The 115,343-nt window shown below is 54.8% G+C and carries 100 protein-coding genes and 1 tRNA gene (2 of these 101 cut by a window edge); 45 read left to right on the plus strand and 56 right to left on the minus strand.

Translation table 11 applies throughout. The annotated features are described in order from the left end of the window. Positions 1 to 129, minus strand: partial view of a 2Fe-2S iron-sulfur cluster-binding protein gene (locus PHACT_RS10465; RefSeq protein WP_070117723.1) — the 5' end (the start) only. 192 nt of this gene lie to the left of the window's left edge; 129 of the gene's 321 nt are visible here — the first part of the coding sequence; it begins with the start codon at positions 127 to 129; its stop codon lies beyond the left edge, outside the window. Between the two features lie 68 nt (positions 130 to 197). Continuing rightward, entirely contained in the window at positions 198 to 863 is a 666-nt protein-coding gene (locus PHACT_RS10470; RefSeq protein ID WP_070117724.1) for a glutathione S-transferase family protein, read from the minus strand. Between the two features lie 154 nt (positions 864 to 1,017). Here PHACT_RS10470 and PHACT_RS10475 point away from each other — a divergent pair, with 154 nt between their 5' ends. Then, the gene (locus PHACT_RS10475; RefSeq protein ID WP_070117725.1) at positions 1,018 to 2,238 is read left to right on the plus strand and encodes a pectin acetylesterase-family hydrolase; all 1,221 of its coding nucleotides are present in this window, start codon (positions 1,018 to 1,020) and stop codon (positions 2,236 to 2,238) included. Here the strand turns inward: PHACT_RS10475 and PHACT_RS10480 are convergent, their stop codons facing one another. Further along, positions 2,239 to 3,078: an NAD-dependent protein deacetylase gene (locus PHACT_RS10480; protein WP_070117726.1), complete on the minus strand. Its 840-nt coding sequence runs from the start codon at positions 3,076 to 3,078 to the stop codon at positions 2,239 to 2,241. It abuts the gene before it with no gap. An 86-nt stretch (positions 3,079 to 3,164) separates the two neighbouring features. Here PHACT_RS10480 and PHACT_RS10485 point away from each other — a divergent pair, with 86 nt between their 5' ends. The 3 genes from PHACT_RS10485 (at position 3,165) to PHACT_RS10495 (ending at position 7,133) form a co-directional block, all read left to right on the plus strand. Next, positions 3,165 to 4,421 carry a serine hydrolase domain-containing protein gene (locus PHACT_RS10485; RefSeq protein WP_083264510.1) on the plus strand — a complete coding sequence of 419 codons (1,257 nt, stop codon included), beginning with the start codon at positions 3,165 to 3,167 and terminating at the stop codon, positions 4,419 to 4,421. Further along, the gene (gene nhaC / locus PHACT_RS10490; RefSeq protein WP_070117727.1) at positions 4,411 to 5,829 is read left to right on the plus strand and encodes a Na+/H+ antiporter NhaC; all 1,419 of its coding nucleotides are present in this window, start codon (positions 4,411 to 4,413) and stop codon (positions 5,827 to 5,829) included. Before PHACT_RS10485 ends, nhaC begins: the two co-directional genes overlap by 11 nt. A 446-nt stretch (positions 5,830 to 6,275) precedes the next feature. Then, on the plus strand, positions 6,276 to 7,133 hold the full coding sequence (locus PHACT_RS10495; protein ID WP_070117728.1) for a D-amino-acid transaminase: 858 nt from the start codon (positions 6,276 to 6,278) through the stop codon (positions 7,131 to 7,133). 67 nt (positions 7,134 to 7,200) lie between these two features. Here the strand turns inward: PHACT_RS10495 and rlmE are convergent, their stop codons facing one another. Next, the gene (gene rlmE / locus PHACT_RS10500) at positions 7,201 to 7,821 is read right to left on the minus strand and encodes a 23S rRNA (uridine(2552)-2'-O)-methyltransferase RlmE (protein WP_070117729.1); all 621 of its coding nucleotides are present in this window, start codon (positions 7,819 to 7,821) and stop codon (positions 7,201 to 7,203) included. Positions 7,822 to 7,952: 131 nt separating this feature from the next. On the opposite strand from rlmE, the gene PHACT_RS10505 reads away from it, so the two are divergent. Together PHACT_RS10505 and PHACT_RS10510 are read left to right on the plus strand one after the other, a co-directional pair. Next, positions 7,953 to 9,602: an NAD(P)/FAD-dependent oxidoreductase gene (locus PHACT_RS10505; RefSeq protein ID WP_070117730.1), complete on the plus strand. Its 1,650-nt coding sequence runs from the start codon at positions 7,953 to 7,955 to the stop codon at positions 9,600 to 9,602. Between the two features lie 3 nt (positions 9,603 to 9,605). Then, positions 9,606 to 10,355: a TrmH family RNA methyltransferase gene (locus PHACT_RS10510; protein ID WP_070117731.1), complete on the plus strand. Its 750-nt coding sequence runs from the start codon at positions 9,606 to 9,608 to the stop codon at positions 10,353 to 10,355. A gap of 4 nt (positions 10,356 to 10,359) precedes the next feature. Here the strand turns inward: PHACT_RS10510 and PHACT_RS10515 are convergent, their stop codons facing one another. From PHACT_RS10515 to PHACT_RS10530, 4 genes are all read right to left on the minus strand, one after another. Then, a complete protein-coding gene (locus PHACT_RS10515; protein WP_070117732.1) occupies positions 10,360 to 10,818 on the minus strand; it encodes a DUF3429 domain-containing protein in 459 nt (152 codons plus the stop codon). Positions 10,819 to 10,914: 96 nt separating this feature from the next. Then, positions 10,915 to 11,223: a late competence development ComFB family protein gene (locus tag PHACT_RS10520; protein WP_070117733.1), complete on the minus strand. Its 309-nt coding sequence runs from the start codon at positions 11,221 to 11,223 to the stop codon at positions 10,915 to 10,917. A gap of 90 nt (positions 11,224 to 11,313) precedes the next feature. Continuing rightward, positions 11,314 to 12,405, minus strand: a complete 1,092-nt coding sequence (locus PHACT_RS10525) for an ADP-ribosylglycohydrolase family protein (RefSeq protein WP_070117734.1) — start codon at positions 12,403 to 12,405, stop codon at positions 11,314 to 11,316. Between the two features lie 24 nt (positions 12,406 to 12,429). After that, entirely contained in the window at positions 12,430 to 14,199 is a 1,770-nt protein-coding gene (locus PHACT_RS10530; protein ID WP_070117735.1) for an ABC transporter transmembrane domain-containing protein, read from the minus strand. A gap of 167 nt (positions 14,200 to 14,366) precedes the next feature. Here PHACT_RS10530 and PHACT_RS10535 point away from each other — a divergent pair, with 167 nt between their 5' ends. Next, the gene (locus PHACT_RS10535) at positions 14,367 to 14,936 is read left to right on the plus strand and encodes a YbhB/YbcL family Raf kinase inhibitor-like protein (RefSeq protein WP_083264511.1); all 570 of its coding nucleotides are present in this window, start codon (positions 14,367 to 14,369) and stop codon (positions 14,934 to 14,936) included. Between the two features lie 192 nt (positions 14,937 to 15,128). Here the strand turns inward: PHACT_RS10535 and PHACT_RS10540 are convergent, their stop codons facing one another. The 5 genes from PHACT_RS10540 to PHACT_RS10560 all read right to left on the minus strand — a co-directional run bounded on the left by PHACT_RS10540 (position 15,129) and on the right by PHACT_RS10560 (position 21,330). Then, positions 15,129 to 16,340, minus strand: a complete 1,212-nt coding sequence (locus PHACT_RS10540) for an ABC transporter permease (RefSeq protein ID WP_070117736.1) — start codon at positions 16,338 to 16,340, stop codon at positions 15,129 to 15,131. Positions 16,341 to 16,349: 9 nt separating this feature from the next. Continuing rightward, on the minus strand, positions 16,350 to 17,657 hold the full coding sequence (locus PHACT_RS10545; protein ID WP_070117737.1) for an ABC transporter permease: 1,308 nt from the start codon (positions 17,655 to 17,657) through the stop codon (positions 16,350 to 16,352). 15 nt (positions 17,658 to 17,672) lie between these two features. Beyond that, entirely contained in the window at positions 17,673 to 18,377 is a 705-nt protein-coding gene (locus PHACT_RS10550; protein ID WP_070117738.1) for an ABC transporter ATP-binding protein, read from the minus strand. Between the two features lie 57 nt (positions 18,378 to 18,434). Next, positions 18,435 to 19,709 (minus strand): efflux RND transporter periplasmic adaptor subunit, encoded by a 1,275-nt coding sequence (locus tag PHACT_RS10555; protein WP_070117739.1) that lies wholly within the window; start codon positions 19,707 to 19,709, stop codon positions 18,435 to 18,437. 391 nt (positions 19,710 to 20,100) lie between these two features. Next, a complete protein-coding gene (locus PHACT_RS10560) occupies positions 20,101 to 21,330 on the minus strand; it encodes a serine hydrolase domain-containing protein (RefSeq protein ID WP_070117740.1) in 1,230 nt (409 codons plus the stop codon). A gap of 234 nt (positions 21,331 to 21,564) precedes the next feature. Between PHACT_RS10560 and PHACT_RS10565 the strand changes: the two genes are divergently transcribed. Further along, a complete protein-coding gene (locus tag PHACT_RS10565) occupies positions 21,565 to 22,737 on the plus strand; it encodes a dicarboxylate/amino acid:cation symporter (protein WP_070117741.1) in 1,173 nt (390 codons plus the stop codon). Here the strand turns inward: PHACT_RS10565 and PHACT_RS10570 are convergent. Next, positions 22,732 to 23,619 carry a mechanosensitive ion channel domain-containing protein gene (locus PHACT_RS10570; protein ID WP_070117742.1) on the minus strand — a complete coding sequence of 296 codons (888 nt, stop codon included), beginning with the start codon at positions 23,617 to 23,619 and terminating at the stop codon, positions 22,732 to 22,734. The two genes, PHACT_RS10565 and PHACT_RS10570, sit on opposite strands and share 6 nt — an antisense overlap. Before the next feature lie 124 nt (positions 23,620 to 23,743). Between PHACT_RS10570 and PHACT_RS10575 the strand changes: the two genes are divergently transcribed. Continuing rightward, a complete protein-coding gene (locus PHACT_RS10575; protein ID WP_245730696.1) occupies positions 23,744 to 25,129 on the plus strand; it encodes an APC family permease in 1,386 nt (461 codons plus the stop codon). A 15-nt stretch (positions 25,130 to 25,144) separates the two neighbouring features. After that, complete coding sequence (locus tag PHACT_RS10580; RefSeq protein WP_211284392.1) at positions 25,145 to 27,397, plus strand: penicillin acylase family protein; 2,253 nt, start codon at positions 25,145 to 25,147, stop codon at positions 27,395 to 27,397. Positions 27,398 to 27,413: 16 nt separating this feature from the next. Here PHACT_RS10580 and PHACT_RS10585 read toward each other — a convergent pair whose 3' ends face one another. From PHACT_RS10585 to PHACT_RS10615, 7 genes are read right to left on the minus strand one after another with little or no spacing between them, the layout of a single operon-like run. Next, positions 27,414 to 28,757, minus strand: a complete 1,344-nt coding sequence (locus PHACT_RS10585; protein WP_070117743.1) for a M28 family metallopeptidase — start codon at positions 28,755 to 28,757, stop codon at positions 27,414 to 27,416. A 2-nt stretch (positions 28,758 to 28,759) separates the two neighbouring features. Then, positions 28,760 to 30,607, minus strand: coding sequence for a DUF885 domain-containing protein (locus tag PHACT_RS10590; RefSeq protein WP_070117744.1), 1,848 nt, complete (start codon positions 30,605 to 30,607; stop codon positions 28,760 to 28,762). 59 nt (positions 30,608 to 30,666) lie between these two features. Continuing rightward, positions 30,667 to 31,704: an asparaginase gene (locus PHACT_RS10595; RefSeq protein WP_070117745.1), complete on the minus strand. Its 1,038-nt coding sequence runs from the start codon at positions 31,702 to 31,704 to the stop codon at positions 30,667 to 30,669. A 53-nt stretch (positions 31,705 to 31,757) separates the two neighbouring features. Then, entirely contained in the window at positions 31,758 to 32,213 is a 456-nt protein-coding gene (locus tag PHACT_RS10600) for a DedA family protein (protein ID WP_070117746.1), read from the minus strand. 44 nt (positions 32,214 to 32,257) lie between these two features. Next, complete coding sequence (locus PHACT_RS10605) at positions 32,258 to 33,496, minus strand: cytochrome-c peroxidase (protein WP_070117747.1); 1,239 nt, start codon at positions 33,494 to 33,496, stop codon at positions 32,258 to 32,260. Between the two features lie 9 nt (positions 33,497 to 33,505). Beyond that, positions 33,506 to 33,931, minus strand: coding sequence for a FixH family protein (locus PHACT_RS10610; RefSeq protein WP_070117748.1), 426 nt, complete (start codon positions 33,929 to 33,931; stop codon positions 33,506 to 33,508). Then, entirely contained in the window at positions 33,918 to 34,586 is a 669-nt protein-coding gene (locus tag PHACT_RS10615) for a hypothetical protein (RefSeq protein ID WP_070117749.1), read from the minus strand. Before PHACT_RS10615 ends, PHACT_RS10610 begins: the two co-directional genes overlap by 14 nt. A 159-nt stretch (positions 34,587 to 34,745) precedes the next feature. Here PHACT_RS10615 and PHACT_RS10620 point away from each other — a divergent pair, with 159 nt between their 5' ends. Next, positions 34,746 to 36,305: an amidase family protein gene (locus PHACT_RS10620; RefSeq protein WP_070117750.1), complete on the plus strand. Its 1,560-nt coding sequence runs from the start codon at positions 34,746 to 34,748 to the stop codon at positions 36,303 to 36,305. 9 nt (positions 36,306 to 36,314) lie between these two features. Here the strand turns inward: PHACT_RS10620 and PHACT_RS10625 are convergent, their stop codons facing one another. Next, the gene (locus PHACT_RS10625; protein ID WP_070117751.1) at positions 36,315 to 37,874 is read right to left on the minus strand and encodes a methyl-accepting chemotaxis protein; all 1,560 of its coding nucleotides are present in this window, start codon (positions 37,872 to 37,874) and stop codon (positions 36,315 to 36,317) included. A 48-nt stretch (positions 37,875 to 37,922) separates the two neighbouring features. After that, entirely contained in the window at positions 37,923 to 38,492 is a 570-nt protein-coding gene (locus PHACT_RS10630; RefSeq protein WP_070117752.1) for a YfiR family protein, read from the minus strand. Between the two features lie 248 nt (positions 38,493 to 38,740). Between PHACT_RS10630 and PHACT_RS10635 the strand changes: the two genes are divergently transcribed. The 8 genes from PHACT_RS10635 (at position 38,741) to PHACT_RS10670 (ending at position 47,758) form a co-directional block, all read left to right on the plus strand. After that, positions 38,741 to 40,309 carry an AbgT family transporter gene (locus PHACT_RS10635; RefSeq protein ID WP_070117753.1) on the plus strand — a complete coding sequence of 523 codons (1,569 nt, stop codon included), beginning with the start codon at positions 38,741 to 38,743 and terminating at the stop codon, positions 40,307 to 40,309. An 86-nt stretch (positions 40,310 to 40,395) separates the two neighbouring features. Further along, complete coding sequence (locus PHACT_RS10640; protein ID WP_070117754.1) at positions 40,396 to 41,235, plus strand: CvfB family protein; 840 nt, start codon at positions 40,396 to 40,398, stop codon at positions 41,233 to 41,235. Between the two features lie 31 nt (positions 41,236 to 41,266). Continuing rightward, entirely contained in the window at positions 41,267 to 41,536 is a 270-nt protein-coding gene (locus tag PHACT_RS10645) for an RNA-binding S4 domain-containing protein (RefSeq protein WP_245730698.1), read from the plus strand. Further along, positions 41,533 to 42,024 (plus strand): YehS family protein, encoded by a 492-nt coding sequence (locus tag PHACT_RS10650; protein ID WP_070117755.1) that lies wholly within the window; start codon positions 41,533 to 41,535, stop codon positions 42,022 to 42,024. The genes PHACT_RS10645 and PHACT_RS10650 overlap by 4 nt, the downstream gene beginning before the upstream one ends. Then, positions 42,014 to 42,766, plus strand: coding sequence for a M15 family metallopeptidase (locus tag PHACT_RS10655; RefSeq protein WP_083264513.1), 753 nt, complete (start codon positions 42,014 to 42,016; stop codon positions 42,764 to 42,766). The genes PHACT_RS10650 and PHACT_RS10655 overlap by 11 nt, the downstream gene beginning before the upstream one ends. A 17-nt stretch (positions 42,767 to 42,783) precedes the next feature. After that, a complete protein-coding gene (locus PHACT_RS10660) occupies positions 42,784 to 44,160 on the plus strand; it encodes a ribonuclease J (RefSeq protein WP_245730700.1) in 1,377 nt (458 codons plus the stop codon). A 41-nt stretch (positions 44,161 to 44,201) separates the two neighbouring features. Next, on the plus strand, positions 44,202 to 44,966 hold the full coding sequence (djlA, locus tag PHACT_RS10665; protein WP_070117756.1) for a co-chaperone DjlA: 765 nt from the start codon (positions 44,202 to 44,204) through the stop codon (positions 44,964 to 44,966). A 140-nt stretch (positions 44,967 to 45,106) separates the two neighbouring features. Further along, positions 45,107 to 47,758, plus strand: a complete 2,652-nt coding sequence (locus PHACT_RS10670; protein WP_245730702.1) for a M14 metallopeptidase family protein — start codon at positions 45,107 to 45,109, stop codon at positions 47,756 to 47,758. Positions 47,759 to 47,768: 10 nt separating this feature from the next. Here PHACT_RS10670 and PHACT_RS10675 read toward each other — a convergent pair whose 3' ends face one another. Next, the gene (locus PHACT_RS10675) at positions 47,769 to 50,306 is read right to left on the minus strand and encodes a bifunctional diguanylate cyclase/phosphodiesterase (protein WP_070117757.1); all 2,538 of its coding nucleotides are present in this window, start codon (positions 50,304 to 50,306) and stop codon (positions 47,769 to 47,771) included. 160 nt (positions 50,307 to 50,466) lie between these two features. Here PHACT_RS10675 and earP point away from each other — a divergent pair, with 160 nt between their 5' ends. The 4 genes from earP (at position 50,467) to betA (ending at position 55,893) form a co-directional block, all read left to right on the plus strand. Beyond that, positions 50,467 to 51,864, plus strand: coding sequence for an elongation factor P maturation arginine rhamnosyltransferase EarP (gene earP, locus PHACT_RS10680; RefSeq protein WP_245730704.1), 1,398 nt, complete (start codon positions 50,467 to 50,469; stop codon positions 51,862 to 51,864). A gap of 30 nt (positions 51,865 to 51,894) precedes the next feature. Then, on the plus strand, positions 51,895 to 52,461 hold the full coding sequence (gene efp / locus PHACT_RS10685) for an elongation factor P (protein WP_070117758.1): 567 nt from the start codon (positions 51,895 to 51,897) through the stop codon (positions 52,459 to 52,461). Positions 52,462 to 52,613: 152 nt separating this feature from the next. Next, on the plus strand, positions 52,614 to 54,215 hold the full coding sequence (gene betT, locus PHACT_RS10690) for a choline BCCT transporter BetT (protein ID WP_083264515.1): 1,602 nt from the start codon (positions 52,614 to 52,616) through the stop codon (positions 54,213 to 54,215). Next, a complete protein-coding gene (betA, locus tag PHACT_RS10695) occupies positions 54,208 to 55,893 on the plus strand; it encodes a choline dehydrogenase (protein WP_070117760.1) in 1,686 nt (561 codons plus the stop codon). Before betT ends, betA begins: the two co-directional genes overlap by 8 nt. On the opposite strand, the gene PHACT_RS10700 is transcribed toward betA, so the two are convergent. Continuing rightward, complete coding sequence (locus PHACT_RS10700) at positions 55,879 to 57,435, minus strand: BCCT family transporter (protein ID WP_083264516.1); 1,557 nt, start codon at positions 57,433 to 57,435, stop codon at positions 55,879 to 55,881. The genes betA and PHACT_RS10700 overlap by 15 nt on opposite strands. Positions 57,436 to 57,506: 71 nt before the next feature. Then, positions 57,507 to 57,731 carry a TIGR02450 family Trp-rich protein gene (locus PHACT_RS10705; protein WP_070117761.1) on the minus strand — a complete coding sequence of 75 codons (225 nt, stop codon included), beginning with the start codon at positions 57,729 to 57,731 and terminating at the stop codon, positions 57,507 to 57,509. A gap of 169 nt (positions 57,732 to 57,900) precedes the next feature. Here PHACT_RS10705 and katG point away from each other — a divergent pair, with 169 nt between their 5' ends. Further along, positions 57,901 to 60,063 (plus strand): catalase/peroxidase HPI, encoded by a 2,163-nt coding sequence (gene katG / locus PHACT_RS10710; RefSeq protein ID WP_317622282.1) that lies wholly within the window; start codon positions 57,901 to 57,903, stop codon positions 60,061 to 60,063. A 79-nt stretch (positions 60,064 to 60,142) separates the two neighbouring features. Here the strand turns inward: katG and PHACT_RS10715 are convergent, their stop codons facing one another. The 12 genes from PHACT_RS10715 to PHACT_RS10770 form a co-directional block, all read right to left on the minus strand. Beyond that, a complete protein-coding gene (locus PHACT_RS10715) occupies positions 60,143 to 61,024 on the minus strand; it encodes a c-type cytochrome (RefSeq protein ID WP_070117763.1) in 882 nt (293 codons plus the stop codon). Next, on the minus strand, positions 61,021 to 61,413 hold the full coding sequence (locus tag PHACT_RS10720) for a c-type cytochrome (protein ID WP_070117764.1): 393 nt from the start codon (positions 61,411 to 61,413) through the stop codon (positions 61,021 to 61,023). The genes PHACT_RS10715 and PHACT_RS10720 overlap by 4 nt, the downstream gene beginning before the upstream one ends. Further along, a complete protein-coding gene (locus PHACT_RS10725; protein WP_169819442.1) occupies positions 61,404 to 62,243 on the minus strand; it encodes a cytochrome c oxidase assembly protein in 840 nt (279 codons plus the stop codon). The genes PHACT_RS10720 and PHACT_RS10725 overlap by 10 nt, the downstream gene beginning before the upstream one ends. A 53-nt stretch (positions 62,244 to 62,296) precedes the next feature. Continuing rightward, positions 62,297 to 62,668, minus strand: a complete 372-nt coding sequence (locus PHACT_RS16350; RefSeq protein WP_070117766.1) for a hypothetical protein — start codon at positions 62,666 to 62,668, stop codon at positions 62,297 to 62,299. 5 nt (positions 62,669 to 62,673) lie between these two features. Further along, positions 62,674 to 63,312 (minus strand): cytochrome c oxidase subunit 3, encoded by a 639-nt coding sequence (locus PHACT_RS10735; RefSeq protein ID WP_070117767.1) that lies wholly within the window; start codon positions 63,310 to 63,312, stop codon positions 62,674 to 62,676. Between the two features lie 18 nt (positions 63,313 to 63,330). After that, positions 63,331 to 65,259 carry a cytochrome c oxidase subunit I gene (ctaD, locus tag PHACT_RS10740; RefSeq protein WP_070117768.1) on the minus strand — a complete coding sequence of 643 codons (1,929 nt, stop codon included), beginning with the start codon at positions 65,257 to 65,259 and terminating at the stop codon, positions 63,331 to 63,333. A gap of 58 nt (positions 65,260 to 65,317) precedes the next feature. After that, positions 65,318 to 66,385, minus strand: a complete 1,068-nt coding sequence (coxB, locus tag PHACT_RS10745; RefSeq protein WP_169819443.1) for a cytochrome c oxidase subunit II — start codon at positions 66,383 to 66,385, stop codon at positions 65,318 to 65,320. Between the two features lie 139 nt (positions 66,386 to 66,524). Then, complete coding sequence (locus PHACT_RS10750) at positions 66,525 to 67,028, minus strand: hypothetical protein (RefSeq protein ID WP_070117769.1); 504 nt, start codon at positions 67,026 to 67,028, stop codon at positions 66,525 to 66,527. Between the two features lie 71 nt (positions 67,029 to 67,099). Further along, positions 67,100 to 67,459, minus strand: a complete 360-nt coding sequence (locus tag PHACT_RS10755) for a DUF4112 domain-containing protein (RefSeq protein ID WP_070117770.1) — start codon at positions 67,457 to 67,459, stop codon at positions 67,100 to 67,102. 63 nt (positions 67,460 to 67,522) lie between these two features. Next, on the minus strand, positions 67,523 to 67,846 hold the full coding sequence (locus tag PHACT_RS10760; protein ID WP_070117771.1) for a thioredoxin family protein: 324 nt from the start codon (positions 67,844 to 67,846) through the stop codon (positions 67,523 to 67,525). A gap of 7 nt (positions 67,847 to 67,853) precedes the next feature. Beyond that, positions 67,854 to 68,054, minus strand: coding sequence for a PLDc N-terminal domain-containing protein (locus PHACT_RS10765; RefSeq protein WP_317622262.1), 201 nt, complete (start codon positions 68,052 to 68,054; stop codon positions 67,854 to 67,856). Between the two features lie 124 nt (positions 68,055 to 68,178). Further along, positions 68,179 to 69,345, minus strand: coding sequence for a S1 family peptidase (locus PHACT_RS10770; RefSeq protein WP_083264518.1), 1,167 nt, complete (start codon positions 69,343 to 69,345; stop codon positions 68,179 to 68,181). Between the two features lie 260 nt (positions 69,346 to 69,605). Between PHACT_RS10770 and PHACT_RS10775 the strand changes: the two genes are divergently transcribed. From PHACT_RS10775 to PHACT_RS10795, 5 genes are all read left to right on the plus strand, one after another. Beyond that, on the plus strand, positions 69,606 to 70,658 hold the full coding sequence (locus PHACT_RS10775; RefSeq protein ID WP_070117774.1) for a hypothetical protein: 1,053 nt from the start codon (positions 69,606 to 69,608) through the stop codon (positions 70,656 to 70,658). 100 nt (positions 70,659 to 70,758) lie between these two features. Beyond that, a complete protein-coding gene (locus PHACT_RS10780) occupies positions 70,759 to 72,474 on the plus strand; it encodes a solute:sodium symporter family transporter (RefSeq protein ID WP_083264519.1) in 1,716 nt (571 codons plus the stop codon). Between the two features lie 29 nt (positions 72,475 to 72,503). Continuing rightward, positions 72,504 to 73,712, plus strand: a complete 1,209-nt coding sequence (locus tag PHACT_RS10785) for a Gfo/Idh/MocA family protein (RefSeq protein ID WP_070117776.1) — start codon at positions 72,504 to 72,506, stop codon at positions 73,710 to 73,712. A 31-nt stretch (positions 73,713 to 73,743) separates the two neighbouring features. Beyond that, a complete protein-coding gene (locus PHACT_RS10790) occupies positions 73,744 to 74,721 on the plus strand; it encodes an aldo/keto reductase (RefSeq protein ID WP_245730706.1) in 978 nt (325 codons plus the stop codon). Positions 74,722 to 74,728: 7 nt separating this feature from the next. Further along, complete coding sequence (locus tag PHACT_RS10795) at positions 74,729 to 75,736, plus strand: TauD/TfdA family dioxygenase (RefSeq protein ID WP_245730708.1); 1,008 nt, start codon at positions 74,729 to 74,731, stop codon at positions 75,734 to 75,736. Here the strand turns inward: PHACT_RS10795 and PHACT_RS10800 are convergent. After that, positions 75,719 to 76,738, minus strand: coding sequence for a hypothetical protein (locus PHACT_RS10800; protein WP_139141508.1), 1,020 nt, complete (start codon positions 76,736 to 76,738; stop codon positions 75,719 to 75,721). The genes PHACT_RS10795 and PHACT_RS10800 overlap by 18 nt on opposite strands. Positions 76,739 to 77,104: 366 nt before the next feature. On the opposite strand from PHACT_RS10800, the gene PHACT_RS10805 reads away from it, so the two are divergent. After that, positions 77,105 to 77,638 carry a methanogen output domain 1-containing protein gene (locus PHACT_RS10805; RefSeq protein ID WP_070117778.1) on the plus strand — a complete coding sequence of 178 codons (534 nt, stop codon included), beginning with the start codon at positions 77,105 to 77,107 and terminating at the stop codon, positions 77,636 to 77,638. Continuing rightward, entirely contained in the window at positions 77,635 to 79,248 is a 1,614-nt protein-coding gene (locus tag PHACT_RS10810; RefSeq protein ID WP_070117779.1) for a hybrid sensor histidine kinase/response regulator, read from the plus strand. The genes PHACT_RS10805 and PHACT_RS10810 overlap by 4 nt, the downstream gene beginning before the upstream one ends. Positions 79,249 to 79,280: 32 nt before the next feature. On the opposite strand, the gene msrA is transcribed toward PHACT_RS10810, so the two are convergent. Further along, a complete protein-coding gene (gene msrA, locus PHACT_RS10815) occupies positions 79,281 to 79,916 on the minus strand; it encodes a peptide-methionine (S)-S-oxide reductase MsrA (protein ID WP_070117780.1) in 636 nt (211 codons plus the stop codon). 107 nt (positions 79,917 to 80,023) lie between these two features. Between msrA and traF the strand changes: the two genes are divergently transcribed. Then, positions 80,024 to 81,328, plus strand: a complete 1,305-nt coding sequence (gene traF, locus PHACT_RS10820; protein WP_070117781.1) for a conjugal transfer protein TraF — start codon at positions 80,024 to 80,026, stop codon at positions 81,326 to 81,328. A gap of 40 nt (positions 81,329 to 81,368) precedes the next feature. Here the strand turns inward: traF and PHACT_RS10825 are convergent, their stop codons facing one another. From PHACT_RS10825 to pip, 3 genes are read right to left on the minus strand one after another with little or no spacing between them, the layout of a single operon-like run. Further along, the gene (locus tag PHACT_RS10825; RefSeq protein ID WP_245730710.1) at positions 81,369 to 82,013 is read right to left on the minus strand and encodes a response regulator; all 645 of its coding nucleotides are present in this window, start codon (positions 82,011 to 82,013) and stop codon (positions 81,369 to 81,371) included. After that, complete coding sequence (locus PHACT_RS10830; RefSeq protein ID WP_169819444.1) at positions 82,010 to 83,443, minus strand: sensor histidine kinase; 1,434 nt, start codon at positions 83,441 to 83,443, stop codon at positions 82,010 to 82,012. The genes PHACT_RS10825 and PHACT_RS10830 overlap by 4 nt, the downstream gene beginning before the upstream one ends. Positions 83,444 to 83,456: 13 nt before the next feature. Then, positions 83,457 to 84,449, minus strand: coding sequence for a prolyl aminopeptidase (gene pip / locus PHACT_RS10835; protein ID WP_083264522.1), 993 nt, complete (start codon positions 84,447 to 84,449; stop codon positions 83,457 to 83,459). 232 nt (positions 84,450 to 84,681) lie between these two features. On the opposite strand from pip, the gene pqqA reads away from it, so the two are divergent. From pqqA to PHACT_RS10865, 7 genes are all read left to right on the plus strand, one after another. Next, on the plus strand, positions 84,682 to 84,753 hold the full coding sequence (pqqA, locus tag PHACT_RS16245; RefSeq protein WP_139141569.1) for a pyrroloquinoline quinone precursor peptide PqqA: 72 nt from the start codon (positions 84,682 to 84,684) through the stop codon (positions 84,751 to 84,753). A 139-nt stretch (positions 84,754 to 84,892) separates the two neighbouring features. Next, entirely contained in the window at positions 84,893 to 85,810 is a 918-nt protein-coding gene (gene pqqB / locus PHACT_RS10840) for a pyrroloquinoline quinone biosynthesis protein PqqB (protein WP_070117783.1), read from the plus strand. Positions 85,811 to 85,844: 34 nt separating this feature from the next. Further along, a complete protein-coding gene (pqqC, locus tag PHACT_RS10845; protein WP_070117784.1) occupies positions 85,845 to 86,585 on the plus strand; it encodes a pyrroloquinoline-quinone synthase PqqC in 741 nt (246 codons plus the stop codon). Further along, the gene (gene pqqD, locus PHACT_RS10850; RefSeq protein ID WP_070117785.1) at positions 86,582 to 86,854 is read left to right on the plus strand and encodes a pyrroloquinoline quinone biosynthesis peptide chaperone PqqD; all 273 of its coding nucleotides are present in this window, start codon (positions 86,582 to 86,584) and stop codon (positions 86,852 to 86,854) included. The genes pqqC and pqqD overlap by 4 nt, the downstream gene beginning before the upstream one ends. Then, on the plus strand, positions 86,826 to 87,971 hold the full coding sequence (gene pqqE, locus PHACT_RS10855) for a pyrroloquinoline quinone biosynthesis protein PqqE (RefSeq protein ID WP_070117786.1): 1,146 nt from the start codon (positions 86,826 to 86,828) through the stop codon (positions 87,969 to 87,971). The genes pqqD and pqqE overlap by 29 nt, the downstream gene beginning before the upstream one ends. Before the next feature lie 239 nt (positions 87,972 to 88,210). Further along, complete coding sequence (locus PHACT_RS10860; RefSeq protein ID WP_070117787.1) at positions 88,211 to 89,428, plus strand: FIST signal transduction protein; 1,218 nt, start codon at positions 88,211 to 88,213, stop codon at positions 89,426 to 89,428. 8 nt (positions 89,429 to 89,436) lie between these two features. Further along, complete coding sequence (locus PHACT_RS10865; protein WP_070117788.1) at positions 89,437 to 91,365, plus strand: putative bifunctional diguanylate cyclase/phosphodiesterase; 1,929 nt, start codon at positions 89,437 to 89,439, stop codon at positions 91,363 to 91,365. A gap of 37 nt (positions 91,366 to 91,402) precedes the next feature. On the opposite strand, the gene PHACT_RS10870 is transcribed toward PHACT_RS10865, so the two are convergent. From PHACT_RS10870 to PHACT_RS10880, 3 genes are all read right to left on the minus strand, one after another. After that, positions 91,403 to 91,765, minus strand: a complete 363-nt coding sequence (locus PHACT_RS10870; protein ID WP_070117789.1) for a diacylglycerol kinase — start codon at positions 91,763 to 91,765, stop codon at positions 91,403 to 91,405. A gap of 371 nt (positions 91,766 to 92,136) precedes the next feature. Beyond that, a complete protein-coding gene (locus PHACT_RS10875) occupies positions 92,137 to 92,580 on the minus strand; it encodes a YccF domain-containing protein (RefSeq protein ID WP_070117790.1) in 444 nt (147 codons plus the stop codon). 380 nt (positions 92,581 to 92,960) lie between these two features. Continuing rightward, positions 92,961 to 94,013: an energy transducer TonB gene (locus PHACT_RS10880; protein WP_169819445.1), complete on the minus strand. Its 1,053-nt coding sequence runs from the start codon at positions 94,011 to 94,013 to the stop codon at positions 92,961 to 92,963. A gap of 395 nt (positions 94,014 to 94,408) precedes the next feature. Here PHACT_RS10880 and PHACT_RS10885 point away from each other — a divergent pair, with 395 nt between their 5' ends. Next, positions 94,409 to 95,086, plus strand: a complete 678-nt coding sequence (locus tag PHACT_RS10885) for a glutathione S-transferase family protein (protein WP_070117792.1) — start codon at positions 94,409 to 94,411, stop codon at positions 95,084 to 95,086. Between the two features lie 51 nt (positions 95,087 to 95,137). Beyond that, a complete protein-coding gene (locus PHACT_RS10890) occupies positions 95,138 to 95,839 on the plus strand; it encodes a pseudouridine synthase (RefSeq protein WP_070117793.1) in 702 nt (233 codons plus the stop codon). Between the two features lie 18 nt (positions 95,840 to 95,857). Here PHACT_RS10890 and PHACT_RS10895 read toward each other — a convergent pair whose 3' ends face one another. Both PHACT_RS10895 and PHACT_RS10900 read right to left on the minus strand, forming a co-directional pair. Beyond that, positions 95,858 to 97,222 carry a class I SAM-dependent methyltransferase gene (locus PHACT_RS10895; RefSeq protein WP_070117794.1) on the minus strand — a complete coding sequence of 455 codons (1,365 nt, stop codon included), beginning with the start codon at positions 97,220 to 97,222 and terminating at the stop codon, positions 95,858 to 95,860. A 256-nt stretch (positions 97,223 to 97,478) separates the two neighbouring features. Then, positions 97,479 to 98,807, minus strand: a complete 1,329-nt coding sequence (locus tag PHACT_RS10900; RefSeq protein WP_083264524.1) for a spinster family MFS transporter — start codon at positions 98,805 to 98,807, stop codon at positions 97,479 to 97,481. A 545-nt stretch (positions 98,808 to 99,352) separates the two neighbouring features. Between PHACT_RS10900 and gabT the strand changes: the two genes are divergently transcribed. Further along, the gene (gabT, locus tag PHACT_RS10905; RefSeq protein ID WP_070117795.1) at positions 99,353 to 100,630 is read left to right on the plus strand and encodes a 4-aminobutyrate--2-oxoglutarate transaminase; all 1,278 of its coding nucleotides are present in this window, start codon (positions 99,353 to 99,355) and stop codon (positions 100,628 to 100,630) included. 34 nt (positions 100,631 to 100,664) lie between these two features. On the opposite strand, the gene PHACT_RS10910 is transcribed toward gabT, so the two are convergent. The 4 genes from PHACT_RS10910 to PHACT_RS10925 form a co-directional block, all read right to left on the minus strand. Next, positions 100,665 to 101,342: a tetratricopeptide repeat protein gene (locus PHACT_RS10910; RefSeq protein ID WP_070117796.1), complete on the minus strand. Its 678-nt coding sequence runs from the start codon at positions 101,340 to 101,342 to the stop codon at positions 100,665 to 100,667. Between the two features lie 230 nt (positions 101,343 to 101,572). Then, on the minus strand, positions 101,573 to 102,649 hold the full coding sequence (locus PHACT_RS10915) for a glycerophosphodiester phosphodiesterase (RefSeq protein ID WP_070117797.1): 1,077 nt from the start codon (positions 102,647 to 102,649) through the stop codon (positions 101,573 to 101,575). Then, positions 102,646 to 104,337 (minus strand): calcineurin-like phosphoesterase C-terminal domain-containing protein, encoded by a 1,692-nt coding sequence (locus tag PHACT_RS10920; RefSeq protein WP_070117798.1) that lies wholly within the window; start codon positions 104,335 to 104,337, stop codon positions 102,646 to 102,648. The genes PHACT_RS10915 and PHACT_RS10920 overlap by 4 nt, the downstream gene beginning before the upstream one ends. 262 nt (positions 104,338 to 104,599) lie before the next feature. Then, positions 104,600 to 105,433 carry a DUF2306 domain-containing protein gene (locus PHACT_RS10925; RefSeq protein WP_070117799.1) on the minus strand — a complete coding sequence of 278 codons (834 nt, stop codon included), beginning with the start codon at positions 105,431 to 105,433 and terminating at the stop codon, positions 104,600 to 104,602. 201 nt (positions 105,434 to 105,634) lie between these two features. Here PHACT_RS10925 and PHACT_RS16075 point away from each other — a divergent pair, with 201 nt between their 5' ends. Further along, a complete protein-coding gene (locus PHACT_RS16075; RefSeq protein WP_169819446.1) occupies positions 105,635 to 106,636 on the plus strand; it encodes a helix-turn-helix domain-containing protein in 1,002 nt (333 codons plus the stop codon). Positions 106,637 to 106,815: 179 nt separating this feature from the next. Here the strand turns inward: PHACT_RS16075 and PHACT_RS10935 are convergent. Then, positions 106,816 to 106,892: transfer RNA gene (locus PHACT_RS10935), tRNA-Ile, on the minus strand. A 159-nt stretch (positions 106,893 to 107,051) separates the two neighbouring features. On the opposite strand from PHACT_RS10935, the gene PHACT_RS10940 reads away from it, so the two are divergent. Next, a complete protein-coding gene (locus PHACT_RS10940; RefSeq protein WP_139141511.1) occupies positions 107,052 to 107,486 on the plus strand; it encodes a c-type cytochrome in 435 nt (144 codons plus the stop codon). 16 nt (positions 107,487 to 107,502) lie between these two features. Here PHACT_RS10940 and PHACT_RS10945 read toward each other — a convergent pair whose 3' ends face one another. Continuing rightward, positions 107,503 to 108,951 carry a CehA/McbA family metallohydrolase domain-containing protein gene (locus PHACT_RS10945; RefSeq protein ID WP_070117801.1) on the minus strand — a complete coding sequence of 483 codons (1,449 nt, stop codon included), beginning with the start codon at positions 108,949 to 108,951 and terminating at the stop codon, positions 107,503 to 107,505. 79 nt (positions 108,952 to 109,030) lie between these two features. After that, positions 109,031 to 110,581 (minus strand): alanine/glycine:cation symporter family protein, encoded by a 1,551-nt coding sequence (locus tag PHACT_RS10950; protein WP_070117802.1) that lies wholly within the window; start codon positions 110,579 to 110,581, stop codon positions 109,031 to 109,033. Positions 110,582 to 110,961: 380 nt separating this feature from the next. On the opposite strand from PHACT_RS10950, the gene PHACT_RS10955 reads away from it, so the two are divergent. After that, a complete protein-coding gene (locus tag PHACT_RS10955) occupies positions 110,962 to 113,922 on the plus strand; it encodes a TonB-dependent receptor domain-containing protein (RefSeq protein WP_070117803.1) in 2,961 nt (986 codons plus the stop codon). Between the two features lie 67 nt (positions 113,923 to 113,989). Here the strand turns inward: PHACT_RS10955 and rpoD are convergent, their stop codons facing one another. Then, on the minus strand, positions 113,990 to 115,343 hold the 3' portion of the coding sequence (rpoD, locus tag PHACT_RS10960; protein WP_070117804.1) for an RNA polymerase sigma factor RpoD. The gene runs 518 nt beyond the window's last position; the window shows 1,354 of its 1,872 coding nt (coding positions 519-1,872); its start codon lies beyond the right edge, outside the window; it ends in the stop codon at positions 113,990 to 113,992.

A 115,343-nucleotide genomic window follows, 5' to 3' on the forward strand; every position in this document is an offset into this window, starting at 1 on the left:
GGCGCCGCCGCAATCAGCGTCGATGCCCGGAACCAGATTTTTGATGGCTGCCTCCATGACTGAGTCGCCATTGCTGGCATCTACTACGTGCTCGGTTCCGTCGTGTTCTATATAGGTGATTCGTGTCATGACAAATTTAACTCTTCATTACTGTGATTTACGGTTCATAACGGCGGTTTCGAGAAAACCGCAGAAAGTCAGCGTACGACAATATTCTGCGCACCCTTGACGATATCGTCCGGTGTCCGGTTGCGCTCAGGCTGTTTGATGCCGCGTTGGCAGGCCGGACGTTGATAAAGTTCATCGAGCCAGCGCTGAAGGTGACTCAGGCCGTCAACACTGACGCCCGACCAGTTGTATGTGCGCACCCAGCACCAGTTGGCGATGTCGGCAATGGTGTAGACGTCACCTGCCAGGTAGGCGGATGTTGCCAGGCGGCTGTCCAGCACTTCAAACAGGCGGCGGCATTCATTCTGGTAGCGATCAATGGCGGGCTGGATTTTTTCCGGGAAATAACGATGAAAGACATTGGCCTGACCCATCATCGGTCCCACACCGCCCATCTGAAACATCAGCCATTGCAGCGTACGTGAGCGTGTCTCGGGCTCTTCCGGATACAGCTGGCCAAATTTTTCTGCCAGATAGATCATGATGGCACCCGACTCAAACACGGTAAAGTCGTTGTTGCTGCGGTCAACTATGACCGGAATGCGGCCATTTGGATTCATGGCCAGAAATTCAGGCGTTTTCTGCTCGCCGGCTGACAGGTTGATTGGATGCAGGGTGTAGTCAGCACCAAGCTCTTCCAGCATCACCGTCACTTTATAGCCGTTTGGCGTGGCGGAGCTGTAAACATCGATCATGAGCAGCCTCGGTTGAATATTTTTCCTGTGTCGAATCGTATGTTAATACGGATTGTGATACAACATGAGGCATCTGTTTCTTCTGTCACGAATTCGTAGAAACGTAACGATACAGTCGTGTAAAAATAGTTCGAGTAATTGGAGAGATCAGGCTATGAATGACAACAATACAGGTTTTGTGCAGGTCCTGCGCAATCTGATATCCGGCACCCGCACCAGGCTTGGGATAATGCTGCTGCTCGCGTTATCGGCGCTGGCTGCCTGCAGCGAGCCGGAGCCAACTGCTGTGCCAGACGTACCAACGGCCGTCAACGCGCCCGCAGTTGCTGCGGAAGAGCAGATGGTTGCTGACTTCTCGGGTCTGCAGGACGGCTGGAACGCATTCTCACCGGGCGGAGAGACCATCTGCACGGATGGCTCGGAATACCGTTTTTTTGTTAAACAGGGTGAGCCTGATAAGTTGATGTTTTATCTGGAAGGCGGAGGTGCATGTTGGGATGGCGCCAACTGTGACCCGGATCTTCAGCCCAGTTATCAGATAAATCTGGCGGCGACTGATCCGGCAAATTCGCATGGCATTCTGGCTTTTGAGCATCCGGAAAACCCGTTTGCAGATTACACCGTGGTGTATGCACCGTATTGTTCCGCCGACGTGCATCTGGGAGATTCGGTGCAGGTTCATACTGCGCCAACGGTAGAGGGGCACGAATCGCATGAAGTCAATATTCAGCATCGGGGCCTGGTCAATGCAAGCGCTGCCATGCAATGGGCGATTGATCACTTACCGATGCCAGAGCAGATATTTGTCACCGGCTCCAGCGCCGGCTCAATACCCTCGCCCTTTTACGCATTAAAACTGGCGCAGCAGTACCCGGGCGCTGACATCGTTCAGCTTGGCGATGCCTCGGGCGGCTACCGTGGTTTTGCCAATTTCAGTCCATACGATGTCTGGTCAACGGATCAGGTCCTGGCAGAGATGGACTACATCAACAACATTTCCGCCAATGAGTTCAGTTTTCATCAGCTTTACATAGGCGTTGAGCGGGAGAACCCAGGCATACGTTTCGCCTCCTACGATAATGCAGAAGACAACGTGCAGAAGCAGTTCCTGGCTCTGGGCGGCACGCCAACAGAGTCACTGTTGCCGCTATTGCAGGGTAACCTGGAAGAAATCAGCGCAGCGATTCCGGATTTTCGTTACTACGTTGCCGGCGGCACCATGCATACCATTCTGTTGCGGCCGGAGGTGTACAGCTATGAGGTGGCCGGTGTTCGTTTTGTTGACTGGTTGACCGAACTGGCCGCTGGCGAGCCAGTGCAGAATGTCATGTGTGTGGATTGCACGATGGCGCCGGAGCCGGTGCAGGCGCCCTGATCAGGGCGCCTGGATGGCTGTCAGCAGGGGAGTTATCGGTGCGTCGAATTTGATGCTGGCCAGGTCATCGGCGCGGGTTCGCCCTTGCGTCAGAATGGCGATTGGCGTGCCTGCCTGCTTCGCCTGACGGGCGAACCGGAAGCCGGAGAACACCATCAGGGATGACCCGATAACCAGTAGTCCGCGGCTGTTGGCGAGGGTATCAAAAACCTGTTCCACGCGCGGGCGTGGCACGTTATCGCCGTAAAAAACCACATCCGGCTTCAGTATGCCGCTGCACCGCGGGCAACCTGGCACGTCGAAGTCTGAAAAATCCATCTCGAGATCGGCATCACCGTCGGGTGCAGCCGTGGCCGATACATTTTTTAATGCCGGATTCAGGTTGGCGCAGCGCGCGTGCATAAACTCACGTGCTTCCTTGAAGCCACAGGACATGCACACCAGTTCATCAGCGCGACCATGCAGGTCAATGACTGATGTGCTGCCCGATTTCTGGTGCAGGCGGTCGACGTTTTGGGTCACAATCACCGACAGCAGGCCCAGGTGCTCCAGTTCGGTAATTTTGTCATGGGCTGCGTTGGGTTGTGCCCGCTGCATGATTGGCCAGCCGACCAGGCTGCGCGCCCAGTAACGCTGCCGGGTGCTGGCGCATTGCATGAACTCCTGATGTTGAACCGGTTGTCGACGTTTCCAGTTGCCATTGCTGTCACGGTAATCCGGAATGCCTGAATCCGTACTGATGCCGGCACCTGTCAGCACCATCACTGGCGCGTTGGTGTGGATAAAGCTCGCCAGCTCGGTGGCGGCCTGATTCTGACAGTTCTTGAGCGCGCTTGTCATGGTGCTCCGTAGCCTCTGTTGTTTGGTCCTGCGCTGCGGTACGCTAGGGCGTTACTTAACAGAAAATTAATAAAGGACGAATGCTCATGTTTCTCTCTGGCCTCTTCAAAACCTCTGGCCTCTTCAAAACCTCTGGCCTGTTCGAAACCTCCGGCCTGCTCAACGCTTCTCTGTTAGTGCTGCTCGCGGTGGCACCATTTCTGGCGTTGGCGCAAACCGATGACTCAGTGCGCTGGCTCGATCCTGCCGATGACGCGAAGAACCTGCCGACAGATGGCAGTATTCTGTTCTGGTCCGGCGATCAGCAGATTGCCGGTTTCCGTAATACTGCCGTGTTGAGCCCAGTGCGGCAAGTATCCGCTGGCAATGATGTCATGGCGTTGACAAGAGATGAACGCGATTTTTCCGCGCTACGCTACGAAGTCAACGGAGACAGTTTCGATCTCGCTGATTATATGCAGCATAACCATGTTGGCGGCGTGCTGGTGCTCAAAAATGGCGAGATCATGCTGGAGCAATATGGCCTGGGCAATAACGAAAACACGCACTGGGTGTCATTTTCCATGACCAAGTCGGTGGTCTCTTTATTGACCGGTGCCGCCATCGCCGACGGTTATATTAACAGTGTCAACGACCCGGTGACTGACTATCTGCCGCAGCTGCGTGGCAGCGCCTACGACGGTGTCAGTATACGTCACGTGCTCCAGATGGCGTCAGGGACGGACTGGAACGAAGACTATGCAGATCCGCAGTCTGATGTGGCCACCTCACCCAGTGACATGCTGGCGCTGATGCAGTTCATGGGCGAGAAGGAACGGGTTGCTGCGCCCGGTGAGCGCTTTAATTACAACACTGGCGAAACCAATCTGGCCGGTGCCATCGTACGTGCCGCCATCGGCAACAACCTGGCGGCTTACCTGACCCGCAAGATCTGGCAGCCCTGGGGCATGGAAAGCGATGCCACCTGGATCAGTCACGGTCCTCAGGGTGGTGAGCTGGGCGGCTGTTGTCTGGCGCCGGTATTGCGAGACTGGGGGCGATTGGCACTGCTGGTGATGAATGATGGCGTGCTGCACGATGGCACGCGAGTTGTGCCCGAAGGCTGGATTGCGGAATCCACTGAACCCTCGCCCGGCAGCGACAACTATGGTTATCTGTGGTGGTTGAACGGGGACGGCAGTTTCCGGGCCAGCGGCATTTTTGGCCAGGGCATTTACCTGAACCCGGAAGAGGAACTGGTGATTGTGGTGCAGGGCGCCTGGCCGCAGGCAACAGGTAACAGTTTGGGTCGCCACCGGGACAGTTTTTTCAAAGCAGTAGAAGCCATGCTGCATGGCGAATGAGCCGAATGCAGACGCTGGAGCGCACCAGATCAGGCGACCTGATGCGCTCCAGGCTGGCGTCTGCTTTGGCGGTAATCTGGCGATTATCGCGCTCGGGCTGTTTATGCTCGGCGTCAGTCTGCACATTCTGTTATTTATCTGTCTGATCTGGACCGCTGCCCATAGCCGGATGCTGGGTCATGACTTCGTTGCCATTCGCGGCATGATGAGTGATGGCATCAGTCGGGCACTGCCTGCCATCTATATTTTTCTGCTGATTGGCATGGTGATCGCCGCTTTTATGCAAAGCGGCACCGTCGCTGCTCTGATTTACTACGGTTTACAACTGCTCAGCCCGGCCTGGTTTCTGGCAGCGGGCCTGGTGTTATGCAGCCTGATGTCAGTGGCGACGGGGACGTCATGGGGTACCGCTGGCACGCTGGGTGTGGTCTTGATTGGCATCGGAGGTGCCATGGGCATTCCCTTGCCTCTGGTCGCCGGCATGATCGTTTGTGGTGCCACGTTTGGCGACAAGCTGTCGCCCGTGTCAGACACCACCAATCTGGCGGCGATGAGTGCCGGCACATCGTTGTTTCGTCATATCGGATCGATGCTGTATACCACCGTACCAGCGTTTGTACTCAGCCTGGTGATCTTTACCCTGCTCGGTCTGGGTTACACCGATAACACACTGCCAACGAATGCCATCAACGACATCCAGCAGGCACTGGCATCGTCCTACAGTTTGAACCCGGTGATCACATTACTGCCGTTGCTGGTGATGCTGATACTCAGTCTGCGACGGTTTGCGGCGGAAGTGGCAATGACCGCCAGCATCTTGGTGGCAATGTGCATTGCAGTTCTGTATCAGGGGCAAAGCCTGGTCGCCGCGCTTGACAGTCTGTGGAGCAATTCGGCGGGGACAACGGGTATTGGCACACTGGATGAGCTGTTGGGGCGTGGTGGCATGTTGAGCATGAGCTGGACGTTGCTGCTGTCCCTGATGGCGCTGGCGCTGGGCGGCATGTTGTTTGCGGCCGGTTTCCTGCAAGCCATGCTGCAGGGTCTGGTGGCACGTCTCAAGCGCACTGTCAGCCTCGTAGCCAGTACGATCGGTGCCGGCATCATTGGCAACCTGGGTATGGGAGAGGCCTACATCACCATCATTCTGAACAGCCAGCTATTTCGTCAAACGTTCGAAGCAAAAGGTATCGACAACGCCGTTTTGTCGCGCTCCGTGGAAGAAGGCGCCACCATGAGCACCGGCCTGATTCCCTGGACCACGGCTGGCGCATTTTATGCGGCAACACTCGGCGTGCCGGTGCTGGAATATTTGCCCTATGCGTTTCTCAATTATCTGAATCCGGTGATTTCCATTGTCATGGCAGCGCTGGGTGTAGGACTGTTGCGTGGTGTGAAAAAAAACTGACACTATTTGGTTGACACTGTTACGGCATCAAGCTTACTCTCAGGTCATGTTTAACTGAGAAGCAAAAAGGAGGTGATCCAATGTCGAGTGATTCAGCTAAGGTTTCAATGGATGTTGGTGCAATTAATAAAGCCGGGAGTAATGCCCTGGTGGTTTGATCACACCCCTCTCTGATTTCAGAGTCTGAATTTAGAGAAGGTTCCATTGGAGCCAGCATCACGGAAAGGGAGCTTCGGCTCCCTTTTTTAATGTCTGAACTATACTGATAGAGGTCGCAGTAAAGATCTCGATAGACAGCGCAATAGACAGCGCAATAGACAGCTCAGTAGAAAGCTCAGTAGAAAGCCAAGCAAGAAGAACCAGTAGAAAGTCCGGCTAGAGTTCAGCAAATAATCTAAACAAGCAATCTAAACAAGCAGTCTCAACAAACAAAAAAGGTGTGTGTTGTGAGCAGAACGGTATTTTTGAACGGTGACTATCTCCCCGCAGAAAAAGCGGCCATTTCCGTGTTCGATCGCGGCTTCCTGTTTGGTGATGGCGTCTACGAAGTGATTCCCGTGGTCATGGGCAAGCTGGTTGACGAAGACTATTCGGTTGAGCGTCTGCGACGTAGCCTCAGTGCGCTGGAAATAGCCTGGCCCTTCAGCGAAGCGGACTACCTGGTTATGCTGCGCGAACTGATCAGGCGCGATGATATTGCCGAGGGCAGCGTTTATGTGCAGATTACCCGCGGCATCGCCGAACGTGATTTTGCCTATCCACCGCATGCCAAAAGCACCATCATGGCCTATACGTCCACACGCAACCTGCTCAACAATCCGGCGGCGGAAACCGGCGTCAAGGTTGTGTCCGTGCCAGACCTGCGCTGGCAACGGCGAGACATCAAATCCCTGAACCTGCTGGGTCAGTGTATGGCCAAGCAACAGGCCGCGGCGCAGGGTGCGTTTGAAGCCTGGATGGTGGAGGATGGTGCGGTCACCGAAGGCGCATCTTCTTCCGCGTTTATTATCAAAGACAGAACCATTGTCACGCGAGCACTGTCCAATTCAATACTGCCCGGCATTCGTCGACGGGTCATTCTGGAGCTGGCTGAGCAGTCAGGCATGACGCTGATAGAGCGCAGCTTTACGCTGGCAGAGGCCATGACGGCCGAGGAAGCCTTTCTTAGCAGCGCAACCACGCTGGTGATGCCGGTTGTCAGTATTGACGGCACGTTGATCGCTGATGGTCGGCCCGGGCCGCTGACACAGACGTTAAGGAACCTGTATATCGAAAGCCTGTTGGCAGAAGCTGCCGGTAAATAGATAGAGCCAACGCTGATTCACGCGTGGGTGCTGGCGCTGCAGTGGGATACTGATCAAGGTTCCGGGGTCAGGACTTAAAACCCTTGCCAACCAGGTACACCTCGCGGGAACGTGCTCGTGAGGCATCGGGCTTCCGGGTCAGTACTTTATCAAAACTGCTGCGCAGGTCTTTGACATAATCATCGTAGCCCTCGCCGTGAAAGGCCTTGGTCAGGAAATTGGCGCCAGGCTTCAGGGTCTGACGCGCCATGTCCAGAGCCAATTCTATCAGGTACATGGACGCAGCCTGATCGGCGGCGTCGACGCCACTGATATTGGGTGCCATATCCGACATCACCAGGTCGACCCGGGCACCACCCAGTGCCGCCATGATCTGATCAAACACCTCCTGCTCGGTAAAATCACCCTGGATGAACTCAACGTCAGCGATTGAGTCCATGGGCAGAATGTCTGAGGCAATGACACGGCCTTTTGGCTCGGTGATGGGCGCAGCCACCTGCGACCAGCCTCCAGGCGCCGACCCCAGGTCGAGGACCAGCATGCCCGGACGAATCAATTTGTCTTTGTTGTTTATCTCCAGCAATTTATAGCTGGCACGTGAACGAAAACCGTCTATTTGAGCCTTTTTTACATAGGGGTCGTTAACGTGCTCGTCGAGCCAGCGTTTGCTGCTTTTTGATCGTGCCATGATCCTGCCGGGAGTGCTGTTGGTGACTTTTCAGGGATGAAAGCATAGCATAGTCACAAAATGAGCAGTACCGGCGCCATGCCGACTGCGCTTCACCACCTTTTGCCGGGGCCACCGGCCGGGGCTACACCATGATTCGTCTGACCGAACTTTCGCTACCACTGGAGCATCAGCCGGAAGCACTCCGTGCCGCCATACTGCAGCGTCTGCAGCTTGGCGACACTGAGCTGCTCGACTTTTTTGTGTTCAAACGCAGTTATGACGCTCGCAAAAAAAACAGTGAAATTACCTTTGTTTATATCATCCACGCCACCGTGCAGGACGAAGCAGCCTTGCTGCAACGTTTTACCAGCGACCAGCATGTGCGACCAGCCCCGGATATCGCCTACCATCCGGTTGCCAGCGCCCCGGAACAAATGTCAGAGAGACCTGTCGTTATCGGGTTTGGCCCGTGCGGCCTGTTTGCCGCCCTGTTGCTGGCCCAGATGGGGTTCAGGCCCATCGTGCTGGAGCGCGGCAAAGACGTGCGTCGTCGTACTCAGGATACCTGGGCGTTGTGGCGCAAGAAGGAGCTGACGCCGGAGTCGAATGTGCAGTTTGGCGAAGGTGGTGCGGGGCTTTTTTCTGACGGCAAGCTGTACAGTCAGATCAAGGATCCGAAATTCTATGGCAGGCAGGTCATGCGCGAGTTTGTTAAAGCGGGTGCGCCGGAAGAAATCATGTTTGTCAACAAACCCCACATTGGCACCTTTCGTCTGACCGGTGTGGTGTCGGCCATGCGTGAGCAGATCAGGGCGCTGGGCGGGGAGATTCGTTTTGAAAGCAAAGTCACTGACCTTGATGTCACCGATGGTCGCGTGACCGGAGTGACGCTGGAGAGTGGCGAAACTATAAATTCCCGATATGTCGTGCTGGCGCTGGGTCACAGTTCGCGCGACACATTTCGCGTGCTGCACCGACGTGGCGTATTTCTTGAAGCCAAACCTTTTGCCATCGGTTTTCGTATAGAGCACCCACAGTCGCTGATCGATAAGTCACGGCTGGGCAAGTATGCCGGTCACGATGCACTGGGCGCAGCTGATTACAAACTGGTGCATCATGCCAGCAATGGACGTGCGGTTTACAGCTTCTGCATGTGCCCGGGCGGAACCGTGGTCGCAGCGACGTCAGAAGAAGGGCGCGTAGTGACGAATGGCATGAGCCAGTATTCCCGCAATGAACGCAATGCCAATGCTGGTATTGTTGTCGGCATCGATCCGGCAAAGGATTTTCCAGGCGACGCGCTGGCCGGTGTCGCGCTGCAGGAGCAATTGGAAACACGCGCCTATGAACTGGGCGGCAAAGATTACTGTGCGCCGGCGCAGCTAGTGGGTGATTTTATTCGCGGAAAAGCATCAACCAGTTTGGGCGAAGTGGAGCCGTCATATCAGCCCGGTATAAAATTGGGAGACCTGTCTCCATCGTTACCGGCGTACGCAATAGAGGCTATCCGGGAAGCGCTGCCTGCTTTTGGCAAACAGATCCGCGGCTTCGATCGGAACGATGCAGTGTTGACTGGCATCGAGACTCGAACATCTTCGCCGGTGCGAATAACACGGGATTCGCAGACCCTGCAAAGTCTCAATACGCGTGGTTTGTATCCGGCCGGAGAAGGTGCTGGTTATGCCGGCGGTATTCTGTCGGCGGGAGTGGATGGCATCAGAGTTGCCGAAGCGCTGGCACTGGCCATGCTGTCCGATCTGGCATCCGGTAATGCTTCTGAATCCGACAGCGAGGTCTGATGCATGCCACGATTAAAAATTGATGAGCTGAAGAAGCTGCATCAGAAAAAATACCGCTATCAGTATGACTGCTTTCTCGCCGAGGGTGAGCACCTGGTGCTGGAGCTGGAGAAAGCAGCAAAGACAAACGCAGCGTTACTGGCGAGCGAACTGTACGTCACCGAAGCGTACCAGGGTTGGGCCAGTAATCTGACAAAGACCGTGGTCGGCGACAGGGCCATGGCACAGTTGTCGGACACAAAATCACCGCAGGGTATTGTTGCCTGTGTGCCTGTCAGTGCCTTGAGTCAAACTGCGAGTAAAACAGATGCAGCGACGCCAAGGGCGGTGTATCTATACGAAACTCAGGACCCAGGCAATCTGGGCACAATTCTGCGCACGCTGGGCTGGTTTGGCGGTTTTACCTGCCTTCTCAGTCCGGGCTGCGTCGATCCGTTTAATACCAAGGTCGTGCGCTCGAGTATGGGAGCGATTTTTAATGTGGCCATCGAACTGAATGTTGAGCTGTCGTCACTATCGTCGCGTTATAGCACTATTGCCTGTCTCGACATGCAGGGTGACAGGCTGAGCTCGGAGTCCTTTCAGCAGGCACAATGTCTGGTGTTTGGCAACGAGGCCAGGGGCGTGCCACGGGAACAGTTGCAGGCGCTTGGGGCGGCCAGTTATACCATACCCGGCCGCGGTGAGGTGGAGTCTCTGAACGTCGCATCTGCCTTAAATATGTGTCTCTACGAGTTGAACCGTCTGAGTTGAAGCGTCAGATGAAACTCAATGGCAGTGCCAGCGAGGCGCATACCACGGCCGTGACTGCGAGCCGCATTTTGAAGTAGCGCGAAGTAATTCTGCCGCCTTGATACAGGCGATAATCCACCCATAACAAAGCCAGAAAGACGGCAATGACAATAACAAAATACGCCACAAAAGACGCCATCAGGAAGCCAAGCCAACACACCAGAGTCAGTGCATTGCTGACCATCAACAGGTTCAGGTTTCTTGCCTGGGTGTCCTGAAGGTACTGCCCCCAGTGTATGCCGCACATGAACACGGCAATGGCCAGACTGTAGCTTCGCAAAATTTCCGCCGTATTTCCCAGCAATGGAAGGTTATAGACGCCGAGGGTCAAAAACAGGCTGCTGGCCAGAAACGGCAGCGCTCCCAGCCCGGCCAGAATGGCAGGTAGATTGGTATGTTTTGCAGATTGGTTGTTGAACGACATATAACGCCATACTCCCTTTCCATTACCAGATCCGATATCTGATCTACCCGCCAGAATTCTCGCGTTTGCTGCCTGCGCGGGCCCCGGCAAGCCCTGCTATTTAGAGCCTGCGCCGGGCTTGGCGTGAGCGGTGCCATCGGGTGATTCATCAGCGCGCTGCTTGATGTAGTCAAGGGCGTGATTCACCGCCAATTCAACGGATTCTGCGTTGGTTTTGTAATCGCTCTCCGACTCGAAGAAGCGAGTGTCGACAATATGGCGCACGTATCGCGCCGGCAGTCTGTTAAGGGCAACACAGGCGACATCCGCGATATAGTCATCGTCATGTGCAGCCTTGGTACCGGCGAGTGCTCGTCTGATACAGTCGAGCACCATTTTTTCGTAATAATTAGTGATTGAGTCCATAGTAGATCCTGTTCATTTTCTTCATCATACCCCTGCTTATCGAAGATGGACAGAGCCTGGGGTATGAATCGGCAGTTCCCGAAAATCAGCTTACACGGTCAGCAAACGATTTATCTCATGCGACAATGACGGTTCGTCAATCAGCCGTTGATACCAGTTTTCAACGTCTGTTGACGGCTGACACAACGCGCTGATGACGCCCAGCACGGCGCCACGGTGGACATTGTCTCCACCGAGGTTGGTATTGGCAATCAGAGCCTTGCCGCTGTCACCACAGTAGCGGGCGGCCAGATACAAAATGCCGGGCCAGGCACCGTCTATGTAACAGGCAATTGAGTATTTGCGCCCCAGCACTTCCTGGTCGTCACGAGTTTTTGCCAGCAGCGACGGCAGATCCAGACCAATGCTGCGTTGAGCTGTCTGTGCAAGAATTGACATGACATCGTCTGATTCTTCGCGAAACAGAAGTGTGTCCAGCAAATTCACATACGCCCGGCAGGTACGTGCCAGGCCGGTATCCGGATGAGTCAGCAGCAGGTGCTGATGGCAAAGCTCCTGCACCTCCTCCAGCGCAACGCCACGCAGCCGCTCAGCAAAAACGATGGGGGCAATGGTCACCAGCCCGCCAATGGATGGCGTGTCGTGTGTTACCGCGCCGCAGCGCAGTGGTGGTTTGCCCGCATCCAGATTGGCAAAGAAGCCGCGATGATAGGACTCTGCGTAGGTATCCGGGTGGGCTGGTGGATCAGCCGTCAGCAAGTCGATGTAATGATCAACAAACCTGGCGGCGTCATACCGGTCTGCATTTGCCGCGATCGACCGCATGACGGCACGAGCGCAGTGGGCATTCAGGGTGTTTTCGCCGGCGCGCATGCCCCGATGATAGTGTTGATTGGGTATATCCCAGAATTGGCGCTTGCCTTTGAGTATGACATCACCAACAACGCTGCGCTCTGTTGCCGCTTGATTCTGTCGACTGCGCCGGCCACCGCTATTCGTGGAATGCAGCGACATGATGGACGATGGATGAAACGCAGGAGCGTCATGCAGATCCCGCACGCCACCAGGGAACTGTTGATAGATGTCGGCTGGCCGATAATACCAGTGTACTGGCATGGCCAGTGAGTCGCCGACAAACAGCGCCTTTAGCGCTGCCTGAGCGCGATTTTGTGGTTCCGTCATGTTTCTACTCCGTGCACAGCCAGGCTATGAAAGCGGGGCGTCAAATTGCAATGCGGAGAGACGTGCATAAAGTGGACTGCTTTTTAACAGCTCGTCGTGCGTACCGGTGGCGATCAGTCGGCCGGTTTCCATGACGGCGATTCGGTCGACATTGCGCACGGTTGCCAGTCGATGTGCAATGATCAGCGTCGTCCGACCCTGCATCAGTTTCTCCAGTGCTATTTGTACTGTACGCTCGCTTTCGGCATCCAGAGCACTGGTAGCCTCATCCAGAAGCAATATTTTAGGATCCTTGAGAATGGCACGGGCGATGGCCAGGCGCTGTTTCTGGCCGCCAGACAGGCGAATGCCCGCCTCGCCGAGCTGGCTGTTCCAGGTATCGGGCAGCCGGGTTATGAATTCAGTGGCAAAGGCAGCATCGGCGGCCGCGTGAACCTCGTCGTCACTGGCTTCCGGGCAACCATAACGAATATTGTCTGCCACTGTGCCGGTGAAGATAGTGGGCTGCTGACTCACCAGAGCAAAATGTTGCCGCAATTGTGTTGGGTCAAGCGCCCGGATATCGACGCCATCCAGAAAAATCTTGCCACTGAGCGGATCGTAAAAGCGCAGCAGCAAGTCAAATAGCGTGGATTTTCCGGCGCCTGAGGGCCCTACCAGTGCGAGGCTGCTGCCAGGTTCGATACTGAGCGAAAAGTCTTCCAGCGCTGGTGTATTCGGGCGGGTTGGATAGCAGAAGCGCAGAGCATCAAACCGCAATTCACCCTGTAGTTTCCCGGGAAGCTGCTCAGGCGAGTCCGGTGCGCGAATAGCTGACTCTGCGTTCAATAGCTCCAGCAGACGTTCGGTGGCACCGGCAGCACGTTGCAGGTCACCAAACACCTGACTGATGGCGCCAACGGCGGAGGCGACCATGACAGCATAGACAATAAAAGCGGTGAGCTCACCCGCGCTCATGCGTCCGCTGATAACATCCTGACCGCCGACCCAGATCATGGCTGCCATGGCGACAAAAACCAGCGTCATGACAATGGCAATCAGCAACGAGCGCGACCGTATTTGCGACAGCGCCACGTTGAAGGCGGTTTCTACATGGCCGGCAAACAGGCGCTGATCTTCATGCTGATGATTATAGGCCTGAACCGTCTTGATCTGCTGAATACTCTCGCCAACATAGGCGCCCACGTTGGCAATCTGGTCCTGAGTCCGGCGAGACAGGTTTCGCACACGGCGTCCGTAAATAATGATCGGTCCGATGACCAGCGGGATGCACAGCAGCACAACGCTGGTCAGGCGCGGATTGGTGATAAATAGAAAAATGACGCCGCCAACCAGCAGTAAGGTGTTGCGTAGCGCGATGGAGGCTGATGAACCGATAACGGTTTGCAGCAGAGTCGTGTCGGTGGTGATGCGAGACTGTATTTCGCCGCTGATATTGTCTTCAAAATACGCCGGGTGCATGGTCAGCAGATGATCAAAAACTGCTTTGCGGATATCGGCAGTGACCCGCTCTCCCAGCCAGGATACCCAATAGAAGCGGGAGAATGTGCCGATTGCCTGCAAAATGGCAACTACCAGAAAACCGAAGATGGCGCCGCTTAACGATTGCGCGGAACCGGCAACAAAACCTGAATCAACGATAATGCGAACGTACTGTACCAGGCCCAATGTCAGGCCGGCAGTGAATAACAGCGCAACGGCCGCCAGCAGAATCTGCTTTTTGTAGGGAAGAACGAAACGGGCTGCCTGCAGCAGGCTGCTGATTCCTGCCTTTTTGGGTGCTGTCTTGTCCATATGTCAGGCGTTGTCTGTGAAGATGGGCTTTGCAGTCTGTCACGCTACAACGAGCCAGACAATAGCGTCGTCGCAAAGTCGGGGCGAATGCATTGAGTTGCACGGTGGTCTGCTCTATTCTGGACACCGACATCAGATGTGTTGTTAATTAACCGGGAGTACAAATCATGAAACCAATCAAACGTGCGCTTGGCGTTATGGCGCTGAGTATTTTTGCCCTGCCTGCCATGCTGTCGGCAGCCGAGATGGAAGACACCATTACCGTCAGCAGCACCGCCTTTGACCATCACGGCATGGTACCACTGGCGTATTCTGCATACGGCGACAATACTGTGCCGCAGATCAGCTGGGACAACCTGCCGGCAGGTACTGAACAACTGGCGCTGGTGATGGATGATCCGATTGCGCCCATGCCGCAGCCGTTTGTGCACTGGGTCGCCTACAATATCCCGGCAGATGCCATGCAATTGCCGGAAGGTCTGAGCAAAGAAGCAGAGGTTGCCGGGGTCGAAGGTCTGGACGGCATGATCAATGGCGTCAACGGTCTGCGTCAGACCGGATACTTTGGTCCGCGTCCGCCGAAGGATGGCAAACTGCACGCCTATCATTTCAGAATTTATGCGCTCGACGCAGCACTTGATCTACCTGAAGGGTTAAACAAGGCAGAGCTGTTGGAAGCCATTGACGGCCATGTGCTGGCAACGGGCATGCTGATGGGACACTACGAACAGGAGTAATGCCTTCGTTGGACGCAAGCGGCCGCTCTTGCTTCATACCTGGAGCGGCCGCTTGCGAAACGAATCAGTCCACCGCACCAATGTCAGTGCTCAAATCGATTCCTTATTGTTTTTCTTGATTCGCCCGCATTATGGCAGTCGAATTGAATTTTCTCCGCTTTTTGTACTATTACAATCGCCGGGTTTATCCACTTATACCGACCGGGTAGCCAGCGCCGGTGTGATCCGGGCAGCTGCCCGGGACGGCCCGATAACGGCAAGCTGACCGACCAGCAACAGAGCCAGCATGCCGACCGGTGTGTAATACCAGTCGATCCTGGGCATGTTGAAGGTCTGTACCAGGAAAATGTTGAACGCGATGGTCAGGATTGCACCCGTCAGCACGCCTATACCGGAAATCATGACGTTCTCGACAAGAAAGTAACGCAGTATGTCGCCCTGGGTCGCGCCCAGTGCCCGACGCGTGCCAATCTGCTTGCGACGGCGATTGATGCTGAATACCGCGAGGCCGACAATCCCCATCGCGGTGATAAAAACCAGGGTGGCAATGACCACGTACAGAATACGTGTCATCACGCTGTCGATGCGGTAGCTCTCCTCACGTGTCTCCTGCAGGGTCTGCAACTGGCGCAGTATGCGTTCGCTGTTGCTTGCCGCCAGCATTTCCTCGACTTGTGGCATGAGGCGGTTCTGTTCTCCGGCTTCAGTTCGTATCAGGTAAAGCGAGGAGCCATCGATGACAACTTCCGGAAAAATGGCCGAGTTCTCGATATCAGGCCATTCCGGCCAGGGTGCCTGCAGTCGGCGCACGACACCGATAATACGCACCGCCTGTTGAGACGGTGTGTACAGGGTCTGACCCACGGCGGATTGTACTGAACCGTCGAACAGGCGCTGGGCCAGCGCCTGGGTAATGATGACGGAACCGGCATTGGCATTCAGAGATGACTCGCGCACGAGCAAATCAGATTCTGAAAAGTCGACGCCGGCAATGAGCTCCAGATCCATTGTGTTGAGGGCGTGGTGATCGGCGTAATAGATGGCGCTGGGCACCATTGAGGCAACGTCGTTGGGCTCCAGACTGAAACCTGAAGAGGAGCCACTGCCGCTGACCGGAATGGCGTTGATGACAGTCGCATCAGCAATGCCGGGTGTTTGTCGAAGACGCGCCAGGTCATCCGCGTAAGTGACTTCCTCATTGAAGTCCTGACCAAACCCGATACTTCTAATGTAAAAAAGATTGTCTTCGTCAATACCGCTCGGGCGTTGCATCAGCTCGCCGCGCTGATTGATGATATAGATGGCATTGACGATGACCGTCATGGTAAAGGCAATCTGTACCGCTATTAGTATGACGCCAAGTTTGTTGCGCAGCAGTGCGCGCAGAATAGGGCCGAATTCCATACGTTTCTCCTACTGCAATTTAAGGTGAATGGCAGGGTTGATGTTGCAGGCCCGCCAGATTGGATACAGGCCAGCGATGATTGTGCTGACAATGGCCAGCGCAATGGTCACCAGCACCACGGTCAGATTCAGGTGCATCCAGTCAGAGACAATGAGGTCGCCCATCAATATCTTGATGCCTTCCAGTCCCAGTGCTGCCACACCGAGGCCGAGCACGCCGCCCATGGCGCCGATAAAGCCGGCTTCAATCACATGTTGAATAAACAGAGAGCCCTTGTGTGCACCCAATGCCTGGCGGACACCGATTTCAGGTGCTTTGCCCAGGAATTTAGCCAACAGCAGGCCGACCGTGTTGAGCAAACAAACGGCGAGCAGCATGGCAGCAAGCGCTGACAGAATGCGGGTTTCGTCGGGCAGCACCTCCTGCTCAACCAGCCATTCATTTACATCGAACAGACGTTTGTCGACCGGCACCCGCAGACGACCAAAGGACTTCTGTTCGGCGGCATAGTTGTTGATCAGATTCAGGTAGTCCTCATAACTGTTCTGATCCTGCAGCTCGACCCAGAATTGAATCCACGCGCACTCAGCGTTCAGGAAGGCCTGGAAACCATCGCCTTCAGGCGCCTTCCAGCAATTGGTATTGCCTGCACGGTTCATGCGTAGGGAAACGATCAGATGCCAGGGGATATAGGCTTCTTCGATCGGGTCGAAGGGGCCGTTATTGACATCGTAGAACTTGGGCACGGGCGCCCACTGCTCAAGCACACCCACGACGGTAAAATTAAAGCCGTGTAGCAGCACTGTCTCACCCACCGAATTGGACCCACCAAACAACTGCTGGTTGAGCTCCTGTGACAGCACAATGACCTGCTGACGGTTTTCATCAGCACTGCGATCCCAGCCGCTACCGTACTGAAAAGGAATATCAAACATGGTAAAGAATTCGCTGAAGTTACCACGACCATTAACCCCGAATGGCCGGATTTCTCTATTCTGCGGTTCCACCACGCCCGAAAACTTTGAACTGGCTGTTCTGGCGTGTTCATTGGTCAGTTCCAGTAACGCCATAGCATCGATATAGGTCAGCTGAGGCGGCGCTTCAAAGTCGGGAAACGAAGGGTCACCATAGTCGAGTTGAACGTGGTACAGCTGATCACTTTTGTGTGGTATCGGGTCGCCGCCCATAAAATAGTTAAGCGTGAAAATTACCATGTAAGCGCCAATGCCGATGGCCACGGCCAGCACCATCAGTGAACTGAGGACCGGATTGCGACGGTAACTCAGCAGAGCCAGGCGGATATAATAGAAGAGCATGTTGTCGTCTCCCTGTCAGCTGACAGCATCAAGTTGACCAGCGGAAGCCAACTGATCAGTTTGGGCAATTCGCCCATCCATAAAATGGATGTTGCGGGCGCTGCGACTAGCCAGCGACGGGTCATGTGTCACCATAATAATGGTGGTGCCGGCAGCGTTGATATTCTGAAGCAGTTCCATGACGCCTTCTGCCGTGTTGGAGTCCAGATTGCCTGTGGGCTCGTCGGCCAGCAGGAAGCGAGGCTCGCCGACCAGGGCGCGGGCGATCGCAACACGTTGCTGCTGCCCGCCGGACAGCTGTGACGGCAGATGTTTTTTGCGTGACAGCAGTCCCACCGAATCCAGCGCCCGCTCGATTCTGTCTTTGCGCTCGGCGGCTTTCATGCCGCGGTATCGTAGCGGCACGTCAACATTGTCGAACAGGTTCAGGTCCGGCATCAGGTTAAAGCTCTGGAAAATAAACCCTATTTTCTGGTTGCGCAGTCTGGCACGTTGGTAATCACTCAATGCAGCGACATTTTGCCCGTCCAGCAGGTATTCACCGTCAGTCCAGGTCTCCAGCAGGCCGGCGATGTTCAGGAACGTGGTTTTGCCGCAGCCCGACGGACCGGTGATGGTGATGAACTCACCTTCGGTTACGTCCAGCGAAATATCGCGCAAGGCGTGGGTTTCCACCAGGTCGGTGCGAAATACCTTCTGTATGTGTGTCATTTTGAGCATGCGGTGTCTCCTTGTGGTGGTCAGCACCACGCTGAACGTCTTTGTTAACAGTTGTTATCAGTTATTGATCAGAACAGTGTCGGCTTCGTCAAACGCGTCAGTGCCAGAGACAATGATGGTATCGCCGGGGTTCAGGCCGTCGAGTATTTCAACCGACGCCAGACTGGTCGCGCCAATGACAATGGGGGTGCGATAGGCGATGTCATTTATCACCCGGTAAGCCTGGCGGCCGCTGCCGCTTTCCAGGAACTGTCCGCGTTGAACCATGAGAACGTTCTGTTTCTCCTCCAGCAGAATACGTGTACTCAGGCGTTGATTCTGTCGCAGGCCATCCGGTACACGTTCGTCAAAACGCAGTCGGGCAGAGACCTGGTTGTCGACTATTTCAGGAGACACTGCCACCAGTGTGGCGTGCTGCAATTGCGTGCCAGCGCGAACCTCGGCGAGCATGCCAATGGCCAGGTCGCCAACGTAATTTTCCGGTACCTGTACTTCTATCTCGAAGGCAGAAAGATCGACCACACTCAGTACAGCCTGGTTGCGGGCGACATTGGTCTTCTGGTCGACCAACAGGTTGCCAACGATGCCGCTGACGGGAGAGACAATGGCGAGCTCCTCGACCTGACGGGACAGGTCCTGCACCAGCAGTTCCTGCTGGTCCACTGCCAGTTGTCGCGTCTGTAGTTCAAAGGTCAGGCGTTCATTATCGAGCTCGGTGTCAAGCTCTGCGTGTTTGTGCATGATTCTGGCGGTATCAAGATTGTCGCGGGTGCGTTCGTGATCCACACTGCTGATCGCACCCTGCGCAATGGCGAGTTCTGAGCGAGTCAGTTCACGTTGTGCTGCTTTTAAAGCCAGCGCTGCTGAATCGAACGCGCGCGTATTTTCAAGCACTTCCTGTTGGTTGGCGATGCGCTGGCGGTCATATTCAATCTGTAGTGACATCAGCCGTGAGCGCTCCTGTAACAGCATGTTCTGCATCTCCGGGCTGTCGATGGTGGCAAGAACCTGTCCCTGCTCCACTTCATCGCCGGCATCAACATTAAACGTGATGGTGCCGGTCTGGCTGGCGAACAGGGTCGGGCTCATGGCGGCAACGACTCGTCCCTGCACTGTGACGTCACGCACGAAGTCGCCGCGGATGACCTGCGCAAAACGCAGGCGCTCGGCAGACACTGACTGTTGCGCCTGCGTCCAGCGTTGCAGCGCAGGCAGTGCGAGCCAGGCAAACAGTAGTAGTGACGCTGAGATCACTGTGATGATGATCAATTTTTTGCGACCGGTGGTCGGCGTCAGAACAACGTCTTGCGCGGAGGTATCGCTGATTGTCATTTTTGTACCGATACAATAAAAAGTTGGGCTTGGTGCTGTTTAAACCGGGACTGAACAAGACTGAGACGTTGCTGTCGAGACAAGGGTTCAAATCCACTGCTAAATAGCTGTTTGGCGCATAGGGGATAGCAAGATTGAGGCCAAGCGCCAAGAAATGTTGATTAGTTTATAAAAAACAACAGGATAAGGTGGCTTCAGTGAGTGCGGGTAGAATCCGTTTGGGGAAATTGGTGGCTATTCTGCAAGAGGGTTGGCGAAGTTCGCCACCGAAGTTGGCAATTGCGCCATACGGAGCACGCACAGTTGAAAGGTTTTGAGAGCAGGCAGGAAAACAAAAAAAGCCGGCTGAGTCAGCCGGCTTTTTTTGGGGAATACACAATCATCCGTTGCTTCAGTCGATGGCCTCGTAAACCACGCGCTGAGCCACGTTGTTGTCAAACGGCGCACCGCGTGGACCGCCGCGCTTCTGTTCCATGTAGATCATGAAGAACTCATTGACCGGGTCCACCACGAACAGTGTGCCACCGATGCCGCGCCATCCGAAGTTGCTGGCGCCGTCAGGGTTGGCCGCATCAACCGGCTGCAAATGGAAACCCAGGCTCCAGCCACCACGGTCGCCGTAGAAAAAGTATTCGCGCGACACATCGTCGGTGATGCGTTCTTCCTGCATCAACGCCAGTGTTTCCTCTTCCAGAATGCGCGCGCCGTTATACTCGCCATTGTTCAGCAGCATCTGGGCAAAGCGCACATAATCTTCAGTCGTGGAGTTGAGCCCACCGCCACCGGACAGCATGGGTCGCACCACGGTATTGTCGCCCATGGCGCCATGCACCGGCTCGGCGATTCGTGACGCTTTTTCGGCCGGAACGTAGAACGTTGTTTCATCCATGCCCAGCGGTTCAAAAATGCGCTCGTTCAGAATCACGTCCAGTGTCTGGCCGGCGGCGACTTCCAGCACAGCGCCGAGCACGTCGGTGGAGTGGCCGTAGTGCCATGCTGTTCCGGGTTCAAACAGTAAGGGCAGCTCGCCCAGGCTGTCTGCCACCTCGCGCGCGGTAGCGCTGCCATCAGACGGCACGTTGGCTTCGTACATGCCGCCCAGGGTGGTGCCCATGGCGAATATCGACTGCACCAGACCGGACTTGTGCGTCAGCAGATGCGCAACCGTCATTTCGTTCTGTGCCGGGCGGGTGGCGCCGGTCTCCTGATCTATGATCTCCAGTGAACTGAAGGCAGGAATATATTTGCCGACCGGATCATCAATGCTGAGCAGGCCGTCTTCCACCATCGACATGGCGGCAACACTGACAACGGGCTTGGTCATGGAGTAAATGCGAAAAATGGTCTGGGCATCCACCGGCGTGGCATCGTCAGGACCCTGGGTGCCGGCGGTCTCCAGTAACCCGACGCCTCTGTTGTTGCCTACCAGCAGGAGCGCGCCGGCGATGTGGTTGCCGTCAACAGCAGCCTGCATCTGCGACTGAATAGAGGCGATTTCTGACGAATCAATCCCAAATTCGGACGCATCAATCATGTTGATGGAGCTGTCATCCGCCATGGCAGTGATGGAGCCGGCCAGCAGCAGGGCCGCTGCGGCAGTGGTCTGTATGATCTGTTTCATGGGTGAGTCACCTCAGCGTTGTTGTTGTCGGGCTCTGTTATGCAGCCCTGATCTTGAGATGATTATGCGGTAGCACCTGAAATGAGTCAATTTGACACGGGATACGCTACCCGGAACGCACGGCAGCACGATTGTTACCAACATTTCATTATCTGCAAAGATGGTAATTTGCGGCCTGACTGTGTATTTTTGCGAACAGAAACCAACAGCAGACCCTCACCAAGAGAGCGACTCATGCAACTGATAATAAAACTGATTGCGGGCATATTAACAGGTATGCTGGTCGGGCTTTTCGCCCCTTATGGCCTGATCCAGGTATTAATCACCTTCAAAGCCCTGTTCGGTGAACTGCTGTTCTTTACCATTCCGTTGTTGATTCTGTTTTTTATCACCAGTGGCATTGCTGCCTTGCCCACCAATGCAGGGCGTCTGCTGGGCCGTTCGTTGGGCCTGGCGTACCTGTCCACATTAATTGCCGGCACCATTGCCTTTATGGTGGCAGCGATACTGGTGCCCATGCTGACCTCACCCGGATCCGCGACCCCTGAGTCCGGTCAGGTGACCCTGGCGCCGTTTGTTGAGCTGACAATACCGCCGGTCTTTAATGTCATGACGGCGCTGGCACTGGCCTTTATTTTCGGGGTAGGCATTGCCGCCACGGGCGCCACACAATTAAAAACGTTGTCAGATCACGGGCGCGACATTATTCAGCGCCTGTTGGTGAATATCATCATACCGCTGCTGCCGGTGTATATTGCCGGGGTGTTTGCCGAGCTGGCTGCGGCAGGCACCGTGTTTGGTACCTTACGTACCTTTGGTGTGGTGCTGATCATGGCGCTGGTACTGCACTGGGCGTGGATACTGCTGCTGTTTACGCTCGCGGGCATCAAGGCTGGCAAATCGCCGCTCACGCTGATCCGCAACATGTTGCCCGCCTACTTTACGGCGCTGGGCACCATGTCAAGTGCCGCCACCATCCCGGTGTCGCTGCAAGCCAGTAAAAACAATGGCGTAAAGCCGGATGTTGCCGACTTCACCGTGCCGCTGTTTGCCACGGTTCATCTGTCCGGCTCAACGATCACCATTGTCAGTTGTGCGGTCGCGGTGATGTCCATTTACAACGGCCTCGACATTCCGTCGCTGACCATTATCGTGCCATTCATTCTGATGCTGGGCATTGTTATGCTGGCAGCGCCCGGTGTGCCGGGCGGGGCGGTGATGGCGGCGGTGGGGTTGTTGGGCTCAATGTTGGGCTTCAGTGAGGTCGCCGTGGCGTTGATGATTGCGCTGTACATGGCGCAGGACAGTTTTGGCACGGCCTGTAATGTGACCTGTGACGGTGCCTTGTCGATTCTGGTTGGCGAGGCCGCTACAGAAGAGCCTGACACGACGACTGCGTCATCATGAGGGCGGAGCGGTCGGCGTGTTCTCGTTAGTTTGCGGGCGGGGCAGGTAGTCATTGTTCTGAAACACCTCGGACATGATCGCCTGCTCAATAAAACCTCGTTGGCCGGACTTCACCGGCACCCGCACGATCAGGTGGATTTCCCCTGCTACCGGCACCTGCATGGTGACTCTGGGGTCGACTGAGGGTGGTTCCAGCCCCCGGCTTACGCTAAGCCGGTTCATATACCGGCGTACTTCCTCCAGGAAAGGGGCACATTGCCTGCGTGCTGACTCCACAATGGCCTGTTGCGCGCTTCGCCAGTCGTCATCGCGTTTGAACGGCACCGTGAACACATGCAGGACGTAGTCATGAGTGAAGCTTTCATTTATGACCGGTTCGGAGACAAACAGGGCGTTGGGAATCACGGCCATGCGTCCGGTGCGTTGATGCGTCAGCTTGCCGGGGCCTACTTCGAGTATGGTTGTGGCCAGCAGATTCTGATCGATGACGTCGCCCCGGAATTCCCTGATCTGGATTCTGTCACCGATACTGAAGGAACCGGCCCCAGCTTTCAGGATGGAGCCGGTAATGCACATGATCAATTCTTTGGTCGCGACGACAAACGCCACGGCAATGGCGACAATCGACAACGCCAATGTGCGTAACTCCTCACCCCAGATCAAAGCCAGGCCCAGCATCAGCAGCAGTATGAACCCGTTACGGGTCTGCACCAGCCAGCGCCGGCGCAGTTCCATCGAATCAACCTGACGCCTGATAAAACGCGACACCAGTGCGCGGGCGATCAGTACAGCCACAATCAATAATCCGGTGCTGACCAGCAGGCTCAACAGAGTGTCTGGCACCACAAAATTGGCAAATGACATTCTAATACTGTCAATCATGGTTTAACCCTTTCATCTGTCACCTGGCCGACCCACAAAATTTGAGCTTTCACTTGCGATGCTTCAGTCCTATTATGAGGTCTTCAACAAGGATTTGCCCACAGTTTACCAGAGAGGCTGTACTTTGAGTGATTCACACGCGCCTGTCGCCGCAGCTGCCGATGCCGGCACCCAAACGTCTGCCCGGTATACGCCGGCCACTGCCATTGCCGTGGTCGTTGCCAACATGGTGGGGACAGGGGTGTTCACCAGTCTGGGATACCAGATCATTGATATTAAATCGACCTTCGTTTTGCTGATGCTGTGGCTGGTCGGCGGTATTGCCGCGCTGTGTGGTGCCCTGACTTACGCCGAGCTTGCCAGCCGCCTGCCGCGTTCAGGTGGCGAATATAATTTTCTCAGCCAGCTATATCATCCATCGTTGGGATTCGTCTCTGGCTGGGTGTCGCTGACGGTTGGTTTTGCCGCGCCCACAGCGCTGGCGGCGATGACGTTCGCGGCGTATCTGGATTCCTCGGTCAGCCACCTGGTTTCCGTGAATAGAATGACAGCGGCGCTGGCGCTGGTCGCGGTGGTCACCTATGTACATGGCCGCAACCACAAAGCCAGTGGCGGTCTGCAGAATTGGTTCACCGTGTTGAAAGTGCTGTTGATTGTTGGATTCGTGACGCTGGTGGGCACGACGGTGGAAGCACCGCAGACGGTTAACCTGCTGCCAACAGACGGCGACGGCACCCTGCTGTTAAGCAGTGCCTTTGCCATTTCACTGATCTATGTCAACTATGCCTATACCGGTTGGAACTCGGCCACCTATATCGCCGGTGAGGTAGAGAATCCATCAAAATCGGTGCCGCTGGTGCTGATCGGCGGCACGGCAGTTGTTATATTGTTGTATCTGGCGCTTAATGCCGCGTTCCTGTATGCGGTGCCCATGGCCGAGCTCGAAGGACGGCTGGAAATCGGTGTTATTGTGGCTCAACAAACCTTTGGCAGCACCGGTGCACTGGTGATGGGCGGGGTGTTGTCACTGTTGCTGGTTTCAACAGTCAGTGCCATGTTGATGGCGGGGCCGCGAGTGCTGCAGGTGATGGGTGAAGACTTTCGCCTGTTCCGTCGGCTGGCATTGCGCAATGCCAGCGGGGTGCCGCGAACAGCAGTGTATACGCAAGGCGGGCTGACTATCCTGTTTATTGTCACCTCAACCTTTGAATCGGTACTGGTATTCTCAGGTTTTATTCTTGGTTTGAGTTCGCTGGCCACGGTACTGGGTGTTTTTGTGCTTCGATATCGATGTGGCGTAGACAGGCAGGCTGGCAGTTACCGCACCTGGCTGTTTCCGTTGCCACCCTTGATCTACAGCGCCATCATGATTTGGACGCTCAGCTTTATTGCGTTCAACCGACCACAGGAAGCTGCCATTGCGGCCATCATTATTGGGCTGGGATTCATCAGTTACCTGCTGACCGAAAAATATTCTGCTATCGAACGCAAACCTGTTCTTAAACAATAATAACGGAGATTCGTCATGTCCCGCCTGACTGCTCAATTTCTCAATTTACGTCAAACTTTGTTGCCGGTCCGTTCGTTAATCGGGCTGTTGCTACTGGGTCTGGCGGCCTGCTCGGCACCGGAAAGTGATACCTCCGGATCTGAGCTGCAACGCCTGCAGAGCATTGCTGAGCGCGTGACCATCATGCGTGACGATTATGGTGTGGCGCACATTTATGCCGAGACCGATGCGGATACTGCGTTCGGTTTTCTTTATGCTCAGGCGGAGGACGATTTTCCACGCATAGAACGTAATTATATCTGGGCGATTGGCAGGCTGGCGGAAGTGGAAGGTGAATCCGCGTTATACAGCGATCTGCGCGCCCGGCTCTACATGAGCGAAGCAGAGGCGCGTGAAGCCTATGAGGCCGCACCGGCCTGGCTGCAAGCCTTAAGTGATGCCTTTGCCGATGGTCTGAACTATTACCTCGCCACACACCCCGAGGTTACGCCGACTCTGCTGTCGCGCTTTGAATCCTGGATGCCGTTCTATTTCTTTGAAGGGTCCATCGGGGGAGATATCGAGCAGATTCCGACGCGTGGCATCGAAGCGTTCTACTCTGGTGTAAGCCCTGCTGCGGTGGCGGCGCTGTCTCCAACATCGTCGGCGCCAACACCGCTGGCACAGAGTATTCATGATGAGCCGGTGGGATCAAATGGGTTTGCGTTGGCAGGCTCGCGTACGGCCTCGGGCAACGCCATGTTGCTGATCAACCCGCACACGAGTTTCTTTTTTCGTGGGGAGTATCATGTTGTCAGCGGGGAGGGGCTGAATGCCTACGGTGCTGCGACCTGGGGACAATTCTTCATCTATCAGGGTTTTAATGAAACCACGGGCTGGATGCACACGTCCACTGGCGCCGACTTCATGGATGAATTTGTGCATGACGTGGTAGAGCAGAACGGCGACTACTTTTATCGTTATGGCGACGATCTGAGACCCATTGAGGTGTCCGATATCACGCTCAACTTTGTTGATGATGATGGCGTCATGCAGCAGCGCAGCTTTCAGCGCTACATGACCCATCAGGGCCCGGTAACCCACATGCAGGGCGACAACTGGGTGGTGACGCGAATCAACTGGAATGCAGTCGACGCTCTGCGCCAGTCCTACCTGCGCATGAAAACGGCGAATTACGACGAATTCAGTGACATGATGGATATCCGCACCAACTCATCAAACAACACGGTGTTTGCCGATGCCGAAGGAAACATCGCTTATTTCCATGGCAACTTCATGCCGCGCCGCGATCCCCGCTTTGACTATTCGCAACCGGTTGACGGCAGCGACCCGGCTACTGACTGGCAAGGCGTACACGACGTCGGGGAGACCGTGATGATGGTCAACCCGGTCAATGGCTGGTTGCAGAATACCAATGGCACGCCCTTTACCATGGCGGGGGACAATAGTCCTCAAGCCAGTGACTTCCCAGCGTACATGGCGCCAGAGGCTGAAAACTTTCGTGGCCTGAATGCCGTGCGTGTGCTGCAGGATGCCTCGGAAGTCACGCTGGAATCGCTGATAGATCTGGCGTATGACCCGTATATAAATGGATTTGAACAGCTGGTGCCAGGTCTGATCAGAGCCTGGGAAGAACTGGAGCCTGACTGGCCGGATCTGGAGCAGGCGATTGATGCGTTACGGAGCTGGGATTATCGTGTCAGTACTGATTCAGTTGGCATGACGCTGGCGCATTTTTATGGCATGAATGCGGCCCGCGAGATTGATACCCCTGAGGATATGAGCCAGATGCAACAGATCAACTGGCTGGGCACAGGTAGTGATCCGGTGGACCGGCTGTCAGTGTTCAGCGCTACCCTTCTGCAGCTGAATGAAGCGTTTGGTACCTGGAATACGCCCTGGGGCGAAATCAATCGCTATCAGCGTATTACGGGCGACATTGACCACCCGTATAGTGACAATGCGCCAAGTCTGCCGGTGGGGATGGCATCGTCGCGCTGGGGTGCACTGGCTTCTTTCGGGGCGCGTGCCTATCCGGGTACCAACCGGATATACGGTTCTTCCGGCAACAGCTTCATTGCCGTAGTCGAGTTTGGTGAGCGAGTACGTGCCAAAAGCCTGCTGGCAGGTGGGCAGAGTTCCGACCCGACGTCACCACATTTTGATGACCAGGCGCAGCGTTATGCAGACCGTGAGTTTAAAGACGTGGCGTACTATCGTGAAGACGTGGAAGCCAGGGCAGTGCGTACTTACCACCCTGGCCAATGACCGTCAGTGACCGGTGTTAGAACGCACCGGCAGGGCCCGGGAACACCACCGGGCTCTGTACTCCGCTGGCAGAGACGCTGGAGACACCAAAGAAGTAATTGTCGATAACAACGTTCTCCAGCGTGAACGTATCAACATCACCCACGGTCCGTGACTGGCTCCACTGAGCGTCGGTAGTCAGGCGCCAGTGAATCCGGTATTGCGTGGCACCCGGAACTTTCTCCCAGCTCAGTGTTGTATCCGGGCTCACTTGACCACTGATGCTGACATTGCCGGGGGGCGCTGGCGCCCACGACATCGCCGCCATGGTCACAGCGTTCAGGGCTGTCAGTTTGGCCGTGTAGTCGAAATCGACATGTTCCAGAACATCGCCATAGGCGATACCGTCCTCCACCCTGATATCCTGATGTTGCCAGTTATAGTTCTCATTGGTCTCCATGATGCGGACTGCGGGGAAACCTGCTTCATTGAACGGCCGGTGATGGCCGCCGCGACCGAACCGGTCCAGACGGTAGACCATCATGACATCAAGGTTGGGGATAAACCGATCGGCTATGTCGTCGATATAACGCGCCATATTGCGTGACGCGGAATCAACCTCACCGCCCTGAAAACGACGCTGCCGTGCTTCATCGTCGGTTTCCACATAACGTGTGCCTTCCGAGAAAACGCGTGCTGTGGTGTTATTGACGACGCCGTTGATGCCGCGAATATTGCCGATCATGTCATTATTGATGACCGCCTTGATATCCCAGTCATTCTCCAGCGCATGCGCAGCCAGAATCTCGCCACCGTTCAGACCCTGCTCTTCACCGGACAGGCCGACGTAAAGAATGGAGCCGGGGAAACTGTATTGGCTGAGCACGCGGGCCGCTTCGATGGTGCCTGCCATGCCGGTGGCATTGTCATTGGCGCCGGGAGAGTCGCTAGTGGCGTTCATGATATCGCTGACGCGGCTATCGATATCACCACTCATCATGACAAAACGCGCGGGGTCGTCGCTGCCGCGCTGAATGGCGACGACATTGACGACCTCCACCGGGTCAGGAACCCGGGCTGTTCCCGAGACAATGCCGCTGACATAGAACACATCCAGGCAGCCGCCACAGTCAGCGGAAATCTGATCAAACTCCGCTTTTATCCAGCGTCGGGCGGCACCGATGCCACGGGTATCGGAATCAGTTTCCGACAGCGTATGGCGAGTGCCAAACCCAGCCAGCGTGGCGATGTCCTGCTCCAGTCTCCTTGCCGATGTTGCGGCTGCAATATCGTGCAACGCCTGTTCATCCGCGTTGGCCGTGGCCCACAAAGAAGTGCCAGCCAGCAGGGCAATGGTTATGCCGGGATATTGGGTGTTCATGATCAGACCTCTCTTTCAGCATTGATGTAGGCATCTACTTCGCGCTCCAGCACTGTCAGCGGGACGACGCCCAGGCTGAGCACAACGTTGTGGAACTCCTGCATGGAGAAATTATCGCCCAGGGCTTCGCGTGCGCGTTCGCGTAATTCGATGATGCGCAATTGCCCGATCATGTAGGACGTTGCCTGTCCCGGAAATACCACATAGCGATCGACTTCGCTGGGCGGAATGCCATAGTCGATTGCCTGCTGGCGGGTCCACTGCTTGGCATGAAGCCCGGTATCAACGACCAGGCGTCGTGCCCGGAACAGCTCCGAGTCCAGTTGTCCCAGCAGACCTTCAATGTCATCTTCGTACCAGCCTTCTTCTGCGGCCAGTCGTTCTGCATACAATGCCCAGCCTTCAGAGCTTGCCGAGATGCCACCAAAGGCGCGAATCTGCATGAAGCGGGGTAATTCGTCGTTTTCAGTAATCAGTGCGATCTGAAAGTGATGGCCTGGCACGGTTTCGTGGTAGACCAGCGTGCGCAGTGTGAAATTGCTTAGCCGGTCAAGGCGCAAGGGCATCTGGAAAATACCGGGGCGAGAACCGTCAAGCGGAGGCGAGGTGTAAGACGCGGCCGCATTCTCCCAGCGAAACTGGGGGTAGGGCTGCGCAATAACCGGTGTCGTGGGACGGTTGTCAAACAGGCTTTCGGCACGGGCTTCCGCGTCGCGCAGATAAATTTCAATGTCGTCCATCAGCGCGGTCCGGCCTTCATCAGAATCAGGATAGGCCAGGTTCTGTTGCAGAATAACCGAACGCTCCTCGACGGTGCCTTCTTCCAGACCGATCTGGCGCATCAGGGCATCCATCTGGGCCTCAATCCGTGCCACCTCGCGCAGGCCAATCTGGTGAATTTCGTCCGCATTCAGGTCGGTGGTGGTAAAACGTTTGAGCTGTGCGGCATAGTACTCGTCGCCACCTTCTATCGCCCACAGGCCGGCATCATTGGTCGACTGCGGCAACTGTGACTGGAGCTCGGCAATGGCATCGCGCCAGGCGGGATAAACCTCATCAGCAACAATCGTGGCTGCGCGTTCGAGTAACTGAATGCGCTGGTCTTCGCTCAAACCTTCAACGTTTGCGGTTTTGCTGAACAGGGTTGTTGCCAGCGGGTTATCGCGCGGCGCGTCGGAGATGAAGCGGTCCATCTGATCGATGGTGGTCTGCAGGATAAACGTGGGAGGTTGAATGCCAGTAGCAGAACGTCGCGCTGCTTCGGCGGTGGCTTCACCCATGCGGTCGTCCAGCAGTTGCAGGCGGGTCAGGTAATTTTCAGCGTCATTGGCAGAACGCAGCGGATGCACAACTGTCAGTTGATTGACCAGACCGACATTGGCGCCGTTCATTTGTTGTAATGGAAATTCGAAATCCAGAAAGCGCTCGTTATCAAGCACGCGTTCCAGCGACCAGCGCATGACATCGGCGGAAATACGCGTGGTGTCATTTTCCTCGCTCAAGTCGTACGTATCCAGTTGCGACAGACCGGAGCGTGCCAGGTCGATGATGCGCTGCTCCTGCGCCATTGTCAGCGGCGTGATCTGCTGTTCCAGCTGGTTTTGTTCCTCGCCTTCAAAATAGCCGGCGCTGATAGCCTGGTTGGGATTGGCCCGGACCCACTGGGCGGTGAATTCGGAAAAAAATTCATCGATAGCTTCCGGTGGTTGTCGGGTTTCATTACTGGTGACTGCACCTTCGGCCTGGGGCTGACTATCTGTCGTTGTCGGTGGTTGGGCGTCGTTGGCCGGGGAGCAGCCTATCAACATGGCCAGCAGTGCTGTCGGAAAAACTGCAGTCAGTTTGTGCATCGGTATGACCTCGGTATTTTGTTAAAATAGGCAGTCAGGTAGAAAAGATGAGGCGTCTGTCAGCGGCGCATCTCTCCCGCGATCGGTGTTTTCATGTGCTGGGCGATCATGTCTGCACTGTATCCCAGCGCAATCAGGTAGTACAGCTTGGTCAGGGCGGCTTCCGTGGTCATGTCCCGTCCGCTGATGGCACCGGCCCGGGCCAACGCACTGCCAGCGGCATAGCTGTTCATGCGGACGATGCCATCCAGCGGTTGTGAGACCACGACAACAACGATTCCTGCACCTACGGCATCTTGAATGGCATCCTGGAATGACTGATTCTTGCTGGGTCCATTGCCAGCGCCATAGGCTTCCAGCACGATGCCACGCAGTGCGCTGTTCTGACATATGGCGCGCAGGGTTTCGGCGCTGAAACCGGGAAACAGGCGCACCAGCGCAACGGCTTCGTCGGCGGGCAACTGACCCTGTTCGGCAAAGTTACCAAAATCTGTTGGAAAGCGACCCCGGCGGTTGTACTCAACATCAATGCCGATGGCACCCAGGTTGGGGTAGCGGGGTGAATCAAAGGCGTCATAGGCCTTTGCAGACACTTTGGTGGTCCGGTTGCCGCGCAGAATTCTGGAGCCAAACACCACACACACCTGAGTCATGGTCTCAGGCATATTGGCGGCCACTTCCAATGCCGAAATCAGATTGTTGCGGGCATCGCTGCGTGGGTAGGCAAATGGCAACTGGGCACCCGTGACAACAACGGGTTTGTCCGTGTGCTCAAGGAAAAAGCTCAATGCAGATGCAGTGTAAGCCAGCGTATCGGTCCCGTGCAGTACAACAAAGCCATCAAACTGCTGGTAGCGTTGCTGAATATCGCGAGCGATCTGGACCCAGCGTCCAGGGGTCATGTCAGAGCTGTCCAGCAGAGGCTCATAGCTCATGGTTTCGATAACAGGCGGATGGGTCTGAAATGCCTGCCCCAGTTCGGGCATATGTCTGATTTCTGCCGCCAGATCGGGTGCCGGGGCGAGTCCATCAACGGTCTGTTGCATGCCGATGGTGCCACCGGTGTAGATAATCAGGATGCGTCTGGTTTTGTTCATTGCTCTGCTTCGGGTCTGATGTTGAGTGTGTCAGGCTCTGGTTTCGCCTCTGCCTAGCCTACCATGTTTTCGATGGCCCACAGTATGGCACCAAGGCAGACCGACCAGAGCATGCAGGCGGCCACATCAAGTGCCGAATAACGCGTAGCGCGAAAGCCGCTGATGCCCAGCATGACCGGGATCAGGCTGCGAATGGCGGGGATAAAGCGGCCAATGAAGATGGCGTAGGGGCCATACTTAAGAATCATGGCTTCGGATTTTTGTAGTTTTGCCCGGTGTTTCTGCGCGAAGGCGAAGCCGTTGAAGCGCGGACCAACCCAGCGTCCAGTATAAAAACCAACATGATCGCCAAGAATGGCGCCGGCCATGGCCAGGATAACAATCTGCCCGAGAGAGGCAACATCGTTGGCGAGCAGAACAGAGCCGACTGCGACCAGAACGGCGCCCGAAATCAGCAGGCCGATGCCAACGCAGGCTTCAGCGAAAGCAAAAACCGGAACCAGAAACATGGCATAGTCGCGATTGCGTTCGAGCCACTCAAGGATATAGGTGTCTATTTTACTGCCCGCGGATTGTCTGTTGTCTGGGCCGGCGGGCTGAGCCAGCGCGGGTCGGTTGCGATGGGCCCGTTGAGCGTGTGCAGAAAGCTTTCCAGCTGCTTTTTTTCTATGGCACGTAAACCCAGCGGCTTGGCTTCATTGTGACCGATCATCGACAGCTCGGCGTTATTGTAGTGTTCAATGACATCAGCAAGGTCGGCAAACTGGCCGGCGTGCATATAGGGCGCAGTTTTACTGACATCACGCAGGCTGGGCGCACGCTGGGCACCGAGCATGTCATCGCCACCCTTGGCGAAGCGTAGTTCCGAACACTCAGCTTGTGTGGCATCGCTGAAGTCGCCCAGACAATTGAAGGGATCGTCCTGAGCCAACCTTAAACCTGCTGCCCGGCCCAGAGACGGGAGTGTTCCGTCGGCTGACAATACGGCAGTATTATGGAATGCGTTGTTGGTAAACAGTGGGCCGTTGTGACAATTGATACACTGTGCCTTGCCGATGAACAGTCGCAGTCCGGCGCGTTCGTTGTCTGTCAGTATCTCATTTTCTGCCTCATTGTTGCTGCTGTCCAGGCTGGCCACATAATCATCAAAGCGAGTGGGTCCGGGCAAGAGTTTGCGTTGGTATGCCGACAGTGCTTTGCCAATATTGGCAAATATCCGGTCATTGGACTGCTGATCGGGCCCGGAACCAAACACCCGCTGATAGCGTTGTTGATAATCCTGGTCTGATTTGATCAGCGCGGCAATTTCGTTACGATCACTGCCATGTTCGAGAGGGTTCTCCAGGGGTTCCAGTGCCTGTGCCCAAAGACTGTCTTTACGTCCGTCCCAAAAAAACCAGGGGCTGTAAGCAACGCCAACCAGACTCATGGTATTGCGTTCGACCGTGCCCAGGCCTTCAGCCACAGGCAATCGATCTGTGAAATGGTGTTCGGGTTGATGACATTCAGCGCAGGAAACGTTGCCATCGGCGCTCATGCGGCGGTCAAAAAACAGATGATGTCCGAACTCGGCGGCTTCGCTATTGTCGGCCACGGCATTGCCAGGATCGGGAGGCAGGGGCGGCAGATTGGTCAGTGACAGGGACTCCAATAGCGCAAGTTCCTGCCGGGACCATTGCGCGGGCAGGGAGAGCGGTAAATGCTGCCACGCCAGGTATACCATTATTGCCACCGGGCCGGCGGCGAGCATCAACAGGGTCGGCACTGATACGGTCAGTTTAAGTCTTTGCATAATCCAGGGTTACAGCGTCAATGTCAGGGCGGTCTGGTAAGTCACGCCGGCGTGATCAATCTGCAGTCTTAATTCCCACTCTCCGTTCATGTGAAAGCGCACGCCCTCCAGTCGGTAGTCGCCCTCGCCCAGGTTGGCGGTTATCTGGGGTCGGGTCGCCAGACCATGATTGTGTTCGGGCATGCCGCCATCGACACGGATGTCTGCGTCAGAAACCGGATTGCCCTGTGCATCTTCTACACGAATGATCCAGCTGTGCATCTGGTTGATGACCAGCGGATCGAGTTCGCTCTGCATGTGTACGTGCAGCCCGGCCGGTTGGGTCATTGCCGACAAGGACTCTGCCGCTGCAGCGGTCGGCAACGTGGCTGCGGCAAAGGTCACCAACAGTCCCAGCAACATCCCCGTGCTGCGTAAGGCGTCAGACAGTTTCATGATGCCCTCCCGATGTCGAAACCCTGTTGCGCGCGCGACGGATGACAAACCATAGCAGCGCTAATACCGGCAGCCCCCAGGGCCAGTTGGACCAGGCCGAGGCGCCTACCCTGAAAGGGAAGACCGCATGATAGAGAATATCTTCACTGGGGTGAGGAATGCTGACAATACCGATGTAGTCACCGGTGGCATCAAAACGGTGCATAACACGAGCAACGCCATCAGGCTGCGGTGGCAATGATTCCAGGAACACCGTATCCGCGCTCAGCTCACTGGCAGGCATTGCGTCAATGTCCTGCCAGCGAATGAACCGGCCCAGCTCGCTATTGTTGCGCATGAGGCGGAACTCCAGAGGCACCTGGCGCATGGAATCGTGGCGATATTCCATGATAAAGACGCTATCTCCTGCATTGGGGATGTCTTCACAAAAATTGTCATGATCTGATGTGCCCGGCTGAAAGATGGAAAAGTGTGCACTGTAGAAGCCGAACTGAATGACACAGGCGTCGCCTTCATCGACCACACTGCCATGGCCATAAGCGGGTCTGGATGTGCCGGGCAGGCAGGCGAACAACAGCAGCGCCGTCAACAACAGTTGTGTTCCGGACAAGCGCGGTGCGTTGAGTATTTTGATGAGGGTGAACAAGGAAGTCACTGGGTTTCCTGCCTGCTGACCTTTTTATTGTATGACCGAGGATAACGTATGAGCGCAGTAATGGGAAACAGGCTGGCAACAATGGTTAAAGCGCTCTATGATTTGAGCATTCTGCAGTACCATTCCGCTTTAACCAATTGCTCTGACAGGAGTGCCTGAATGTTGTTGCCCCGACTTATGCTGGCTGTGAGTTTTCCCGCAATTGTGACGCTGTTTACGCTGACAGCCTGCAGCAGTGAAGAGCCTCTAGATCAGCCGGAATGGATGGATGCGCGTACAGCGCTGACAGAGATGGAAAACGGTGAATTAAGCAGTGAAGCGCTGGTAACTTATTATCTGAACAAAATTGCACAGGATAACCAGCAGGGCCATGGCTTGGCAGCCATCATTGATATTAACCAGGATGCGCTGGCACAGGCGAGGATGATGGATGCTGAGCGTGCAGCGGACAATGTCCGGTCTGCGCTGCATGGCATGCCCGTGGTGCTGAAAGCCAATATCGCAACCGCTGATGATATGCCGACCACGGCGGGAGCGTTAGCGCTGCAGGGACATCTGACACAGCGTGATGCCGAAGTTGTGGCTCAACTGCGCGCCGCCGGTGCTGTCATTCTGGCTAAAGCGAATCTGTCGGAATGGGCCAATTTTCGTGGAGAAAACTCTATCAGTGGCTGGTCGGCGCTGGGCGGGCAGACACTCAACCCGCACTTGTTGACACATACACCGTGCGGCTCCAGTGCCGGCTCGGCGGTTGCCGTGGCTGCGGACATGACGCTGTTGGCGGTGGGGACTGAAACCGACGGTTCGATCATGTGCCCATCGGCAATCAATGGCATCGTTGGTATCAAACCAACGCGGGGCAGCGTGTCAGGCGAGGGTATTATTCCGATTGCCAGTGCTCAGGATATAGCCGGCCCCATGGCTCGCAATGTATTTGATGCTGCGCTCTTGCTGGACGCTATGCTGACACCGGCAGCACGCAGCCGTCTTGGTCGCCCCTTGCTCTATGCTGTTGATCAGATGCCGGAGCTGGAAAAAGTGATATTAGTGCGGGCCTTTGATGAGCGTGAACCTGCATATACGCCGGTGTTTGAGCAACTGACCGAAATGTTTGAGTCTCGGGGCGTTGAGGTTGTGCAGTTGGATACCTGGCAGCCACCACAGGAGATGGGAGTCGCTGAATTCGAGGTGTTGATCTACGAGTTTCGCCGTGACTTGGAATCGTGGTTGCAGGACTACGGCGTTAATGAGGACGTGAACAGTTTTGCCGAGTTGGTCGCTTTTAACAGCGCGCGCGGTGAAGAAGCGCTGGGAGCGTTCGGTCAGGAGTATTTGGAACAGGCCGCTGCGATTGATCCTGATGCTGATCGGGCGTCGTACGAGCAGGCGCTGGCAAGCAGCCGCGAGTTGGCTGAAGCGCTGCTGAATGAATACCTGCAGGCGCAGGGTGCTGATGCCATTATCATGCCGTCCTACAGCAAAGCCTGGTCCATTGATCCCGATAGTGGTGATGATTTTGGCTTTGGTACGTCGGGCCCGGCCGCAATTTCCGGTTATCCCTCGATTACCGTGCCGGCGGCTTTTAATGGCGTGTTGCCGCTGGGAGTCAGCGTAGTGGGTTTGCCCTGGTCGGAAGCCACGCTACTCGGCCTGGCGGCCGAGATTGAGCGTGAACTTGATGCCTATCAGGCGCCGCAATTTATCAGTACGGCGCCGTGATGGTGTGACTCAGGCCCGGTGCTGACCGGGCACATCACATTTGAACTGACCGACCAGCGACTGCAGTTCGGCTGCAAGTCTTGCCAGTTCGCTCGCGCCGGAACTGATTTCGCGTGAACCGGTTGCTGTTTCGTTGGCAACATCGGAGATGTTGTTGATGTTGCGGTTTATTTCCAGGCTGACGGCAGACTGTTCCTCTGACGCGCTGGCGATCTGATTGCTCATGTCTTTGATCACCGACACAGCCCGGGTAATGTTTTGCAGGGACTCGCCGGCACGGCTGGCGTGATCAACGCTGGACGCTGCCTGGTCCTTGCCTTTGACCATTACCTGCACCGCCTGATTGGCACCTGTCTGCAGCTTGGTGATCATGTTCTGGATTTCTTCCGTGGAGGCCTGGGTGCGGCTTGCCAGTGTGCGGACTTCGTCAGCAACAACGGCAAAGCCCCGACCCTGTTCGCCAGCCCGGGCTGCTTCGATTGCCGCGTTCAGTGCCAGCAGGTTGGTCTGCTCGGCAATGCCGCGAATTACATCGAGCACCGAACCAATGCTGTCAGTTTCCTTTTGCAGGTTAGTGATAACGTCAGAGGCCTCGTCGATATCACGCGCCAGTGCGGTGATCGCACCCATGGTCTGGGTAACCACGTCCGCACCCTTGGCAGATTCGTCATCGGCCTGCTGGGCATCGTTGGCGGCCATGCCAACATTGCGCGCAACCTCTTCAACCGTGGTCGACATCTCTGACATGGCTTTGGCGACATGCTCAATCTCACTTTGCTGGCGCAAAGCACCGGCAGAGGTCTTGGTGATGGTTCCCGACAATTGCTCTGCGGCGGCGCTGAGATTGATGGCGGACTCTTTGAATTTGCCAACAACATCATGTACGCGTTCGGCAAAGATATTGAACCAGTGTGCCAACTCGCCCACTTCATCCTTGCTGGAGACATGAATGCGTTGAGTCAGGTCGCCATCGCCTTCCGCCATGTCGCGCAAGGCATTCACCACTTCAACGACCGGTCGCACAATGGAGCGCTGGATTAACAAGGAGATGCCCAATGCCAGTGCGGTAACGCCAAGAACAATCAGAATGGAAATTGTAATATAGGTGCTGAGAACTTCCTGACGCTCGGCCAGGCTGACGCGCATATACAGAGTGCCGATAACATCGCCGTCCATCGCCACTGGTTCAAACAGCTCGAGATAGCCGAGCTCGGGTCGTTGCACGACCTCCTGTCGACCGGGGCTGCGCGGCAGAGCGCCGCCACTGTCACCGCCGCCAATAAACTCGGCAAACGGGCTGCCGCTGTCGTCAAACAAAACGGCAGCCATGATGCTGTCATTGGCATCCAGCGCACGAAGTGTTTCCGTGGCTGATGCATCATCAAAAAACGCCAGTGCACCGGTGGTGTTGGCGCCGATCAGGCGAGCGGTGGTCAATGCATCCGTACTCATCGTATCGTCAAGTCGACGCAGCTCAACCACTACCAGGATGGCTGTCGATATCACTACCGCCAACGCGCTGGTCAGTGTGACACCTGTCAACACTTTCCATTTCAGGGTCCAGTTCATATTTATCACGGTTTGGTCCTCCAGCGGGCAGTCGTGTGGGTTACACCATCACTGAATAGCGCGCATCAGCTGTTCGCGAACGTTCAGGCCGGTTTGCTCGATAAGAGCCCGGTTCATACGGATGGCAATGCGATCACCACGTTCGCCAGCCAATCCGATCATGCCGCCGTCTTCTGGGAAGTTGGCGATTTCGCTGACAGTCAGCGTGTGGGAATCGGCCACCGCGCCGGTGATCTCGGCGGTACGACCTGTCTCGCTGGAGCTGACGTAGACGATATGACAGTTGCGTGCCCCGGCCAGATCAGTGCCAGCCAGGTTGCTGACAGTGATGGTGCGGTCACCGGCACGCTTGCCATCGACGATCTGATTCAGTGAATTGCCCAGCTCGTTTTCACCCAGCAGGCACACGCGCAGGTCGGCGTCGGCACTACTGAAAGCTGCATCCGGCCAGTCAATGAAGCGGCCGAAGTTCATTACGAAGCGCGCAATGGCGTCACCGCCGCCATCGCTTGCGGCGATCTGACCCTGCTGGGCCTGTGCCGAGGTTGCGGCAACAGCCGAAAATAAACCGATCATCAGGCATCGGCGGACCATTGTTGAGGCAAGAATGTTTTTCATGAGCTTTCTCTGGCTAAAAATGTTTGTTAATGTCGCCTGTCGACAAGTCGCTGCGTACGTTGGGCAGCCGGGTTATCGATTTCAGGTATAGGGGAGCGCTGCAAGACAGTGAACGGCCGCAAAAGCAAAAGCTTTAGTAAATTCTCCTTTCTATTTTGTGTCTATCGGTGACATAACTGCCGTAACGGCATTGGTCGCGCGGCGAAAAGTCGGCTGCTGACCGACAACTAACAAGAAGAGGCTGGATAATGACAAATGGCAGCACAGGCACTTCTGGCCGGCGTGGCTGGTTTACCCGCTTTCTGGACTCGGTTGAATGGCTGGGCAACCTGCTGCCGCATCCCGTCACGTTATTTGCGCTGCTGGCATTTGCCATGGTGCTGTTGTCGGGACTGTTTGGTGCACTGGGCGTGTCAGTCGCAGATCCGCGACCCTCAGCGCCGGAAGGCAGTGTCATTGAAGCGGTCAGTCTGCTCAACGCAGAAGGTCTGCGCCTGATACTCGGCAATCTGGTGAGCAATTTTGTCAATTTTGCGCCACTGGGTGTGGTGTTGGTGGCCATGCTCGGTGTGGGTATTGCAGAAAAATCAGGACTGCTATCGGCGATGGTGCGCGGCATAGTGTTGAGCGCGCCGCGGCATGTAGTGACGGTCGCCATTGTGTTTGCCGGTGTCATCTCCAATACCGCCTCGGAAATGGGGTATGTGGTGCTGGTGCCCCTGGCGGGGGCGATTTTCCTGGCGCTGGGCCGGCATCCGCTGGCGGGCATGGCGGCAGCGTTTGCCGGTGTTTCCGGTGGTTACAGTGCCAATCTGCTGATCGGTACCGTAGATCCTTTGCTGGCAGGCATCACGCAGGAGGCGGCGCGACTGATCGACCCATCTTATGAAGTGTTTGCCACTGCCAACTGGTACTTCATGGCGGTCAGTACCTTCATGATCACAATCGTCGGTTCGCTGGTAACGATTTTTATTGTTGAGCCCAAACTCGGCGACTATGACAGCAGCCACGCTGATCCGGGTGTGCTTGATGGCAACAGCATGGAGAAGCTGACGCCAGTTGAGCGCAAAGGGCTACTGGGCGCCGGTGTTGCCGCTGCCCTGGTGCTCGGGCTGATCGCGTTGCTGGCAATACCCGAAGGCGCGCCATTGCGCGACCCGGTTGATGGCAGTACCGGGCCGTTCTTTCGCAGCATTGTCGCCTTCATTTTCCTGTTCTTCCTGGCCACCGGGTTCGCTTACGGCCGGGTGACCGGCAGCATGCGCAATGACCGTGATGTGATTGATGCCATGGCTTCGGCGGTATCGACGCTGGGCCTTTACGTGGTGTTGGTGTTCTTTGCCGCCCAGTTTGTGGCGTTTTTTGGCTGGACCAACCTGGGCGTGATTACCGCGGTGACAGGGGCCGAATTCCTGATTAGCGCCGAACTTACGGGTCCACTGGTGTTCGTGTTTTTTATCATTATGTGCTGCTTTGTCAATCTCATGCTGGGCTCGGCATCCGCGCAGTGGGCGGTGACCGCCCCGGTCTTTGTGCCCATGCTGATGCTGGTAGGTTACGCGCCTGAATTGATACAGGCTGCCTATCGTATCGGTGACTCAACCACCAATATCATTACGCCGATGATGAGTTATTTTGGCCTGATTCTGGCCTGGGCCACGCGTTACAACAAGAATATCGGCATCGGCACCATGATTGCGACGATGCTGCCATTCTCCATCTTTTTCTTCATCTGCTGGGTTGTGCTGTTCTACATCTGGGTGTTTTTGCTGGGATTGCCGGTGGGCCCGGGCGCGGCAACCTATTACACCGGCTAACCGATCCGCTGATCCTGCCTTAAATGAACAAGGTATGACGGGCGATAGTCTGTATAATCGGCGAAAACCGGTTAGTCGAGTGAGACATGTTGCAACTAGGCAAAGTTTATACCCTGCAGGTCCTTGAATTGGCGGATATTGGCGTGTATCTGGAGACAGGTGAGGCCGACCGTTTGCTGTTGCCCCGGCGGCAGGTGCCGACGGGAACGGCCATCGGTGACAGCCTGCGGGTATTTGTCTACCTTGACAGTGAGGATCGACCGGTGGCGAGCATGCGCATGCCCGTTGCCTGTGTTGGACAGTTTGCCTATCTGCCTGTGGTTGATTGCAATGCGGTGGGTGCGTTTCTGGACTGGGGACTGGAAAAAGACCTGCTGGTGCCGTTCATGGAGCAGCACCGCCCCATGGAAGAGGGGCGCTCGTATCTGGTCTACATATATGTTGATAAAGTCCATGGCCGGATCGTGGCTTCGTCAAAAATTGACAAGTTTCTGGATGACGACAAACCTCATCGCTTTAACGCCGGTCAGCCCGTCGACCTGATCATCGCCAACAGTACTGATCTCGGATTCAAGGCAATCATCAATCACAACCATTGGGGTGTGCTGCATCATGCCGACGTGACCGGGCGGCTGAGTTTTGGTCAGAGCATCCAGGGTTATATTCGTCATGTCCGTCCCGATGGCCGTATCGACCTCTCCCTGCGGCCGGCTGCCGAGGTGCTGGATGAACACGGGTCTTTGATTGTCGCCTATCTCGAAAAGCAGGGCGGTTTTGCGCCGATCCATGACAAGTCATCACCTGCTGAGATCGCTCGTGTGTTTAAACTCAGCAAATCTGCGTTCAAGAAAACCATCGGTCGCTTGTACAAACAGGGCGTGATCGATATCCGATCGGACGGGATTCAACTTAGCCCCGATGCGTGAAACGTTAAACTCAATGAAGCAGGAAACCACATTGAAGAACATAGATACCACCGGACAGCAACAGGCCGGACCCGAACCCGTTGACGTTGAAGTTAATGTCATTCCCGTTGAGCTATACAAGGTGCTGAAATTTGAAGGCCTTGTAGGCAGTGGCGCAGAAGCCAAATCAGTTGTTGCTGATGGTATGGTGCTGGTCAACGGTGCGGTTGAAACCCAGAAGCGGAAAAAAATTATGGCAGATGATGTGATTGAATTTGCCGGCCAGCGTTTGCGGATTGTATTTACGGGAGGCGAAGCATGATCAACAACGATGTATTGCGCAGACTCCGATATGCCTTCGATTACAGCGACCAGCAGATGATGGATGTGTTTGCACAGGCGGAATGCAAAGTCTCTCGCGATCAGGTTTGCAACTGGCTGAAGCCGGATGAAGACCCTGATTTTGTTTTCTGCGACGATGTCACGCTGGCCACGTTTTTAAACGGATTGATTAATACCCTGCGTGGTAAAAAAGAAGGGCCGCAGCCTGAACCGGAGCACGAACTGAGCAATAACATGATTTTCATGAAGCTGCGTATTGCCTTGAACCTGAAGTCAGACGATGTGCTGGCCATGCTGGAAGATGCGGGCATGAGTCTTAGCCAGCATGAGCTGACGGCGCTGTTTCGAAAACCCGGACACAAACACTATCGGCAGTGCAAAGATCAGATTTTGCGCAATTTCCTTAAAGCCATTCAGATACGGTGCCGTGATCAGAGTGGCACAGCAGGGAGCGGTGATGCGGATTAGAACTACGTTTCTGGTGGCCGCAACGTTAATGCTCGGACACTGCACGAGTCTTGCGGTCGACCAGGAATTGCCGCCCGGCTTCACTGCACTGGCCAGGGTGGATGACTCCATTGAGCTGGATATGCGGTACACCACCAACAATAACTTTGTCGGTGAACCCATCACCGGTTACCAGGCGACTGCCTGTGTGCTGACCACGGCTGCGGCATCGGCGCTGGCCGACGCCCAAGCGCAGGCAAATCTGCAGGGTTACTCGCTGAAGGTGTACGACTGTTTCAGGCCGCAGCGTGCGGTTGACCATTTTATCCGCTGGGCGGCTGATCTTGATGACCAGAAAATGAAAGCGGCGTTTTATCCCGATGTGCCTAAAGACGAGCTGTTCAGTCGGGGGTACATTGCCGAGCGTTCCGGGCACAGCCGGGGAAGTACTTTGGACCTTACTCTGGTACGGCTGGGTTCGACGCAGCCGCAGGCCGATCCCATGGCCGGCTACGACTGCCGGGGCAACGAAGCGCAGCGCTACCCGGACAACAGCATCAATATGGGGACCAGCTACGACTGTTTTGATGCTCTGTCTCACACCGACAACCCTGACGTGGGTGACGACATTCTGGCCAACCGCCACTTGTTGCGTGACTTGATGGAGGCGGCAGGTTTTAGCAATTATGATCAGGAATGGTGGCACTATACCTTGCGCAACGAACCTTTTTCGGATCAGTATTTTGATTTTGCCATCGACTAAGTTTGCAGGTTTCGCTTTTGACAACGATCAGTACAGTTAACGGTCCGGGGCATCAGGATTGCTGGTTTGTGCCCTTGGGTGGCTGTGGCGAAATTGGCATGAACCTGAATCTGTATGGTCATGCAGGGCAGTGGTTGATGGTGGACTGCGGTGTTACTTTCGAGCGAATCGACGATCAACCCCAGGCCGGCAACCGCGTGGAAATGCCTGACCCGGTGTTTATCGCTAATCGCAGCGAAGCGCTGCTGGGCATCGTAGCCACGCATGCGCATGAAGATCATATTGGCGCCATTCCTCATTTGTGGCAGCAGTTCCGTTGCCCGATTTATACCACGCCGTTTACCCGCCAGGTGCTGCAACGCAAGTTGCGTCAACTCGGTATTGATGCGCCGCTGGTCACGGTGCACCCGGGTGAAACACTGGAGCTGGGTCCGTTCCGCTTACGCTGGTTGCCGATCACCCATTCCACGCCTGAAACAAATGCCCTCATGATCAGCACACCAGTGGCGAAGATACTGCATACGGCCGACTGGAAGCTGGATTCTGCGCCCGTGGTTGGCGATGCCATAAATCCGACTTTGTTTCAGGCGGCAGGTCAGTCCCGTATTGACGCTATTGTGTGTGACTCAACCAACGCGACTCACGCCGGCAGCTCACTGTCTGAATCGGAATTGTTTGAAGACCTGTTGGCAACAGTGCGGGAAAGTGAGGGGCGGGTTGTGGTCGCCTGTTTCGCCAGCAATATAGCGCGCCTGCAAACCCTGGGGAATGTTGCTCATGTGGCAAAGCGCTATCTGGGCGTGATTGGGCGCTCTCTGCATAACATGACAGCCTGCGCCCGTGCCGCCGGTTATCTGCAGGACAATTTCACCGTGGTAGACAATGCTGATCTGGGTTATCTGCAACCGCAGGAGATGTTGCTGTTGGCAACCGGCAGTCAGGGTGAGGCTGGAGCAGCGCTGCACCGGCTGGCCATGGACAACCATCGCGATGTGAATCTCGCCGCAGGCGATCATATTATCTTCAGTGCCAAAACCATTCCCGGCAATGAAGCTGATGTGGCGCGCCTGATTGCCGGCTTTGAAGCACGTCACATCAAGGTGACGCATGCAGACAACACGGCCAGGTCACTGCATGCGTCCGGACACCCTTACTCTGACGAGTTGGCGTTGATGTATCAATGGGTGAAGCCGCGTATTGCCATTCCGATACACGGGGAGGCTCATCACATGCGTTGCAATGCAGAGATCGCCGGCAGCAACGGTGTGCCTGTTTGTCTGCAGGGGAAAAATGGCGATGTGTTTGATATCGTCAACAACCGGGTGCACAGGTCGGTGGTGCCGGTTGGTCGTCTCTGGTTCGACGAGCGTCACCGGCGTCTGGAAAAAGTCTGATTCGTTATTAATGTCATGGCCATAACGGCCACAGGAGTAGTATTTTGTTTGCTGTATTACTGGGTGGGTTTGTCGGGTCCCTGATGGGTGGGCCAATCGGGTTTGTCATGGGGGCTGCCGCGGGCTGGTTCCTGTCAGCTTATCTAAAGAAGCAGGCGGTGGCCGGACTGGTCCAGATCCAGTCTGGTTTTCTTGATTCCATGTTTGCCGTGATGGGAGCCCTGTGCAAGGCCGACGGAGTGGTCACCCGGAACGAAGTGCAGGCAGCGGAGACAGTGTTCAGTCAACTGCGACTGTCCGGTCAACAGCGCGAAATGGCAATTGCGGCATTCAATCGCGGCAAGACGGATGGCTTCGATCTTGATGCCGAGCTTGTGCGCTTTCGCCGTGTCAGCCGCGGCCATCCGGCCATGCTGCGCATGTTTCTGCAGATCCAGATCAGCGCAGTAGCCGCCGATGGCCAGGTGCATCCGGAAGAACACAAAATGTTGCTGCGCATTGCGCGCGGACTTGGCCTGCCCGAATCCCAGGTGGAGCAACTCGAAGCGATGTTGCGCGGTGGTCAGCGTGGTGGCGATGGTCGTTCTGCCGATCAACAGCTGGCCGATGCATATAAGGTATTGGGCGTACCAGCGAGTGTCAGCGATGCTGATCTTAAGCGGGCCTACCGTAAACTGATGAACGAAAATCATCCGGATAAGCTGGCCAGTCAGGGGTTGCCCGACAGCATGCGCGAAATTGCCGAGCGCAAGACCAGTGATATCGCCAGCGCATACGACCTGATCCGGGACGCGCGCAGGCAATAACGGGTGCCTGAAGGTATCAGGGGACGAATGCCGTATAGCCATCACGGCCGCAAATAGATACTCTGGTCGTAATAACTAAAATGGCAAGCAGTCTGCTGATTGTCCAAAATTCGCAAATTGCCCATAAAGAGGCTGGCATCATGATGAATTCTGTCCAAACCATTCTGTCAAACCTGCACCGTTTGTCGAACCTTAGCCGATTGTGGACATTGACCAGGCTGCTGGCCATTGTGACGCTCATCCATGCGCCGCTGAGCAGTGCCCAGAATCCGGCTGACGCACAAGCAAGTATGGATTATTACCTGCCTGACGGCGTCAGTTATGATCCGGCCATACCAACCCCGGAACAGGTACTGGGAACCGTACCAGGCGAATGGCATGTACGCCACGACCAACTGGTCAACTATATGCATGCAGTGGCGGAAGCGTCGGACCGTATCTCGATAGAGCGCTTCGGTCGTTCCTATGAAAACCGGGCACTGCTGATGCTTACCATTACCTCACCGGAGAACCACGGCCGAATAGAACAAATTCGTCAGCAGCATCTGGCGCTCAGCGATCCGTCCGGCAGCGAGGACGTGGCGGTGGCGGATATGCCGGTGGTGCTGTATCAGGGCTACAGTGTGCACGGCAACGAACCCAGTGGTGCCAATGCCGCGCTGTTGTATGTCTATCACCTGGCTGCCGCCCAAGGGCCAGAGATTGAAGACGCACTTGCCAATGCGGTCATTCTGGTCGACCCATCGTTTAATCCTGATGGTCTGGATCGCTTTGCTCAGTGGGCTAACAGTCGCCGCGCCATGACCTTGTCGAGCGATCCCAATAACATGGAGCAGAACGAACCCTGGCCCGGCGGTCGTACCAACCATTACTGGTTCGATCTGAACCGCGACTGGCTGCCATTGCGGCACCCGGAGAGTCGCGCCCGGCTGGAAAATTTCTACCGATGGCGGCCCAACGTACTAACCGATCATCACGAAATGGGGTCTGATAACACATTTTTCTTTCAGCCGGGCATTCCGTCCCGTACGCACCCCATGACGCCGCAGCGAAATCAGGATCTGACTGAAAGCATCGCACAGTTTCACGCACAGGCGTTGGATGCTGATCAGCGACTGTATTATGCCCGCGAGAGCTTTGATGACTTTTATTATGGTAAGGGCTCGACGTACCCTGACATCAATGGCGCCGTTGGTATTTTGTTTGAACAGGCCAGCTCGCGCGGCCACGCACGTGACACCGCGCATGGTGTACTGCGTTTCCCATTTACCATCCAGAATCAGTTTCTGAGTTCGCTGTCGACGCTGGAAGGTGCGTTGTCTTTGCGCACCGAATTGCTCGATTATCAGCGCGAGTTCTATCGGGAAGCACTGGACATGGCCGACGCAGCAGACACCAAAGGTTATGTGTTCGGTGATGCAGACGACAGCGGCAGCGCCTATCGAATGGCAGAGGTGCTGCGTCAACATCAGATTGCCGTGCATGTGCTTGCTGAGGACCTGAACGTTGGTGAGCAGACTTTTCAGAGCGGTCAGGCCTATGTCGTATCCGGTAGTCAGGGCCAGCACCGGTTGATCGAATCCATTTTCGAGCGACGCACCGAGTTTCCTGACACGTTGTTCTACGACGTCTCTACCTGGACTTTCCCCTACGCATTTAATACGCCGTTTGCCGAACTGGGCAGTCGGGCGTTCAACAGCGATCTGCTGGGAGACATGGTTGCAGTCAATGACTTTCCGGCAGGTGAGTTTGTTGGTGGCAACAATGCCTATGCCTATCTGTTTGAGTGGGACGAGTTCTATGCCCCGCGTGCATTGTACCGATTGCTGGATGCCGGCATCCGGGTAAAAGTGGCAACTGAACCGTTCACGGCGGCGACGCCTGCCGGTGAACGGCAATTTGATTACGGCACCATCATGGTGGCGGTGGGCCCCCAGGACGTCCAGGCCGACGAGATTCGTTCGCTGATGCGCCAGGCCAGCGAAGAAGAAGCGATGACGGTGTATGCCATGGAAACCGGTTTATCCGCCGGCGGCATTGACCTGGGCAGTCCCGGTTTCAGTAATCTGCGTCGACCCAGTATTGCGCTGTTGGCAGGCGAAGGTACACGCTCCTCTGAGGTCGGTGAAGCCTGGCACACCTTTGACCAGAAGTTTGCCATGCCGATTACCCTACTGACTCAGGAGCAGATGAAGCAGGCTGATCTGAATCACTATAACGTGTTGATCATGGCGAGTGGCAGTTATTCCTCGGTGCAGGCTGACCGAGTCAAACAGTGGGTCGAAGCCGGCGGAACCTTGATTGTCTACAAGTCCGCGCTAAGCTGGGCGGCCCGTAATGAACTTGCCAATATCACACTGATTGACAATTCCGGGCAAGAAAGTGACACCACGCTTTCTTACGCAGACATGGAACGCAATCGTGGCGAGCAGCTGATCGGCGGCAGCATATTCAATACCACACTGGATCTGACTCATCCGCTGGGATATGGCTACAATACGTCTCTACTGCGGGTTTTCCGGGACAGTACACTGTTTATGGAGCGAGCGGAAAATCCCTATGCAACACCGTTGCAATATACCGACATGCCACTGGCAAGCGGATATGTATCGCAGGAGAATATCGACACCATGGCAGGTACCGCCGCGATTGTGGTGACGGCGCTCGGGTCGGGCAGGGTCATTGCGATGACGGATAACCCCAATTTCCGCGCCTTCTGGTTCGGTACTACACGACTGTTCATGAATGCCGTGTTCTTCGGTCATACTATCAGCAGTGGCGCTTCGAATTGATCATTTATTGCTATGATGTTGCCCGAGGGCTGCTGCTGAGCGCCTTTTCGAATTCTTTCTCGGGTACCGGTTTGCCAAAGTGGTAGCCTTGAAACAGCGGGCAGCCAAGGTCCTTCAGGAACCGGAACTGCTCCATTGTTTCCACGCCCTCGGCAATCACTTCAATCTCCAGATTATTGGCCATGCCAATGATGGTCTGTACAATGACGGCGTTGACTGATCTATCAAGCATCTTGTGCACAAATGACTGATCAATTTTTAGTTGATGCAAGGGCAGTTGAGTGAGGTAAGAAAGGGACGAATATCCGGTACCAAAGTCATCCATGGAAAAGCGGACACCGGCATCTCCCAGTGCGTTCATTTTCTCGACGGCGGAGTCGACATTATCCAGAATCAGGCTTTCGGTCAATTCCAGTTTCAGGCTGCCGCGCCGGACGTTGTTAGTGGCGATGGCATCAAGCACCTGTCTGACGAAATCGTCCTGATGAAACTGTCTGGCACTGACGTTGACAGCCAATTGCAGGCGTGACGTCAGTGCGCTGTTTTCCCATGCTTTGAGCTTACGGCAGGCGGCATTCAGCACCCAGTTGCCGATGGGAACAATCAATCCGGCTTCCTCGGCCAGGGGAATAAAATCGCCTGGTGGAATCAATCCTTTTGTCGGACACATCCAGCGGATTAATGCTTCGGCGCCAACAACGTTGCCTTCGTTGTCTACCTGAGGTTGGTAATATAAACAGAACTGCTTTTCTTCTAATGCCAGTCGCAGATCGGTTTCCATTTGCAGGCGCGCTTCCAGAACAGCCTGCATCGCCGGATCGTAGAAATACAGCGTATTGCGACCGCTACGTTTGGCCTGATACATGGCGGTGTCCGCACGACGTATCAATTCGTGGGCGCTGATATCTCGGTCGCCATATAGGCTGACGCCGACGCTCGCGCTGCCATGGTAGTCCTCGCCCTGCAATGGGTAGGGTTCACTCATGGCGCGAAGTATTTTTTCGCCCGCAATCTCAGCGTTGTTCACTGCCTGTTCAACGTTGTCGCTAAGTGACTCAAGTATGACAACAAACTCGTCTCCACCAAAGCGTGCTACGGTGTCGCCTTCGCGGACACAGCCGTTCAGGCGCTGAGCTGTCATCGTCAGCAAATTGTCACCGATATTGTGACCTTTAGTGTCATTCAGGGTCTTGAAGTTGTCGAGGTCAATGAACAGCAACGCGCCATATTTTCGCTGCCGAGAACCTGTTGCGATGCTATGCTGTAGACGATCCTGCATCAGTCTGCGATTGGGCAGGCCAGTCAGGGGATCATAAAATGCCAACTGTTCAATCCTGTCTTCCGCTGCAATGCGATCGGAGATGTTGATTCCGACACCGGCCAGGCATAGCTGGCCCTTATAGCGTACGCTACGGCCAGTAAAAAAATACGGTACCTTGCTGCCGTTCTTGGCCATGAAGGATGCCTCCACAGCGGCTTCGCCATCGCGGAAAACTCTGGCGATTGCCAATTCCAGTAAGCGCTTCTCGTCGTCATCAAAGAACTGCAATGGATGCATTCCCGCGACTTCGTCGTGGCTGTAACCGGAAACCGTTTCAAAATTCTTGTTCCATCGCAGGAAATGCCCGGCCTCATTGTAGAAATAGACAATGCCCGGCATGCTGTCTAGCATGGCTTGCGAAAATTGGCTCTCCTGACGCGCGGTCGTTTCAGCTTCATAACGTTCATTGGCCATCCTGAAGCTTTCCAGGCCAAATGACACATCGATCGCCACTTCTTCCAGCAGGCTTAGCTCACGCTTGCAAAAAAACTCGGGCTCATTCGCGTAGACACTCAGTACGCCACATACTTTGCCCTCAAGCCGCAGCGGCAGGGAAGTAAAAGATTGCAGGTCCTGTTTGATGGCCTCATGTCGCCAGAGTTTCGATAATGGGTCAAAAAGCACGTCATTGCAGACATAGGAGACGCCGTCGTTGATGACCTTGTCCCAGGGGTTAATGCCACGCGCGTCATGGCCACTGTGCTGAATGATGTCGTTGATGCAGCTCGTCCCATCGCCGGACCATGCCAGCGGTTCAGGCACTGATTGCGCTTCGCCTACCGTGCCAATCCACGCCATGCGAAAGCCGCCGTAGTTCACCAGTGACTGACTGACCTTGTCGAAGAGTTGCTGACGATCGGCGGCGGCGACGATGGACTGGTTGATATGACTGAGTGCGCTGTACAGTCGGTTGCCGCGTTCAATCTCCTGTTTGTGCTGTTTCAGGTTGTCGTAGCCTGCTTCGATGGCACCATATGTGCGCCGCATCATCAGTAACAATAGCAGCGACGTGAAAATGACAAAACCGACTCCCTTATAGACGCTCAGACGCAGTAACAGAGCCTGATCGGATACAAACAACGTCAGGATTTGATCAGAGAAAACTATCCACAAAATCGAGATGGCTGCATACACACCGGCGATGCGCCAGGCGCGCGATTGCAGTCGCGACGCTTTGCGCCTTTGTCGCTTGAATAGGGCTGTCACTAGGTCAGGTAACCACGGCATGAGCTTTTATTCTATCCTTGTAGGTAGCTCCGGGATATCATCCCGTATTTCAGCATGACACAAATCTTGCCGGAGGCTAACAGACGCGTCTCTGGCAATCAGGCTTTGACCAATCCATTATCGGTCGTAACCCTTCTCAGTATAGTCGGGTTTGGTGACTGTGCAAGACTGCGGTATTCTGTTGGGCCGACAATTGATGTGGCGCGCATGTGGCGTTAATTACAAGGCTGTGCTCATTCATTCACCCAACACGCTTGTGTCTTCGCTACCCCCGGCTCCGCAACGCTGGCTTATTTTCTGTGCCATCGTCGATAATTTTGGCGATATCGGCGTGTGCTGGCGGTTGGCGCGTCAGCTGGTACGCGACTATCAGCAGTCAGTTACGCTGATGGTTGACGATTGGCAGACCGCGCTGTCCTTTGTTGGCAGGATGGACGCCTGCCTGTTGTCACAGCTTGATGAACAGGGGGTCCGCATAGTTCATTGGTGTGATCAAGCAGACGGGCATGCTGATGTTTCCCCGGCAACAATTGTGGTAGAAGCGTTCGGCTGTGCTTTGCCGGATGCGGTGATCGCGCGCATGGCCGCACTGACACAGGCGTCTGACAATGATGACGCCGAAACAGGAAGGGCAAGCGCCAGGCCGTGCTGGATCAACCTCGAATACCTTAGCGCCGAACCCTGGATAGAAAGCTATCACTGCCAGACGTCTTTGCAGACAATGCAAAGCGGTGCTGGCAACGATCGCTCGCTGGCGACCGTGGTGCTGCACAAGGCGTTCTTTTTCCCTGGCTTCACGGCGGCATCGGGCGGCCTGCTGCGTGAACGTGACCTGTTGGCAAAACATGATCAATGGCAGACGACGCTGGCGCAGACCCGGTCGGAGTTGCTGGCTTGGCTTGATGTCGACAGCCGAGCCCCGGTCAGGGTCCGGCGCGACGACGCGATATGGTTGTCGCTGTTCGCCTATGCCAGGCAGCCGGGGTCACCACAGTCGGGGAATCTGGCATTGACCAGCTTGTTTGCTGCCCTGGCCGAAGACCCGGTTCCAGTCTTGTGCCTGGTGCCTGTGGGCAACGTTCTGGTCGATGTCGCAGATGCCCTGGGTCAGCCCGTGATACCGGATGTGGGCGAGGTACTGGAAAAAGGTTCGCTGAGTGTGCTGGTTATCCCGTTTCTGCCACTGGATGACTATGACAGGCTGCTAAGCGCCTGTGACCTGAATATAGTGCGTGGAGAGGATTCGTTTGTCCGTGCCCAATGGGCGGCGAGACCCCTGGTCTGGCATGCCTACCCCCAGCAGCAGAATACCCATCTGGACAAGCTGGACGCCTTTCTGGCGCGTTACGGTGATACCGACGTGCCAGAAAACAGTGAGGATTCTTTGATGCAATTCAACCGGTTCTGGAATCTTGATGCGGATTGCAAAAAAGTGTGGCATGATCTGCGCCCGCAACTCCCGGACCTGACCCTCAGGGCCCGGAACTGGCAGCAAAAACTGGCTGAATTGCCTGATCTGGCAAGTAGTCTGATGCAGTTCTACCGTAATCGGCCGTAGCCGATACCCTATTATATTGAGTACTCATTCATGAAAATCGCACAAGAAATCCGTGCCGGTCAGGTCATCATGGTCGGCGGTTCGCCCTGGAAGGTGCAAAAGACCGAGTTCAACAAGTCCGGTCGTAACTCTGCAGTTTGCAAAATGAAGCTGAAGAACCTGCTTAACGGCGTGGCAACCGAGACGGTTTTCAAGGCCGATGACAAATTGGAAAACGTGGTGCTGGAGCAAAAGGAAGTGACTTATTCCTACTTTGCCGACCCCATGTATGTATTTGTTGACACTGACTACGAACAGATCGAAATTGAAAAGGATGATCTGGAAAACGTCATCGATTATATCGAAGACGGCATGGAAGATGTCTGCCAGGCGGTGTTCTACAACGGCAAAGTGATTTCCATTGATCTGCCCAACGCCATCGTGCGCGAAATCGCCTACACTGAGCCGTCTGCGCGTGGCGATACGTCAGGCAAAGTCATGAAAACGGCACGCCTGAACAGCGGCTACGAGCTGTCCGTGTCCTCGTTCTGCGAAATCGGCGATTGTGTGGAAATTGATACCCGCACCGGCGAGTACAAGTCACGCGTCAAACGCTGATCGCGGTGACTGCGACTCCGCAGTTGCTTTACCTAATCCCGCAATACCATCGCGTAAATCCGACCGGTGACGACTTATTAGGTCGGCACCGGTTGACTTCGCTGCCCCGGCTGCTTTTAATGACCCCTCCCTAACGTCAGCAGGAGGCAGGTTTGTCTGATTCGTTACCCCCGCAAGACGATACCCACCATGCCTCTGCGAGCAATGCTGACGGAGCATCTGCTGCGCGGATAAATCCGGTTGTCATGACAGGCTCGGCCGCCGGCATTCTTCTATTTGCGCTGTGGGCGTTGCTGTTCTCCGAACAGGCAACGCGCGTGATCAATGCCATACTGGCTCAGATATCGCGCGGTTTCGGCTGGTTCTACTTTCTTTCAGTGTTGATATTCCTGCTGTTTGTGATTGGAGTTGCGATGTCCCGATTTGGCGATATCCGTTTAGGCCCGGACGACGCCAGGCCCGAATTTCCACTCTGGAGCTGGGCGGCCATGTTGTTTGCTGCGGGCATTGGTATTGATCTGCTTTTTTTCAGCGTGTCGGAGCCGCTGTTCCACTTTCTGATGCCGCTTGATCAGACTCCTGGCACCGTTGAGGCGGCGCGCCATGCCATGGAGCTGACGTTTCTGCACTGGGGTCTGTCAGGGTGGGGTGTCTACACCTTGGTTGGCATGTCGCTCGCATTCTTTTGTTATCGACGTGGGCTGCCATTGACCATACGCTCCGCGCTGTATCCGATTTTTGGCAGGCATATTAACGGTATCGCTGGCCACACGGTGGATATTGCCGCGGTACTGGGTACCGTATTTGGCATCGCTACCAGCCTGGGCATTGGCATCATTCAATTGAATTTTGGCCTCAATTACATGTTTGGTCTGCCCGAGGGGTTGGTGGTGCAGACGTCACTCGCGTTGCTGATTGTGTTTTTCTCCGCAGTGTCTGCAGTGACGGGAGTCGGCCGTGGTATCCGCCGCCTGTCTGAATTCAACATGGTCCTGGCGCTGTTATTGGTGTTGTTTGTTCTGGTCAGTGGCAAGACCATCTTTCTGCTTAATGTCATGGTCACCAATATCGGTGATTACCTGTCTGATTTCCTGCAGCTTTCTACCGACACCTATGCGTTTGATCGACCGGTTGACTGGCTCAATGCCTGGACCGTGTTCTTCTGGGCCTGGTGGATTGCCTGGGGGCCTTTTGTGGGTCTGTTTCTGGCGCGTATTTCACGTGGTCGGACCGTGCGTGAATTTGTTGCCGGCACACTGATCCTGCCACTGTGTTTCATGATGGTGTGGATGTCTGTCATCGGTAACAGTGCCATTGATCTGGCCATGACGGGCGAGGCGGGCAGCGATTTTGCTGCCCAGGCCATTGACCATCCGGGCTCGTCCATCTACCTGTTTCTTGAATCACTGCCCTGGGCGGGTGTGACCACATTCGTTGTCAGTATTCTGGCCATCGTTTTTTTTGTCACCTCGGGAGACTCGGGCTCTCTGGTGCTGTCCAACCTGACTGTCCAGCACCCGCGCATTGAGGGTAATGGTTTGCGGGACCGGTCAAGGCAACCGGATCCGGCCTCATGGTTACGGATATTCTGGGCTGTTGTTATCGGAGTGCTGACTTTGTCTTTGCTACTGGCGGATGGCATGAGCACGCTTCAGGGGGCGGTTGTTGTGATGGGACTGCCATTTGCCATTGTCCTGTATCTGATGATGATAGCTTTGTTCAAGTCGTTAAAGCAGGAAGTTCGACATGAGTGAGATGAGTTTCAATCGCAGCGCTGACTTTGTGGTCGTGGGGGCGGGCTCAGCCGGCTGTGTGCTGGCCGACAGACTGAGCGCAGATGGCAAACACGAGGTGTTGGTGCTTGAATTTGGCGGCATGGACAATTCTGTTTTTATCCAGATGCCAACGGCACTTTCCATCCCCATGAGCAGTGACAAATACGACTGGGGTCTGCATACACAGTCAGAGCCGGGCCTGGGTGGTCGATCGGTACATCAGGCAAGAGGTAAGGTAATTGGCGGCTCGTCGTCAATCAATGGCATGGTGTATGTGCGAGGCAATGCAGGCGATTTTGACCAGTGGCAGCAATTGGGCGCTGAAGGTTGGTCCTATGCCGATGTGTTGCCTTACTTTCAGCGTGCGGAGGACTGCCTGTATGGTGCAGACGACTACCGCGGCGAGAACGGTCCGGTTGGCATTTGTAATGGCAACAATATGCGCAATCCGCTGTATCGGGTGTTTATCGAAGCCGGGCGCGAAGCCGGGTACGGTGTCACCGAGGACTATAACGGCTTCCGTCAGGAAGGCTTTGGCCGCATGGACATGACGGTAAAAAACGGCGTGCGTTGCTCTACCGCCAATGCCTATCTTAAGCCCGCGCTGAGTCGACGCAACCTCAAACTACAGACGAAGGCGCTGACCACACGTATCCTGATGGATGGCAAACGTGCGGTGGGTGTCGAATATCAGCATCAGGGGAAAACGGTACGAGTGCAGGCGCGACGTGAAGTCATTCTAAGCGCCAGTGCTTTCAACTCGCCGAAACTGTTGCTGCTGTCTGGCATTGGCCCGCGCGAGCATCTGCAAGACATAGGTATAGATGTAGTACATGACCTGCCAGGTGTCGGGCAAAATCTGCAGGACCACCTGGAAGTCTGGGTTCAGCACGCCTGCCGCCAGGCCGGCACCTTAAATGGCTGGCTCAATCCGGTTGGCAAGTTGTTGATTGGTGCGCGCTGGCTGATGTTCAAAAGCGGACTGGGGGCGACCAATCATTTTGAGTCCAATGCCTACATACGCAGCCGTGAGGGATTGCGATACCCTGATCTGCAGTATCACTTTCTGGCCGGCGCCATTGCCTATGACGGCTCCAGCGCACTAAAAGGCCACGGCTTTCAGGTGCATCTGGGCGCCAACAAACCGTCGAGTCGAGGACGAGTGCAATTGTCGTCCGCTGATCCTGCCGCACCACCGGATATTCTTTTTAACTATCTCAGTGAGGAAGCCGATCGTCAGGCCTATCGTGATGGCCTGCGCCTGACACGAGAGATATTTTCCCAGCCTGCGTTTGATGACTATCGTGGTGAAGAAGTGTCACCTGGCCCAGCCGTTAATACGGATGCAGAGATAGATGACTGGGTGGCGCGTTCAGCAGCAACAGCTTACCACCCTTGTGGCAGTTGTCGTATGGGAAGTGATGCGATGGCCGTCGTTGATTCACAGTGCCGCGTGCACGGTGTTGAGAATTTGCGGGTAGTTGACTCTTCGGTCATGCCGGCACTGACCAATGGCAATATCAACGCGCCCACCATCATGATAGGGGAGAAAGCCGCCGATCATATTCTGGGTAGGCCAGTATTGTCGCCCAGCCCGGCAGCGGCCTGGCAGGCACCTGACTGGAAGCAGGCGCAGCGTGAATCAGGCGCGAGGTAACTCGCGCCGCAGTGCTCGCAGCAACCCCCAGCACATCAGAATCATGACCACGGCAAAGGGCAGTGCGCTGGCTACAGTTGCAGTTTGTAGTGCCGCCAATCCACCCGCAATCAGTAGCACAGCGGCGATCGTGCCTTCCAGTAACGCCCAGAAAATGCGTTGCCACAATGGCGTCTGACTAGCGCCACCAGAGGTCAGCGTATCCACGACCAGCGAGCCCGAATCGGACGAGGTAACAAAGAATGTCACCACCAGTATGGTGGCTATAAACGAGGTCGCAGCAGGCCAGGGTAGATGCTCAAGGAATTGAAAGAGTGCGACTGAATTGTCGACAGCCACATCCGTGGCCAGGGTCTCCATACCCTGGTTCATGATCAGGTCGATGGCAGTGTTGCCAAAAAATGTCATCCACATCACGGTAAACCCGAGCGGGAGTAGCAGAACGCCGACGATGAATTCACGAATACTGCGGCCTCGTGATACCCGCGCGATAAACATGCCGACAAACGGAGCCCAGGCAATCCACCATCCCCAGTAGAACAGGGTCCAGGCACTGAGCCATGCGTCGTTGGGCTGGTAGACATACAGGTTCAGTGTCATATCAAGCAGCCCGGCGATGTAGGCTCCGGTGTTTTGCATCAGTGCCTGCAGCAGCAGCGCCGTTGGCCCTGCCAGCAAGACAAAACCGAGCAGACCTGCAGCCAACACTATGTTCAAAATTGACAGCCGGCGGATTCCGCCATCGAGTCCCAGAATCACCGAAGCGGTGGCTATGAGCGTAATCAGTGCGATTAACCCTACCTGCACAGGCATCATCACGGGCACCTCAAACAGATAGTTGAGACCGGCATTGATCTGCATAACGCCGAGCCCGAGCGAAGTAGCGACGCCGAACAAGGTGCCCAGCACGGCAAAGACATCCACCGCATGGCCTATGGGACCATAAATCCTGTTTCCGATCAGTGGGTAGAGGGACGAGCGTACGGTCAAAGGCAGGCCTTTGCGAAAGGCAAAATATGCCAGTGACAGCGCTACCACTGCATAAATGCCCCAGCCGTGCAGTCCCCAATGGAAAAGGGTCAGGCGCATGGCCTGACGCGCTGCTTCGGCGCTTTGTGCATCACCGACAGGGGGAAGCATCAGGTGGGTGACAGGCTCTGCAACGCCAAAAAACATCAGGCCGATGCCGATGCCTGCAGAAAACAGCATGGCGAACCAGACACTGTAGCTGTAGTCGGGAGCGCTGTCGTCAGGACCCAGTTTTATGCTACCGAAGCGTGACAGTGCCAGCCAGACAACAAAAACCAGAAACCCGGTGACCACCAGCATATAAAACCAGCCAGCTTTTGTGTTGATCCATGTGTATAGCAGGCCCGATAGAGAGCTGGCCAGGTCAGTATAGACTGCGGAAAAAAATACAAGCAGCAGGACCAGGACAGCGACGGTTATAAAAACCGGTGGATTTATCTTGTTGGCGAAGGGCAGTGGTAGCGTTTGGGTCAGGGGGCGTTTTATAGGGTCGCTCCGTTCGGAATCAGTCATCAGTCACCTCAATTAGCCCCAAACTGCCATACGTGGTGACTGGCCGCAAGTCGGGTTGCACAATCGCGGGTTCAGCACCAGCCCTGTTGCCAGGTGTCCGTATCTGAAAGCTCACGCCAGCGAAGACGGGTTTTGCGACCTGAGTAGACCGCTTCCATTTCTACGAAGGCCAGTTTTCTGGACGGGCAGCCCTTATCCGGAAGCATTTGCGTCACCCTGAAATGTTTATCTTTGTTTATCGGGGTAACGGCCGTCCATTTGCTGTGCAACAGAACTTTTGGGTTCAGATTGACCATGATTGATTTTCCGCATCGTTTTCATAGCTTATTTCAATTAAAAATAATTCTACATTAGCTTTAGTATATCAGGCGTCATAGGTTTATCACCCAAAGGAAAATTACAATGCGAAAACATTCTCTTTCTCTGTCGATCGCAATGACCATGGCCGTGTCCTCGGCTACCTTGATGTCTCCTGTATTTGCTCAGGACGGCCCGCCCACCAATGAATACTGGTGGCCCAATCAGCTGAGCCTGGAACCGCTTCGTGCAACGGCTGCCTCTGCCAACCCGCAGGGCGTTGATTTTGATTATGCGGCGGCATTCTCCGCACTGGATCTGGAGGCCGTGAAGCGCGACCTGGTTGATGTCATGACCACATCTCAGGACTGGTGGCCGGCCGACTACGGTCATTATGGCCCTTTCTTCATTCGCATGGCGTGGCACAGTGCGGGCACCTACCGCATGACTGACGGCCGTGGCGGTTCTGACGGTGGTATGCAGCGCTTTGCGCCGCTGAACAGCTGGCCTGACAACGCCAACCTGGATAAGGCGCAACGACTGCTGTGGCCGGTCAAGGCCAAGTACGGTAACAGCATTTCCTGGGCTGACCTGATTGTGCTTGCCGGTACCGTTGCCATGGAAGATATGGGATTTGAGACCATCGGTTTTGCTGGCGGCCGGACGGATGCGTGGGAACCGGAAGAGGTTAACTGGGGTCCTGAAGGCGAATGGCTCGCCGATGACCGTCGCACCGACTCAGGTGACCTGGCGGGCGATGTGGGCGCAAGCCAGATGGGCCTGATCTACGTCAACCCGGAAGGTCCAGGCGGCAACCCGGATCCACTGGCAGCGGCCGAAGAGATTCGCCGCACCTTCGGTCGAATGGCTATGAATGATGAAGAGACCGTGGCACTGATCGCCGGTGGCCATACCTTTGGTAAAGCACATGGCGCCTCGCGGCCAGACGGCAATGTGGGCGCTGAACCGGCCGCCGCTGCTATTGAAGAGCAGGGTCTTGGCTGGCAGAACAGCTACGGTAGCGGTAATGGTGCAGACACCATCACCAGTGGCCTTGAAGGCGCGTGGACAGTAGACCCGGCCGCGTGGACGCACAATTACCTGGAAAACCTGTACGGATTCGAATGGGTGCAGAGCCGCAGTCCGGCAGGCGCCATTCAATGGATTCCTGCCGATGGGGCAGCTGCCAATCTGGTACCCGACGCACATGATGCATCCAAGCGTCATGCGCCGATCATGTTTACCACCGACCTGGCACTGAAAGAGGATCCTGCCTACCGTGAAATCACTCAGCGTTGGCTGGAGAACCCGGAAGAGTTTGAGGTAGCGTTTGCCAAGGCCTGGTTTAAACTGACTCACCGCGACATGGGGCCAACTTCACGTTATCTGGGTAACCTGGCGCCGCAAGAAGAGATGATCTGGCAGGACCCGGTGCCGGCAGTGGATCATACACTGGTGAACGACGTCGATGTGACTGCACTTAAAGCCGACATTCTTGAATCCGGCCTGAGCACGGCGGAACTGGTCAGAACGGCCTGGGCGTCTGCGTCAACATTCCGTGGTACTGATATGCGTGGCGGTGCCAACGGCGCGCGCATCCGCATGGCTCCGCAGAATCAGTGGGCAGTTAACCAGCCTGATGAACTGGCGCGTGTGCTTGATGTCCTCGAAGGGATACAAAGCGATTTTAATGGCGCGCAGTCCGGTGACAAGCGAATCTCGCTGGCGGACATGATTGTGCTGGGCGGGGCCGCTGCCATCGAACAGGCCGCACAACGTGCCGGCAATAATGTGTCAATTGAATTTGTTCCCGGACGCACAGACGCAACCCCGGCCCAGACCGAAGTAGCATCCTTTGCTGTGCTCGAACCCAAGGCAGATGGTTTTCGCAACTACATCGAAGCAGGGCATCCGCGATCGCCAGCCGAAGCACTCATCGAGCGTGCTGCCCTGTTGGGGCTATCGGTTCCCGAAATGACAGCGCTGGTGGGTGGCATGCGAGTACTGGATGCCAACGCGGGTGGCATCGATCACGGCGTGTTCACCGACCAGCCCGGCGCATTGAGCAATGACTTCTTTGTTAACCTGGTTGACATGTCAACGCTGTGGCAACAGTCTTCCAGCGAAGAGGGGGTATATGAAGGTCGTGATCGCGATACCGGTGCTCTGATGTGGACGGCAACGCCGGTTGATCTAATCTTCGGTTCCAACTCAGAGCTGCGTGCAGTGGCAGAGTATTACGCTGTCGATGACGCAGAGTCTGCCTTTGTGCAGGATTTTGCCGACGCCTGGACCAAAGTCATGCAGCTTGATCGTTACGACATAAGGTAAGCGGAAACGCGTATTAAAAAAGGCGGCTCCTTCTGGAGTCGCCTTTTTTATTACCAACCGATTCAGAGTTCCGACGTTTTTATTCAACCGACTTCAGGTAAGCCAGCATTGCCTCAGCGTGTACCTGACTGACACCAAGATCCGGCATCAAGGTATCTTTGTCCACCGTTGTAGGAAATCGGATCCACTTAATCAGGTTGTTGTCACTGTATTCCAGAAGCCCCGCGATGTAGCTTCGCTGAGTGATGCCGCCCAGGGGTGGACCTACCTGGTTTCGTGCTGCAGTCACCCCGGGTATCATGTGGCAACTGGTACAGTTGTATTGCTGCATTGCCACTCTGCCGGCGTCGATTCGGCTCAATCCTTCCATCGTAGGTAACTCGGTGGCCGATGCGATTTCTTCTGAACGACGAGGCCGGGTTTCGGTCTGCTGTGGGGACTCTTCTTGGGCCTGTACTAGATAGTTATCGTAGTCTGCGTGCGTCATGTTTGCGATCTGTTTCACCAGGGCCACCAGCTGCCACATTTCGGCCTGGTTCAGGCGGTATGCCCAGGCCGGCATGCCGGTCATCTTGATCCCCTGCTCAATGACCTCGTAAAGCTCCTGCGGGCTTCGTTTGCGCGCCAGCTCTGCGATAGCAGTGGGTGCTGGTTTCATGCCTAACGAGAAGCTGTCTGGCGCTCGACCTGGCGCGCCATGGCATTGCCGGCAGTATGTTTCGTAGTTCATCAGGCCGGCGTGCTGCCAGTCAAGCGACGTCAGATCCGGTGTATCAAAATCGCTGCGTGCCAGGATGGAACGTTCGCGAACATACTGCAATACTCGATATACGGGCTCCGAATGCTGTTGCAGCGCGGAGGTGTCATAACCGCCGTAGTAAACGTACGCGCCCGCACCGATAAAAGCGGCAATTGCCGAAACGGCGAGGAACCCTAACAGTCTTGCCGTGTACCGTCTCATTGAGCTCCTCCACTATACAGGTAGGCCGCAATGTCTTCTGCCGTTTGGGTGTCCAGACCGGTATCAGGCATGGCTGTCAGAGGATCTACCTGAGTCGGGCTCTGTAGCCACTTCACCATATTGGCAAAGGTATTGGGCAACACGCCAGCCAGATAAACGCGTTGATCGATCCCTTCTAGCGGCGGGCCGACTCGTCCGTCCGCGGACGTGATACCAGCGATGGAATGGCAACTGCCACAGCCGGCACTCTGAATGGCAAGTCTCCCGCGTTCAGCGTCACCGCGGGGCACCGATGTGATAGGGGCCGGGTCGCATCCAGCCAGAAATAATGCAAGTAGTGCTGCTGGTGCAAAAGGCCCAACTGGAATCTTGCTCAATTTTATTCGCATGTCTGCTCCCGGGTCTGCAACAACGACGCCAGCGATAATAATGCCGCGACCAGAAACACGGTGCCGGCTGGCATCCACATAATCAGCCCCCCCAGCTGCTGATCCTCCAGCGCCGAGAAACCCCAGAGCGGTGCAGACGTTTGATAAGGGGCATACCAGGCGCGCGACGAGAACGTCAGCAGCGCGCCCAGCATGGAGGCATGCAGCGCCGTGGTAAACAGATACAGGACGTTAGCTGCCGGTGCGTTCTGCCTGGGTTTGAGTAATGCGAACCAGAAAACCAGCGCAATCAGCATAAAACTGGTGTGCTGGAGTGTATGCATCAGCTCGCTACGCAAGCCGGCATTGAACAGCGCCGGTATGTGCCAGACCCAAAGTCCAACAGCGTGGATGAGCCATGCGTTGAGCGGCGCTCCGAGCCAGGCTAGCCAACGTGCACCGCCGGTGTTTCGAAGGAAGGCGCCCAGTGCCAGCGCACCTGCTCGCGGCATGCCACGGACAAGATTGGCAGAAGGGCGGCTGGCAACCAGTAAAGGCGCTGCGCCGAGCATCATCAATTCATGCTGAATCATGTGGACGGAGAATAACGCGTCGCCCATCGGGTCGATGGGAGGTGATAGCGCAATCACCAGCAATGCCCAGCCCAGCCAGAACCAGGTTTGTTGGCGCACCTGTTGCGCCGACAGGTCGGCACCCATACGCTGACCGCGCCAATACAGGCAGGCGATTAGCAATAACAGTGCGGTTGTCAACGGATCGGGTATCCAGAAGTAGACACCTGTGCCGTCGCCGAAAGTGTGGCTGTATGAGGCCGATGGGGCTATTGCCACCAATGTTGCGAGCGCCGCCCTCCTGGTAGTGGCACCAGTACTTGCAGGAAGTCCTAGATACATGGCGGCACCATTATGACTGGCAATGTCTGCATCAATATCGTGGCTATCATGAATACGCCAAGTACCGCGCCGGAGGTCGCAATGAAAAGCCCACGATGCGCCTCCGTTCTGTTCAGAATGATTCGGCGGTTCCAATAGCAGAACAGGGTGCCGGTGAATGCGGCCACTAATGTCAGCAAGGTAACGGCGCTGAGCGCCCATACTGCTACGGCATCCCCCATGCGTGTAAACTGGTAGCAATACAGCTCCACCAGCCCATAGCTGACGGCCAAATGCAGGGCCCATGCCAGTGCCGGTACGAAGGCACTGAGCCATAGCCGACGGTTACTCACGGCGTGCCTGTATGAGGGGGCAGGTGACATGATACTTACCCTCCTGCCGTATACGTTAGTCGTGGCACCCAATACAGGATCAGGTAAAAAGGAATCCAGGCCAGGGCAACAAAATTCCAGTACAGTGTATCCACTACCACGCCAATTCTCTGGGTGCTGCTAAAAAATCCCATCATGCCCAGAATGGCAACCACGGCGGTGCCAATAGCGGCAGAAACGACGTGAAGAAAATGAAAGCCAGAGATGGTCCAGACCAGTGAGCCGTAAACGTGCTGATCCAGGCTGAACTCAAAATCCTGAAACTGTTGCCAACGAATAACCAGAACCACGCACGCCAGCGCCACCGATGCGACGGTATATAGAACAAACGCAGTAACCTGACCCTTGTTCAGCGTTCTCCCTGCCATATACATGGTGACACAGCTGATCAACAGAAGAACCAGCGACACTGTTGGTAGCATCAGTTCGGGCACCGGATAGTCTGCCGGTGGCCACTGCGGATTGCTCATCAAAAGATAGAAGTAGCTGATAACAAACGCGGCCACCACGCTCATTTCGATCAATACCAGGCCAACAATGCCCCACCAGATGGGCGCATCGGTGCCACTGTGGAACCGGCTAAGATCAGTAGCATCAATACTGAATCGTGAGTCATTCAGCTCAGTTGTAGACATACTGTTCTCCTGGCGCTGCTAACATTGATCGTGTGACTGGTCGTATGATTGCTCGCCATCCAGCCACGGTTTTTTTGGCCATAACCAGCCAACAATCATGAAAAAGCTCAGCGCAAACCCTACAACAAAAAGCCAGGGTTCAAACATGAAGCCCAGAAACCCAAAACCCACCGCCAGCGACAGCAGGAACGGCCAGATGCTTGGGTTCGGCATAATCAGCACGCTCTGGGCACGCGCTTCCAGAAGCGTGGTTACTAACAACTCACGCCGGTCTGCGCGCAATCCGGCGACACATTCAAGCCTGTCGGCGTCCGATTGATCCCATAAAGGAGTTCTGCTGGATACCACCGGCAGGTGGCGGAAGTTGTAGTTCTGCGGCGGCGAGGTGGTGGCCCATTCCAGAGTCTCGGCCTGCCAGGGATTGGAGCCGGCCAGGTCACCACGTGAACGACTGATCACGGCATTAATCAGGGTCAACAGAAAACCGGTGCCGAGCACAAACGCGGCAAGGGTTATGGCAAAGTTCAGGTCCTGCCAGCCCATGTCTGCCAGGTAGGTATACACCCGACGCGGCATGCCCTCAAAACCGAGCTGATGCATGGGGAAAAAGGTCAGGTTGGTACCGATGAAAATCAGGGCAAAGCTCCACCGGCCCAGGCGTTCTGACATCAGTCGCCCGGTCATTTTTGGGTACCAGTAATACAGCCCGGCAAAGAACGGAAAAACTGCCCCGCCTATGAGTACATAATGCAGGTGAGCGACTACAAAGTAGCTGTCATGAACCTGACTGTCGAATGGAATGGAGGCGACCATCACACCGGTCAGGCCGCCAATAACAAAAATGGCAAAGAATCCGAGAATGAATAACATGGGCGTGGCGAATCGAATACGGGCGCCCCACAAGGATGCGATCCAGCAAAAAACCTGCACACCCGTGGGTATGGCAATCATGGCGCTGGCGGCGGTAAAAAAGCTTAACCCAAGGTGCGGCAGGCCAGTGGTAAACATATGGTGAACCCACAGGCCAAACGAGACAAACCCGGTTGCCACCAGCGATAACACCAGTGCGGTGTAGCCAAAGATCGGGCGTTGGGTGAAGGTGGCGATGATGCTGGAAATGATGCCCAGCGCGGGCACCATGATGATGTAGACTTCCGGGTGCCCGAAGAACCAGAACAGGTGTTGCCATAGCAGCGGATCGCCGCCGCCGGCGGCAACAAAAAACTGGGTAAAGAAAGCACGGTCGAGCGCAAGCAGAACGCTGCCTGCCATCACCGTGGGCATGGCAAATACGATCATAAACGACATCACCAGAATCGCCCATACAAACAGCGGCATGCGGCTTAGCGTCATGCCCGGTGCCCGCTGTTTAAGTATGGTGACAATGAGCTCGACGGCTGCCGCAAGTGCCGAGATTTCAATGAAGGTAATCATGGTGGTCCAGAAGTCCATGCCCCGGCCTTCGGAAAACGCGATATTGGCCAACGGCACATAACTGAACCAGCCAGCCGCAGGTGCCATGCCCAGAAACAGGGAGGTATACAGCGCGATACCGGCAATCAGGTAGACGTAGTAACCAAAAGCATTGAGACGGGGAAAACTCATGTCTCGGGTGCCGATCATCAATGGTGCCAGGTAGATGCCCAGCCCCTCCATCGCCGGAACCGCGAAAAAGAACATCATAGTGGTGCCGTGCATGGTGAACAGCTGGTTGTAAAGATCCGGGCCCAACAAAGTATTTTCCGGGCTGATCAATTGCAGTCGCATAATCAGCGCCAATACGCCGGCCAGCGCAAAAAACACCAAAGAGGTAACCACAAAACGGTACCCGATCTGCCGGTGGTTTACATGAGTGAACCAGTTCAGGACCCCAGGGGGTGATTCCCAGGTGCGCGACAGCAGTTGCGTCGATGCCGGGTCATGATCGTATGTTGCGGTGCTCTGCAAGTCAGTGTCTCCCTGTCAGCTAACTGAGCGACATGGCGCTTATTAGGTCAGACCCGATTCAGTCAAGTGAGTCCAGAAATACTAAAAGATGATCCAGTTCTTGCGGACTAAGTAGCGTGCGAGGCATGTTATTGCCCGGCTTGATGCGCTGCGGATCGCTTATCCAGCCAGCCAGATGTCCGCGCTTGTTTGGCAATGTGGCGGCGGCGAGTGTGCTTCTGGAGGCAACATGAGTCAAATCGGGGCCTAGGTTGCCAATGGCATTGGTGCCGCGTATGCGATGACACTGGCCGCAATTCTGCTCAAAAACGGCCAGCCCATTTTGCGCGGCTTCAGTTTCCGGTGCGCTGGCAGGGCTGGCCTGTCTCTGCAGCCAATTGGCAAATTCAGCCTCTGGTTGTGCGATCACAACAAACGCCATCAGAGCGTGTTGAAGGCCACAAAACTCGGCACACTGGCCGCGGAATTCGCCTGTCTCCGTTGCGGTAAACCAGCTGTTGTTGGTTTTGCCGGGCACCATGTCGGTCTTGCCCTGCAGTCTGGGCACCCAGAAACTGTGTATGACATCACCCGATTCCAGTTCCACGGCCACCGGTCGATCGACCGGAACATGCATTTCATTGGCTGTCGTAGCGACGACCTCGCCGTTGTCGTCCAGATATTCGATTTCCCACCACCACATCCAGCCTGTCACCCTGACCTGCAACGCGTCGGGCGGAGGGGTGGACGCGATGCTGCGACCCAGCATCAGGCTGCCGCCTACCAGAGCTGACAGTACAAGAGCGGGAATCGCCACACCAGCGACCAGTACAAAGCGCATGCTGGCGGTGCTGCTGAGCACTGAGGGGCGTCGTCGACCGCTCAACAGTCCCCAGGCAAGCAGTGCCATGACGGCGGTAAAAATAATGACGCTGGCCCAGAACATGATCCACCACAGCAGTTCGATGTCCTGAGCCTGAGAACTTGCAGGGTGTAGCGCGGATTGTGACAGTGAAGTGTCAGTGGAGAGTTGGGCGAGGGCGCCTGACGATAGCGCGCACAATAACACCAGCCAGAGACCAGCGTGTGAGATCTGGTGTACCGGATTGATTCTGTTAGTCAGCATCCTGCCAATAAACTGATTCACTGTTTCCATTCCAGCCACAGCGACGCATTTTACACAGCCGCAGCTTCTCGGGTGCATGATTCACTGTCTTAAAGATAACGCTTGAGAGGCTGATTGTCTAATCACAGCATGACGCGTCTATGACTGGTGGTGGCCCGATTCAGGGAACAGGCGTTTCCTCGGTGTTCTGTTGCGCGCGTTGCAGCGGAGCGTAGTCTTCCACAATCGAGTCAACCACCGCGCGGAATGTCGGGGAGTAGTTTTGTCGGGTCGCGGCCCAGTTCAGTCGCACCGTTTCATTGCTCATGGTCGCTCGCCAACGCGTCAGCCTGGGATCGAACTCTTCACGATCGAACAGACCTTGCTGGTACTGGTAATAAGAGTTTTCCCATTCGCGCCACACGCCTGCCAGGAAATAAGCATGCATGATGCGTTCCCCCGGTTCCAACGGCAAATCGGCGTTGACCTTGGCGATGGTATTGCTAAGGTCAGCCTCTGTAGCGACCCATTCGGAGAACATCATCTGTTTTTCGGAGATGGAATCGCGTGTCTGCGATTTCATCATTTCCGTGTTCTGACGGATTTCCACGCCAAGAAACAGAATGCCCATAATCACGGCTATGCTGGTCGCCAGATTGAGCCAGTTGGTTACTTTGATGCTCATATTATCGTTGCCGCCTAAGCTCTATTACCGGAATTCCCGAAATTATAAAGCATCGGAGGCCTACTGTGCCGCTACGGTTGGCGCGGAGGGATTGATTGGTCAAGCTTTGACCGGTGTTTCTCGATTATACGCAAATTGCGTGTGTTGGATTTCCAGAAGAAGTCAAAGGCATCGCCGACCAGAGGGATGGCGCCAAGCGTGGTATCAATCAGGATGTTGCCACCCATCCTGATTAAAGCACTCTTGGGCAGGCCTTCCCGGTGGGCTTCGCGCAACAGCCATAAAGAAACCAGGCCGGTAGCGGCATCCCCAACTCCCGGGATGAGACCGACAATGCCGTCCAGTCCGATGCGAAAGCCTCCGGGAAGGCGCACGCTTGAGTCCATCAATCGGCTGAGGGATTCAGCGCTGGAGCGGGAATCTGATGACATGGCTACTGCTCCGGGAATTCAGAAAAATCATCTGTTGGCATTGGTGATGACAGCCAGTTGTTGTCAGCTTATCTGATCGAGCGCGCGCCGGATATTCTCTCGGTCAGTTGGGCGGACCAGCCGGGCTATCTCCTGACCGTCGCGCATGAAGATCAGCGTAGGCCACAACTTGACGTTATGAAGTCGACCCAGGCGTCGGCCTTTGCCATCTTCGATTTTGAGATGCTGAACGGACGCGTGATCAGCAAAAGCGCTGGTAATCAGCGGCTGAGCAGCCTGGCAATGGCCACACCAGTTGGTGCCAAATTCAAGAACCAGCGGCCCTGACGTCTGCTCAATGTCGTCAGGTTCAGGGGCGCTGGCGTTGTATTGCGGGGTTGATGTCATTTCTGCGTCAGCCTGCTTTTGATGACTTTGGTCCCATCAGCAGCCAGAAAATGAAACCGAGTACGGGCAGGAACAGCAGAAAAAGGATCCATAACAATTTAGCCATGCCTCCCGCTGAACTTTGCGCTACCTGAAGTACCGCCCAGATAACGATCAATAACCAGATCAGACCCAGAATACCTGTAATTTCAATACCCATCGCTTCCATCCTCCTGATGTAAAGTCATTGTGACTGATGTTTCAGGTTACTGCAGGATCGTGACAATAACAATATTCTCCTGATTGCCCGTATCGTGCATCGACATTGATCATACAGACAGGATCTGCGACAGCTAGATAGAATCTGCAGTTTCCACCGCAAACTTGAAGTCACCCAGATGGCGCAGTTTCACATTAAAGGTTTCCAGGCCTACTTTGACCTGCGGCAGGATCAGGACGTCATTGGCCCCGTCAAAGTAGGAGGGAATGGCATTGGGATCATCCGACGTGTTTTCGTCTGCGCTCGCCAGGAAAAAATTAAGATTCCCAGTGTGTTTTAGCGTGACAGAAAAATTCTGACTGCCGACATAGACCTTGGGGATTGTGACGAGTTCGTTGCTACCATCAAAGATGTTTCCCGAGGACTGAATATCTGCCAGGGAATTCACCGTTGTCATGCCAGTGGCATTGGTATTGATAAAGCTGAACAGTGCTGAAATGCTTGCGTAGACACCCGGTGATCCAGGTGTTCCACAATTGGCGGTTTCACTGCCACCGAAACTGGTGATGCCAATTTGCATGGCGCCCTGGGCAAGATTGACAAAGAGTGGACCACCACTGTCGCCCTGGCAGGTGTCAGATGTATCAAGATTTGAAAAACTGCCAGCGCAAAACATGTTGGAAGTGATCAGCCCTTCATGAGCCGCGTTGCAGGCCGCGGTTGTGGTGCTGAGCAGTTGTGTCTGCAGCAGGCTGTCGGAGGCCACCGTGCCGTCGCCAACTGTAGCCCCCCACCCTGCGACCACTGTTTGCAGGTGCGCTGGCAGGGCACCGGTATATAGTTGAACAGGTGTCAGGCTGACTGCAGAACTGAGCTCAATAAGCGCGATATCATAATCATTGGAATTGGCGCTGGTAGCGGGGTCGGGTCGGTAGTCGGGGTGGACAATCACGCGCTTGGCACCACGTTCAATTGCGCGGGCCTCGATCTCAACAATGTTATTGGAATTCAGTGTCACTGTGGTCAGCGAGGCGGGGTCGTCGGCGACGGCATCTCCGGCCTGATTCAGGAAACAGTGTGCTGCGGTCAATACCCAATCAGGGGCAATCAGACTACCACCGCAGCCACCGCCGTTGTCACTGTCCTTGCCGCCCTGTATGAATATACTCGCCATCCATGGGTAAGTTGCCGTCGATGCAGGTTTGCCATTGATGATCCGGCTTTGCTGCTGAGCATGTCCATTAAGGGAGACAACAGAGGAACAGAATAGTAGGGCAACTGCCAGGTACGTTGGTTTCATAGGTCTTGTCTCCCTGCCGGCGGCAGTGCGTAAGGAATGTTAGTAAAATAGGCCAGAATTAATGGGTGGTGATCTATAGTCCTCCATTAATGTTAAGCCGGTCAATAAAACTCTGGTGATATTGTGGATTTAGTTCCAGATACTGACCACTTTAATCGCAGGATTCACCCCGTCCAACTTTTTACTGCTGCCCTCTAGTTGCTCCCGTGTGTAGAGTAGGCATATGGAATCGACATCAATTCATGGCAAAGGAGAGAGTTATGCGTCAAACAAAGAAGAGTCACTGGGGCGAGAAAAGCGTGATCGCCTTGTTTATGTTGCTCGTCGGCCAGGTTGCACTGGCAGCTGATGTGCTGGGAGTGGCATGTGAAACGCCGCCGCCGGCGCATTGCGCGGATGGCGATTGTGCTGCAAAAACAGGGGCGCCCGGCAATGTGACTGAACCTGAAAGTGGTCGCCAGTATTACCTGGACTACCCGTGTGATCTGCAGCCGGGCGAGGATGTGATGTTCGTCCTCAATATTCACGGTGCAGGCTCCATTGCCAACTGGCAGCGCCACTATTTTCCGGTTATGGATTACAAGGAAGAATACAGGCTGGTGGTGGCAACACCCAGCGCAGCCGGCTCGGCCTCGATGGGCGGCGGCAATGGCGTGCGCGTGTGGACACCGCAAACAGATGATGCCTACCTGCAGGCAATTACCGAGCAGGTTACCGAGGCCTTTGGTGCAGAAAACATCAAATCCTTCTGGCTGGCGGGTCATAGCCAGGGCGGAATGACCTCTCGCCGACTGGTGTGCAGCGAATTTTTTGCTGACAAAGTTGACGGCATGCTCAGTCTGTCAGGCGGGCGTATTGGTCAGGCGCCATTTGTTGACAGCTTCGGGCCACATCTGGCCGATGGTTCACCACCACCGTCAAGGCCGCGTGGTAGTGCTGAAGAAACCTTGCCGGATTGCAACTTCTCTCATATTTTTGCCATCGGTGAATATGAGATTGAGAACCTGCCGGATGAGTCGCCCTGGGCCGAGCGCTACCAGTGCGAGGCGCGAGAGCACAGCCAGGTGGTTGATACCCGCCCGGGCTGGGTCTATGACACCGGTCGTGCCGGTTATCGGGTCTGGGGTCGCGAAGCTGCGCCGGGTACGGCAGATGTTTACACCTATCCTGCGTGCAGCAATGGCCGCGTGGTGGCGGATGTGGTACGTCTGGACAAAGGGCATACGGAAGGTCTCGAACCCGAGGTCACGCAACGTATACTGGACTTGATGGCATCGGCTGAGGGCGGCAAATTGCAAGCCAGCGCGGATTGATGAAACCTGACCAATGCCGGGCAACTTATGTTTGACCCGGCGTGCCGAATAGGGTATCCCTGCGAGTCGTCTTTTAGCGATAAGAGCTGTCGAGTGACTCGTGGAAACCGGTGATCTGTTAGCAACTCTACTCAGTTGTACGTTTTTCATGGCACTGGTGGCCTGGATCTCATACATCAAAACCCGCGGTGAGGTCAGTACCCAGGACGGTTATTTCCTGGCCGGCCGCGGGCTGGGCGCCATTTTCATTGCCGGCTCCCTGCTGCTGACTAATCTGTCAGCAGAGCAGCTCATCGGCCTTAACGGCTCCGCATACGGTTTCAATCTCAGCAGCATGGCCTGGGAGGTTACCGCTGCGTTTGCCACCATCTGCATGGCTTTCATCTTCCTGCCACGCTACCTGGCCGGTGCTTTCAGTACGCTGCCGGAATTCCTCAACAACCGTTTTGACGACGGCGTTCGCCGCCTTTCAGTAATCCTGTTTATGGTCGGTTACGGGCTGGTGACAATACCATCCGTGCTCTACGCCGGTTCCATTGCGGTAATGCAGTTGTTTGATGTGCCGGGTCTGCTGGGTATCAGTTACAGTCAATCGTTGTTGTTAACAATTTTTGCCATTGGCCTGACGGGTAGTCTCTATGCGGTATTTGGCGGCCTGAAAGCGGTTGCCATATCCGATACGCTCAATGGTGCTGGCCTGATGATTATCGGTATCGCGGTGCCAGTGCTGGGTCTGGCGGCGCTGGGCGACGGCAGTGTCAGTGCCGGCCTGACCACAATCACCAGCACTGATACTGAAAAGCTCAATGCCATTGGTGGGCCAGGTGATCCGACGCCATTCGGGACCCTGTTCACCGGCATGGTGCTGGCCAATCTGTTCTACTGGTGCACCAATCAGTATGTCATCCAGCGCACGCTGGGCGCGAGGAACCTGGCGGAAGGGCAGAAAGGCGTGCTGTTTACCGGCTTTTTTAAAGTCATGGTGCCGTTCCTGATGATGATCCCGGGCGTTATCGCCTATCATCTGTACGGGCCCGGTCTAAGCACTATCGATCTGGCGTATCCGAGACTGGTACGTGATGTGCTGCCGGTTTACGCCTCCGGGTTTTTCCTGGCAGTGCTGCTGGGTGCCGTGTTCAGTTCCTTTAATTCGCTGTTGAACAGCGCCGCGACCCTGTTCTGCCTGGATGTTTACGCGCCTCTTAAGAAACAGCCGGTGGATGACAGGACCATGCTGCGCGTTGCCAGAATAGCCAGCATTGTCATTGCCCTGTTTTCCTTCTCGGTGGCGCCGCTGTTGCAGTATGCCCCGGAAGGGCTGTGGCAACTGATCCGCATGTTTACCGGCTTCTACAATATCCCGGTAATCGCCGTGGTGATTGTGGGCCTGTTTACGACCCGGGTGCCCGCACTGGGAGCCAAGATCGCGATTGTGTTTCATGTGATTGCCTACGGCCTGTTGCGCTTTGTATTTGATGACGACGTGACTATTCACTTTCTGCATGTTTACGCGATACTGTTTGTCATTGAGGTGACGATCATGCTGGTAACTGGCTGGCTGCGCCCGCGCAGCGAGGACTGGTCGTATCAACCCCGGCAACTGCTGGATCTGACGCCGTGGCGTTTCGCGGTACCCTGTGCGGTAACCCTGATATCCTGTGTGGTGGCGCTGTATCTGCTGTTCTCGCCGATAGGTCTGGTGGGCGGGCTCAGTGCGGCGTTCTGGCCGTCGCTGGTGCTGCTGATGTTGGTCAACCTTGGCATCTGGGCACGACAGATGGTCAAAACGCCGCACCACGCGTCAACGCTGTCCTGAATGATTTTTAACAGAATACGGTTTTTGGTATGAGCAAAGCACGGCTACGATTTTTTGAAAACTCGGTGAATCAGCGGCATATTACAGAGGCTGACCGTTATCTATACAGTCAGGAGAAGCCGCGTTACAACCTGGTAGTGATTGGCACCGGCACCATGGGGCAGGAGCATATGCGCGTGGCTGTGCTGCTGGGCCGGGCCAGGGTGCTAGGCATCTTCGACACGCAACCGGAGAGCATGGATGCCGCCATTGATGCTCATGCCGCGCTTTGCAACGATACGCCAAGGCGCTACGCCGATCTGGAATCAGCCTGTAACGATCCGGATGCTGATGTGTTGATGATCTGCACTCCGAATTTCACCCATCTGGCGATTCTGAAAGTGGCAATGGCCAGCGGCAAACCCATATTTCTTGAGAAACCAATGGCCACCACCATGGCCGATGCTGTGGCATTACGGGACGCCGTTGAAAGCCACAGTGCATTTGTGCAGATTGGACTGCAGTACCGCTACAAGGCGCAGTACCGAGAGGCATTCCATGAAGCCAGGAGTCGCTGCAGCCTGGGCCGGATACATACCATCAGCATGAGTGAATACCGCCCGCCATTTCTGGACAAGGTTGGTCAATGGAATAAATACAACAGCAATACCGGCGGTACCCTGGTGGAAAAATGTTGTCACTATTTCGATCTGATTAACCTGATGGCCGAATCCAGGGCAATTCGGGTTTATGCCAGTGGTGGACGGGCTGTCAATTTTCTGGATTTTGAAAAACACGGCGCGCATTCCGATATTGACGACCATGCCTTTGTCTGTATCGATTATGCCAATGGAATCCGGGCAAGCTTTACCTTGAATATGTTCTGCCCTGACTTCTCCGAAGAGATGATCGTTGTCGGCGAAAAAGGAAGATTACTGACGAACGAGCGTTTCGACTTTCATGCGCAGGCGCCAACGCAGGCTTCAATACAGGTTGAGCTGGGAGAGAACGGCGCGTCGCGACGTACCGGGCTTTCCTACCCGGCGTTAATTGAACAAAGTGGTCATCATGGCGCTACCTATTTTGAACATATCGCTCTGATGGATCAGCTGGACGGCAAGGCAGTAGAATGTGCCACCGTAGAGCAGGGGCTGTGGTCGATGATTGTCGCCAGCGCTGCGCAACATTCCATCGCAACAGGTCAGGCGGTAAGTATTGATGATTTCTTACAGGGTCAGCAACCGCCGGTCAGGCTGTAACGTAAACTTATAATAATTTTCTGGATAAAGCATGAGCGAAAATATTAGCGTAAAACAGGACGCGATGCCCGCAGTGGGCTTCGGTCTGTGGAAAATAGACAAGAGCGACACAGCCGGTATGGTCTGCCAGGCTATCAAGGCAGGCTACCGTCACCTGGATAGCGCTGCCGACTATGGCAATGAAGCTGAAGTCGGCGATGGCATTCGCCAGGCGATTGAACAGGGTTTGTGCACGCGACAGGATTTATGGCTGACGTCAAAATTATGGAATACCTTTCATCGTCCGGAGCATGTACGAGAGGCATGCGAAAAAACGCTGGCCGACCTGGGTGTTGATTATCTGGATCTGTATCTGGTGCATTTTCCCATCGCATTAAAGTATGTGCCGATTGGGGAGCGGTATCCGCCGGAGTGGATATTTAACCCGGATGATGACAACCCAGAGATGGTGGTCGATCCGGTGCCACTGTCTGAAACCTGGCGCGCGATGGAAGCGCTGGTGCAGGCAGGACTGGTTCGCAACATCGGTGTTTGCAACTACAATAGCGCCCTGCTGCATGATCTGATGGCTTATGCCAGCATAAAGCCCGCCATGCTGCAGATCGAGTCACATCCCTATTTGACACAGGCGCGGCTGGTGCGGCTTGCGCAGAGCTACGAGCTGGCAGTCACGGCGTTCTCGCCACTGGGCGCAGGCTCCTATGTTGAACTGGAAATGGCCAGTCAACAGGAATCCGTGTTGGGTCAGTCGGTGGTGCTGGATATTGCCAGGCGCGTACAGCGTACGCCGGCCCAGGTTGTGCTGCGCTGGGGTGTTCAGCGCGGCACGGCTGTGATTCCAAAAACATCCCGCGTCGAACGTCTGGCGGAAAATCTGGCGATATTTGACTTCGAGCTCAGCGACGACGATATGGTCGCCATTTCGGAGCTGAACAGGAATCGCCGGTTCAATGATCCGGGTACATTCTGCGAGCAGGCCTTCGGCCGTTTTTACCCCATATATGATTGAGGTGGATGTGAAATCTGATATTAACCATGCGTCATTGACAGTTGATACTGTTGCAATGGAGAAACAGCAGTTTTGTCCTGAGGCTTTCCCGCTGATTTATGCGGTGCAGGCCGCTGCAGGGGACAACAAGAGCCTGGATGCCGTGGCTGCCTGGGTGCAGGTCAATCTGAGTGAGTTGAAGAAAAAACTTACCGAGCATGGCGCCATTCTGTTTCGGGGTTTTCCCGTGGTCACGGACCATGATTTTGATGCGTTTATTCGGTTGTTTGGCATGCAAAACTTCACTTACACCGACTCGCTTTCCAATGCCGTCCGGAGAAACCGGACGGAGCGCGTGTTTACAGCAAATGAGGCGCCGCCCGATATCGCGATCTATCTGCATCATGAGATGGCACAAACCCCGGTCTACCCAGAGGCGTTGTTTTTCTTTTGTGAGCAGGCTGCTGCTAAGGGCGGTGCAACGCCGTTATGCCGCTCTGATGTACTGCTGGAGAATATGGAAGAAGAGTTGCCGGCGTTTGTTGAAGCCTGTGAGCAGAAAGGCGTCAAATATACCAATACAATGCCGGACGAAGAGGATCTGCAGTCGGGTCAGGGCCGTAGCTGGCGCAGCACCCTGAATGCATCAGATAAATCTGCTGCTGAAGCGAAGTTGCAGAGCCTGGGTTACCAATGGCAGTGGTTGCCAGGAGATGACCTTCGTGTAACGACGCCGGTATTGCCGGCGGTTCGCAAACTGGATGACGGCCGGCGAGTATTTTTTAATCAGCTGATTGCTGCGTTCCAGGGTTGGCAGGATAAGCGCAACGTGGCACAAAAGTCGATCTGCTTTGGCGACGGCAGCGTGATAGATACGAAAGCGATGGCACGGGTTATTGATCTTGCGGAAAACTATTCCTTTGACCTGGACTGGCAGACGGGCGATGTTGCACTGGTTGATAACTCTCTGGTCATGCACGGGCGAAGGCCGTTTCAGGGCGAGCGCCGGGTGTTGGCGTCATTGTTGAATTTCTGACTGACGCTCCCCTGCCAATATGCCCGGCAAGGCGTAGTTTCCTTCATGGCATGCGTATTCATAGACCCGATCTGCCGAGCGGTTCATATGCAGAATGCCTTTGATGGGTTCGACAAAGGTGTCGGGGTCGTTAATGGTAAATTCGTAAACCAGGGCACCGTTCTGGTTCAGGTGAAATCGCTCCTCCAATTGCATATTCTCCGCGCTTCCCCAGGCAGCGTAAGGCTGCGATAGACTTGCCATTTTTTCGGTAAAATTTCGCGTCTGGACAATCAGAGTGTCGCCTTGCCAGTGTCCGCGCGAGACGCCCATCCATTGCCTAAGGTCAGCATTCGGAAAAGGGATATCAAATAAGGGGATGATGCGCGCATCATGAATCATTTCGGTGACAATCAGCACATGATCTTTGAACTGCAGCAGCTGCATATTGTTGTTGTATTTGCTGGGCAGCATGGGTGGCCCGGTATTGAAACCGGTCAGGCAGCGCTCCGAAAGGCCGCGGTCTTCGGGGCCATCTTTGCTGATGCCGCCGAGCAGAAAGCGGGCCGGTCGTTCACTCGGGATATCGTCGCGGGACGAGCTACGCTGCAGCACGGCGCCCGGCGCCAATGCCGGGATGCGGCCATCGGCTGGGCTGACAATGATTGATGTGCGCAAATTGTCACCCACACCGTCACCCCATTCGTCCCAGAAGTCGTTGTAGCTGATATTGAGGCCGTTGGGCCCCTGTTCGAAGCCAGCATCACGCCTGTCGAGTATATTCTGGACGAATTCTGTTGCTTCCTCCCTGGACATAAATTCCCTGTCGGCCTGCTCGGGCGGACGTTGTAAAGGTGTCAACGTGCCGAAGCTCCAGACGCCCTGAATATCAGGCTGACCAAACGCATTGCGCTCAATAGCTGGTGCATTCTGGGATAGCAGCTGAGGTGTCGTGACCAGTACCGCAATCACTGTAAGCATGCGTATGGCTGTGATACGGCGACGGTGCGGCGATTGCTTCAAGCGCTCTACTCCCGTGGGTCAGAAACCTGATCTGGTCTTGTTGCATGATCGGGGTAATGCAGGTTGCAGTAAATGTAGCTTGAGGTGTTTCGAATGTCCAGTACAGTCCTTTGTAAATCAGTTTACGATAAATTACATGAACCATGATTTTAGTATTATCCTGCTGCTTAAGCGGCACCCCATAGGGTGCGTGGGTTTATAATGTCTGTGGGGCACCAGGTCGATCAGCTATGTGTAGTGGGAAAACTGATTCTGAACCAGATTCAACAAATGTCTGGCTTTTGACGCCTACCGTGGACAGGAGTATAAGTTGAAGTCAGTATTGAACATGTGACATTCGGAATAAGAACAATCGAGGAAAACGCAATGACTTCGCCAACACAATCTGACGTCCCTCTGATAGAGCTTGATTTGCCGCTTGAGCGTGATGTCTTTCTGCGCTCTATGCTGCGCGAGCTGTCAGGTTCGTTGCAGGATATTGTGGGTCTCGACGAGGCGTCCGGTTTTATCAGTCTTGTCGGTCAGCGCATAGGGGATCAGTTGAATGAAGATTACCGAACCGCGCTGGGTGTGTCGAAATTAACCCGGAATCAGGTGGCAGAGGTACTGGTTGACCTCAAACGGCGTATTAACGGCGGCTTTTCCATCGAAGAAGTGAATGATGATCACATAGTGCTCACCAACACCCACTGTCCATTTGCTGAAAAAGTGGCGGGGCGGCCTGCATTGTGCATGATGACATCCAATGTATTCGGCAGCATCACAGCTGACAATCTCGGCTACGCGCGAGTAGACCTGCAGGAGACCATCGCTGACGGCGCGCCGGGCTGTCGGGTGGTCATTCACCTGAAGCTCACGCAGGACAAAGTAGCAGCGGGGAGAGAGTACTTTCGAGGATGAGCGATACAATGCCCGACGTTCCCTTCCTCGCCGCTGCTGAGTGGCTACCGGATGCACTGATGATCATCACCAGTGACGGTTCCATCGTTGGCGCCAACCGCGCCGCGCGGCAGTTGCTGGGTACTTCATCGGACGCTGAGCACGACAGGTCACTGTTGCAGTCAATCGGCGGTGACCGGGAAGCGGTGCTCAAATATCTGACAGCAGGATCACGCACACGCCAGCCTCTGCCCGGCTTGATCTCGCTGATTGATGAGTCGGGCCGGTCGCGTCAGCTTCGATCAACAGTAAGCGTTCTGCAACCGGCGACGCAAACCTCCCTGGCCATGCTCTTGTTGCAGTTGCGAGACAGGGAAAGTACGCCAACCCAGTTCAAAAAGCTTACCGAGCAAGTGGCGCAGGTCACCGCTTCCCTGCACCGGCAACAGCAGGCCGAAGAAGAGCGACGTCATCTCGAAATCCAGATGCTGCAAACTCAGAAGCTGGAAAGCCTGGGTGTGCTGGCAGGCGGTATCGCACATGATTTTAATAACCTGCTAACAAGCGTGATCGGCTACTCCGAGCTGGCGCGAGCGCAGCTGCCCGCCAGTTCTGCGGTTGGTGGCTTTATCGACGAGGCAGTAGAGGGTGCGCGCCGTGCGGCAGAGCTCACGCAACAGATGCTGGCCTATTCGGGGAAGGGCAAGTTGATGGTAGAGCCGGTACAGCTATCGGTGTTGGTAACCGAGATTACCCGGCTACTTGAAGTGTCCATCTCCAAGAAGTGTGTGATGCGGTTTGACCTTATGGAAGACCTTCCGGCGTGCATGGTCGACGCAACGCAAATTCGGCAGGTGGTCATGAACCTGATCATCAATGCGTCTGATGCAATTGGTGAGCGCAGCGGTGTGATCTCGGTGACCACCGGCGCAGCGTGGTGTGATCAGAAGTATCTGACAGAGACTTTCATCAATGATTCGATACCCGAAGGTCTTTATGTGCATCTGGAGGTTTCCGATACCGGCGTTGGTATGACCGCTGAAACCCGGGCTCGGATCTTCGATCCGTTCTTTACCACCAAGTTCACCGGTCGCGGTCTGGGGCTTGCCGCAGTGCTTGGTATCGTGCGTGGTCACAACGGTGCGATGCGCGTGTACAGCGAAGTTGGCAACGGCACTACCTTCAAAGTGTTATTACCAGCAGTACCGAATGCAGAAACGGTTCAACCGGCGTCAACCGCCGAACAGGCGCACTGGACCGGTCGCGGGTCAGTTCTGGTGGTCGACGACGAAGAAAGTATTCGTGCGCTTACCCAGCAAATGCTGCAGCAAATGGGGTTTGACGTGACAACAGCGAGTAATGGGCGAGAGGGCGTGGACGTATTTCGTGACATGGCCGCCAGTAATCCGCTGGTACTACTGGACCTGACGATGCCACAGCTTGACGGCACCGCAGCATTCGCCCAGCTTCGTCAGATCCGCCCCGATGTGCGAGTCATCCTGATGAGCGGTTATGGTGAGCAAACAATAGACACCAAGTTTGCCGGCAAAGGACTGGCCGGATTTCTGCAAAAGCCGTTTCGCCTGAGTGAACTACGCGAACTGGTCAGTTCAATCGTGGACTGCGAATAGCGGTGAACTGAAAAGGCGTTACACAGCCAGAATCAGTCGTCCTGCCAGAGCTCCTCAAGGCGTTCGTCACGGCCGCAATTCCACCGGTAAAATTTGTACCTAAGCGAACGCTCCTGATAGTAGTTCTGATGGTAGCCTTCAGCCCTGTAAAAGTCGTCTGCCTGCGCTGCCACGATCTCTGTGACAATCGGGCCCGGCAGGTCAGCCTGACTATCAAGTCTTTCGCGGGACGCTTCTGCCAACCGCTGTTGTTCATCATTGTGATAAAAAATTGCGCTACGATACTGACTGCCGCGATCACAGAACTGACCGCCAGCATCCAGTGGATCGATATTGCGCCAAAACACTGTCAGCAACTGCTCGTAGCTGACCTGTTCAGGATTGTACTCAACCTGAACCGCCTCTGCATGCCCGGTTCCACCCGACGAAACCTGTTCGTAACTGGGGTTCTGGATCGAACCGCCGATATAACCGGAGGTGGTCGACAGGACGCCTTCCAGTTTGTCGTAGGGCGGCTCCATGCACCAGAAACAGCCGCCAGCAAAGGTTGCTACCGCGGTCTGTGAAGGCTGCGATTGAGCGCTCTGCGCATGCACGGCCGACGTTCCGGCCAGTAGCAGTATAAGCACCAGGGGCATTGTCAGTTGAGTTCGACTAAAGATATTCATGCGATTTAACCTTATAATGTGGCTCTGGCCAATTCATGCAAAAAGATCGCTTCATACAAACATATGAGCCCTTTTCAATCAAAAAAATTTCACCTGCAGGAGCACCAATGAAACCTGATTTCCCTATGATCGCTGCCTTTGTTGCCGGCATAATGACGCTGCCGGTTGCACAGGCCGACAATTTCCACGGCAAGACCGGCGCCATGGGCGGAGCAGGGGTGGCCAGCGCCGATCTGGTGACCGGCATGAGCCTGAATCCGGCTTCCCTTGCCGCCATTCGTGAAGAGCAGGGTTTCAACATACAGCTCAATGCGGGTGCGCTGACCTCGGATGAGGACGACTTGATCGATAATGCCGAAGGTCTGAGAGATCGGCTCGACGTCATCGATCGTCGTCAGGTGACACTGGATGACATTCAGTTTGTTGCTGACAAATTCAATCAGCTCGCCAACAAATCCCTGTTGCTGTCTGCTGGTGCCAGCGCCTATCTGGGTATGCCCACGTCGTTGGGAGCGCTTGCCGTGCACGGCAAGAGCGAACTCAGGCTGGGCGCAACGACCGAGGTGGATCAGACTGATCTGGACCGAATCAATGACGCTCGTGATTCGGCAAATCTGATTCAGGGTCTGGTCGACCAGTACGGTACCGATTTTTCCAACTACACACCGCAGCAGGCTGCTGCCGTTGTCAGTGCGCTGCAGGCCAGTGGCCTGTTAACGCCAGAGCAGATCAATCAGGCGTTGGCGACAGGCTCGCTGGATACCATTGAGCTGTTGGATGTGGATGATATACAAAGCGAGTTTGTTGGCCGTGGTGCAGCGGTAACCGAGGCCGGAATCACGTTTGCCAGACGCTTTCAGGATACCTCGGTGGGTATTACCGTCAAAGCTCAGCGTGTTGATGTCATTGAGTATCGGGCCAACGTTCAGAACTTTGATGAAGATGATTTTGATGCTGATCAATACCGCGCCGATGGCAGTGGCGTGAATGTGGACCTTGGCATTCAGCACGAGTATGGCAATTGGCGTGTCGGCGCTGTGGCGTCGAACCTGATGAAGGAAACCTATACAGCCCCGACGGGGCATACAGTGACCATTGAACCACGCCTTACCCTGGGTGCCGGCTATCGCGCTAACGGATTTACATTGATGCTCGACGCCGATGCCAACGCCTACGACAATATGATCACGGGCCAGGAATCACAGTTTGCTCGTGCCGGCATTGCGATTGATGTGTTTGACTGGGCTCAATTACGACTGGGTTACAAATCCGACCTGAAGTCAGTCATCGCCGACACCACGACTGTGGGCCTGGGCTTTCGTGCTTTTGGTACCGCCAATGTTGATATTGCTGCGATTACAGGTGACAACGACACAGTCGGGGCAATTTTGCAGCTGGGCCTGTCATTCTAACAAAGGGCGCGGGGAGTGGCCGTTAGTCAGTGCGCCGGATTTAAGGCGCTATCAGGCCTGCACGGATAGCGATAATGGCCAGCTCGGCACTGTTGCCCGCATTGAGCTTCTGCTTGATGTTGTAAAGGTGGGTGCCGATGGTGCGTGGGCTTAGCGACATGACATCGGCTATTGCCTGCACCGATTCGCCTTTGGCCAGAGCGACAAATACTTTAAATTCCTTTTCGGTCAATGCGTCGAGCGGGTTCTTTGATCCCGAGACCTGTTCTACTGCCATGGCCTGAGCAATATCGGGCTCAAGGTAGACCTGGCCTTTATGCACGGCGCGTATCGCCTGCATGAGTACCTCTGCGGCGCTGCGTTTGGTCACATAACCGGCTGCACCGGCTTTTAGTACACGACGGGCATGCATGACATCTTCATGGGCAGACAGCACCAGTATTTTTTGCTGCGGCTCCTTGGCCAACACCCGGGCGATGGTTTCGAGGCCGCCGATACCGGGCATGGAAATATCCAGCACCAGAACATCCGGAGCCAGCCCCTGGAACTGTTTGACGGCGTCTTCGCCGCATTGCGCTTCACCGATGACATCGATGTCATCAGAGCCCTGCAGCAACAACTTGAAACCCATGCGAACCACGGTATGGTCGTCAACCAACATGATCTTGATAGTGTTGTTTTTCATGAGTCGCCCCGATGCAGCGGCAGAGTAGCAATCAGGGTAGTACCGGCGCCGGGGTCCGATTCAAAGCGGACATCGCCACCGAATGCCTGCACACGCTCCTTGATACCGACAATGCCGAAGCGTTGATTTTCGGCGATCTCACCTTCCATACCTTTACCGTCATCGCTGACCCGAATCACCAGTAACTCCGGTTCGCCTGTCTGCATTGCCAGTGCCACGTTTATTCGGGTAGCCTCGGCATGTTTAACTGCATTGGTCAGGCACTCCTGAACAACACGGTACACAGTGATATTGACGTTCTCATCGAAATTATCAAGCCCATCTTCGGAAGTCAGATCAATGGCCATCTGGGGGTGCTGGTGGCGATACTGTGCAACAAGTTCCGTGATGGCATCATTGAGGCCAAGGTGATCCAGCGCGCTGGGCCTGAGCTGACGAATCATGGCATGAACAACATCATAAATGTGCGACGCGACCTCGACGATGGTCTGTGCGTTCTGACGGGTTTCGTTCTGACTGTCGTGGTCCCGAGAAGCGATAGCTGTTCCAATGGTCTTTATCGCGGTCACGCACTGGCCAAGTTCATCGTGTAGCTCTCTGGCGATGGCGCGTCGTTCTTCTTCCAGCTTGACCTGAATCAACTGAGTAAAGCGGCGATTCTGTTCCAGTTCAAGTTCGGCCGCCAGCCGTTGCTGTTCTTCCTCGGCCAGTCGCGCATTTTCGATCAATGCATGCTGGAGTGATGACGTCATTCTGTTAAAGGTTTGTGAAATGGCATCAAACTCAGGCAGTCTGTAGCTGTGCAGCCTGACGTTATAGTTGCCTTGCTCAATCTCCGACAACGCTTTAACAATGTCTTTCATGGGTTTAAGCGTATGCCCCAGAATCAGAAAAACCGCAACAATGAGCAATAGGAAAAAAATCAGAAAGAACAGGGAGAACTGCCAGAGTTCATCCCAGGCATCCAGCACGGATCGGGATGAGTCAGGGGTAATCAGAATTGAACCTTGTGCGATCGGCAATCGTACCTCTTCAGCGCCGGGTGCCACCAGCGCGGTGAACCAGTCTGGTGCCCAGCGGCCCTGTTTGTATTCGGATGGCGGAGACTCGTACAGCAGGTTGTTGTTGCTGTCGAACAGGCGAACCTCGTTGGCGCGAACCCGGCCGACATTGCTCAGGTATTCGGTCATGCTTGCCAGCGGGTCAGTGCTCGGGGCTGTTTCTTCGCTCGCGGCTGTTTCTCCGCGCACGGCTGATTCAACCGGCGAGGGCAAAATAGATTGCAACAATTGAATGGCCACACGAGTACCTGCTTCGATCTCCTGATCGATGGACTTGCGCTTGTAGTCGATCAACATGTACGCCATGACTGCAACGCAGGCGACTCCGATCACTGAAATGGTCAGGCTGACGCGCAAACGCAGATTCATGGCAGCTTCTCCGTCATTGATTGAGCAGGCGGTCGCGCAACGCATCGACCTCTTCACGCAGGGCGGGTGCAAGCTGTTCAGACAGACCGCCATGGCCGGCGTTGTTGACCATGCGCAATCGACTATTGGGCAGGCACTGGTTCAGTCGCCAGGCCGTGATAGGTGGACACACAAAATCCAGTTCTCCGTGCACGATGGTGGTGGGTGCCTGAATCGTTTTTGCCGCGTCCAGCAACGACGTGTCGGCGAGAAAGCTCTGGTTTTTGAGAAAGTGCAATTGCACACGGGCCCGGTTCAGTAGTGCCAGGCTGGCCTGTGGTGCCGGTAGCGGGTCTGCGCCTGGCACCTGGGTTCCGATGCTCATTATCTGCATCTCGAACACTGTCCAGCGCCTGGCAGCCTCACTGGCACTGTGCTCATCGGCATCAAAGACAGCACGATAGTAAGCGTCGATCAGATCATCGCCCATGCCGTCCGTCAGTTGCTTCCAGGCCTGCGGGGCAAAACGCGCCACTCCTTGTGTGAACCATGAGATTTCGTCTGCGGAGGCCAGGAATATACCGCGCAGTACCATGGCAGCGACCCTCTCAGGGTGGTGTAGCGCGTAGACCAGCGCCAGTGTGCTGCCCCAGGAACCGCCGAACAGACTCATCCGGCCCTGGATATCCAAAGCCTCACGGATCGTGTTGATATCCCCGACCAGCGCCAGGGTGTTGTTGTCCTGTGTCTCACCGGCCGGTAGCGATTGACCACAGCCACGCTGATCAAACAGCACAATGTCGAAGAACTCAGGGTCAAAATAGCGCCGATGAGCTGCCCTGACCTGGCTGCCCGGGCCACCATGCAGAAAGATGATGGGGTGGCCGCCTTTTTTGCCACTGCGCTCAACATACAGTGAATGCTGCGGTGAGACAGCCAGCGTATCACTAAAGAATGGCTCTATTGGGGGGTATAAGCTGTTGATGTGGAACTCCAGAGGTTCGATGTCGATTACATAGGCAATGATGAATCCTGAGCTTTTTTACAGCCATACCGGCATTTTGCCAAGAGTGCCGTCAGTAATCTAATGAAAATCATGAGTGACTTTTACTGAAAATGCGGCAGCGCGTCTGGTCCCGCTGGGGCCAGAATCGAAACGTCTTGTGTTCAGGCAATGGAACTGACTGGACATGAGCCCCCGGGTATCCGGGATAACCCAGCTCTTGCGAAAGAGCTTAACTACTTTGGAGATGACTCTTATGTGGACTAAACCAGAATATACCGAAATGCGTTACGGCTTTGAAGTGACCATGTATTTCGCCAGCCGTTAATTGGCCGGTTGATGCATGGAGATTGACCCGGGAGAGAAAGTCGATTCCACAGGAAGAGGCTTTCTCTCTCTTTGATTTATCGACCCTGAGTTTTGTGACGATAGGGTCTGTGCCAATAGAGAGCATGTAAGGACAAACCATGAGAATACGCGTTCTGGGTTCTGCCGCCGGTGGTGGGTTCCCGCAGTGGAATTGCAATTGCCCGAATTGTGACGGCGTGCGCAAAGGCACGATTGAGGCGTCACCCCGTACCCAGTCCTCCATTGCCATCAGCAGCGACAATGTTAACTGGCTGCTGTTTAACGCGTCACCGGACATCCTGGCGCAGTTCCAGCGTTTCCCCGAGTTGCAGCCGGGTCGTGCCATCCGTGATACGGCTGTCAAGGGCATTGTCCTGATGGATGCCCAGATCGATCACACCACCGGGCTGTTTATGCTGCGTGAAGGCAACACGCCACTTGATATTTATTGCACGGACATGGTCCATGAGGATCTGACGCAGGGCAATCCGGTCTTTAAAGTACTGGATCATTTTTGTGGTGTGGCCTGGCATCAGATTCCGACAGCCGCCGGGAGCACGTTTCAGGTGGAAGGCATTAACGATATTCGCATCACCGCAGTGCCGCTGAGCAGCAAGGCGCCTCCGTTCTCACCGCATCGCCACGATCCTCACGAGGGCGACAATATCGGCATACAACTGGAAGACACGCGCACCGGCAAGAAACTGTTTTACGCTCCCGGCCTGGCCTCCATTGAGCCGCATCTGTTGCCCTTCATGCAACAGGCAAATTGTCTGATGGTGGACGGTACCTGCTGGACCAATGATGAAATGCAGGCACTGGGCATCAGTAACAAACTGTCGCTGGATATGGGGCACATGCCGCAATCAGGCAGCGGCGGCATGATTGAAGCACTCAGACCGTTACCGGCGTCACACAAAATACTTATCCATATCAACAATACCAATCCGATCTTGCGTGAAGATTCCAGCGAACGCCAGATACTGGAGCAGGAGCATATTGCTGTTGCGTTTGATGGTATGGATTTCAGTCTCTGACAGTCCAACTAACCGATGCCGCGGGAGTGTGTGTATGACAATTAGTAATGATGCGCCCTGGTCAGTCGAGGAATTTGAGGCCCGGCTGCGCGGCAAAGAGTCCTGTTATCACATTTTACATCCATTCCACATTGCCATGAACAGCGGGCAATGCACCCGACAGCAGGTGCAGGGCTGGGTCGTAAATCGATTCTATTACCAGATCATGATTCCAATAAAGGATGCAGCGGTCATGTCGAATATGACAGACCGCGATCATCGTCGTTTATGGGTGCAGCGAATCCTGGATCATGATGGTGCGGAAGGCGATGACGGCGGCATCGAGGCCTGGCTGGCGCTGGCCGAGGCAGTAGGCCTGAGCCGTGACGAAGTGACCTCTCTTGAACATGTGACCCCCGGCGTCAGGTTCGCGGTTGATGCTTATGTCCGTTTTGCCCGAACCGCACCCTGGCAAGAGGCGGTGTGCTCATCACTGACCGAGTTGTTTGCGCCGACAATTCATCAAAAGCGCCTGGACAGCTGGCCGCAGCACTATCCCTGGATTGACGCGACCGGCTATCAGTATTTCCGCAAGCGTTTGTCGGAGGCACGTCGTGATGTTGAGCATGGTTTGCGGGTAACACTGACGCACTTTAAGACCCGGGCTGAGCAGCAGCGCGCATTGAACATTCTGCAGTTCAAGCTTGATGTGCTGTGGTCCATGTTGGATGCCATGCAGGTCACCTACGGCATTGGTCAAGACAACCGTGGTGCGATTGCGAGGATGGCGAAATGAGTCTGGCTAAAGACAAAACCCTGCGTTTCGCACGTCAATACAAGCTGCAGTGGGAAAAAGCCCAGGATGCCTGGGTGCTGTTGTACCCAGAGGGCATGGTCAAATTGACCGAAAGCGCCGGCGAGATCCTCAAGCGCATAGACGGACAGCGTACGTCCACGGACATCATCAGTAGTTTGCAGACTGCCTTTCCGGGCGCTGATCTGCAGCAAGACGTTACCGACTTTCTGGAGCATGCTCATGACAAAGGCTGGATCACCACCGACTGACACCATCAAGCCACCGCTGTGGGTCAACGCCGAAATTACCTACAAGTGTCCTCTGCATTGTGTGTTCTGTTACAACCCGCTCAACTATGCCTCAACCTTTGAAAAAGAGTTGAGTACTGAGCAATGGTTAAAGGCACTACGCGAAGCGCGCGAACTGGGCGCGGTGCAGCTGGGTATTTCCGGCGGCGAACCGTTGATGCGCGATGATGCGGAAGAAATTGTCGCTGAGGCCAGCAAGATGGGCTATTACGTAAATCTGCTCACTTCCGGCATCGGGCTGACTGAAAAACGCATTGCCGCCTTCAAGGCGGGTGGCCTGGACCAGATTCAACTGTCGTTTCAGGACTCCACTAAAGAGATGAACGACTTTTTGTCCAGCACCCGCACCTTTGATCTGAAACTCAAGGTTGCCCGACTGATTAAACAATACGATTACCCCATGGTGCTGAATGTGGTGCTGCATCGGCTCAATATTGATCACATTGAACAGATCCTGGAAATGGCTGAAGAGATGCAGGCGGACCATGTAGAACTGGCCAACAGCCAGTATTACGCCTGGGCCCTGAAGAATCGCGAGCACTTGATGCCCAGTCGCGAACAACTGGAACGCGCGGAGCAGGTCTGTAATGAGTTTCGGGCCCGTCTGGGCAACAAAATGAAGCTGTATTTCATTGTGCCGGATTATTATCAGGACCGGCCCAAGGCCTGCATGAATGGCTGGGGTACAGTGTTCCTTAATATTGCACCGGATGGCCTGGCGTTACCTTGCCATGAGGCGCGAATGTTGCCCGGGCTGGAATTCCCCAATCTGCGTGACCACGATGTGCGCACAATATGGTATGAATCAGAGGCCTTTAATGCCTATCGCGGCGATGGCTGGATGAAGGAACCCTGCCGAAGTTGTGACGAAAAAGACAAGGACTTTGGCGGCTGCCGGTGCCAGGCCTTCATGCTAACCGGCGATGCCCGTAACGCTGATCCGGTGTGCAGCAAATCGCCCCATCACTCGCGCGTAACCGATCAGGTTGCACTGGCTCAGCAGCCTCCAATGGCAGACGATGAGGTGCGCCCCCTGATCATCTTCCGTGATGACGGGAACTCACGTCGGTTGTCTTGACGCTTACGCAGTCACCGTATACTACAGTCCTGGTTTCTCCTTTGTCAGCAAAGAGATGCCTGAATAGTCCAGCTTGAATGCTGCCCCCGATCGTATCGCTTTCCAAGCGCGGCGACCGTTAGTCCACTAATTCCCACAAATTGATATACACTGACTGATCCATTCAGTCAGTGTATGTGCTCGTGCGTGCTTGTCGGCACTGTAAGGCTTGAGCAAGATCAGTTAGAGAGGGCTATACCGTGGTTGTAGTTAGGTCATTTGTTGCCGTGGGCGAGAGTACTCAGCAGACATTATCGAATCTGGGTGAAAATATTGACCGCGCGCCATCTCTGCGTGCAAGTCTTGTCTGCCTTTTCTACGACTCCCGGCATGACGATGCGAGCATTCATGCGTTCGTGCAGCGTCGATTCCCGGGCGCAGCAATACTCGGTGGGACATCGTGCAGCGGCGTGATGAGCGAAACAGGCCTTGCCGGCAGTGGTTCCATTGGCCTGTTGATAGTGGATGATCCGGACGGCGATTACGGAACGGCGGCAGTGGCCCTTGAGGGTAACGCCACGGACTGTGCCGAGCAGGCGCTGCATGCGGCGCTGGAAAACGCCGGTTGCCAGGGGGAGTTGCCTGAACTTGTCTGGATATATCAAGCGCCCGGACGGGAAGAAGCAGTGATTCAGGGCCTGCGTAGAGTTGTCGGTGACCGGTGCCCCATCATCGGTGGCAGTTCCGCAGACAACGACGTTGCTGGAAACTGGCGTCAGTTCGGGCCTGAGGGGCCGATAAGTGGCGGCCTCGTTGTTGGCGTTCTATTCTCATCCGGGGGTATCGGCTTTGCATTCCAGGGCGGATATGAACCGAGCGGTGAAAGCGGGATTGTGACACGCGTCGGCTCCAGCCAGAGAGAGGAATCTGAGAAACGTGGGCGCGAGATCATCTCCATTGACGGTGAGCCTGCCGCCGAGGTTTACAATCGCTGGACAGGCGGAGTCCTGACAGAGAAGTTGGAAACTGGCGGAAACATTCTCGGCGACACGTCTATGTTCCCTGTCGCCATCGACGCAGGGGAGACGGAAAGCATTACCAATTACCTGCTTATTCATCCGGACCGCATCCTCCCCGGAGGTACGCTCTCCACGTTCGCAGAGATTGAGGAAGGCACCCGGCTTTTTAGCATGCGCGGCAACAAACCGAGTCTCGTCGACAGGGCAGGCAAGGTTGCCTCAGCGGCCGCTGCTACTCTTCCGGGTGGACCAGATAGCCTCGCCGGGGGGCTGGTTGTCTACTGTGCCGGGTGCATGCTGGCGGTCGGAGACGAGATGCCAAAGGTTGCCACGGCAGTTTCCGAAAGTTTCAAGGGTAAACCTTTCATTGGGTGTTTCACGTTCGGCGAGCAAGGTGCGATGCTGGGGCGGAACGCACATGGTAACCTGATGATTTCCGCCATCGCTTTCGCGAAGTGACTGCAGGTATGGAGAATACAGAGGAGCTGCGAGAGATTGCGCTTACGATGCGCCGGGAGATCGACCTCCTGCGCACCGAAACGACCCACGCCAACGTACTGCTGACAGCGCTGGATACGTTGCTTTGTGTCGATGGAGACACCGATCCCTTCATTGGTGTGTTTTCAGCACTCATGCCGGTCTTCGAATGCACGTCTGCCATTGTCCTTATGGAACAGGATGAGGCTAATGGCGACCCTGAATGGCCACTGGAATGTGTGGCTGCCAGTGATGAACGCGTTATTGGATCGAGCTGGCGGCCCGTGCGGCTATTCCGCAAGGTGATATCGGGACGCATCATTTCCACAGTTGGCAATACAGGCATTGACGAGTGGCCACCTGCCATCGCCGAAGCGTATTCGGGTGACTCGCCTGCTCTCGTATTGCCACTGATGGTTCGCGACCACCGTGGGCTTATGATGTTGCTGCGCAAACCTGAGCAGGCGGGTTTTAATCGGGACCATGTGACGCTTGCCCGAAAATTCTCTTTACTCGCTTCGCATGCTTTCGCTGCGCGGCAGGCGAACCTGACTGTAGCGGAAAGTCATCGATTAAGAGAACTCACAGCCAGGCTGCGGACCAGCGAGGAAGCGCTTCGCTTTCGTGCCAATCACGATCAGCTCACGGGGTTGCCCAATCGTTCCTACATTCAGGAGCTGGTAAGTGGAAAGATCTTAAGCAAGCAGAAGGGACAAAAGCTTGCTCTTGCTTTCATCGACCTGGATGAATTCAAAAGCGTCAATGATCTTCATGGCCACGCAGCTGGCGACGCATTGCTGCGCGAGATCGCCTTGCGCATTCGCTCCGAAATCAGATCAAAAGATGTGGTCGGTCGCATCAGCGGAGACGAGTTCGTCATCGCATTCGATCCGATCCGGAGCCGCACGGATATCAGGCCGATCATTAAACGCGTGCGTGATCGATTGCAACAATCGTTTTCGGTATACGAAATCACAATCAAGCCGTCTGCCTCGATTGGCATCTCCCTCTACCCCGAGCATGGCTCTGATTATGAAACGCTGCGTCGTCACGCAGATATGGCCATGTATCATGCCAAGACCGACTCCAAGGGCAGCATTGCTTACTTTACTCTGGATCTGGGCCGACAGACGGCCAAAAGACTCACGTTGGAAAAGCAGCTACGCGCAGCCATAACCAACCGACAATTCCGCTGCGCGCTTCAGAAAAAGTTCGATATTCGCTCTGGAGCCATTGTCGGATTCGAGATGCTCGCTCGCTGGGTTGAAGCAAAAGGTAAAATAAGAGGGCCAGGAGAATTTTTGCCACTGGCCAGCGAGCTCGGGCTTCTGGACGACATTACGATGTGCGTGCTCGGCGATCTCGTCAGCCGGCTTCCGGAACTGGATGCGAGGTTCGGCCCGCTCGTCGAATACAGCCTGAACGTGTCGCCGATTCAGACCACTAATATCCCGTTTATGCTGGAATTGGCGAAACAGCTTGATGCGCATAATGGGAGGCGATTCTTTCTGGAGCTGACGGAGGAGGCGCTTGCCTCCATTGATTCCCTGGAAAACCATATACTGCCAGTGCTCCGGTCGACGGGGATCCGGCTTTCCATTGATGATTTTGGTACAGGATATTCATCTCTGGCGACGCTCGCCGCCCTCACTGTCGACGAAGTGAAAATTGACATGTCGCTCATTACGTCAATCCACGAGCGCTCGAGAAACCAGGTTATCGTGCGGGCAATCGAGTCCCTTGGCTCCGCACTGGATATTTCGATCGTCGCAGAGGGCATCGAGTCGTCAGAGGAAAATGAATTTCTGCTTTCCAATACCTCGCTCACGATCGGGCAGGGTTATCTGTTTCACAAGCCGCAACTGCTGGATGACTTACTTGAGTCTGCGTCTGAAGCCGCCGCTACAAAATCACTCTGATCGAATGAAGTCGTCATCTATTGGTAGTTAGAGTCGACTATGACGGCCAAAGCACAATGGCCCAGATTATTGCCGCTCCAATCAGGCTGAACATCACGGCTGCTGATCCCATGTCTTTCGCCCGTCCGCTTAGCTCATGGTGATCGTGACCGATACGGTCAATGACGACCTCTATGGCACTGTTCAGCATCTCAGTGATGAGCACGAGGAGCAACGTGGCAACCAACAGCGCGCGTTCCGCAGACGGCACGTCAACCATGATTATCACCGGTGTCAGCAACAGCGATAGCATAGCCTCCTGTCGGAACGCGGCCTCGGTTCGCCAAAGCGCTCGCAAGCCCTGAAGGGAATAGCGTGTAGCGTGGATCAGGCGCTTCAGCCCTTTGGTTTGGGGTTTCATCTGGCTTCGGCCACCATCGCTACTGTAGACGCAGGCACAATACCAGCTAACGATGTAGCAGAACAGTGGAGATTTACTCGAAACCAGCGGGTCAAGACCGCGAGGCGAGCACGCGTGTTGTTAAATCAGAGAACGTTGTATCAGCAGGGGTTTTAACCATAAATTTGACACTGCTGAGATCACCGCCATGACCAATATGCCAATAATCGGAATGACAGGACCGCGCGCGAATGTTGAGCCCGGTACCACTGGCCGAGTACAGGCACCGTGACGATGGCAATGAAATTCAGACTCTTTTTTTCAAAATCCTGGACGCTCATATCAATCCTGAATTTACGGAGTATTGGCAACTTCAGTAACCTGAACGTCTGTTAATCTGTGTCGGGAAATTGTACTGCCTCTTCCCGTATCGCCCGGGCATATTGGGAATCGATGATGGTCTTGCCGATAGGGGCCAGCGCCAGGCCTGCGAGCTTGAGATGCTGGATGCCGAATGGAATCGCGATGATCAGGAGAAAACAGACGATTGCCAATAGCAGATGTCCAATCGCAAGCCAGATTCCGGCGATCAGAAGCCAGAGGATATTGCCCAGCACGCCGAGCACACCGGTGCCGACATCATACTGATCAAGCTCAGAGCGGGTGATGGCTTCACGTCCAAAAGGAAAGAATGAAAAATCCCCGATGACAAAGCAGGCCCGACCCCAGGGAATGCCAATGATGGTCAGGAACGCAATCATGCCGACTAACCACCATGTCAATCCCATAATCAGCCCTCCGCAGAGAAACCAGATGATATTGCCAATTGTGCGCATTTGTTCTCCCCAAAATCTTGATATGATTATTTATTGCTGGATCATGATTGATCCATCAACTCAAAAACTCATCAAATTATTAAAAGCAATAACTGTACCATTCGCTAATATATTGTTTTGTAAGGGTTTGTTCAAAGGACGCCAAGTATTATTTGGTGAAATAGCACAACTATTGGCGCAATCAGGTCGGGGCTTACGAATTTAAGTGACCAAACAACGACTACCATCCCTGAATCTGATACGGGTATTTGAAACCGCCGCCTGAGCTTCAAGGATGCGGCGGATACCTGCAATAGCGGACCCGGATTGGGGAGTGAGAGCAAATTCCCAGGAAACGGATTCATTGTCTGTAGGTCACAGGCTGACCATAATGCTAACAACTACTCGGGCTTAAACTGCTCAAGCTGAAATTGCACATTCGGGGCGCCGCTTACCTGAACAGTGCACTGTCCCCAGCTTTCCGGAATGGCATACTCTGCGCCTTCCTGAAACTCAAAAACCTGATGTCTGCGTCTGCACCAGAGTTTGATCTCACTGACACTGTTGCCGAGACTGTGTATGGTCAGTCCCGCCTTGTGCAACAGCATTGACCACAACCCGTTGCTGTCTGTTGTTGCAGCGACCGCGTAGGAGGATTCGTCACCTCGAACCCGACGAATCTGCTCTACTACTGGTGTAAACGCTTCGACATTGATGCCGGACTGCCGGGATAAATAGTATGTGTTTAACGCCTCAGCATAATGTCTGGTATTTACCTGTAACATAAATAAATTATTTCTCGCCAATTCGATCAACTTATCTGGCAGGTACACCGACTCGCGAGCGTTCTCAATGTCGCTCGACTCATAAGCAAGGGCTCTGTCCAGGTAGCCCATAAGCTCGATATCGCTTCCCCCGTATTGTTGGTGATAGCTATACCTGGCCATGTTCAGCAGTGCATCCTCCATGTGGTTAAACGAGTCCCGTGCGTTCAACTCATTCAGCATGTCTGTAGCTGCTTCCTGATCATTGGCCTCAAGATATTCCATCAGGTTGTCATACCTTCGCTGGAACGAGAAGTGTACGGCTCGCTGAGTCTCTTCCATACTGAACCTGAATTGAAACGATGCAGACGCCTCGATTGCTTCCCCGGCAAGCCTGGCCGGTTCCCAGGTGCTCCTTTGCAAGGCTCTAAGAGCTTCCTGCTGAAAAACTTCCCGGCCTGACGCGTGTAATATCGCTGGATCGGATACCCGGCCATCGACGCCGACCATGAACCGAAAAATAACCCATCCTTCGGCGCCTCTACGGGCTGCTCCCCTGGGGTAATGATGGTCATAAATCGGCATTTCCAGAAGCGAGGGCGACGACCAGCTTTGAGCTTCCTGGGCGATAACCAGATTAATCGATGATGCGTACGTTGAAGCAATTAAAAACAGTATTAGTCGGCGCATATTCACTCCACGCATCTCATTGCCTGTATGTTTAAAATCAGCTGGGTGGATTTGCGACCCGCAGCGATCCAGTCATGCCATTGACCTCAACTTGTGTCTGAAGTTGTTGTTCGAAGGCGCAACCGGTCAATAATGGCAGCACGGAACAGTGTCAACTTATATGCAAGGCCATGTTGGCATTCAAGGTAAATAGGAATTTGATTTGTTGCATTAAACATTAATTTCTCCGACCACGCTACTGCTTATGATCCTTGCGACTGTAGTGGCTTTCTTGACGGCGTCGGGGCACGAATCTGGAGGAAAAGCCAAGCCAGCGTATTCAATTCCGAGTACACTGTACGTTGACATCGCCGCCTTTCAAATAACTGACGAGTTCACCAGACACCGGAGTGAAAATGATCAAACTACACGGATTCTCTGCCAGTAATTACTACAACGTACCCAAGCTCGCCATGCTGGAGAAAGGTATAGCGTTTGAGGAGGTTTTGTCCTACACCGGGGTAGGGCCGACCTACAAGCCCGAGTACCTTGATAAAAGCCCGCTGGGCAAGGTACCGGCACTGGAAACGTCTGATGGATTCATCAGCGAATCCCGCGCCATTCTGGAATACATCGAACGGGCCCATCCAGAGCCGTCGTTGCTGCCAGCCTCTCCCTTTGCTATCGCCAAAGTGCAGGAATTGTCGCAATTTATCGAGCTCTATTTTGAGTTGGTCGCTCGCCGTCTGATCCGCAATCTCCTGGCCGGTACACAACCCGATCCGGCGGTGCTGAAAGAGGTGGGGAGCAGCCTCAATAAAGCTGCCGCCGCGCTGCCCCGACTGTCCAGCTTTGAGCAGTTCGCCTACGGTGAGCAGTTTACTCTGGCCGATATCGCGGCAATTCTGAACCTGCCCATCGTGCGCAACGTGGGCAAGGCCTTTTTGGGCAAGGATCCGCTGTCCGAAGTGCCGGGACTGGATGCCTACTGCCAACGCATGGAAGAACGACCTCATGTCAGGAAAATCCGCAGTGACGCCGCCGATAGTCGCCCGCATTTTATGGCGCACCTGAAGGCCCTTTATGGGATTTAAATAGAAGGTACGGGATTTAAATAAAAGGTAAAGGATTCAGATAAACCAGTCATGACGTCCAGGACCCAGCGGCTTGACCGTTTTATAAGCCAGAACAGTGCGTATTCGCTCTCCGATACTCACCTGTTGCTGGCGCGGAAAAGGATTCTGCTGGATGGTGTGGTCGCATGCTCCATTCAGCAGAAAGTGGGCCGATTCACTCATGTCGTGCTGGATGATCAGTGCCTTCAGGATAACAAGCCGGTTTACCTTGTGTTGAATAAACCCCGGGGTGTTGTCAGTGCCACCAAAGACCCCAAACACACGACGGTACTTGATCTTGTTGAGCATCCCCAGAAGCATGAACTTCATATTGTCGGACGGCTGGACTTTAATACCACCGGCGTTGTGCTGCTGACCAACGATGGCGTCTGGTCACGCAAGCTAAGCTCGCCTGAGTCTGCGGTCAAAAAGACCTACGAAGTGACCCTGTCCGGGCCCGTGACGGATGAATACATTGCGGTGTTTCGGGAGGGAATCTATTTCAGGTACGAAAATTTGACAACCCGGCCAGCATGCCTGGAAATACTCTCGGAATACACGGCCCGGCTTTCGCTGACTGAAGGCAGGTATCACCAGGTCAAACGCATGTTTGGTTTCTTCCAGAATGAAGTGTTGGCGCTGCACAGGGTCTCTGTCGGCGCTATTTCTCTGCAGGGTCTTGAGCCCGGGCAGAGCAGGCCACTGACATCTGCAGAGCTGGGTCTGGTGTGACCGAGCTCCCTTGCAGTTCTACAAGTTGGAATGGGTCGCGTAAGTTGGCGTTTCGTATTTAATGTGCATCGATTGTTCGCCAACAGGTGTAATTGGTTTGTGACCACCCCTGTATTGGAATCTTTCGACGTTAGAGGCTCGCAGAAAAAGCCAGTCAATATTGCTCAGGAATGTAAGTTCCTGTAGAAGAGTTGCATTGTCTTCTTGTTTGGGAACAATTTCCCGAAGTATATCTTCTATCGATTTATCCCCATCCATAGCATCAAGAAAACGTCGAGTCACTTGCGACGCATGAACGGGTAGATCGCTGCCATTGGAAAGTCGAACGTTTATGGAACCCTGTTCCGACTTGATCAACATTTTAACAAATTGCATTTCGTGATCTGTTGGGAAAAAGGGTATGAGTTTGTTGTCCAGGAAACTCGCTGTGGATGCCTGTCTTTTGCCGACATAGGCACAATGCAGGTGCATGTTTCCGTCCATGATTTCTGCAATTTTCCATTGTTCTCTTATGGGTAGCTTTGCAAGATTTTCCCGTATTTTGGTGTCGGCGATAAACAGTGCGGGGTTGTACTGGTAGCTCATGATAGCTGGGTCCCCATCGTGACTGGTGAACCGGTTGAGAACCAGACCGCCTTCATCCTCGACGAGTGCAGCGAATTCATCTGCTGCGTAAACCGCCTCCACGGGATTCAGGAAAAGATCTGCCATATTTGGAGAGTCATCAAAAAGAGAGGACAAGGTGGACTCGCGATCCCGGCCTCTCATGTAGCTGTTCTGTGGTGCCAATGCTGACAAAATTGCTTTCGTATCGTTCAGAATACTGCCTTCGTTGCTAACCGGAAGATAATGTCTAAACAGTTCTCTAACGTCGCTTATATCCTGTCTGCCGTACTTGCCATATACCATCAGAGTCAGCACGCCTGTTTCTTTTAACACGGATGACAGTGCTTGTAGCCCTTCAATGGGGTTGTGAAGGTGATGGATGACGCCTACACAATTTATGTAATCAAATTCACCAAAATCTGCAGGAGAGAGATCGAGCAATGAGCCGTTGACCCATTCAATGTTGTTAAGGCCGCGCCTGTCCGCGCGCGCCTGAGCAACTTTCATGCTGTTAGTGCTCTGGTCCAGATATGTCACGTTACCATTCCCGCGTTCAGCCAGTTGCTGAGCAAGATAAATGACAGCATCGCCTGTGCCACCTCCAGCCACAAGCGCTCTGAATCCGTCTGAAAAAGTTTCTTTGCCTTGAAAGCAATGATGGTTGATGCGCCCAAAAAAATCGTGAGGAGGTGTTATTAGTCTATTCGCTTCTTCATCAGGATTTCTTTGTGGGAAAGGAAGCGTCTCATAGAGGGATTTTGTAGTAGACAGGTCCATGGTCTTATATAGCTCTTTTTGTTTTCCTGCCTGTAGAGGTTGATATGAGGCGGCAGTTCAGGTTTTTTGGGTACGGGAAAATAAGCTCACAATCTGCCAGTATACGGGCCATGATTCAATCAAAAATTTGCAAGCGTTACCGGTTATTGCCAGGGGCTGTTCAATGCATCGTATGGCTTTTTAGCGACCCAGCTCGACAGAAACGTACTATACCCTCGTTAGCGGTGTATGGTCCGTCATGCCAGGCCGTTAATGGTCAGTCCGGAGCGGCCGCAAGGTCCGTGCGCAAATTTTTGGATGCCAGATAAAAATGACATGACGACCAGAACAGTACCGTCGGAATTAATGCCACCATGGCATAGCGCAGCGACTCATTACCTAGGGCTGGTAACAGGTAGTCACTCAGCATACCGACTGACCAGGGACCAAGGCCGAGACCAATAATATTGAGTATCAGGAACAAAATTGCCGATGCAGTGGCGCGCATGCGTTGCCCAACCAGGGCGTGCGAGGTCGCGATGGTCGTGCCCAGATAAACGTTAAACAGCAGGCCTGGTACAAAAGCCAGAATCAATGCCGTGTATTGGCTTGACGTAAGATAGACCACCATCGTAAAAGGCAGGCTGATAAAGCCCGCGATGGCAGGCAGCCACACGTACCAGCGTTTGTCTCGCGGCGCCAGCCTGTCGGCAATGATACCACCAGCAAAAACACCTATTGCACCAAACAGCCCGGTCGACAGCGCCAGCCAGGTGCCGAGTTCGCCGGTTGTCATGCCGTGACTGCGTATAAAAAAGGATGCCAGCCAATTCAGTGTGCCATAGGCTGCAAAAGCATTGAGTCCGGCTGCCAGCGCCATATGGCGGAATGATTTTCTGCTCCAAAGCAGTGCCAATACCTGCTTGAACGGCACCAGTGCTTCAGGGACCTGTTTGTTTTCATTCAGTCCACGTATCGGCTCGGCTAACGTTGTTCGAATCAGTATTGCGATCAAGAGGCCGGGTAAACCCACGACCACAAAGGCAACGCGCCAGCCAAAGAATTCATTAAGCCAGCCGCCAAACAGGAACCCAAACAGGATGCCGATGTTGACGCCCGTCGAGTAAATTGACAGGGCGGTCGCACGTTTTTCAGGCGGGTATATGTCAGACACGATCGAGTGGGAGGGTGGACTTCCGCCCGCTTCGCCGATCCCTACGCCGATACGCGCCAGCAATAGCTGAAGATAGTTCTGCACAAAACCGCTGATGGCGGTCATAAAGCTCCACACGCCGATGGCGAGAGCAACAATATTACGTCGGTTGCCACGATCCGCCCAGCGAGCGATGGGTATTCCTGCAGTGACATAGAACATGGCAAACGCAAAGCCTGTCAATAAACCCAATTGACTGTCTGTCAACGAGAGTTCCAGTTTGATGGACTCTTGCAGGATCGATAATAATTGTCTGTCAATAAAATTGAAGCTGTAGACAACAGTGAGCACGCCCAGCGCGTAATTCCGTGCGCTGGAGGTTGAGTAGGGATTAGAGACGGGCGGTGGCATTTGCTGTTTTTTTTCTTGATTGCTTTCGCTTATGTCAGTCATGAGTTATTCCTGGTAAGGCGCGCGTTTAAGAGTTGCCTGCCGTACTGCTTCGCTCCGGGCCTGTACTTTCTCCCGGTCAATTTCCCCGGGATAGGGCAAACAGGAAACACTTAAGACAGCAACCACCTTCCCAGGTCAGTCAGAGAGCAGTTCTTTGAGCCTTTCTTCTGTCAATATGCCGCTGTGGTACATCATATGGTGTTCTGCGCAAAAAAAATAGCTGCCCGCATGAGACGCCACCGAGTCTGCTAAGTTCGAGCAAAGGTCAAGCGTAAAAAAAACCTAATCGGTCATCCGAAAGTAGGAGGCCGGCGTAATAGGCAGTCAACATGTCGCGCCTCATGCGCACAAGACTGGGTGGTCATTTCCTTGAGGTCGAAAGAAAGGGCAATCTTGTTATACCTGTCTTTATCCTTTCACAATTTGTCGGATTCAGGCCCACTCTGGCTGGCAGTACTTGCCAGGCACCCGGACTGAATTTCTTAAAAATGTCGTGGTGAATAGAACCTGCGATGAATCTCTTAATTCATCTAATGGAGTAAAAAATGACCAATCAAGAATTACAGGCGCTGAAAGAGCGTTATGTTGCAGCTGGCGCGGCAAGTCCGAATAAACAATTTGCGGACTATGCACTAAATGCAGAAATTTGGGACGCTGATGGCAAGCGTATGATCGACTTTGCTGGTGGTATTGGTGTTCTTAACATCGGTCATTGCCATCCAAAAGTCGTTTCTGCCGTAAAAGCCCAGCTAGATAAGGTTATGCACACGTGCCAAACCGTTATGCCGTATGAGGGTTATGTGAAGCTCGCCCAGAAGCTGGCTGAAGTCGCTCCTGTAAAGGGTGATGCAAAAGTCATGCTCGCTAATTCGGGTGCAGAAGCGTTGGAAAATGCGGTAAAGATCGCGCGTGCTGCTACCAAAAAGAACAATGTGATCTGCTTTGATGGGGGGTATCATGGCCGTACGTTCATGACCATGGCCATGAACGGCAAGGCCGCGCCTTACCAAAATGAGTTCGGCCCAATGCCTGGATTGGTCTATCGCGCGCCATATCCGGTTCCTTACCATGGTGTCAGCGAAGAAGAAGCTCTGCGTGGATTGAGAATGACAATGAAGTCAGATTCTCCTGCAGGAGACACGGCTGCTATCGTTATTGAACCTTTGCTGGGTGAAGGTGGGTTCTATTCGGCATCCCCCCAGTTCCTTCAGGAAATTCGCAAGATTTGTGATGAAAACGATATTCTGATGATTGTTGACGAAGTGCAAAGTGGCTTTGGCCGAACCGGGAAAATGTTTGCTATTGAACACAGTGGCGTTCAGCCGGACATGATGACCATGGCCAAGTCAATGGCTGCTGGCATGCCTATCTCTGCAGTGGTGGGTACCGCTAACGTGATGGATGCGTCAGGCCCTAATTCCTTAGGTGGAACGTATACGGGTAGCCCAACTGCCTGTGCCGCTGCATTGGCGGTTTTTGATGTCTTCGCGGAAGAAGATATTCTTGGTAAAAGTCAGCGCTTAGGGCAAAAACTGTATGACCGTTTCGCCCGATGGGAAAAACAATTTCGACACGTTGCTAACCCCCGGCATTTGGGTGCTATGGCAGCCTTTGAACTGGTGGAAAGTAAAGAGTCCCATCAACCCAAAGCTGAATTGGCTGCTGGTATTACAAAAAAAGCTCAGGAAAAAGGACTGATTCTGCTGGCTTGCGGTCTATTTGCTAACTCCATTCGTTTTCTCATGCCAATCACGATTGAAGACGATGTGCTTGAAGAAGGCTTAAATATTGTTGAAGAATGCTTAAAAGAAGTGGGGGCATGATGCCGTTGTCACTGGGAATGGGCTAAATCACTACTCATCGCCCGACAACTTCGAAGCGCTCCAACTCCCGGCGCGGCTCCTCCCATTCGGGTGCCAGTTCCGATGCCCTGCGGTAGTCGCGATAGGCTTCGCGGAGCTGTTCCAGGTTTTCGTGGGCGATACCCCTGTTGAAATGGGCTCTCGCCAGCTCACGTACCGCCCTGGCCTCATTTGCCTGAGGCGACTCGATCGTTTCCCCTGCGCGCCCGGGCCTGGGCTGTATACCCAGTTCAATGGCGCGATCGAAGGCGCTGATGGCCTGCGCCCACTGTTCACGCAGGTTAAAGATATTACCCCGATTGATGTGAGCGAACGTCAGCGTGTCGTCCAGATGCACAGCTTCAGTGAAATCGGCCAGTGCATCATCGTAGTTCGCCGCCTCAAAGTGGAGTACACCACGATTGTTATAGCTCGCCGCCCGATTCCCTGCTTCGTCACCCTCCTGTATTGCCAGCGTACAGAGCCGTATGGGCGAAATGATGACGCGCGATCCGGTGATTGTAATCCTGGACGCTGCTTGCGGATTGCGCGCCGCCGTGGAACATTGCTCAGCATAACCACCATCAATGATAGTAAGCGGAGAGGCAGGCTGCGCATGAATCATGGCACTGGCCAACACGGCAGCCATGGCGCTGCAAAGGGTCAATACGCGTATCGAAAACATTGTTGTCATGATGCCCCCTGTCGGTGATGTGTCATTAACGTGACCACAATATATCCCGATTGCTTGCTACTGGTAAGGACTATTTCCGGGAGTAATGGATGCATAGTCCGTCACTTATACCGGCCCAAAGTCCGTTGCTGGCAAGCTATTACAATGAAAAATAAGGGGTTTACTGCAGAGGTTGCTGGAAATTGTGATGGGCCCACGTGGACCCGAACCAGGAACAAACGTAGAATATATCACCGTAAAGGGTAACTGAGCCTCTCATTGCCCAATGGATGAATCCGACCGCTAACATCTTTGCTTTCGTCGTACATCAATCCTTTCTCGCGCAGCAGAGCTATCACCTTGTCCGGATAATCCGTCTGTATATAATCAGCTCCGGCTTCAGCGGCCAGTTCCACATTCAACAAGGTATCGGCTGTACTGAGCGTGTTTACAAATGCCTGTGCTCCCAGCAGGTGAATCAGTCGGATGTTCTCGTCCGTGACCGCATGCCAGTTCAGATTTATCAGGGGTGGCCACAATGACCGAACTGTCTGATGAATATCAACACTATGGCTTACCGAAGGTCGCAAAAAAATGTCTGGCTGCAGATCATTCAGTTTTCTGCTGTTTTCGATTGAGCCGTGATAGTAAGACTCCCCCGCAACGCCGACGCTATTGACGACTGCCACAAGCTTCTCCACATCGCCGTCTTTAAAATCCAGATCAGGGCTTATTTTTCCTTTCATCAGGGCTAATGCCTCCTGAAGAGTCGGCACCTCGGTCCCTCTATATCGACCGCTGTGCCAACCCCCAGCGTCCAGCGCCTTGATCTCTTCTAGAGTCAACTCTTCCACTCTTCCGGATCCATCAGTTGTTCTATCCACAGTGGTATCGTGCATCAGAATCAGGTGACCATCGCGGGTTTCACGTATGTCGATTTCTACCAGCTGCGCGCCGATATCGATCGCCCTCTGGATAGCTGGCAGGGTATTTTCAGGAACATCCAGTCCCACTCCCCCGCGGTGAGCGACGACCCTGATGCCTGGCCACTGATATTCCAGGTTCGTTGCCTCTACGGGACCAGACTCTATCTTTGATACCCGACCATGCGTCCTGTGAATCCACACGCGCTTCATTTCATTGTCAACCGGAACCTCGATAACGTAGTGAGGGTCTCCGTTATAGGTGTCCGTGTCATGCCCAGAGGGTGAGTTCGCGGTATAGATCTCGGCAACATGAAATGCCTGCAATAGCGTGACCTCCGAGGCAGCCACAGGCTGCTGGTAAAAACCAAGCAATGTTACAAAGATCAGTAAATATCGAGTCATGGCCGAACCTCGAAACTCAGCGCGCCATGTCGCTGCTGGTCGAATTCATCTGCGCTGAAAATGTCGACCCGGTGAACGCCCGGCGCAAGATTGTCTGGCAGAGGTAATTCCCAGATATGTGCGGAACGGGTGGGGCTGCCTGTCGGATGATCAGAGACTTGCAACTGCTCATGAAGCCTTTCGGCAAACGGGTCGGTGCGCACAGTATAGGTCATGGCTTGTCTTTCTCCCCGGTTCAACGACATCCAGACCCGGTCTCTGGCGCCGCCATCAAATAGATTAACCACGACCTTGGCGCCATCGATCAGGTGGCCGCGGTTAACGCTGCCCCCGTCGGGCTCCACCAGCAAGGGATCCAGGGTAATGCGCATATGCTCACCGGCATCGGCACCGTAGGGGAAGGGCATGAATTCCGGCGTGACATCAACGTCGTCAAAGCGCAGCAGGTAAAAACCGTTGGGCGTACCGTCCTGCATCATGGCATCGTTGACGCCGCGCAGATCTTCCGGGCCAGTGTGCCAGCCATTGCCGCGAACCTGCGCCAGGGTATGGGCGATCCACGGTTGGCCATGCCAGCCGTGGCTGTGTCCCACCTCGACTTTCCAATTGTTGCTGGTATCGTGACCGGCCATGCCATAAATATGCTCAAACGGTGCCAGGATATCGAGCAACGCAGCAAAGTTTTCCGTATGGGGGCCCGTTGCCGGCTCGGTGCCGCTGTCATCAATTGCTTCCGATACCAGGGGAATGTGTGACGCAATGACGATCAGTTGGTCGCGGGGGACGTTGGCGAGATCGCGTGCCAGCCAGTAGAGCTGATCGTCATGAATGTAACCCCGATAACGTCCGCCATCGTCCAGGCGTTGATCGTCACCCGCGTATTCGACATTGTTGAGTGCGACAAAATGCACATTGCCGTAGTTAAAGGAATAATACGTGGGGCCGAAGTGCAATTTGTAGGTTTCGTTGGCAAAACGTGCATCGGGTGACTCAAAGTTCAAGTCATGATTGCCCGGCAGGTACCACTGCGGCATGTCCATCAGCGCCATCATTTCCTTGTGGCGGTCGTACAGGTCAAGATTGTCATACACCACATCACCGACAGTAATGCCAAACTCAGCGGAGAACGGATTGCCGATCAACGTGGTCACCAGGTCTTCGCGAAGCTTGTCCTGATCGAGTTCCGTGCGGGCCTGCGGATCGGCAAAGGCATGTGCATCAAACTGATGGCTTGCGTTCTCAATGATGGTCAGCGGGAAATCTATGGCGTCAGGCATCGGGCCGGTGGCGTCGACCACTGGAAATCTCCATTCGACGTCGGCGTTGTCGATGTTCACGGGGGTTCCTTCCGGGTAATGGCGGTAGTAGAAGGCCGGCACGTTGTTGGCATCCACCGCCACGCTGTACCCGGACGGTTGCGATACAAACAGGATCTGCAACGGCGCCAACGCGATGTCATAACGTCCGTCGGGCCCGGTCACGACAACCTCGCATCCGTTGCTGACACTGACACCGGCCAGCCCGGTCTCGTCGGGGTTCATCAGGCCATCGGAGTTGGCATCGATAAAAACAGTGCCGCGTGTGATTTCACTGTCCGGTGTCGGGCTTGCGCATTGGGCGGCGGCAGTCAGGTTTAGCACAAGCGCGCTGATGCCCAGTGACCACGAAAGTATTGTCCTGCTTTTCATAACCGGTGTCTCCCGTTGAGCGCTTGATGCTAGACAGGATCAGTGACAGAACCGTGACAGGTTTGCAGTCTGTCGCCCGAATATCAAGGCTTCGCACCATCGAATGCCAAACGCTTCCTCCGAACCCTGCTCCCACCGACCCTGCTAAATCGAAGATTTGGCGGGATTTCTGGGCGGCCGAACCCCGAACTTTTCCGAGCCCTGCAATTTTCGGTTGGCGTTCGGTTGCTGATGGCGTGCGTCTGGCTGGCTCATGACTCTCTTAAATTCGAGGCAGCCACATCCCAAAAATCGCCGCAATTACCCCTCCCAACATCACCAGCGTCAGCAAGAATAAGCCTCCTGCCGTGATCAGCTTTTGAGTCGCCGATCCTCTGGCGTGGGCCTGCAGATACACCTCAAGCAAGAGCAGCGGAATGATATACGTTGTGATATTGAGTACCGTTAGAAAAGGTCCCGAAAAGCTCACCGGATCAAAACCTACCGGCTGGCCATGGAAGCTCAGCCAGGCCATCATGCCCACCCGAAACATCCACACACCACTGACCGCAATGAAGAGACGCAAAGCCCAGATGCGGTGCTGCACAAACTTGCGCTCCCGCGCAAACTTGAACGCCATCGTTGCACATACCAGAATTATTAACCCATTGATCATCAGCGCCGTGTGCCCAAAGCTATCGCCCGCCACCAGCTCGCTCCGCGTCAAGATCATGAAGCCGCCGCTCAGACTCATGACACCGGCAATCACGATATACAATCTGCCATTCCAGCGATGCAGTGCCGGGAAATGGTTACGAATAGCCGGCACGAGCTGCATCAGGCCGCCCACCGTAATCAGCGCCGCAAACACCACATGCCCGATCACAGCGAAATTTCCCCATGTATCGCCCTCAATATAGCCTGCTGGCATTACCTGATTAAAACTCAAAAAGTCGGCGCCAAACGCGGCTCGGTAATAAAACGCAACGATGTACATTGAGAAAGCCGCCTGCCCTAGCAGCACCATGAAAAACCAGCACTTTGCCGCCAGGTTAATTCCCTTGTTGGCAAAAGAAGGGGATCGCCAATCAGCTGTGTTAAACGATTGTAATGACATACCTGCTCCTCAATGCTGTGTTAACATCTGTCCTGGATCATTAGCAAATACAGGGCAGATGCGCTAAGTATCGGGATTTTCAGATGCGTTTCTTGCCGTTTTCGAAATCGGCCAGTATTGGCCAGTATTGATATCAGCGTTATGTGGAAAATCAGCTCCGTAACTGACGAACTGACGGCAGCACAATCGACTGGAACAGACTTGACGGCTTCCCGGGTACTGCGTCGAATCAAGGGGGTTGGGCCCCTGCTGCTAATATGGTGGTGCTTTGCTCTGGCGACGTTGTGTTCGTCAGTTGTCCGTCATTCAGAATCAGACTCTGGCTTCACATATTCTGCTCTGGTTATTGTCGGCTCTGGTGCCTGCGGCTGGTTCTGGTTCCTGAGTCGAGCGTTGTTTCGCGATAAACGACATTTAGGCCCCGCGGTATTTGCTCTGGTGCCCGTGATAGTGACCGTGGAAGCAGCAGCGACATTGATGCCAGCAGCAGGTACGCCAGGTATGGCGACAGAAGTGGGGCGCATGATCAACAACGCAGCCTCTCTGGTCTGTATCGCCGCTATCGCCTTTGTCTGGCGCGAAGCACTGCACGATTATCTGGTCCTGAGTTCTCCCGCTGAGCGTCGCTTCAGACAAATTTATGTCGGTAGTTTCAGTTTGTTGGTAGCCATCACGTTGCTCTGGGTTTCAGGTGCGCGTCCGGGCTCATTGGCAGCCGACTGGCAAGCCATGCTGCTGACCAGCAGTGCAGTCCTTACCCTTGCAGGTGGCCTCGTAGCCGTTCAATACCGGCTTCGTCACCCGCTTTCAGTCAGTGGCGGGCTTGAGCGCAGCCGAGCGGTACCATCAGATGACGAGCAATCAGACGTTCTTGCCCAGCGTATACTCCGCGCCATTGAGGATGAAAACCTGTTGACGACGTCCAATCTCAAGGTGGCTGAATTCGCTGCGCGCGTTGGAGAGCTGGAATACAAGGTTACTCGCTGTATCACCAACCGATTACGATATCGGAACTTTAATCACCTACTCAACAGCTACCGTGTTGAGCGGGCAAAACGCCTGTTCGACGATGCTGACTGTCAGCATTTGAACATCGCCAGTATCGCCTACGATTGTGGATTTAACTCGCTGGGCCCATTTAATCGTGCGTTCCGGCAGCACACCGGCATAACGCCTCGGGAATACCGCCGGAACTCCGATTAATTGAATCCCCGATAGCCTTCCAGGTAGCGTGCATAGGTATAGTAAGGTATGCGCCAGCCCTCGTCAGAGAGGCGATTAGGGGATCATTAGTCCGTCACGCACACCGGCCAAATTTCCTCTACTCGGATGCTAAATCAATGAAAAATGAAGGATTCACTACGGGGGGTAGCCGAAAATAGTGGTGGGCCCACCTGGACTCGAACCAGGGACAAACGGATTATGAGTCCGCTACTCTAACCAACTGAGTTATAGGCCCGCGCAGGACAGCGGAAGGCGGATTATAAGGTTCTGTGACGCGAGTTGCCAGCCCCATCCGTATATCCAGCACAAGATTGTTGCAGCGTTTTGGCTTTTCCCCTGAATCCGATAGCGCCTGAATTGCGTATCTAACGCGCCTATCTACTCAGGAGTTGTCATGAAAAATCTTGTCCTGCCCGTTATATCGCTGGTGTTTGCTTTTGTCATCTTTGATATCGCCTATTCCAACCTGGAAGTTAAATCCAGGCCCGGCGTACATACCTGTTCCGGTGACTGTTATACAGCCTATGTGGCGGAGAACGGCACCATTGTCGAACAGCAACGAGCCGCGGCTGAGGCGGCAGCGCTGGCCAGCCCGGTAGAGCTTGGTCGCCAGGCCTATGGCAGCTGCCAGGCCTGTCATGGCGCTGGCGGTGAGGGCGGTATCGGCCCGCAGTTGCAGGGGCGAGATGCCGGTTTTGTTGAGATGGCGCTGACAGCCTACAAGAGCCGCGAGACTCGCGGTGATCGCAGCAATCTCATGTGGCCGTCAGCCGAGGCGTTGTCGGCGCGCGACATTGAGCACCTGGCCGCTTTTGTCGAGTCCCTCTAACCTGACTACCAGACTGCTAATCTTCCACATGCAACCGAATGGGGTTGGCGTAAAACCACAGGTCTGACCAGGGATCTTCACCGCGCGGGTCGAGTTCGGGCTCGAGCTGCGTGGTGTTGGTACCACGCACACGAATGTAGTGATCATTGGGCAGTGCATCGAAGCGGTAGCTCACTTCGCGAAACTCGCCATCGACGGTCCAGTCTGCTTCTGTGAAACGTGCTATTACGTTCGTGTCGGCATGGGTGTCGGTCGCCGGGTCGCTGGCAGGGCCGTTTATGCCACCGGCAATCAGGTCGACGCGTGCCACAGTAGGGTTGTCGCCGTGGTGATTGTTGCCGTTGGGATCACGGAAGCGGATGGTGACGACAACCGCCTCATTCGCCGGTACCTGCAGCATGCCGCCGATATGGGCCTGAGCACCAGCGGCTTCTGCGGTAACGTGCAATTCGCTGATCAGATCGCCCGTCGTTACAAACACCCGCCCATGCCGGATGCCATCAAGAATGTCATTGTGATTTTTTTCAGCCCACACATAGGTCTTTGAATACTCGCCGGGCCAGAAATCCACGCCACCTTCTGTGTAATGCACGTGGGAGTCCGAATTGGCGGTTATCCACCAGTCGCGACCCTCACTGAGCATCGCATCCCAGAAACCACCAACAACGGCCGTCATCTGGTCAAAACCACCCATGGTTGGGTGGTTGCCATAGGCGCCACGTGCGCCAACACTCTTTAATGAACCGTCCGGGTTCAGGGTGGCCGCCTGATGGCCAGGGGCGCCTTCCATGCCGACAGCGATGTTCGGTGCCAGATCATTCCAGGCTCGCAACTCTGTGGGTGCAGTTAATCCATACTGACCCTGAGCAGACGCGGAGCGGGACGGGTGATGGGCGATGACTATCGGCGTTTCAGCTAAAGTCGTCATGAACCGGAGTGCTTCCAGCATCCTGGGCTCGGTGTCCCAGTCCGGATTCGCTGGCCAGGGCTCACGCTTGTTGTAGGCAGATTCGATGCTGTGCAGCCGCTCAGCTTCATCATCAGTATGGGGCATGATCAGGCTGGAGTGGTCGGCGCCGGGAGTGTCGAATTCCATGCCATAAAACTGGATGACATCCGGCACCACCACGCGGGATTGCTGCAGCTCGGGGTACGCCTGATTGAGGTTGACCTGGCTGTGATTGGGGCCGCCGTGGTCGGTGGTGACCATCCAGCCCAGGCCATAATGCCGCGCCATCAGCGCATTCATTGGCGTGGGATAAATGGCATCGCCACCCAATATCGGGGCTGGCGGGTTCTGCTCCCGGTCCCAGCCCGTGCTGAAGCGGCTGTGAATATGATGATCGCCAGCGATCCATTGGCGTCCGCGGTCTGATTGGCCCTGAGCGTTAACCAGGTAGGCAGTCATGCTGATGATGACTGACAGGCTTAACACTACAGACAGTGGACGGCGTGGTGTGTGCATGGCAATAACCTCCGGGTTGGCAATTCTCCATTCTGCCGACTTATTGTGAAATTTCCATGACTTGACGGCATGTCTGCACTTACAGGTGCTTCTGGTTGTCGTGTGTCCAGTGCTCCGTCTCCAGCCCAATGTCGGCGGAAATGAATTTGCCGCCGTTGGTTGCCCGGTAGTGCGCCAGTGCCTTGTATACCAGAGGGGCGCCAAGCAGCAGAATGGGAATGTTGAGATAGACCATGATGATGTTGGTCAGGTCGGTAATGGTCCACAGGTTGCCCAGCTCCAGACCGGCCAGCACTGTCAACGCACCGAAAGGAACAAAGACCAGGGATCCGGCAATCCGGACGCCGAGAATGAACGCGTTTGACCGGGAAATAAAGTTGGCCGAGATCTCTGCAAATGAAATCATGCCCAGCAATGTGGTGAAGGCGAACAGGCAGTAGCAGGCAGCCAGAATAATAATCACGGTGTTAGCAACGACGGCCGGCACCAGTGCCTCAACGGACGCCAGGTATGTGCCGATGCGGGAGGCGCTGTCAGCTGCCCACTGAGCACTGCTGGCTGAATCGGTCCAAAGGTGCGCCAACACAACAATAAAACCGGTCAGTGTACAGATGATGATGGTGTCAAAAAATACACCCAGGCTTTGCACCAGGCCCTGTTCGCAGGGGTGATTGTTGTCCGCAGCGGCGGCGGCCATGGTGATGGTGCCCTGGCCAGCTTCGTTCGACATCAGGCCGCGTCGCACACCTTCAGCGAGCGCTACTCCCATGGCGCCGCCAAATAATGCATCCGGGTCAAACGCGCCGTAGACCACGGCGCTGAAAAAGCTTGGCAGCAAAGGAAAATTTATCAATACAATCAACAGCGAGATGCCACAGAACACAGTAGCTTTGATCGGAACCAGGTAGTTGGTATAGGCCGTGACCCTGCGTATGCCACCCAGAATAAGCCAGGCACAACTGGTCACCATGATAATGGCAATCACGTAGTAAAGGGGTGACTGGCGCTCGAAGGAGGTTCCGGTGGCTGTGTCTGCGATCATGCCAATGGCGGTAAAAACATTAAAAGTCTGCACTGGCACGTTAAACAGAGCGTAGGTCATGAACGCAACACTCAGAAAGACCCCGACAAAGCGTTTGTTGTTGATGATTCTTCGGCCATAAAAAGGCAGTCCGCCAACATACTCATTGTTCTTCTTTTCCTTGAACAATTGCGCCAGTACAGACTCCATGAAGGCTGTTGCCATGCCAAACAGCGCCGCGATCCACATCCAGAACAGAGCGCCGGGGCCTCCAACGGTGATGGCACCAGTGACGCCAACAATGTTGCCTGGCCCGGCTCGCATGGCCAGGCCCAGCATAAAGGAAGCGGTTGCGCTAATGCCGGTCTGGTCGATCTGCCGGCGCCGCATAATGGGAATGGCGCGGGTCAGGCTGAGCCACTGCACGCCGCGGGTGCGAATCGTGAAATAGACACCTATACCCAGCAGCAGAATGACGGCAAAGGACATTTCACCCAGTAGCGGTACGGCCTGATACCAGCCGAACTGGGTTGGGAAGTCCCACACGGCATTGGAAACAGGGGCAATAAATGCAAAAAGGTTGTTGACCGTCCTGAATAGTTCGTCCACGGCGTCCGTCTCCTTATTGTTGTAATTGGCACGGGTTACTCTCGTGGGTCCTAATCTATCACGATAGGACGCCGGATTTCATGGTTTAAGTATCTGATTGACGAGTTCAGAAGTTCTGGTTTAATCTCTCGCCACAGCGATGTTGAGGTATGTCATATCTCGATTTTTTTGAGCATTAGCGAGACCGGTATCTGACCTTGGGTACTTTGGCGACGTTTCATGAAATTGACTATGTGTTGTCTAACAGGTTATTCGAATCAACAGGCTTGCCGCTGGGTTTTAGTTTGTATGAATAAGCTTTTGAATAAAAATATAATTAGTCAATAGTTCCACTTTTTCATTGGCAATAATAATGAAAATAATAAAATTAAGGGGAAATCATGAAACTGAAGAAATCCATCGTTCAGATGGGTTTGGCGGCGTCCGTTTTGCTGCCACTACCTATGGTCGCTGTTGCCCAGCAAGGCGCTGCGGCTGACATCGAAGAAGTTGTTGTAACTGGCTCCCGAATCCGACGAGACAGTTTCGACTCATCCTCTCCGGTTACTGTGGTTGATTCCGCAGCAATCGAAGCCAATGCAACACCGAACCTGGGTGAAGTGCTGGCGAACCAGACATTTAACTATGGCACCGACGTCCAGACCAATGGCTATGCCGCCCGTGGTCAGGGCGGTGTCACATCGTCTGCCAACCTTCGTGGTCTGGGTGCTGGTGCTACGCTGAACCTTGTTGACGGTCAGCGTACCAATAATACCAACCTGAACGCCACAATCCCGCAGATCGCCATTGCGCGTATCGACATCCTGAAAGACGGCGCGTCGGCCCTGTACGGTTCTGATGCGGTGGCGGGTGTGGTCAACGTCATCACCAATAAAGGTTATGAGGGAACAGATGTCAGCATCTTCCACCAGGAAGACCGCGGTGGTGATCTGGTCGAGAAGCAGTATGAACTGATTACCGGTACGGCGACTGACAACGGGCATTTTGCCATGGCTCTGTCCTACTCAACACGCAGCACCCTGGAACAGACCGACCGGCCAGAGTTCCTGCGCAGTGGTTTTCAGCGCTCCGGTACCGGTAACCCGGGTACCTTTGCGGTGCCTACCCGTAATGCAACGGGTCAGTTGACCGGTGCCTCCGCGCGTACCCCCGACCCGGGTTGCGGTATCGACAATGGCTCGGGCACTGATGTCGGAATCAAGGGAAGTTATGCCAGCGGTCAGTTACTGGGTACCACTTGTAACTTCCATTTTGGTGAGTTCTGGGATTTCATGAGCGCTCAGGACAAGATGAGCCTGTGGACCAATTATGAGCACCGTTTTAACGACAATCTGACCAATGATTTTAATATCAACGCGTCGCGCCTGGAAACGTTTACTCGTGGATCGCCGCAGAACCCGGGCGGTCGGATTCCTGAATTGCCCGTGGTTGCGGGCGAGCACCCAGGCAATCCGTATCGTGCCATGGCCAACCGCGGCAATGGCATGGAACCCTTGTACGCGCAGGCAGGTCCGGATGGTAACCCCTTGCGAAATGCCAATGGCGTTGTGCAATTGGCGTCCGATCCGTTTAATCCGGCGCTGGGTATTCCCTTTAATGAAGACGTCCGTATTACTGAACTGCGTATCAATGCATTCAAGTTGCAGACTCAGCCGACTGCCGTCAATGATGATGGTGCCTTTCCGCAGGGCGCGGACCGTTTCGATATACGCCTGGCAGATACGTTGACTTACGAAATGCCTGGCACCAGTTGGGCGGTGTCGCTGGCCGGTGTGTATCAGTTTGGTCAGGATGATGCGCTGGAGAAGAACTCAAGCCAACTGGCTTTGATCCAGGGTATCAATGGTACGCTGGTGGCGGACCCTTCGTCGCCCGATACAACTGCGTACTACAACCCATTTGCCAGCTCGGTTTTTAACTGTACCAATCGGGTGTGCGCCAATACCGGCACGCCACAGTACGCCAACTCGCAAGCGGTTGTGGATGCCATCACCATTGCTGGCCTGACGCAAACTGAGAGCACCTTCAAGTCAGTGGAGCTGGCAGCCACCGGTGAGGTGTTTGAGATTCCTACAGGTATGATTCTGGGTGCCTTTGGTGTCGAGTTTCGTCAGGACGAAGTTGACGTGGACTTCGATGCAGCGCGCAATCAGTGTGACTATCACCAGGGTGGCTGTGCAGTTGACTACCAGGCTGAACAGGATGTGAGCTCGGCATTCTTCGAGCTGGCAGTACCATTGACGACCAACCGTCTGGGTGAGGCCGAGTTCCAGATCGCCGGTCGCTACACGGATTACGGCGGTTCCATCGGTGACTCGTTTGACCCCAAGGTAGCGCTGTTGTGGCAGCCAATGGACATTCTGTCATTGCGTGGCTCCTGGAGTTCGGCGTTTATTGCGCCGGGTCTGGCAGATCTTTATTCACCGCAGACCTGTGCCCTGCAGAACGCCGGCGATCCATTTGACAACTCCAACGCCTTCCGTGTGGCCTGTAACGAAGGCAACCTGAACCTGACGCCGGAAACGGCCGATGTGTTTAACGTGGGTGCGTCGCTGAGCCTGCTGGAAGGATCACTGTCTATCGGTGTTGACTACGCGGAATATGATTTCAAGGATCGTATTTCCAGTACCACGCTGAACCAGGTCGTCAACCTGGACTACCAAGCCTTCCTGGCCGCCGGTGGCAACCCTGCCAGTCAGGCCAGCAAGCTGGCGTGGTTTAATGGTCCGAACTCTGACAAAAATATCAACCGCGATGTTGATGGTGTCATGAGCCGGGTGATTGTATCGCGATTGAATGCACAGACCATGAAGCACCGCGCGCTGGATCTGTACGCGCGTTACGATCTGGATCTGGGCAGCTTCGGCAACATGGTGTTCAATCTGGATGGAACGCAGGCACTGGAATACTCCTATGACCTGGGTCTGGGTATCCCCGCCGGTGACGGTGTTGGTAGTCAGAACGAAGCCATCGCGGAAGTGCCGCCGATGCCTGAATTCCGTGTCAATGCCACCATGAACTGGAACCTGGGCAATCACAGCGCTCTGCTGCGTGCTCGCTGGATCGACGGGTTTGAATACTCATTCAACTCGGGCGCATTGCTGGCGGGTCAGATTGCACTCAATGGTCGTTCCGCCGCTGCCAGCATGACCTATATTGATGCCAACTACGCGTACACCTTTGACAGCCTGATTGGCGATCGCGCCACACGCTTTGAAGTGGGTGCACGTAACCTGGGTGATCGTTACCCGGAGCCGTTTTTTAACCTGGGTGGTATAGAGACATTCGTTCACGATATCCGTGGTCGTATGATGTATATCCGTATCAACCAGGAGATCTAAGCTCTCTGCTTAAAAAAAGGGGACGGAGCCTTGGCTCCGTCCCCTTTTTTTACGTCTCTTTATAGACTTACTCGTCCAGGAAACTCCGCAGGTGGTCGGAGCGGGTCGGGTGGCGCAGCTTGCGCAGTGCCTTGGCTTCTATCTGACGGATGCGCTCGCGCGTCACGTCAAACTGTTTGCCTACCTCTTCCAGCGTGTGGTCGGTATTCATGTCGATACCAAAACGCATGCGCAGCACTTTTGCTTCGCGTGCGGTCAGGCTGTTAAGCACTTCGCGGGTAGCTTCGCGCAGGCCTTCCTCAATGGATGAGTCTACCGGGGACTCAACGGTTGAGTCTTCGATAAAGTCGCCCAGATGCGAGTCTTCATCGTCACCGATCGGTGTCTCCATGGAGATGGGCTCTTTGGCGATCTTAAGGACACGGCGAACCTTGTCTTCAGTCATCTCCATGCGCTCGCCCAGCTCTTCCGGAGTCGGCTCTCTGCCTTTCTCGTGCACCATCTGACGGCTGATGCGATTCAGCTTGTTGATGGTCTCAATCATGTGCACAGGAATACGGATGGTGCGTGCCTGGTCAGCGATCGAGCGGGTAATGGCCTGTCGAATCCACCAGGTGGCGTAGGTCGAGAATTTGTAACCACGGCGGTATTCAAATTTGTCGACGGCCTTCATCAGGCCAATGTTGCCTTCCTGAATCAGGTCGAGGAACTGCAGACCACGGTTGGTGTACTTCTTGGCAATCGAAATTACCAGACGCAGGTTGGCCTCCACCATTTCTTTTTTGGCGCGACGCGACTTGGCTTCGCCGATGGACATACCACGGTTGATTTCCTTGATCTCGGCAACCGTCAGGCCTGACTCTTCCTGCATGGTCTGCAGCTTTCGCTGAGAGCGGTGGACATCATCTGCAATATCTTTCAGGCGGGCAACCCAGGGCTCTTTGCCTTTGGCAAACTGGTTGATCCATTTCTCATCAATTTCGCTGCCCGGGAACGTGGTCACGAACGTCTTGCGCGGCATACCTGCGGTGCGCACACACAGCGCCATAATGGCACGTTCGTGGCGACGGACACGGAACAGGGAGGCGCGGGCCTGATTGACCAGGGCTTCAAACAACTTGGGCGTGAGTTTGAAGGTTTTGAACATTTCGCCCAGTTTATCCAACTCGGCCAGCGTCTTCTTGTGCGTGCGGCCGTGTTTGCTGATCAGCTTCTCAGTCAGTTCATACTGGGTGCGCAGGTCAGTGAAACGCAGTCGGGCTTCTTCCGGGTCTGGGCCGGACGTGGTTTCTTCGTCGTCATCGCCATCAATGGCCGATTCGTCATCATCATCGTTATTGTTGCTGCTGCTACTGTCGGTGCTGCTGTCCGAGGTGTCGTCACTGTCGGCCGCTGCCGGCAACTCAGGATCATCAACTTCC

The sequence above is a fragment of the Pseudohongiella acticola genome, from assembly GCF_001758195.1.
GTDB classification, from domain to species: Bacteria; Pseudomonadota; Gammaproteobacteria; order Pseudomonadales; family Pseudohongiellaceae; genus Pseudohongiella; species Pseudohongiella acticola.

What these genes read in the sequence shown, in the direction of transcription:
- PHACT_RS10870 (WP_070117789.1), bottom strand. Translation starts at nt 91,765, where the DNA reads ATGAAACCCCAAACCAAAGGGCTGAAGCGCCTGATCCACGCTACACGC.
- PHACT_RS10865 (WP_070117788.1), top strand. Translation starts at nt 89,437, where the DNA reads ATGGAGAATACAGAGGAGCTGCGAGAGATTGCGCTTACGATGCGCCGG.
- PHACT_RS10700 (WP_083264516.1), bottom strand. Translation starts at nt 57,435, where the DNA reads ATGACTGATTCCGAACGGAGCGACCCTATAAAACGCCCCCTGACCCAA.
- PHACT_RS10670 (WP_245730702.1), top strand. Translation starts at nt 45,107, where the DNA reads ATGATGAATTCTGTCCAAACCATTCTGTCAAACCTGCACCGTTTGTCG.
- PHACT_RS10785 (WP_070117776.1), top strand. Translation starts at nt 72,504, where the DNA reads ATGAGCAAAGCACGGCTACGATTTTTTGAAAACTCGGTGAATCAGCGG.
- PHACT_RS10775 (WP_070117774.1), top strand. Translation starts at nt 69,606, where the DNA reads ATGCGTCAAACAAAGAAGAGTCACTGGGGCGAGAAAAGCGTGATCGCC.
- PHACT_RS10555 (WP_070117739.1), bottom strand. Translation starts at nt 19,709, where the DNA reads ATGACAATCAGCGATACCTCCGCGCAAGACGTTGTTCTGACGCCGACC.
- PHACT_RS10640 (WP_070117754.1), top strand. Translation starts at nt 40,396, where the DNA reads ATGTTGCAACTAGGCAAAGTTTATACCCTGCAGGTCCTTGAATTGGCG.
- PHACT_RS10515 (WP_070117732.1), bottom strand. Translation starts at nt 10,818, where the DNA reads ATGTCGTTCAACAACCAATCTGCAAAACATACCAATCTACCTGCCATT.
- PHACT_RS10600 (WP_070117746.1), bottom strand. Translation starts at nt 32,213, where the DNA reads ATGTTTCTGGTTCCGGTTTTTGCTTTCGCTGAAGCCTGCGTTGGCATC.
- pqqE (WP_070117786.1), top strand. Translation starts at nt 86,826, where the DNA reads ATGACAAAGGCTGGATCACCACCGACTGACACCATCAAGCCACCGCTG.
- PHACT_RS10755 (WP_070117770.1), bottom strand. Translation starts at nt 67,459, where the DNA reads ATGTCATCAGATTCCCGCTCCAGCGCTGAATCCCTCAGCCGATTGATG.
- PHACT_RS10770 (WP_083264518.1), bottom strand. Translation starts at nt 69,345, where the DNA reads ATGAAACCAACGTACCTGGCAGTTGCCCTACTATTCTGTTCCTCTGTT.
- PHACT_RS10915 (WP_070117797.1), bottom strand. Translation starts at nt 102,649, where the DNA reads ATGACTCGATATTTACTGATCTTTGTAACATTGCTTGGTTTTTACCAG.
- PHACT_RS10580 (WP_211284392.1), top strand. Translation starts at nt 25,145, where the DNA reads ATGTCCCGCCTGACTGCTCAATTTCTCAATTTACGTCAAACTTTGTTG.
- PHACT_RS10720 (WP_070117764.1), bottom strand. Translation starts at nt 61,413, where the DNA reads ATGCGAATAAAATTGAGCAAGATTCCAGTTGGGCCTTTTGCACCAGCA.
- PHACT_RS10750 (WP_070117769.1), bottom strand. Translation starts at nt 67,028, where the DNA reads ATGAGCATCAAAGTAACCAACTGGCTCAATCTGGCGACCAGCATAGCC.
- PHACT_RS10675 (WP_070117757.1), bottom strand. Translation starts at nt 50,306, where the DNA reads ATGCCGTGGTTACCTGACCTAGTGACAGCCCTATTCAAGCGACAAAGG.
- PHACT_RS10480 (WP_070117726.1), bottom strand. Translation starts at nt 3,078, where the DNA reads ATGACAAGCGCGCTCAAGAACTGTCAGAATCAGGCCGCCACCGAGCTG.
- PHACT_RS10895 (WP_070117794.1), bottom strand. Translation starts at nt 97,222, where the DNA reads ATGGACCTGTCTACTACAAAATCCCTCTATGAGACGCTTCCTTTCCCA.
- PHACT_RS10715 (WP_070117763.1), bottom strand. Translation starts at nt 61,024, where the DNA reads ATGAGACGGTACACGGCAAGACTGTTAGGGTTCCTCGCCGTTTCGGCA.
- PHACT_RS10510 (WP_070117731.1), top strand. Translation starts at nt 9,606, where the DNA reads ATGCCACGATTAAAAATTGATGAGCTGAAGAAGCTGCATCAGAAAAAA.
- PHACT_RS10790 (WP_245730706.1), top strand. Translation starts at nt 73,744, where the DNA reads ATGAGCGAAAATATTAGCGTAAAACAGGACGCGATGCCCGCAGTGGGC.
- PHACT_RS10540 (WP_070117736.1), bottom strand. Translation starts at nt 16,340, where the DNA reads ATGGAATTCGGCCCTATTCTGCGCGCACTGCTGCGCAACAAACTTGGC.
- PHACT_RS10940 (WP_139141511.1), top strand. Translation starts at nt 107,052, where the DNA reads ATGAAAAATCTTGTCCTGCCCGTTATATCGCTGGTGTTTGCTTTTGTC.
- PHACT_RS10585 (WP_070117743.1), bottom strand. Translation starts at nt 28,757, where the DNA reads ATGAACACCCAATATCCCGGCATAACCATTGCCCTGCTGGCTGGCACT.
- PHACT_RS16350 (WP_070117766.1), bottom strand. Translation starts at nt 62,668, where the DNA reads ATGTCACCTGCCCCCTCATACAGGCACGCCGTGAGTAACCGTCGGCTA.
- PHACT_RS10920 (WP_070117798.1), bottom strand. Translation starts at nt 104,337, where the DNA reads ATGAAAAGCAGGACAATACTTTCGTGGTCACTGGGCATCAGCGCGCTT.
- PHACT_RS10825 (WP_245730710.1), bottom strand. Translation starts at nt 82,013, where the DNA reads ATGAAAAACAACACTATCAAGATCATGTTGGTTGACGACCATACCGTG.
- PHACT_RS10605 (WP_070117747.1), bottom strand. Translation starts at nt 33,496, where the DNA reads ATGCAAAGACTTAAACTGACCGTATCAGTGCCGACCCTGTTGATGCTC.
- nhaC (WP_070117727.1), top strand. Translation starts at nt 4,411, where the DNA reads ATGGCGAATGAGCCGAATGCAGACGCTGGAGCGCACCAGATCAGGCGA.
- PHACT_RS10470 (WP_070117724.1), bottom strand. Translation starts at nt 863, where the DNA reads ATGATCGATGTTTACAGCTCCGCCACGCCAAACGGCTATAAAGTGACG.
- pqqB (WP_070117783.1), top strand. Translation starts at nt 84,893, where the DNA reads ATGAGAATACGCGTTCTGGGTTCTGCCGCCGGTGGTGGGTTCCCGCAG.
- PHACT_RS10630 (WP_070117752.1), bottom strand. Translation starts at nt 38,492, where the DNA reads ATGAAAAACATTCTTGCCTCAACAATGGTCCGCCGATGCCTGATGATC.
- PHACT_RS10570 (WP_070117742.1), bottom strand. Translation starts at nt 23,619, where the DNA reads ATGATTGACAGTATTAGAATGTCATTTGCCAATTTTGTGGTGCCAGAC.
- PHACT_RS10900 (WP_083264524.1), bottom strand. Translation starts at nt 98,807, where the DNA reads ATGACTGACATAAGCGAAAGCAATCAAGAAAAAAAACAGCAAATGCCA.
- PHACT_RS10520 (WP_070117733.1), bottom strand. Translation starts at nt 11,223, where the DNA reads ATGGACTCAATCACTAATTATTACGAAAAAATGGTGCTCGACTGTATC.
- PHACT_RS10565 (WP_070117741.1), top strand. Translation starts at nt 21,565, where the DNA reads ATGCAACTGATAATAAAACTGATTGCGGGCATATTAACAGGTATGCTG.
- pqqC (WP_070117784.1), top strand. Translation starts at nt 85,845, where the DNA reads ATGACAATTAGTAATGATGCGCCCTGGTCAGTCGAGGAATTTGAGGCC.
- PHACT_RS10705 (WP_070117761.1), bottom strand. Translation starts at nt 57,731, where the DNA reads ATGGTCAATCTGAACCCAAAAGTTCTGTTGCACAGCAAATGGACGGCC.
- PHACT_RS10890 (WP_070117793.1), top strand. Translation starts at nt 95,138, where the DNA reads ATGACGTCCAGGACCCAGCGGCTTGACCGTTTTATAAGCCAGAACAGT.
- betA (WP_070117760.1), top strand. Translation starts at nt 54,208, where the DNA reads ATGAGTGAGATGAGTTTCAATCGCAGCGCTGACTTTGTGGTCGTGGGG.
- PHACT_RS10885 (WP_070117792.1), top strand. Translation starts at nt 94,409, where the DNA reads ATGATCAAACTACACGGATTCTCTGCCAGTAATTACTACAACGTACCC.
- PHACT_RS10655 (WP_083264513.1), top strand. Translation starts at nt 42,014, where the DNA reads ATGCGGATTAGAACTACGTTTCTGGTGGCCGCAACGTTAATGCTCGGA.
- PHACT_RS10760 (WP_070117771.1), bottom strand. Translation starts at nt 67,846, where the DNA reads ATGACATCAACCCCGCAATACAACGCCAGCGCCCCTGAACCTGACGAC.
- katG (WP_317622282.1), top strand. Translation starts at nt 57,901, where the DNA reads ATGTCTCCTGTATTTGCTCAGGACGGCCCGCCCACCAATGAATACTGG.
- gabT (WP_070117795.1), top strand. Translation starts at nt 99,353, where the DNA reads ATGACCAATCAAGAATTACAGGCGCTGAAAGAGCGTTATGTTGCAGCT.
- PHACT_RS10590 (WP_070117744.1), bottom strand. Translation starts at nt 30,607, where the DNA reads ATGCACAAACTGACTGCAGTTTTTCCGACAGCACTGCTGGCCATGTTG.
- PHACT_RS10650 (WP_070117755.1), top strand. Translation starts at nt 41,533, where the DNA reads ATGATCAACAACGATGTATTGCGCAGACTCCGATATGCCTTCGATTAC.
- PHACT_RS10880 (WP_169819445.1), bottom strand. Translation starts at nt 94,013, where the DNA reads ATGCGCCGACTAATACTGTTTTTAATTGCTTCAACGTACGCATCATCG.
- PHACT_RS10505 (WP_070117730.1), top strand. Translation starts at nt 7,953, where the DNA reads ATGATTCGTCTGACCGAACTTTCGCTACCACTGGAGCATCAGCCGGAA.
- PHACT_RS10535 (WP_083264511.1), top strand. Translation starts at nt 14,367, where the DNA reads ATGAAACCAATCAAACGTGCGCTTGGCGTTATGGCGCTGAGTATTTTT.
- PHACT_RS10765 (WP_317622262.1), bottom strand. Translation starts at nt 68,054, where the DNA reads ATGGAAGCGATGGGTATTGAAATTACAGGTATTCTGGGTCTGATCTGG.
- PHACT_RS10735 (WP_070117767.1), bottom strand. Translation starts at nt 63,312, where the DNA reads ATGTCTACAACTGAGCTGAATGACTCACGATTCAGTATTGATGCTACT.
- PHACT_RS10620 (WP_070117750.1), top strand. Translation starts at nt 34,746, where the DNA reads ATGTTGTTGCCCCGACTTATGCTGGCTGTGAGTTTTCCCGCAATTGTG.
- PHACT_RS10475 (WP_070117725.1), top strand. Translation starts at nt 1,018, where the DNA reads ATGAATGACAACAATACAGGTTTTGTGCAGGTCCTGCGCAATCTGATA.
- traF (WP_070117781.1), top strand. Translation starts at nt 80,024, where the DNA reads ATGAAACCTGATTTCCCTATGATCGCTGCCTTTGTTGCCGGCATAATG.
- PHACT_RS10635 (WP_070117753.1), top strand. Translation starts at nt 38,741, where the DNA reads ATGACAAATGGCAGCACAGGCACTTCTGGCCGGCGTGGCTGGTTTACC.
- PHACT_RS10550 (WP_070117738.1), bottom strand. Translation starts at nt 18,377, where the DNA reads ATGCTCAAAATGACACACATACAGAAGGTATTTCGCACCGACCTGGTG.
- PHACT_RS10830 (WP_169819444.1), bottom strand. Translation starts at nt 83,443, where the DNA reads ATGAATCTGCGTTTGCGCGTCAGCCTGACCATTTCAGTGATCGGAGTC.
- PHACT_RS10525 (WP_070117734.1), bottom strand. Translation starts at nt 12,405, where the DNA reads ATGACGGAACCACAAAATCGCGCTCAGGCAGCGCTAAAGGCGCTGTTT.
- PHACT_RS10485 (WP_083264510.1), top strand. Translation starts at nt 3,165, where the DNA reads ATGTTTCTCTCTGGCCTCTTCAAAACCTCTGGCCTCTTCAAAACCTCT.
- rlmE (WP_070117729.1), bottom strand. Translation starts at nt 7,821, where the DNA reads ATGGCACGATCAAAAAGCAGCAAACGCTGGCTCGACGAGCACGTTAAC.
- PHACT_RS10625 (WP_070117751.1), bottom strand. Translation starts at nt 37,874, where the DNA reads ATGAACTGGACCCTGAAATGGAAAGTGTTGACAGGTGTCACACTGACC.
- PHACT_RS10925 (WP_070117799.1), bottom strand. Translation starts at nt 105,433, where the DNA reads ATGTCATTACAATCGTTTAACACAGCTGATTGGCGATCCCCTTCTTTT.
- PHACT_RS10595 (WP_070117745.1), bottom strand. Translation starts at nt 31,704, where the DNA reads ATGAACAAAACCAGACGCATCCTGATTATCTACACCGGTGGCACCATC.
- PHACT_RS10955 (WP_070117803.1), top strand. Translation starts at nt 110,962, where the DNA reads ATGAAACTGAAGAAATCCATCGTTCAGATGGGTTTGGCGGCGTCCGTT.
- PHACT_RS10910 (WP_070117796.1), bottom strand. Translation starts at nt 101,342, where the DNA reads ATGACAACAATGTTTTCGATACGCGTATTGACCCTTTGCAGCGCCATG.
- efp (WP_070117758.1), top strand. Translation starts at nt 51,895, where the DNA reads ATGAAAATCGCACAAGAAATCCGTGCCGGTCAGGTCATCATGGTCGGC.
- PHACT_RS10810 (WP_070117779.1), top strand. Translation starts at nt 77,635, where the DNA reads ATGAGCGATACAATGCCCGACGTTCCCTTCCTCGCCGCTGCTGAGTGG.
- pqqD (WP_070117785.1), top strand. Translation starts at nt 86,582, where the DNA reads ATGAGTCTGGCTAAAGACAAAACCCTGCGTTTCGCACGTCAATACAAG.
- PHACT_RS10530 (WP_070117735.1), bottom strand. Translation starts at nt 14,199, where the DNA reads ATGGACAAGACAGCACCCAAAAAGGCAGGAATCAGCAGCCTGCTGCAG.
- PHACT_RS10545 (WP_070117737.1), bottom strand. Translation starts at nt 17,657, where the DNA reads ATGCTCTTCTATTATATCCGCCTGGCTCTGCTGAGTTACCGTCGCAAT.
- msrA (WP_070117780.1), bottom strand. Translation starts at nt 79,916, where the DNA reads ATGAATATCTTTAGTCGAACTCAACTGACAATGCCCCTGGTGCTTATA.
- PHACT_RS10945 (WP_070117801.1), bottom strand. Translation starts at nt 108,951, where the DNA reads ATGCACACACCACGCCGTCCACTGTCTGTAGTGTTAAGCCTGTCAGTC.
- PHACT_RS10875 (WP_070117790.1), bottom strand. Translation starts at nt 92,580, where the DNA reads ATGCGCACAATTGGCAATATCATCTGGTTTCTCTGCGGAGGGCTGATT.
- PHACT_RS10560 (WP_070117740.1), bottom strand. Translation starts at nt 21,330, where the DNA reads ATGAAACAGATCATACAGACCACTGCCGCAGCGGCCCTGCTGCTGGCC.
- PHACT_RS10610 (WP_070117748.1), bottom strand. Translation starts at nt 33,931, where the DNA reads ATGAAACTGTCTGACGCCTTACGCAGCACGGGGATGTTGCTGGGACTG.
- PHACT_RS10805 (WP_070117778.1), top strand. Translation starts at nt 77,105, where the DNA reads ATGACTTCGCCAACACAATCTGACGTCCCTCTGATAGAGCTTGATTTG.